General features: G+C 65.0%; 110 protein-coding genes, 1 tRNA gene and 1 pseudogene (2 of these 112 running past the window's edge). 53 read left to right on the top strand and 59 right to left on the bottom strand.

All coding sequences use genetic code 11. From position 1 onward, the window contains the following. Together sucC and ACFULT_RS06955 are read right to left on the bottom strand one after the other, a co-directional pair. A protein-coding gene (gene sucC, locus ACFULT_RS06960) for an ADP-forming succinate--CoA ligase subunit beta (RefSeq protein WP_019664467.1) crosses the window boundary here: on the bottom strand, positions 1-1059 show its 5' portion. It extends 105 nt beyond the left edge of the window; only the first 1059 of its 1164 coding nucleotides appear in the window; its start codon is at positions 1057-1059; its stop codon lies off the left edge, out of view. Positions 1060-1206: 147 nt separating this feature from the next. After that, positions 1207-3015, bottom strand: coding sequence for a hypothetical protein (locus ACFULT_RS06955; RefSeq protein WP_378481003.1), 1809 nt, complete (start codon positions 3013-3015; stop codon positions 1207-1209). A gap of 265 nt (positions 3016-3280) precedes the next feature. On the opposite strand from ACFULT_RS06955, the gene ACFULT_RS06950 reads away from it, so the two are divergent. Beyond that, positions 3281-4366, top strand: coding sequence for a M23 family metallopeptidase (locus ACFULT_RS06950; RefSeq protein ID WP_378481002.1), 1086 nt, complete (start codon positions 3281-3283; stop codon positions 4364-4366). A gap of 85 nt (positions 4367-4451) precedes the next feature. On the opposite strand, the gene pcrA is transcribed toward ACFULT_RS06950, so the two are convergent. Then, on the bottom strand, positions 4452-6932 hold the full coding sequence (gene pcrA, locus ACFULT_RS06945; protein ID WP_378481001.1) for a DNA helicase PcrA: 2481 nt from the start codon (positions 6930-6932) through the stop codon (positions 4452-4454). Positions 6933-7318: 386 nt separating this feature from the next. On the opposite strand from pcrA, the gene ACFULT_RS06940 reads away from it, so the two are divergent. Beyond that, on the top strand, positions 7319-7609 hold the full coding sequence (locus tag ACFULT_RS06940) for a chorismate mutase (RefSeq protein ID WP_019664463.1): 291 nt from the start codon (positions 7319-7321) through the stop codon (positions 7607-7609). Between the two features lie 98 nt (positions 7610-7707). Here the strand turns inward: ACFULT_RS06940 and ACFULT_RS06935 are convergent, their stop codons facing one another. After that, on the bottom strand, positions 7708-9159 hold the full coding sequence (locus tag ACFULT_RS06935; protein WP_378481000.1) for an NAD-dependent succinate-semialdehyde dehydrogenase: 1452 nt from the start codon (positions 9157-9159) through the stop codon (positions 7708-7710). Positions 9160-9240: 81 nt separating this feature from the next. Here ACFULT_RS06935 and pgi point away from each other — a divergent pair, with 81 nt between their 5' ends. The 3 genes from pgi (at position 9241) to ACFULT_RS06920 (ending at position 13010) form a co-directional block, all read left to right on the top strand. After that, positions 9241-10890, top strand: coding sequence for a glucose-6-phosphate isomerase (gene pgi, locus ACFULT_RS06930; protein WP_378480999.1), 1650 nt, complete (start codon positions 9241-9243; stop codon positions 10888-10890). A gap of 117 nt (positions 10891-11007) precedes the next feature. After that, positions 11008-11790: a hypothetical protein gene (locus tag ACFULT_RS06925; RefSeq protein WP_378480998.1), complete on the top strand. Its 783-nt coding sequence runs from the start codon at positions 11008-11010 to the stop codon at positions 11788-11790. 272 nt (positions 11791-12062) lie between these two features. Continuing rightward, complete coding sequence (locus ACFULT_RS06920) at positions 12063-13010, top strand: type IV toxin-antitoxin system AbiEi family antitoxin domain-containing protein (protein ID WP_094719414.1); 948 nt, start codon at positions 12063-12065, stop codon at positions 13008-13010. Positions 13011-13013: 3 nt separating this feature from the next. Here ACFULT_RS06920 and ACFULT_RS06915 read toward each other — a convergent pair whose 3' ends face one another. Together ACFULT_RS06915 and ACFULT_RS06910 are read right to left on the bottom strand one after the other, a co-directional pair. Then, positions 13014-14639: an acyl-CoA dehydrogenase family protein gene (locus ACFULT_RS06915; protein ID WP_378480997.1), complete on the bottom strand. Its 1626-nt coding sequence runs from the start codon at positions 14637-14639 to the stop codon at positions 13014-13016. Further along, positions 14636-15331: a TetR/AcrR family transcriptional regulator gene (locus tag ACFULT_RS06910; RefSeq protein ID WP_378480996.1), complete on the bottom strand. Its 696-nt coding sequence runs from the start codon at positions 15329-15331 to the stop codon at positions 14636-14638. The genes ACFULT_RS06915 and ACFULT_RS06910 overlap by 4 nt, the downstream gene beginning before the upstream one ends. Positions 15332-15391: 60 nt before the next feature. Between ACFULT_RS06910 and ACFULT_RS06905 the strand changes: the two genes are divergently transcribed. The 3 genes from ACFULT_RS06905 (at position 15392) to ACFULT_RS06895 (ending at position 17661) form a co-directional block, all read left to right on the top strand. Next, positions 15392-16147, top strand: a complete 756-nt coding sequence (locus ACFULT_RS06905; protein WP_176459901.1) for a crotonase/enoyl-CoA hydratase family protein — start codon at positions 15392-15394, stop codon at positions 16145-16147. Then, the gene (locus ACFULT_RS06900) at positions 16144-17352 is read left to right on the top strand and encodes a hypothetical protein (protein WP_378480995.1); all 1209 of its coding nucleotides are present in this window, start codon (positions 16144-16146) and stop codon (positions 17350-17352) included. The genes ACFULT_RS06905 and ACFULT_RS06900 overlap by 4 nt, the downstream gene beginning before the upstream one ends. A gap of 63 nt (positions 17353-17415) precedes the next feature. Further along, entirely contained in the window at positions 17416-17661 is a 246-nt protein-coding gene (locus ACFULT_RS06895) for a DUF2630 family protein (RefSeq protein ID WP_037103837.1), read from the top strand. Positions 17662-17667: 6 nt separating this feature from the next. On the opposite strand, the gene ACFULT_RS06890 is transcribed toward ACFULT_RS06895, so the two are convergent. Then, positions 17668-18426, bottom strand: a complete 759-nt coding sequence (locus tag ACFULT_RS06890; RefSeq protein WP_378480994.1) for an SDR family oxidoreductase — start codon at positions 18424-18426, stop codon at positions 17668-17670. 29 nt (positions 18427-18455) lie between these two features. Here ACFULT_RS06890 and ACFULT_RS06885 point away from each other — a divergent pair, with 29 nt between their 5' ends. Beyond that, positions 18456-19892, top strand: a complete 1437-nt coding sequence (locus ACFULT_RS06885) for a dihydrolipoyl dehydrogenase family protein (RefSeq protein WP_378480993.1) — start codon at positions 18456-18458, stop codon at positions 19890-19892. A gap of 3 nt (positions 19893-19895) precedes the next feature. On the opposite strand, the gene ACFULT_RS06880 is transcribed toward ACFULT_RS06885, so the two are convergent. Continuing rightward, on the bottom strand, positions 19896-20471 hold the full coding sequence (locus ACFULT_RS06880) for a molybdenum cofactor biosysynthesis protein (RefSeq protein ID WP_094719421.1): 576 nt from the start codon (positions 20469-20471) through the stop codon (positions 19896-19898). 64 nt (positions 20472-20535) lie between these two features. Here ACFULT_RS06880 and ACFULT_RS06875 point away from each other — a divergent pair, with 64 nt between their 5' ends. Continuing rightward, positions 20536-22080 (top strand): carboxylesterase/lipase family protein, encoded by a 1545-nt coding sequence (locus tag ACFULT_RS06875; RefSeq protein ID WP_378480992.1) that lies wholly within the window; start codon positions 20536-20538, stop codon positions 22078-22080. Here ACFULT_RS06875 and ACFULT_RS06870 read toward each other — a convergent pair. Continuing rightward, positions 22073-22939, bottom strand: coding sequence for an Fpg/Nei family DNA glycosylase (locus tag ACFULT_RS06870; protein WP_378480991.1), 867 nt, complete (start codon positions 22937-22939; stop codon positions 22073-22075). The genes ACFULT_RS06875 and ACFULT_RS06870 overlap by 8 nt on opposite strands. Before the next feature lie 91 nt (positions 22940-23030). Between ACFULT_RS06870 and ACFULT_RS06865 the strand changes: the two genes are divergently transcribed. The 3 genes from ACFULT_RS06865 (at position 23031) to ACFULT_RS06855 (ending at position 24726) form a co-directional block, all read left to right on the top strand. Beyond that, a complete protein-coding gene (locus tag ACFULT_RS06865; protein WP_037103982.1) occupies positions 23031-23837 on the top strand; it encodes a thymidylate synthase in 807 nt (268 codons plus the stop codon). Continuing rightward, positions 23834-24337 (top strand): dihydrofolate reductase, encoded by a 504-nt coding sequence (locus ACFULT_RS06860; RefSeq protein ID WP_378480990.1) that lies wholly within the window; start codon positions 23834-23836, stop codon positions 24335-24337. The genes ACFULT_RS06865 and ACFULT_RS06860 overlap by 4 nt, the downstream gene beginning before the upstream one ends. 62 nt (positions 24338-24399) lie before the next feature. Then, positions 24400-24726: a cupin domain-containing protein gene (locus ACFULT_RS06855; RefSeq protein WP_037103826.1), complete on the top strand. Its 327-nt coding sequence runs from the start codon at positions 24400-24402 to the stop codon at positions 24724-24726. A gap of 21 nt (positions 24727-24747) precedes the next feature. Here the strand turns inward: ACFULT_RS06855 and ACFULT_RS06850 are convergent, their stop codons facing one another. Both ACFULT_RS06850 and ACFULT_RS06845 read right to left on the bottom strand, forming a co-directional pair. After that, positions 24748-25605 carry a universal stress protein gene (locus tag ACFULT_RS06850; RefSeq protein ID WP_094719522.1) on the bottom strand — a complete coding sequence of 286 codons (858 nt, stop codon included), beginning with the start codon at positions 25603-25605 and terminating at the stop codon, positions 24748-24750. 168 nt (positions 25606-25773) lie between these two features. Next, complete coding sequence (locus ACFULT_RS06845; RefSeq protein ID WP_378480989.1) at positions 25774-26685, bottom strand: acyl-ACP desaturase; 912 nt, start codon at positions 26683-26685, stop codon at positions 25774-25776. Positions 26686-27045: 360 nt separating this feature from the next. Here ACFULT_RS06845 and ACFULT_RS06840 point away from each other — a divergent pair, with 360 nt between their 5' ends. Both ACFULT_RS06840 and ACFULT_RS06835 read left to right on the top strand, forming a co-directional pair. Beyond that, positions 27046-28278 carry a CdaR family transcriptional regulator gene (locus tag ACFULT_RS06840; protein WP_019664443.1) on the top strand — a complete coding sequence of 411 codons (1233 nt, stop codon included), beginning with the start codon at positions 27046-27048 and terminating at the stop codon, positions 28276-28278. A gap of 280 nt (positions 28279-28558) precedes the next feature. Beyond that, a tRNA-Arg gene (locus ACFULT_RS06835) sits at positions 28559-28631 on the top strand. Between the two features lie 6 nt (positions 28632-28637). Here ACFULT_RS06835 and ACFULT_RS06830 read toward each other — a convergent pair. Beyond that, positions 28638-29243 (bottom strand): pentapeptide repeat-containing protein, encoded by a 606-nt coding sequence (locus ACFULT_RS06830; protein ID WP_378480988.1) that lies wholly within the window; start codon positions 29241-29243, stop codon positions 28638-28640. 517 nt (positions 29244-29760) lie between these two features. On the opposite strand from ACFULT_RS06830, the gene ACFULT_RS06825 reads away from it, so the two are divergent. Together ACFULT_RS06825 and ACFULT_RS06820 are read left to right on the top strand one after the other, a co-directional pair. Beyond that, positions 29761-31098: a DUF222 domain-containing protein gene (locus ACFULT_RS06825; protein WP_378480987.1), complete on the top strand. Its 1338-nt coding sequence runs from the start codon at positions 29761-29763 to the stop codon at positions 31096-31098. 252 nt (positions 31099-31350) lie between these two features. Beyond that, positions 31351-32826, top strand: a complete 1476-nt coding sequence (locus ACFULT_RS06820; protein WP_378480986.1) for a DEAD/DEAH box helicase — start codon at positions 31351-31353, stop codon at positions 32824-32826. A 92-nt stretch (positions 32827-32918) separates the two neighbouring features. On the opposite strand, the gene ACFULT_RS06815 is transcribed toward ACFULT_RS06820, so the two are convergent. After that, positions 32919-33371: a GNAT family N-acetyltransferase gene (locus ACFULT_RS06815; RefSeq protein ID WP_037103817.1), complete on the bottom strand. Its 453-nt coding sequence runs from the start codon at positions 33369-33371 to the stop codon at positions 32919-32921. 65 nt (positions 33372-33436) lie between these two features. Between ACFULT_RS06815 and ACFULT_RS06810 the strand changes: the two genes are divergently transcribed. Both ACFULT_RS06810 and ACFULT_RS06805 read left to right on the top strand, forming a co-directional pair. Beyond that, a complete protein-coding gene (locus tag ACFULT_RS06810; protein WP_378480985.1) occupies positions 33437-35434 on the top strand; it encodes a DUF2232 domain-containing protein in 1998 nt (665 codons plus the stop codon). Beyond that, a complete protein-coding gene (locus ACFULT_RS06805) occupies positions 35431-36162 on the top strand; it encodes an energy-coupling factor transporter transmembrane protein EcfT (protein ID WP_037103813.1) in 732 nt (243 codons plus the stop codon). Before ACFULT_RS06810 ends, ACFULT_RS06805 begins: the two co-directional genes overlap by 4 nt. Before the next feature lie 2 nt (positions 36163-36164). Here the strand turns inward: ACFULT_RS06805 and ACFULT_RS06800 are convergent, their stop codons facing one another. The 3 genes from ACFULT_RS06800 to ACFULT_RS06790 all read right to left on the bottom strand — a co-directional run bounded on the left by ACFULT_RS06800 (position 36165) and on the right by ACFULT_RS06790 (position 40013). Beyond that, a complete protein-coding gene (locus ACFULT_RS06800) occupies positions 36165-37814 on the bottom strand; it encodes a substrate-binding domain-containing protein (RefSeq protein WP_037103810.1) in 1650 nt (549 codons plus the stop codon). A gap of 96 nt (positions 37815-37910) precedes the next feature. Then, on the bottom strand, positions 37911-39476 hold the full coding sequence (locus tag ACFULT_RS06795; RefSeq protein ID WP_378481347.1) for a VWA domain-containing protein: 1566 nt from the start codon (positions 39474-39476) through the stop codon (positions 37911-37913). A gap of 102 nt (positions 39477-39578) precedes the next feature. Then, positions 39579-40013, bottom strand: coding sequence for an SRPBCC family protein (locus ACFULT_RS06790; RefSeq protein ID WP_037103804.1), 435 nt, complete (start codon positions 40011-40013; stop codon positions 39579-39581). Between the two features lie 253 nt (positions 40014-40266). Between ACFULT_RS06790 and ACFULT_RS06785 the strand changes: the two genes are divergently transcribed. Continuing rightward, positions 40267-41229 (top strand): hypothetical protein, encoded by a 963-nt coding sequence (locus ACFULT_RS06785; protein WP_037103801.1) that lies wholly within the window; start codon positions 40267-40269, stop codon positions 41227-41229. Positions 41230-41318: 89 nt separating this feature from the next. On the opposite strand, the gene ACFULT_RS06780 is transcribed toward ACFULT_RS06785, so the two are convergent. The 12 genes from ACFULT_RS06780 to ACFULT_RS06725 form a co-directional block, all read right to left on the bottom strand. Then, the gene (locus tag ACFULT_RS06780) at positions 41319-42989 is read right to left on the bottom strand and encodes a cation acetate symporter (protein WP_052059076.1); all 1671 of its coding nucleotides are present in this window, start codon (positions 42987-42989) and stop codon (positions 41319-41321) included. Beyond that, the gene (locus tag ACFULT_RS06775; protein ID WP_052059083.1) at positions 42986-43285 is read right to left on the bottom strand and encodes a DUF485 domain-containing protein; all 300 of its coding nucleotides are present in this window, start codon (positions 43283-43285) and stop codon (positions 42986-42988) included. The genes ACFULT_RS06780 and ACFULT_RS06775 overlap by 4 nt, the downstream gene beginning before the upstream one ends. 211 nt (positions 43286-43496) lie before the next feature. Then, entirely contained in the window at positions 43497-45233 is a 1737-nt protein-coding gene (locus ACFULT_RS06770) for a cation acetate symporter (RefSeq protein ID WP_037103795.1), read from the bottom strand. Positions 45234-45235: 2 nt separating this feature from the next. Beyond that, positions 45236-45604, bottom strand: coding sequence for a membrane protein (locus ACFULT_RS06765; protein ID WP_037103791.1), 369 nt, complete (start codon positions 45602-45604; stop codon positions 45236-45238). Continuing rightward, a complete protein-coding gene (locus ACFULT_RS06760; protein ID WP_378480984.1) occupies positions 45601-46383 on the bottom strand; it encodes a LytR/AlgR family response regulator transcription factor in 783 nt (260 codons plus the stop codon). Before ACFULT_RS06760 ends, ACFULT_RS06765 begins: the two co-directional genes overlap by 4 nt. A gap of 42 nt (positions 46384-46425) precedes the next feature. Next, positions 46426-47577 (bottom strand): sensor histidine kinase, encoded by a 1152-nt coding sequence (locus ACFULT_RS06755; protein WP_371828826.1) that lies wholly within the window; start codon positions 47575-47577, stop codon positions 46426-46428. A gap of 11 nt (positions 47578-47588) precedes the next feature. Further along, positions 47589-47963 carry an MmcQ/YjbR family DNA-binding protein gene (locus ACFULT_RS06750; RefSeq protein WP_037103782.1) on the bottom strand — a complete coding sequence of 125 codons (375 nt, stop codon included), beginning with the start codon at positions 47961-47963 and terminating at the stop codon, positions 47589-47591. A gap of 1 nt (position 47964) precedes the next feature. Beyond that, the gene (locus tag ACFULT_RS06745) at positions 47965-49146 is read right to left on the bottom strand and encodes a lipase family protein (RefSeq protein WP_094719432.1); all 1182 of its coding nucleotides are present in this window, start codon (positions 49144-49146) and stop codon (positions 47965-47967) included. Continuing rightward, a complete protein-coding gene (locus ACFULT_RS06740) occupies positions 49146-50783 on the bottom strand; it encodes a Na+/H+ antiporter (protein ID WP_378480983.1) in 1638 nt (545 codons plus the stop codon). Before ACFULT_RS06740 ends, ACFULT_RS06745 begins: the two co-directional genes overlap by 1 nt. A gap of 60 nt (positions 50784-50843) precedes the next feature. Further along, positions 50844-51035, bottom strand: coding sequence for an antitoxin (locus tag ACFULT_RS06735; RefSeq protein WP_037103968.1), 192 nt, complete (start codon positions 51033-51035; stop codon positions 50844-50846). A gap of 42 nt (positions 51036-51077) precedes the next feature. Continuing rightward, positions 51078-53468, bottom strand: a complete 2391-nt coding sequence (locus ACFULT_RS06730) for an HAD-IC family P-type ATPase (protein ID WP_176459902.1) — start codon at positions 53466-53468, stop codon at positions 51078-51080. A 19-nt stretch (positions 53469-53487) separates the two neighbouring features. Then, a complete protein-coding gene (locus tag ACFULT_RS06725) occupies positions 53488-54588 on the bottom strand; it encodes an MBL fold metallo-hydrolase (protein ID WP_378480982.1) in 1101 nt (366 codons plus the stop codon). A gap of 65 nt (positions 54589-54653) precedes the next feature. Between ACFULT_RS06725 and ACFULT_RS06720 the strand changes: the two genes are divergently transcribed. Both ACFULT_RS06720 and htpG read left to right on the top strand, forming a co-directional pair. Further along, positions 54654-55646, top strand: a complete 993-nt coding sequence (locus tag ACFULT_RS06720; RefSeq protein ID WP_378480981.1) for an iron-siderophore ABC transporter substrate-binding protein — start codon at positions 54654-54656, stop codon at positions 55644-55646. 44 nt (positions 55647-55690) lie between these two features. Further along, the gene (gene htpG, locus ACFULT_RS06715) at positions 55691-57616 is read left to right on the top strand and encodes a molecular chaperone HtpG (protein ID WP_037103767.1); all 1926 of its coding nucleotides are present in this window, start codon (positions 55691-55693) and stop codon (positions 57614-57616) included. Positions 57617-57701: 85 nt separating this feature from the next. Here htpG and ACFULT_RS06710 read toward each other — a convergent pair whose 3' ends face one another. Further along, positions 57702-58289, bottom strand: coding sequence for a TetR/AcrR family transcriptional regulator (locus ACFULT_RS06710; RefSeq protein WP_037103764.1), 588 nt, complete (start codon positions 58287-58289; stop codon positions 57702-57704). Positions 58290-58384: 95 nt separating this feature from the next. Between ACFULT_RS06710 and ACFULT_RS06705 the strand changes: the two genes are divergently transcribed. Continuing rightward, entirely contained in the window at positions 58385-59347 is a 963-nt protein-coding gene (locus ACFULT_RS06705) for a hypothetical protein (protein WP_094719438.1), read from the top strand. Positions 59348-59349: 2 nt separating this feature from the next. Then, complete coding sequence (locus ACFULT_RS06700; protein ID WP_037103758.1) at positions 59350-60150, top strand: crotonase/enoyl-CoA hydratase family protein; 801 nt, start codon at positions 59350-59352, stop codon at positions 60148-60150. 4 nt (positions 60151-60154) lie between these two features. Here the strand turns inward: ACFULT_RS06700 and ACFULT_RS06695 are convergent, their stop codons facing one another. From ACFULT_RS06695 to shbA, 4 genes are all read right to left on the bottom strand, one after another. Beyond that, the gene (locus ACFULT_RS06695; protein WP_037103755.1) at positions 60155-61804 is read right to left on the bottom strand and encodes a cytosine permease; all 1650 of its coding nucleotides are present in this window, start codon (positions 61802-61804) and stop codon (positions 60155-60157) included. A 77-nt stretch (positions 61805-61881) separates the two neighbouring features. Then, a complete protein-coding gene (locus ACFULT_RS06690) occupies positions 61882-63183 on the bottom strand; it encodes a methyltransferase family protein (RefSeq protein WP_378480980.1) in 1302 nt (433 codons plus the stop codon). Beyond that, positions 63180-64136, bottom strand: a complete 957-nt coding sequence (locus ACFULT_RS06685) for a hypothetical protein (RefSeq protein ID WP_241483566.1) — start codon at positions 64134-64136, stop codon at positions 63180-63182. The genes ACFULT_RS06690 and ACFULT_RS06685 overlap by 4 nt, the downstream gene beginning before the upstream one ends. Positions 64137-64164: 28 nt before the next feature. Then, a complete protein-coding gene (shbA, locus tag ACFULT_RS06680) occupies positions 64165-64737 on the bottom strand; it encodes an RNA polymerase sigma factor ShbA (protein WP_037103749.1) in 573 nt (190 codons plus the stop codon). A 233-nt stretch (positions 64738-64970) separates the two neighbouring features. Between shbA and ACFULT_RS06675 the strand changes: the two genes are divergently transcribed. Beyond that, entirely contained in the window at positions 64971-65918 is a 948-nt protein-coding gene (locus tag ACFULT_RS06675; RefSeq protein ID WP_037103746.1) for an alpha/beta fold hydrolase, read from the top strand. On the opposite strand, the gene ACFULT_RS06670 is transcribed toward ACFULT_RS06675, so the two are convergent. The 4 genes from ACFULT_RS06670 to ACFULT_RS06655 form a co-directional block, all read right to left on the bottom strand. Continuing rightward, the gene (locus tag ACFULT_RS06670) at positions 65901-66527 is read right to left on the bottom strand and encodes an FHA domain-containing protein (RefSeq protein WP_094719439.1); all 627 of its coding nucleotides are present in this window, start codon (positions 66525-66527) and stop codon (positions 65901-65903) included. The two genes, ACFULT_RS06675 and ACFULT_RS06670, sit on opposite strands and share 18 nt — an antisense overlap. Before the next feature lie 46 nt (positions 66528-66573). Beyond that, positions 66574-67242 (bottom strand): hypothetical protein, encoded by a 669-nt coding sequence (locus ACFULT_RS06665; RefSeq protein WP_094719440.1) that lies wholly within the window; start codon positions 67240-67242, stop codon positions 66574-66576. Positions 67243-67427: 185 nt separating this feature from the next. Then, positions 67428-68759, bottom strand: coding sequence for an ammonium transporter (locus ACFULT_RS06660; protein ID WP_094719441.1), 1332 nt, complete (start codon positions 68757-68759; stop codon positions 67428-67430). Between the two features lie 13 nt (positions 68760-68772). Then, the gene (locus tag ACFULT_RS06655; RefSeq protein WP_037103736.1) at positions 68773-69504 is read right to left on the bottom strand and encodes an enoyl-CoA hydratase; all 732 of its coding nucleotides are present in this window, start codon (positions 69502-69504) and stop codon (positions 68773-68775) included. A 17-nt stretch (positions 69505-69521) separates the two neighbouring features. Here ACFULT_RS06655 and ACFULT_RS06650 point away from each other — a divergent pair, with 17 nt between their 5' ends. The 5 genes and pseudogenes from ACFULT_RS06650 to ACFULT_RS06630 all read left to right on the top strand — a co-directional run bounded on the left by ACFULT_RS06650 (position 69522) and on the right by ACFULT_RS06630 (position 73780). Beyond that, positions 69522-70640, top strand: a complete 1119-nt coding sequence (locus ACFULT_RS06650) for an NAD(P)-binding domain-containing protein (protein WP_176459903.1) — start codon at positions 69522-69524, stop codon at positions 70638-70640. 277 nt (positions 70641-70917) lie between these two features. Continuing rightward, positions 70918-71748, top strand: a complete 831-nt coding sequence (locus ACFULT_RS06645) for a mycofactocin-coupled SDR family oxidoreductase (protein WP_378480979.1) — start codon at positions 70918-70920, stop codon at positions 71746-71748. After that, positions 71745-71858, top strand: a pseudogene (locus ACFULT_RS06640) (SDR family mycofactocin-dependent oxidoreductase); the annotation flags it as partial. The gene ACFULT_RS06645 and the pseudogene ACFULT_RS06640, both read left to right, overlap by 4 nt. A 5-nt stretch (positions 71859-71863) precedes the next feature. Then, complete coding sequence (locus tag ACFULT_RS06635; RefSeq protein WP_378480978.1) at positions 71864-72799, top strand: AAA family ATPase; 936 nt, start codon at positions 71864-71866, stop codon at positions 72797-72799. Between the two features lie 63 nt (positions 72800-72862). Beyond that, positions 72863-73780: a VWA domain-containing protein gene (locus ACFULT_RS06630; protein ID WP_378480977.1), complete on the top strand. Its 918-nt coding sequence runs from the start codon at positions 72863-72865 to the stop codon at positions 73778-73780. 28 nt (positions 73781-73808) lie between these two features. On the opposite strand, the gene ACFULT_RS06625 is transcribed toward ACFULT_RS06630, so the two are convergent. Next, a complete protein-coding gene (locus ACFULT_RS06625; RefSeq protein WP_378481346.1) occupies positions 73809-74645 on the bottom strand; it encodes a uroporphyrinogen-III synthase in 837 nt (278 codons plus the stop codon). A gap of 78 nt (positions 74646-74723) precedes the next feature. Continuing rightward, positions 74724-75572 (bottom strand): aldo/keto reductase, encoded by an 849-nt coding sequence (locus ACFULT_RS06620; protein ID WP_037103715.1) that lies wholly within the window; start codon positions 75570-75572, stop codon positions 74724-74726. Between the two features lie 159 nt (positions 75573-75731). Here ACFULT_RS06620 and ACFULT_RS06615 point away from each other — a divergent pair, with 159 nt between their 5' ends. Genes ACFULT_RS06615 through ACFULT_RS06590 form a run of 6 tightly spaced genes read left to right on the top strand, consistent with a single transcriptional unit; the run spans position 75732 to position 81834 of the window. Further along, positions 75732-77366 carry an ABC-F family ATP-binding cassette domain-containing protein gene (locus ACFULT_RS06615; RefSeq protein ID WP_378480976.1) on the top strand — a complete coding sequence of 545 codons (1635 nt, stop codon included), beginning with the start codon at positions 75732-75734 and terminating at the stop codon, positions 77364-77366. 48 nt (positions 77367-77414) lie between these two features. Continuing rightward, complete coding sequence (locus ACFULT_RS06610) at positions 77415-77687, top strand: helix-turn-helix transcriptional regulator (RefSeq protein ID WP_019664396.1); 273 nt, start codon at positions 77415-77417, stop codon at positions 77685-77687. After that, complete coding sequence (locus ACFULT_RS06605; RefSeq protein WP_037103709.1) at positions 77684-78217, top strand: hypothetical protein; 534 nt, start codon at positions 77684-77686, stop codon at positions 78215-78217. Before ACFULT_RS06610 ends, ACFULT_RS06605 begins: the two co-directional genes overlap by 4 nt. Before the next feature lie 20 nt (positions 78218-78237). After that, positions 78238-79128 carry an ABC transporter ATP-binding protein gene (locus ACFULT_RS06600; protein WP_378480975.1) on the top strand — a complete coding sequence of 297 codons (891 nt, stop codon included), beginning with the start codon at positions 78238-78240 and terminating at the stop codon, positions 79126-79128. Further along, on the top strand, positions 79125-80321 hold the full coding sequence (locus ACFULT_RS06595; RefSeq protein ID WP_094719450.1) for an ABC transporter permease: 1197 nt from the start codon (positions 79125-79127) through the stop codon (positions 80319-80321). Before ACFULT_RS06600 ends, ACFULT_RS06595 begins: the two co-directional genes overlap by 4 nt. A gap of 10 nt (positions 80322-80331) precedes the next feature. Continuing rightward, the gene (locus ACFULT_RS06590) at positions 80332-81834 is read left to right on the top strand and encodes a carboxyl transferase domain-containing protein (RefSeq protein WP_037103700.1); all 1503 of its coding nucleotides are present in this window, start codon (positions 80332-80334) and stop codon (positions 81832-81834) included. On the opposite strand, the gene ACFULT_RS06585 is transcribed toward ACFULT_RS06590, so the two are convergent. Both ACFULT_RS06585 and ACFULT_RS06580 read right to left on the bottom strand, forming a co-directional pair. Further along, the gene (locus tag ACFULT_RS06585; protein ID WP_141217136.1) at positions 81784-82173 is read right to left on the bottom strand and encodes a hypothetical protein; all 390 of its coding nucleotides are present in this window, start codon (positions 82171-82173) and stop codon (positions 81784-81786) included. The genes ACFULT_RS06590 and ACFULT_RS06585 overlap by 51 nt on opposite strands. Before the next feature lie 91 nt (positions 82174-82264). Further along, positions 82265-82795 carry a DUF559 domain-containing protein gene (locus ACFULT_RS06580; protein ID WP_342585468.1) on the bottom strand — a complete coding sequence of 177 codons (531 nt, stop codon included), beginning with the start codon at positions 82793-82795 and terminating at the stop codon, positions 82265-82267. Positions 82796-83433: 638 nt separating this feature from the next. Between ACFULT_RS06580 and ACFULT_RS06575 the strand changes: the two genes are divergently transcribed. Together ACFULT_RS06575 and ACFULT_RS06570 are read left to right on the top strand one after the other, a co-directional pair. Further along, the gene (locus ACFULT_RS06575) at positions 83434-85281 is read left to right on the top strand and encodes a propionyl-CoA synthetase (protein ID WP_378480974.1); all 1848 of its coding nucleotides are present in this window, start codon (positions 83434-83436) and stop codon (positions 85279-85281) included. A 110-nt stretch (positions 85282-85391) separates the two neighbouring features. Beyond that, positions 85392-86294, top strand: coding sequence for a DMT family transporter (locus tag ACFULT_RS06570; RefSeq protein WP_378480973.1), 903 nt, complete (start codon positions 85392-85394; stop codon positions 86292-86294). Positions 86295-86297: 3 nt separating this feature from the next. Here ACFULT_RS06570 and ACFULT_RS06565 read toward each other — a convergent pair whose 3' ends face one another. Continuing rightward, positions 86298-87629, bottom strand: a complete 1332-nt coding sequence (locus tag ACFULT_RS06565) for a deoxyribodipyrimidine photo-lyase (protein WP_037103688.1) — start codon at positions 87627-87629, stop codon at positions 86298-86300. Positions 87630-87730: 101 nt separating this feature from the next. Between ACFULT_RS06565 and ACFULT_RS06560 the strand changes: the two genes are divergently transcribed. Genes ACFULT_RS06560 through ACFULT_RS06550 form a run of 3 tightly spaced genes read left to right on the top strand, consistent with a single transcriptional unit; the run spans position 87731 to position 89958 of the window. Continuing rightward, positions 87731-87943 (top strand): hypothetical protein, encoded by a 213-nt coding sequence (locus ACFULT_RS06560; protein ID WP_037103685.1) that lies wholly within the window; start codon positions 87731-87733, stop codon positions 87941-87943. A gap of 12 nt (positions 87944-87955) precedes the next feature. After that, positions 87956-88657 carry a response regulator transcription factor gene (locus tag ACFULT_RS06555; protein ID WP_019664385.1) on the top strand — a complete coding sequence of 234 codons (702 nt, stop codon included), beginning with the start codon at positions 87956-87958 and terminating at the stop codon, positions 88655-88657. 20 nt (positions 88658-88677) lie between these two features. Further along, positions 88678-89958, top strand: a complete 1281-nt coding sequence (locus tag ACFULT_RS06550) for a sensor histidine kinase KdpD (RefSeq protein WP_037103682.1) — start codon at positions 88678-88680, stop codon at positions 89956-89958. On the opposite strand, the gene dctA is transcribed toward ACFULT_RS06550, so the two are convergent. Then, a complete protein-coding gene (gene dctA, locus ACFULT_RS06545) occupies positions 89955-91334 on the bottom strand; it encodes a C4-dicarboxylate transporter DctA (protein WP_378480972.1) in 1380 nt (459 codons plus the stop codon). The two genes, ACFULT_RS06550 and dctA, sit on opposite strands and share 4 nt — an antisense overlap. Before the next feature lie 93 nt (positions 91335-91427). On the opposite strand from dctA, the gene ACFULT_RS06540 reads away from it, so the two are divergent. Further along, positions 91428-92372, top strand: a complete 945-nt coding sequence (locus ACFULT_RS06540) for a TAXI family TRAP transporter solute-binding subunit (protein WP_378480971.1) — start codon at positions 91428-91430, stop codon at positions 92370-92372. 1 nt (position 92373) lies between these two features. Here ACFULT_RS06540 and ACFULT_RS06535 read toward each other — a convergent pair whose 3' ends face one another. The 4 genes from ACFULT_RS06535 to ACFULT_RS06520 form a co-directional block, all read right to left on the bottom strand. Further along, complete coding sequence (locus ACFULT_RS06535) at positions 92374-93762, bottom strand: ATP-binding protein (protein WP_378480970.1); 1389 nt, start codon at positions 93760-93762, stop codon at positions 92374-92376. 11 nt (positions 93763-93773) lie between these two features. Beyond that, positions 93774-94457: a response regulator transcription factor gene (locus ACFULT_RS06530; RefSeq protein WP_037103671.1), complete on the bottom strand. Its 684-nt coding sequence runs from the start codon at positions 94455-94457 to the stop codon at positions 93774-93776. 62 nt (positions 94458-94519) lie between these two features. Next, complete coding sequence (locus ACFULT_RS06525; protein WP_026347664.1) at positions 94520-94879, bottom strand: FKBP-type peptidyl-prolyl cis-trans isomerase; 360 nt, start codon at positions 94877-94879, stop codon at positions 94520-94522. Between the two features lie 24 nt (positions 94880-94903). Next, complete coding sequence (locus ACFULT_RS06520) at positions 94904-95578, bottom strand: DUF2848 domain-containing protein (protein ID WP_378480969.1); 675 nt, start codon at positions 95576-95578, stop codon at positions 94904-94906. Between the two features lie 129 nt (positions 95579-95707). On the opposite strand from ACFULT_RS06520, the gene ACFULT_RS06515 reads away from it, so the two are divergent. Continuing rightward, on the top strand, positions 95708-97042 hold the full coding sequence (locus tag ACFULT_RS06515; RefSeq protein WP_037103662.1) for an MFS transporter: 1335 nt from the start codon (positions 95708-95710) through the stop codon (positions 97040-97042). Here the strand turns inward: ACFULT_RS06515 and ACFULT_RS06510 are convergent. After that, on the bottom strand, positions 97014-97655 hold the full coding sequence (locus ACFULT_RS06510; RefSeq protein ID WP_037103658.1) for a GntR family transcriptional regulator: 642 nt from the start codon (positions 97653-97655) through the stop codon (positions 97014-97016). The genes ACFULT_RS06515 and ACFULT_RS06510 overlap by 29 nt on opposite strands. Before the next feature lie 67 nt (positions 97656-97722). Here ACFULT_RS06510 and ACFULT_RS06505 point away from each other — a divergent pair, with 67 nt between their 5' ends. After that, positions 97723-98517, top strand: coding sequence for a carbon-nitrogen hydrolase family protein (locus tag ACFULT_RS06505; RefSeq protein WP_378480968.1), 795 nt, complete (start codon positions 97723-97725; stop codon positions 98515-98517). Between the two features lie 77 nt (positions 98518-98594). Here the strand turns inward: ACFULT_RS06505 and ACFULT_RS06500 are convergent, their stop codons facing one another. The 5 genes from ACFULT_RS06500 to pdxH all read right to left on the bottom strand — a co-directional run bounded on the left by ACFULT_RS06500 (position 98595) and on the right by pdxH (position 103749). Then, positions 98595-99893, bottom strand: a complete 1299-nt coding sequence (locus tag ACFULT_RS06500; protein ID WP_378480967.1) for a citrate synthase — start codon at positions 99891-99893, stop codon at positions 98595-98597. 71 nt (positions 99894-99964) lie between these two features. Then, a complete protein-coding gene (locus tag ACFULT_RS06495) occupies positions 99965-100903 on the bottom strand; it encodes a carbohydrate kinase (protein ID WP_378480966.1) in 939 nt (312 codons plus the stop codon). After that, positions 100900-101826 carry an aldose 1-epimerase family protein gene (locus ACFULT_RS06490; protein ID WP_094719460.1) on the bottom strand — a complete coding sequence of 309 codons (927 nt, stop codon included), beginning with the start codon at positions 101824-101826 and terminating at the stop codon, positions 100900-100902. The genes ACFULT_RS06495 and ACFULT_RS06490 overlap by 4 nt, the downstream gene beginning before the upstream one ends. 19 nt (positions 101827-101845) lie before the next feature. Further along, entirely contained in the window at positions 101846-103135 is a 1290-nt protein-coding gene (locus tag ACFULT_RS06485; protein WP_094719461.1) for an MFS transporter, read from the bottom strand. After that, positions 103132-103749: a pyridoxamine 5'-phosphate oxidase gene (gene pdxH, locus ACFULT_RS06480; RefSeq protein WP_037103645.1), complete on the bottom strand. Its 618-nt coding sequence runs from the start codon at positions 103747-103749 to the stop codon at positions 103132-103134. The genes ACFULT_RS06485 and pdxH overlap by 4 nt, the downstream gene beginning before the upstream one ends. Before the next feature lie 139 nt (positions 103750-103888). On the opposite strand from pdxH, the gene ACFULT_RS06475 reads away from it, so the two are divergent. Together ACFULT_RS06475 and ACFULT_RS06470 are read left to right on the top strand one after the other, a co-directional pair. Beyond that, the gene (locus ACFULT_RS06475; RefSeq protein ID WP_378480965.1) at positions 103889-105007 is read left to right on the top strand and encodes a citrate synthase 2; all 1119 of its coding nucleotides are present in this window, start codon (positions 103889-103891) and stop codon (positions 105005-105007) included. A gap of 215 nt (positions 105008-105222) precedes the next feature. Then, complete coding sequence (locus ACFULT_RS06470) at positions 105223-106173, top strand: hypothetical protein (protein ID WP_378480964.1); 951 nt, start codon at positions 105223-105225, stop codon at positions 106171-106173. 118 nt (positions 106174-106291) lie between these two features. Here the strand turns inward: ACFULT_RS06470 and ACFULT_RS06465 are convergent, their stop codons facing one another. Continuing rightward, entirely contained in the window at positions 106292-106480 is a 189-nt protein-coding gene (locus tag ACFULT_RS06465; RefSeq protein WP_378480963.1) for a hypothetical protein, read from the bottom strand. A gap of 52 nt (positions 106481-106532) precedes the next feature. On the opposite strand from ACFULT_RS06465, the gene serC reads away from it, so the two are divergent. The 4 genes from serC to ACFULT_RS06445 all read left to right on the top strand — a co-directional run bounded on the left by serC (position 106533) and on the right by ACFULT_RS06445 (position 110128). Next, on the top strand, positions 106533-107654 hold the full coding sequence (gene serC, locus ACFULT_RS06460) for a phosphoserine transaminase (RefSeq protein ID WP_378480962.1): 1122 nt from the start codon (positions 106533-106535) through the stop codon (positions 107652-107654). A gap of 93 nt (positions 107655-107747) precedes the next feature. After that, positions 107748-108416, top strand: coding sequence for a rhomboid-like protein (locus tag ACFULT_RS06455; RefSeq protein WP_378480961.1), 669 nt, complete (start codon positions 107748-107750; stop codon positions 108414-108416). 100 nt (positions 108417-108516) lie between these two features. After that, a complete protein-coding gene (sepH, locus tag ACFULT_RS06450; RefSeq protein WP_037103634.1) occupies positions 108517-109359 on the top strand; it encodes a septation protein SepH in 843 nt (280 codons plus the stop codon). A 34-nt stretch (positions 109360-109393) separates the two neighbouring features. Then, entirely contained in the window at positions 109394-110128 is a 735-nt protein-coding gene (locus ACFULT_RS06445; RefSeq protein WP_037103627.1) for a DUF6928 family protein, read from the top strand. On the opposite strand, the gene ACFULT_RS06440 is transcribed toward ACFULT_RS06445, so the two are convergent. Further along, positions 110085-110375 (bottom strand): DUF2537 domain-containing protein, encoded by a 291-nt coding sequence (locus ACFULT_RS06440; protein ID WP_037103624.1) that lies wholly within the window; start codon positions 110373-110375, stop codon positions 110085-110087. The genes ACFULT_RS06445 and ACFULT_RS06440 overlap by 44 nt on opposite strands. Continuing rightward, positions 110372-111181 carry an RNA methyltransferase gene (locus tag ACFULT_RS06435; RefSeq protein ID WP_037103621.1) on the bottom strand — a complete coding sequence of 270 codons (810 nt, stop codon included), beginning with the start codon at positions 111179-111181 and terminating at the stop codon, positions 110372-110374. Before ACFULT_RS06435 ends, ACFULT_RS06440 begins: the two co-directional genes overlap by 4 nt. Before the next feature lie 57 nt (positions 111182-111238). Here ACFULT_RS06435 and ACFULT_RS06430 point away from each other — a divergent pair, with 57 nt between their 5' ends. Beyond that, the gene (locus ACFULT_RS06430; RefSeq protein WP_378480960.1) at positions 111239-112438 is read left to right on the top strand and encodes a GNAT family N-acetyltransferase; all 1200 of its coding nucleotides are present in this window, start codon (positions 111239-111241) and stop codon (positions 112436-112438) included. A 4-nt stretch (positions 112439-112442) separates the two neighbouring features. On the opposite strand, the gene ACFULT_RS06425 is transcribed toward ACFULT_RS06430, so the two are convergent. The 3 genes from ACFULT_RS06425 to ACFULT_RS06415 are packed head-to-tail and all read right to left on the bottom strand — an operon-like array spanning position 112443 to position 114662. Further along, a complete protein-coding gene (locus ACFULT_RS06425; RefSeq protein ID WP_037103615.1) occupies positions 112443-113084 on the bottom strand; it encodes a response regulator transcription factor in 642 nt (213 codons plus the stop codon). Continuing rightward, positions 113081-114121 carry a sensor histidine kinase gene (locus tag ACFULT_RS06420; protein WP_378480959.1) on the bottom strand — a complete coding sequence of 347 codons (1041 nt, stop codon included), beginning with the start codon at positions 114119-114121 and terminating at the stop codon, positions 113081-113083. Before ACFULT_RS06420 ends, ACFULT_RS06425 begins: the two co-directional genes overlap by 4 nt. Positions 114122-114137: 16 nt before the next feature. Further along, complete coding sequence (locus tag ACFULT_RS06415) at positions 114138-114662, bottom strand: hypothetical protein (protein WP_241483563.1); 525 nt, start codon at positions 114660-114662, stop codon at positions 114138-114140. 171 nt (positions 114663-114833) lie between these two features. Between ACFULT_RS06415 and ACFULT_RS06410 the strand changes: the two genes are divergently transcribed. Next, positions 114834-115058, top strand: a complete 225-nt coding sequence (locus tag ACFULT_RS06410; protein WP_052059073.1) for a hypothetical protein — start codon at positions 114834-114836, stop codon at positions 115056-115058. Further along, on the top strand, positions 115055-115343 hold the 5' end (the start) of the coding sequence (locus ACFULT_RS06405; protein WP_037103605.1) for an ABC transporter ATP-binding protein. 632 nt of this gene lie beyond the right edge of the window; the window shows 289 of its 921 coding nt (coding positions 1-289); the start codon lies at positions 115055-115057; its stop codon lies beyond the right edge, outside the window. The genes ACFULT_RS06410 and ACFULT_RS06405 overlap by 4 nt, the downstream gene beginning before the upstream one ends.

The following is a 115343-nucleotide window of genomic DNA, read 5'->3' as shown; positions in this document are numbered from 1 at the left end:
GACCTTGTTGCCGTCGAGACGAACCACGAGCGGCTTGTTGGCGTCGTCGCCCAGCTTCTTCAGTGCGCCGACGATGCCGTTGGCCACTGCGTCGCAGGCGGTGATTCCGCCGAAGACGTTGACGAACACGCTCTTGACCTGCTCGTCGCCGAGGATGACGTCGAGGCCTGCGGCCATGACCTCAGCCGAGGCGCCGCCACCGATGTCGAGGAAGTTGGCAGGCTTGACGCCGCCGTGTGCCTCGCCTGCGTATGCGACGACGTCGAGGGTCGACATGACGAGTCCGGCACCGTTACCGATGATGCCGACCTGTCCGTCGAGCTTGACGTAGTTGAGATCGTTCTCCTTGGCCTTGGCCTCGAGAGGATCGGCAGCGTCCTTGTCCTCGAAGTCGGCGTGGCCGGCCTGACGGAAGTCTGCGTTGGCGTCGAGCGTCACCTTGCCGTCGAGGGCGAGGATCTGGTCGTCCGGGGTGCGAACCAGCGGGTTGACCTCGACCAGGAGAGCGTCTTCCTTGATGAAGACCTCCCACAGCTTCTGGATGGTCACCGCAGCGGCGTCGAGCACCTCGGCGGGCAGCTTGCCCTTCTCGGCGATGTCACGAGCAAAAGCAAGGTCGACGCCCTTGACGGCATCGACCGGGATACGTGCGAGTGCGTCGGGGTTCTCCTCCGCCGTCACCTCGATTTCGACTCCACCTTCGACCGAACACATCGCCAGGTAGGTGCGGTTGGTGCGGTCGAGCAGGAAGGAGATGTAGTACTCCTCGGCGATGTCGGAGGCTTCTGCAACGAGAAGCTTCTTGACGACGTGGCCCTTGATGTCGAGGCCGAGAATCGACTCGGCGTTCTCGGTGGCTGCTGCAACGTCCTTGGAGTACTTGACGCCGCCGGCCTTGCCTCGGCCGCCGACCTTGACCTGCGCCTTGACCATTACTGGCTTGCCGATTTCTTCGGCAATTTCTGTTGCTCCTGCGACCGTGTCCGTGACACGACCGGCGGAGGTGGGTACGCCATGCTTGGCGAACAATTCCTTCGCCTGGTATTCGAAGAGATCCATCAGCTCACCGTCTCGTCTACGTTGACTGCCCGCTCCAGGGGTGTGAGCGGGTCCGATCACCGACTTTATCCACGTGCTCCGACGCCGTTACGCCCGGCCAGATGGTATGTGGTCTATCTCACCGAGGAGGTAGGTGTGTCCTGCGCCTCACTTACGGGCACTGCCGACCGAAAGTAGCGCTGCCACAGCAAGTATCACCACGCCGACGACCCCTACCAGCAGCCCCGCCCCGAGCGAGGCGTCGACCGATCGCCCGTTCGTCAGCGGCCAACCGAGCAGATGGACAGTTGTCGCGACCACGCAACCGAGAAGAAGTGCAGCCCCACGAGCCGGACGCGACCTGGACGCCACGACGGCCGCAACGAGAATCGTCGACGCCGACGCGGCCTGCCCCCAGGCGTCCCATCCCCACCCTTCGGCGCCCCAGGGAACACCGAGGAGCGACGGGGCGGACACATCGGTCCCGGAATACAGCGGGAGGGCGTACGAGATGGCTGTGACGACTCCACCGACGAGGGCCACGACGCCGACAGTCCTGTCCGAGCGCACGTCGGAGGTATCGACGTCGTCGCGCTCGGCGCTGCCCGCCAACAGCACGGCTCCGGCGCACACGACAGCGAGGACGGCACCGACGGCCGTGGCTGCGCCACCCACACCGAGTCCGACGCCGTCGATGTCCGAGGCGAGGACTGCTGCCTGCAGCACTCCTGCCGACGCGGAGACTGCGGCGACAGCCAGGACGCCGACGGCTGGCCTGACGACCGCCGCGAACAGCGAGAAGAACAGCGGGATGGACGCGACGACCAGGACGAACCCGGCAACGAGGGCTACCCGAGTGGCGAGCACGTCTGGCTCCGGCAGCCCGGCCGGGACATCGAGAACCGGCAGGAACGCGCCTGCGCCGACGAGAACACCCGCCAGAACACCCGTTGCCCCTGCCAGTGCATGCCAGCGCATGAAGTGCGCCGAACCGTCCAGCTCGCCCCTCGCGACGGGACCGCCTGCCGAGGCCCGATCCCGTATCGCCGACGCCGGCAGAGCCGAGAGTGCGATCACGATCAGTGCGACACCTGCAACGGAGCCGATCCAACTCCCCCCGGAGACCCCGATGTTCGGCCCGGAGCTCTCTCCCGCGATCACCCGCGCGCCGAATACTCCGCCGACGCCGAGGCCTGCGCCGAGCATGCTGCCTGCGGCAACCGTCGGCGAGATCGACGCGAGTGCCGCCGACACGACGATCACCACCGCACAAGCGAGGACGCCCGACCCGACAGCAGTCGCCCACGGAGATTCGACGACCGCGCGGATCAGCACGATCGAGTCCGTCGAGACGTAGGGAACCGCGAACAGGGCGGCGGCGGCAGAGATCGCGGCGAGCACGGCCAGTACCGAGAGCGCGCCACCGATGCGAACCGCGGACGCGCGGCCCGTGAAATCGGTTCGCGACGAGATGCCGTATCCGTCGTCGTACGACGCCCTGCCGATTGCGACGAGACCGAACACTCCCCCGACCACGGCGACAGCATGCGAAGCGAGGACGAAGTAGGCACCGAGGCTCGGCGTCAGTGCCTCCGCGGTAGTCGGCCTCAGTAGTTCCAGTCTGTTCGCATCGATCGGCGACGCCAGCAGTCCCACGTCGAGAACTGCGAGGCCGACCGAGATCGCGCCGAACCCTGCCGTGAGAGCACCCGCCAGCGCCGGCCTGGCGATGACCGTGAGGATCGCGAGTACGGCCACCACGACGACCGGGGCGACGGACAGCACTTCCGCCGTGAACACACCCGCTCCCGGCCCGTCCGAGGTCGACGAGGTTGTCTCCATCGCCATCGAGGCCAGCCCGAGGAGGGCCGCCGTCGAGACGAGTCCAGTCGCGGTCAGAGCAGCGCCGCGGGCCGACGGGCCGGACTGCGGGCGTGCGGAAATCATCTGTGGTGACGCATGCGGGGAGGTAGCCACGCCTGTCGACGCTATCGGTCGGCGGACGATGGACGGCAGAGCACGCGCCGTAGGATTTCGGCGGATGCGTTTCGGTAACGGCGCCGTGGGTATTGCACCGCTGTCCGGGATCACAGGCGATCTCGGCAAAAGCCCTGCTCGGCTTGTGAGCCATCTCACATATCCCCGCGGGAAAGCCGATTAACTTGCGCGCCCTGCAATCGTTTCGTTACCGTCTGCCGAGTCTTAAGTCACGAGCAGATCACGGAACGGAGGTCGCAGGGTCTTGTCGCAACACCGCGCGTCCTTCACCACCAGTCGGTTCGTCAAACCGGCCGCGGCTGTTGAAACCGCACCCACGGTGTACTCGACCCAGACCAGCTGGGAAGCCGACAGTTACGAATCGTCGGACATCCAGTCCGCGTCGGATCTCCAGGCCAACGGCTACGACTACTTCGCGAGCAATTACGGCTCTGCCGAGAGCTACCACGACAGCGAGCTGCACAGCACTCCCGATGTCGTGGTTCCGGCAGGGCCTTCCGTCGTTTCCGGGCCTTCCGCGGACGTCATCGCAGCGGACGAGATCGCCGTGTCTCGTCGACGCGGTGCTCACCGCATCCCGACCCCTCCCACCGCACTGAAGGGGCGTGCAGCGGTTCTCGCCGTCGCCGCCGGTGCCGTGGTTGCAGCAGGGCAGGCGGTCATCGATCACGGTCCCGCGACGCCGAGCACTTCCGAGGAAGTAGCACTCGCTGCCGGTGCAGCACCCGCAGCCCCCGGCATCGCAGCGACTGCCGTCCCGCAGGCCGCCGGTTTCGCCGCTGACACCACAACGGACGTTGCCCCCTCGTCGGCCCCGCAAATCCTCAACGTGGCCAACCCGGTGGATCTGAGCCAGTTCAACGACCTGCTCGCCAAGGGCCAGCGGTTCAGCGAAGAGCGCGCCGCACGCGAGGCTGCTGCTCGACGGCCACTGTTCGTACTCCCCGCGCTCGGGACGTACACCTCCAACTTCGGTCAGCGCTGGGGCGTTCTGCACGCAGGCGTCGACATTGCGAACGCCATCGGAACTCCGATCCTCGCGGTGGCCGACGGCAAGGTCATCGATGCAGGCCCCGCGTCCGGCTTCGGCATGTGGGTTCGCCTGCAGCACGCAGACGGCACCATCACCGTCTACGGACACATCGACAGTGCCACGGTCAGCGTCGGCCAGGAAGTCATGGCAGGCGACCAGATCGCTCGCATGGGCAACCGCGGCTTCTCCACCGGCCCTCACCTCCACTTCGAGGTTCACCTGCCCGGCGAGAACAAGATCGATCCTCTCCCCTGGCTCGCGTCCCGAGGCATCGGCCTCGGACCCGAGATGGACTGAGAACTCCAGCTCTCTCTTCCGGCCTACCGGCCCGGTGAAACGTACAGCCGCACACCGATTTCTCGGTGCGCGGCCGTTCTACTACTCAGAGCTTGGTCATCGGAACGCCGCCGATGAGCATCATCTTCACTCGCCCCGACGTACCGAAATCCACGAGAACCATGGCCGACGTGCCCGAGCCCGTGGATTCGAGAACCGTTCCGAGACCGTACTTGTCGTGATTCACCCGGTCTCCCACCGCGAGCACGAGAGTGTTGTTGCGTGCGCGTGCGGCACCGAAACTCGGCGACGACTGCTGCCCTCGTCGGTCTCCGAATCCCCCGCCGCCGCCGAAGCCACCACCACCGAAACCGCCGCCCCCGAAGCCACCCGGCCGGGCGCGGCCGCCGCCGATCGACCGTCCGCCGACGCCGGGGTCTTCCCGCTTCCAGTCGATGAGGGACTGCGGAATCTCCTGGAGGAATCGTGATTCCGGGTTGTTGATCGGCTGCCCCCAGGCGGACCGCATGATGGCGCGAGTGACGTACAGACGGTGACGCGCACGCGTGATGCCCACGTAGGCGAGGCGTCGTTCCTCGGACAACTCCGCTGGGTCGCCGAGCGCACGCATGTGCGGGAATTGGCCGTCCTCCCAGCCGGTCACGAAGACCACCGGGAATTCGAGGCCCTTGGCCGTGTGCAGCGTCATCAAGGTGACGACGCCGGTGCCGGAATCGGGAATCTGATCGGTGTCCGCGACAAGTGACACCCGCTCGAGAAACGCAGCGAGGGAGCCCGGCTCGGGAGTGCCTTCCTCGACGTCCACCTCGTCGTCGGAGTCTGCTTCGGTTTCGGCATCGGCATCGGTTTCGGCTTCGAGAGCGGCGAGGTTACGCGCCTCGGACGTGAATTCACGTGCCACGCTGACGAGCTCGTTGAGGTTGTCCAGACGGGCACCGTCCTGAGGATCACTGCTCGCTTCCAGTTCGGCGCGGTATCCCGTGCGGTCCAGAACAGCCTCGACCACGTCACCGATATCGGCGATGTCGTTGCCGTCGTCGTCGGTGGTGCCCAGCACATCCCGGAGTTCGTCCAGCAGTTCCAGGAACTGCGCGATGAGCTTCTGCGAGCGAGAGTTGAGCAACGCAACCTTGCCGTCGGCGGCGTCGTGCAGAGCTTTGGAGAAACTGATGTCCCGCTGCTCGGCGTGAACGGCCACGCAGGCCTCGGCGCGGTCGCCGATTCCCCGGCGCGGAGTGTTGAGAATGCGTCGCATGCTGACCGTGTCGTCCTCGTTGGACAGCACCCGCAGGTACGCGACCATGTCGCGGACTTCCTTGCGCTCGTAGAAGCGGACACCGCCCACCACCTTGTACGGCAGGCCGAGCCTGATGAAGATCTCCTCCAGCGCACGTGACGAGTTGTTGGTGCGGTAGAAGACCGCCACCTCGTCGTAGCGGACGTCGTGGTTGTCGACCAGACGGTCGATCTCCGACGCCACGAACGACGCCTCGTCGTGCTCGTTGTCCGCGACGTACCCGACGATGAGCTCACCCTCGCCGGAGTCCGTCCACAGCTTCTTGTCCCGCCTGCCGGTGTTGCGCGAGATGACGGAATTGGCGGCCGACAGAATGTTCTGGGTCGACCGGTAGTTCTGCTCGAGCAGGATGGTGGTGGCGTCGGGGTAGTCGCGCTCGAATTCCTCGATGTTGCGGATGGTCGCGCCGCGGAACGCGTAGATCGACTGATCCGCGTCACCGACGACGCAGAGCTCACCGGGAGCGACCGCACCCTCGAGGGCGCCGTCGGAGTCCTCCCGACCCACCAGTTCCCGTACGAGCATGTACTGCGCATGGTTCGTGTCCTGGTACTCGTCGACCAGGACGTGCCGGAACCGTCGACGGTAGTACTCCGCGACCTGAGGAAAGGCCTGCAGCAGACCGACGGTTTCACCGATGAGGTCGTCGAAGTCCATGGCGTTGGCCGCCCGGAGTCTCTGCTGATAGATGCCGTAGACCTGGGCGACGAGCTTCGGGAGCTCCACCATCTGCTTCTCCGCGTCCGCGGCTGCGTCCTCGGGCCCGATGAGCTCGTTCTTGAGATTGGAGATCGCCGTCGAGAGCAATCTCGCCGAGAACTTCTTGGTGTCGATCTGCAGATCCTTCGAGATCATCGTCAGCAGGCGACGCGAGTCGTCGGCGTCGTAGATCGAGAAGTTGGAGTTGAGGCCGGGCAGCAACGACGCCTGATTGCGCAGGATCCGCACACAGCTCGAGTGGAACGTCGAAACCCACATGCTGTTGGCGCGCGGACCCACGAGTCCCGCGACGCGCTCACGCATCTCGGCGGCGGCCTTGTTGGTGAACGTGATGGCCAGAACCTGGCCCGGCCCCACGCCGCGCTCGGCAAGCAGATACGCAATACGACGAGTGAGCACCGCCGTTTTTCCCGACCCGGCGCCTGCAACGATCAACAGCGGAGACCCCGAATGCACGACGGCCTGACGCTGCTGCGGGTTGAGACCCTCCAACAGCGTTTCGGACCTGGATTTTCCGGGGGCTGGTACCGCAGTGAGGTTCGTGTTCATCGCCTGCCCAGGTTACCGGCGGGCTCCGACAGTCCTTTACCCGAACCTGACAGGCGCCGCCAGCCCCGTTCTGCCGACCGAGAGCAATGCGGACATTCAGCCCGTCGACCGACTTTTCAGGACTGCACAGAGGTGGCACACTGGATCGGTGATCGAAATAGCCGTTCGTCGCCACCCCCTCTGTGCAGCCGATTCTTCGGCTCTCGCCGGCGGAGCCTGTCCATAGGAAGGTGCGCCCGGAAGTCCAGACACGAGGCTTCCCCGGGGCAGTCGATGTGACTCATACCACATCAGCCCGTCTCTGGAGCGGAGCGTCCACGAACCACCTGAGGACGTAACGGTGACGAGCAGGGCAACGATCCAAACTTGTGACACGAGGAGAAAAAATGGCATCCACGACCAAGATCGAGACCGAGAGCGCAGTGCCGACGTCCGAGGCTGAGATCGATTCCTTGCGTCAGGAGATCGACCGCCTCGATTCCGAAATTCTTGCGGCAATCCAGCGTCGCAGCGAAGTTTCCCAGCTGATCGGTCGTACTCGCATGGCCTCGGGCGGGCCGCGCATGGTGCACAGCCGCGAAATGAAGGTGCTGGACCGCTTCAGCAGCCTCGGCCAGGAAGGCCACACCCTCGCCATGCTGCTGCTCCGTCTCGGCCGCGGGCGTCTCGGCCGCTGACTCTTCGCGAGCTGACTTTTCGGGAGCGAATGTACCGTTCGGTCACTTGGAGTGACCGAACGGTACATTCGGTTCTGCCGGGGCTTCGGCCCGACTGCCTAGGTCAGGGCGATGTACTTGGTTTCCAGGTACTCCTCGATTCCTTCGCTTCCGCCTTCGCGCCCGAAGCCTGAATCCTTCACTCCACCGAACGGTGCGGCCGCGTCCGAGATGACTCCGCGGTTGACGCCCACCATTCCGCTGTCGATGGCGTCGGCGACCCGTAGTGCGCGGTCGAGGCCGCGGGTGTAGATGTACGACGCCAATCCGAACTCGGTGTCGTTCGCGGCGTCGATTCCTTCTTCCTCGGTGTCGAATCCGACGATCGGGGCGACCGGACCGAAGACCTCTTCCTTCAGGATCCTGGCGTTCGCCGGGACATCGGTCAGCACCGTGGCCGGGTAGAAGTAGCCGTCGCCGCCGGGTGCTTTGCCGCCGAGCGCCACCGTCGCGCCCGCGTTCACTGCATCGTCGACGAGTTCCTGCACCTTGCTCAGCTGGTCTGCGTTGATCAGTGGTCCGAGTTTCGTGTCCGGGTCGATGCCCGCACCGAGTGTCATGTCCTTCATCTTGGCGACGAACTTGGCGGTGAATTCCTCGCGCACACTGTTGGCGACATGGATCCGGTTGGCCGCAGTGCATGCCTCGCCGCCGTTGCGCATCTTCGCCAGCATCGCGCCGTCGACGGCAGCGTCGATATCGGCATCGTCGAAGACGACGAACGGTGCGTTGCCACCCAACTCCATGGATGTGCGCAGCAGACCGCCTGCAGACTGTTCGACGAGCTTTCGGCCGACTTCCGTCGACCCGGTGAAGGTCAGCTTGCGCAGTCGAGGATCCTCGAGGATGGGCGCACTGACCGCACTGGACTTCGACGAGGTGATCACCGAGAGGACACCGTCGGGCAATCCCGCCTCGGCGAAGAGTTGCGCAAGGAACAGCATCGTCAACGGCGTCTCACCCGCTGGTTTGACGATGATGGTGCACCCGGCTGCGAGCGCCGGTCCGATCTTGCGTGTACCCATGGCCAGCGGGAAGTTCCACGGCGTGATCGCCAGGACCGGCCCCACTGGCACCTTGGTGACCAGGATCCGACCGTTGCCTGCCGGCGCGGGGGTGAAGCGGCCCTCGATGCGCACTGCCTCCTCGGCGAACCAACGGAAGAACTCGGCGCCGTACTTGACCTCGGCCTTGGACTCGGCGAGCGCCTTGCCCATTTCCTTGGTCATGATCGCGGCTACGTCGTCCGCCCGTTCGGTGATCTTCTCGAACACCGAACGCAGCACTTCGCCACGCTCACGCGCGGGGGTCTTCGCCCAGGACTTCTGCGCCGACGCAGCAGCGTCGATCGCCTTCTTCGCGTCGGCCGGACTCGCGTCGGCGACCTTGGCGAAGGGCTTGCCGGTGGCGGGGTCGACGACGTCGAACGTGGCGCCGTTCTCCGCGTCGACGGCGTGGCCGCCGATCCACAGTTTCGGTGAAATGGATTCGATGAGTGCGTTGATCTCCATACCGAGAGTGTGCCCTCACCGGTGCCACGACAAACGAGGAAGGCGCGCACAGCGAGGCGCCCGGCACTATTGTTGGACGATATGAGCGTCGACATCACGGGCACGGAAGCCTGGAAGAACCTGAAGGCACACCACGACGCACTCGGAGCCACGACGCTCCGCGAGCTGTTCGCCGCTGACGACGATCGTGGACGCGCGTTCACTCTCGCCGCGGGTGATCTTCACATCGACTACAGCAAGCACATCGTCGATTCCGAGACCGTCTCGCTTCTGGTCGAGCTCGCCCGGGCCGCCGACGTGGAAGGCCGTCGCGACGCGATGTTCTCGGGCACCCACATCAACACCTCCGAGGACCGCGCGGTCCTGCACACCGCCCTTCGCCTACCCGCCGACGCGACTCTCGAGGTCGACGGCCAGAACGTCGTCGCCGATGTGCACGAAGTCCTCACTCGCATGGGTGATTTCACCGACCGCGTCCGGTCGGGTGAGTGGGTCGGCGCCACCGGCTCGAAGATCTCCACCGTCGTCAACATCGGCATCGGTGGCAGCGATCTGGGCCCCGTCATGGTGTACGACGCTCTGCGCCACTACGCCGATGCCGGCATCTCGGCGAAGTTCGTCTCCAACGTCGACCCCGCCGATCTGGTTGCCGCTCTCGATGGGCTGGATCCGGCAACGACTCTGTTCATCGTGGCGTCGAAGACGTTCTCCACTCTGGAGACGCTGACCAATGCCACCGCCGCAAGGCGCTGGCTCGTCGACGCACTGGGCGACGACGCCGTGTCCAAACACTTCGTCGCGGTCTCGACCAACGCAGAGCGAGTGTCGGAGTTCGGCATCGACACGGCCAACATGTTCGGTTTCTGGGACTGGGTCGGCGGCCGTTACTCGGTGGACTCCGCTATCGGCCTGTCGGTCATGGCTGTCATCGGCAAGGAAGCGTTCGGTGAATTCCTCGACGGCTTTCACCAGATCGACGAGCACTTCCGCACGACGCCGCTCGAGAGCAACGCGCCTGCGCTGCTCGGCCTGATCGGACTCTGGTACAGCAACTTCTTCGGCGCGGAGACCCGCGCGGTGTTGCCGTACTCCAACGACCTGTCTCGTTTCCCGGCCTACTTGCAGCAGTTGACGATGGAATCCAACGGCAAGTCCGTCAAGGCCGACGGCACCCCCGTCACCACGTCGACCGGTGAGATCTTCTGGGGTGAGCCGGGCACCAACGGACAGCACGCGTTCTACCAGCTGCTGCACCAGGGCACCCGGTTGATTCCGGCCGACTTCATCGGCTTCGCCGAGCCCACCGACGATCTCCCCACGCGCGACGGCACCGGGTCCATGCACGACCTGCTGATGAGCAACTTCTTCGCGCAGACCAAGGTGCTGGCATTCGGCAAGACCGCCGAGGAGATCGCCGCCGAAGGTACCGCCGCCGACGTCGTTCCGCACAAGGTCATGCCCGGCAACCGTCCGTCCACCTCGATCCTCGCCCCGAAGCTGACGCCGTCGGTGGTCGGCCAGCTGATCGCGTTGTACGAGCACCAGGTGTTCGTCGAGGGTGTCGTGTGGGGTGTCGACTCGTTCGATCAGTGGGGTGTCGAACTCGGCAAGACCCAGGCGCTGGAACTGACGCCTGTCCTGACCGACGCCGAAGCTCCTGCACCGCAGAGCGATTCGTCGACCGACGCACTCGTCCGCTGGTACCGCGATCAGCGGGGTCGCTCCAAGTAACACTTCCCTCGAATTCACCCACCTGTTGTGCGTTGCGAGGGTCCGATAACTCACAACAGGTGGGTGGATTTGCCGACCTGACTGAACCGAGCCTGCCTCCGTCGCGTCCAAGTAGGTATGGACTTCGAGGGCCTGCTCTTTCGCTCCGACGCTCTGGCATCGGGCGTCACCGACGGTCAACTGCGGCACGCGCGGTTGCGCGGTGAACTGATCGCGGTCCGGCCAGGCGCGTTCGTGTCGGCAGCGTTCTTCGCCACCTTGAATTCCGAGCAGCAGCATCTGCTGCTCGCGCGCGCGATTGCTCACGAAGCCCCGGTGGTGCTGAGCCACCAGTCGGCGGCAATCGCGTGGGGAATGGATGTCTGGGCGCTGCCCCTGGCGCACGCCCACTCGACGACCGGACGCACCATCACTGCACGGAAGGGCCGGCGCCGAATTGTGCACGGTTCGACGCTGTCGGAATCGGAAAGCACAGTCTTTCACGGACTTTCGCTCACTACCCCAGCCCGGACGGTGGTGGACATCGCGCGATGCACGACGTTCGAACGAGCAGTGTGCGTGGGCGACTCGGCGTTGCGTCGAGGCCTCGTCACCAGGACCGAACTGGACGAGGCTCTCTGCAGCGCACGGCACCGCACCGGTATCCAGAACGCCGTCCGGGCCGTAGCCGCGATGACCGATCGCAGCGACAGCGTCGGGGAGTCCCGCACCCGATTGATTCTCGTCGACGCCGGGTCCCCTTCTCAATCAGTCGGTGTACGACGCCGGCGGCACGTTCCTGGGCCGAACGGATTTCTTGTTCACCGGGCCGTGGGGATGCTTCGAGTTCGACGGGGCCGACAAGTACGGCGTGAACGCGGCCGACACGCGGGCAAGCGTGCTCGCCGAGAAGGACCGTGAGAACCGCATCCGCGACGCTGGATGGCCGTTCGCGCGGGCGAGCTGGCGTGATCTTGCACAACCGAACGCTCTGACCGAACGGGTCCGACGGATGCTTGCTCGTGGAGCACGAATGCCGGAACCTGAGGGGACATTTCGAGCCGAACCGCTTCCCCCGTACCGACCCTGAAATCCACCCACCTGTTGTGCGTTGAGAGGGTCCGATAACTCACAACAGGTGGGTGGATTTGCCCGGAGTGAACCGAACGGCCCTCCGGTGCGTCCAATTCAGTATGGACTTCGATCAGCAGGGGATGTTCTCGCGCACCGAGGCGCTTGCACGGGGGTACACCGATGACGATCTGCGACGCGGCCGTGCAAGCGGGGAGATCGTCACCATCCGCCGCGGTTATTTCGTGCGCGCGGACGTTTACCGACGGCTCGACGCGCATCGACGGCATGCTGTGCTCGCCGAGGCGATCTATGCGGAGTCGAGCACCGATGCGGTGTTCAGTCATGTGTCGGCGGCGGTTCTACATCGGATGGAGACGTGGGACATTCCGCTGGACAAAGTCACGTTCACCGTTGCGCGGTCGTATGCGGGCAAGAAGGGGCGCCAGCGAGTGCTGCACGGGTCACCACTTCCGGCTGCGGATCTGACCGAGAGGGAAGGGTTTCCGGTCACCGCGCCGACTCGGACGATCGTGGACCTGGCTCGGTCGCTTCCACTGCACCCGGCTGTGTGTATCGGCGACTACGCCATGCGCGCCGGGCTCACCACGCACCGGGAACTTCAGGATGCGCTCACCGACGCCCGGAACCGAACCGGCATCGCCAAGGCGCGCCAGGCCGTGCAGTCGATGTCGAGCCGCAGCCAGAGCACCGGTGAAACGCGCAGCAGGATGTTGTTGGACACGCTGCCGCTGCCACCTCCGTTGCTGGGGCAGTCTCTGTTCGACGAGGTGGGCGGGTACGTCGGACGCTCGCCGTTCCTCTACCCGGATCATGGAGTCGTCGGACGGTACGAGGGCGAAGGGGTATACGGCGCAGATCCGGTGCTGACGGACATCGATGGTCGACGCGAGCGACATCGAATGGAGCAGCTCGGGTGGACGGTGGTGCGGTGGGACTGGGAGGACCTGTCCACACCGCGAGAATTCACCGACAGGATCGCCCGAGCGTTCGTACAGGCCGCATCCAACCGAAAACCGTTGGGCCACTACAGCTCCACCTCGAAATAACCCTCAGATTCGGGCCACTATCGCCGCGGTGTCCAATCCCGTAGGCAGGGTTCCGAAAACTCCTCCCCAGTCTTCTCCCAGGCGGCTCGCGCAGAATGCGTCGGCCACCGCGGGATCACCGTGCCGCACCAGCAGCGAACCCTGGAACACCAATGCCATCAGCTCGACCACCCTGCGGGCGCGGTACTCCATGTCACCGGTGTCGGCGAGCTCCTTACCCACGCGCGCAATGGCGTCGTCCAGACGTGAATCCGCCCCTGCCGCGGACGTGACCTCGGCGAAGTACGCCTCCACCACGTCGGGTTGCTTGGCCAGTGCGCGAAGCGAATCCAGCGCGGCGACGTTGCCCGACCCTTCCCAGATCGACATCAGCGGGGATTCACGAAACAGTCTCGGCATACCGGATTCCTCGACGTACCCGTTACCGCCGAGACATTCCAACGCTTCGGCGGCGTGAGACGGCGCTCGCTTGCACACCCAGTACTTGGTGATCGCCAACGTTATTCGGCGCAGTTCGGTCTCCTGCGCATCTCCACGTGCGGACCGGTCGGTCGCTCCGGCCAGACGGATCATGGCCGCTGTGGCGGCTTCCGATTCGACGATCAAGTCCGACAATACATTCCGCATCAACGGCTGCTCGATCAACGCGGCACCGAACGCGGAACGGTGGCGAGCGTGATGCACCGCTCGAACGGTGGCATTGCGCATTCCTGCCGCGGAACCGATGACGCAGTCGAGTCGGGTCATGTTGACCATCTCGATGATCGTCTTCACGCCCCGGCCTTCGTCGCCGACGAGCCATCCTGTGGCACCGAGGTATTCGAGCTCGCCGGACGCGTTGGACTTGTTGCCCAGTTTGTCCTTGAGTCGTTGCACCTGGATGCGGTTGAGGGAGCCGTCGGGCAGCACGCGCGGCAGCAGGAAGCAGGACAGCCCGCCGGGTGCCTGCGCCAAGGTCAGGAACATGTCCGACATCGGCGCGGACGTGAACCATTTGTGTCCGACGATCGTGTACGTGCCGTCCGTGGACGGTGTCGCGGTGGTCGTGCCCGACCGAACGTCCGAGCCGCCTTGTTTCTCGGTCATCGACATCCCCGCGGTCAGACCGCGCTTCTCGGTGGGGACGCGGAGACCGAAATCGTAGTCGGTCGAGGCCAACAGCGCCTCGTACGTCTCGGCCAGATCCGGGTTGTGTCGCAATGCGGGTACGGCCGCGTAGGTCATCGAGATCGGGCACATGTGGCCGGCGTCGGCCTGGCCCCACGCGTAGAACTTGGCCGCCCGGGCGACGTGTGCACCGGGCCTGGTGTCCTGCCACGGCGTCGCGTGCAGTCCGTTCTCGATCGCGACGTTCATCAGGTCGTGCCAGTGCGGATGGAACTCGACCTCGTCGACTCGATTGCCGTACCTGTCGTGCGTGCGCAGTGCGGGCGGGTTCTCGTTCGCGAGGCGTCCCCACTCCTGGGCCTCCACGCTTCCCGCGCGAGCCCCGAGCTGCCGAACCTCGTCCTCGGACCACCCGCCCCCTTCGCGGCGGAGGCCCTCGAGCAGCGACGCGTCGTCGGACGTGTCGTACGGAAGCAGATCGGGGACCTGGTTGAAGACGGTATGGGTGGCGGGGAAGGTCATGACACTCCTAACGATCGCAGGGCGAATGCTACGAGATCCGGAATCACGTCGGCGGTGTCGGTGCGGTCCGGACTCAGCGGGCCGACGAGCACTTCCCCCACCGCTCCGACGAGGGCCGCGGCAGCGATCTCGACGTTCTGCTCGGGGATGTCCCCCGCCGCGATGCCGTCGGCCACGGCATCACCGATCGCCGCGGCGAAGCTGCGGCGGAACACCAGACGCTCGGCGTCGACGGCTGGGTCGACGGGCTCGGCCAACAGCGCGTAGGCCATGGTGCGGTTCTTCATCGCCCGCCCGGCGAAGGTCTCGACGATCGCCGTGACCCGTTCCACCACGCTGCCCGACCCCGTCCGGCCCGTTCCGCGGGCTCCACTCGCGCCTGAATTGCTCATTCCGCGGGCTCCACTCGCGCCTGAATTGCTCATTCCGCGGGCTCCACTCGCGCCGGCTGCGTCGACGACAGCCTGCACTTCTCGTCCACAGACGGTGCGGAAGATCGCGACGACGAGGTCGGACTTGCTGTCGAAGTGCGTGTAGACGCTTCCCGCCGACACTCCCGCCGCTGCGGCCACGGACGCGATGGACAGTCCTCGGTAGCCCTGTGAGGACAGCACCCCGACGGCGGCGTCGAACAGTTTCTCTCGTCCGGCGTCGATTCGTGCTTGTACGGCGGAGGTCCGTCGGTAGGGCATGCCAAGAAGTGAAGCACTGATTCATTGCTTCAGGCAAGCCCTCTCGAGTACGGTCGAGTCATGCCAGTGAGGATCGAACGCTCGGGGCCCGTCACCACCGTCGTCCTGTCGAGGCCGGAGGCGAGAAACGCCGTCGACGGTCCCACAGCGGAGCAGTTGGTCAGCGCATTCGAGGAGTTCGACGCCGACGACTCGGCCGCCGTTGCGGTGCTGTGGGGCGAAGGCGGGACGTTCTGCTCCGGTGCAGACCTCAAAGCGCTCGGCACCGAACGCTCCAATCACGCCACCGAACACGGCGACGGACCGATGGGCCCGACGCGTATGCGCCTGTCCAAGCCCGTCATCGCCGCTGTCTCCGGGTACGCGGTTGCCGGCGGTCTCGAACTAGCTCTGTGGTGCGACCTCCGAATCGTCGAAGACGACAGCACTTTCGGAGTCTTCTGCCGGAGGTGGGGTGTGCCGCTGATCGACGGCGGTACCGTGCGTCTTCCGCGGTTGATCGGGACGTCGCGCGCCATGGATCTGATCCTCACCGGTCGCGCCGTCGACGCCGAGGAAGCCCTTGCGATCGGTCTCGCCAACCGTGTCGTTCCCGTCGGTCGCGCACGCTCCGAGGCCGAAGCACTCGCAGCCGAACTGGCCTTGCTCCCGCAGACATGCATGCGGGAGGATCGGTTGTCCTTGCTCGAGCAGGACGGACTCGACGAGGAAGCGGCCATCGTGAACGAATTCCGGCACGGCGCCATCTCGATGGCTGCGGATGCACTCAGCGGTGCACAGCAGTTCGCGTCGGGTGCGGGAAGACACGGGCGTTGACTCCGGGCCGACTGTCCGTCGTCGACGAGATCTTCCTCAGAACACACAGGGGCTACGGCTTACCCATTGCACTGCAGGGTATTTGGCGTAGCGACGACGCGGTCGACCGAGCCGATTTCGCAGCAGTCCACGCCAACCTGAGTCTCGGACGACTAGGCCGACGGATAATCAGCCCGAAGGTTCCCGGCGCTCGTCGGCGCTGGGTCGACGCGGCGCAGTCTTATGCGCTGGCCGTCGAGCCCTCGCCGGTCAAGACCTCCGAGATCCTCGACTGGGCCGATCGGCAGGCCGACGTGGACCTCGATCCGGAGTTCGGACCCGGTTGGCGGATGGCGGTGGCGACCACGGACGCCGGCGGCACCGTCATGTCGCTGGCGTGTTCACACACCCTGGCCGACGCTGCCGGGCTGGTCGCAGCGGCCGGAGTGGCGTTCGAAGGCTCTGCGCCCGAGCCTCCTCCGCGCTCGACGTCGGACGTGATGGATGCGGTGTCTCTGGTGAGACGGGTGGCGCCGGCATCCGTGCGTGCCGCGGCACGATTGACGTTCGAGAAGGCGTCCCGACGCGAGCTGACCCGCTACCGTCACGCGTCGCGAGCCGTGACGACGCACGAGATCGTTTGCAGCAGCGCGACCTTCGACATCGACGCGGTCCTGACCAACTCGGAGTTCATCTCCGTCGTTACGGAGATCGCCGCCGAACTGGGTGAGCCGCAACCGATTCGCATCAACGTTCCGTTCCGGACCACCGGAGGCGGTACGAACCGCATCGGAATGGCAACACTGAACCTCGCGGTGACCGATACCGTCGACGAGATCAAGCAGGCGACCAAGAGCGCGTTCGCCCGTCCCGCCGGTGCGCCCGGTGGGTTTCCGGCCGAGGTGGTGCAACTGCTGTCCGATCGCCGCGCGGCTGCGCTGACGGCGGCGCCGGGAACCGCTCGGGTGCTGCGCTCCAACATCGGCGACATTCCGCCTGCGGTGGCGTCGATCGGCAGGCACCGGGCATCGAGCGTCGCTACGCGCGCTCTTCACCCGCGGGCCGGCCGTGCACGCACCACGACTGCACTCTCTGCCTACGTGTCCTTCCTCGACGCCCGGTCGACGCTGTCACTCGTCGGTACCGAGCCTCGATACGCGACCGTTCTCGGTGAGGTCGCCGCGCACGTGTTGGCCCGGCGAGGCCTCAGCGCCTCACCCTGGTGAACTATCGAGAATTTGGTGGTAGCAGGGGGTCGTCACGCCTCGTACAGGTCTACCGTGGTCGCTATGAGCGAGCACGACATCTACACGACGATCCAGCAGCTGGTGGCCACCGAACACAAACTTCGGTCGGACAGCCAGGCAGGCGACATCGATCCAGCGGAAGAAAAAGCCGAACTGACGAAGATCGAGCACGCACTCGACCAGTGCTGGGATCTGCTTCGGCAGCGCCGAGCGCGTCTGGACGCGGGGCTGAACCCGGACGACGCACAGGCAGGGAGCGTCGAGCAGGTGGAGCACTACCTGCAATAGAACGAATCAGACGAGCCTGTCGGTGATCTGATTCGGTAGAAAACGCAGCGCTGCATCGATACCCCGCCACTTCAGGCCGGGTAAAGCCGCGCGCCGCGGTTCCTTCTCGATTGCGCTGATCATCGCCGTCACGCCTTGGTCGAGGCTTGCCGTCAGAACGCTCTTGTCCCCAGCTTTGGCGGACATGTCCGTCGCGATGAAACCCGGCAACAGCGTCGTGACGACGATGTCGGTGCGGGAAAGTTCGGTGGCCAGGGCGTCACCGAGAGCCGCGACGCCCGCCTTGCTCGCAGAATAGACGGCCTTGGGGCCGGGAAGTCCGCGGTCGGCACTGATCGAGGACACGAGGACCAGGTGCCCGAACTTCTGCTTGCGGAAGATCTCCAGTGCCGCTTCGATCTGCGACAGTGCGCCCACGAAATTGGTTTGCGCGGTGGCGAGATTGGCGTCGGCGCGTCCGGTACCGATCTTCGCTCCCTTGCCGAGTCCCGCGTTGACGATCACCCGGTCCAGGCCGGCCAGCTCGTCGTGCAACTCGCCGAAGACACGGCCCACGGCGTCGTGGTCGGTCACGTCCAGCGCTCGGATGGCGACGGCGACGCCGGGATTGGCCACGATCAGCTCGTCGCGAAGCGCCTCCAGCCGGTCCAGGCGTCGGGCACACAGGGCCAGATCCTTACCCTGCGCGGCAAATCGCTTGGCCATCTCCTCACCGAGCCCCGAACTCGCACCGGTGATCAGAATCTTGTTCCGCATCGTCCCCATGCCCGAAGACCCTATGCCACTCTTGAAAGATGACCGTGAACACTACTGACGAATTCGACGTGATCGTCATCGGCGGGGGCCCCGTCGGCGAGAACGCCGCGAGCTACGCCATCGCAGGCAGCGACCGCACAGCGGTGATCGTCGAGCACGAACTCGTCGGCGGCGAATGTTCCTACTGGGCGTGCATGCCCAGCAAGGCGTTGCTGCGGCCCAGCGAAGTGCTCACCACAGCGCGCAACATGCCGGGGGTGAAGGAACTCGTCGGCGACCGCGGCCTCGATGTCGACGCCGTGCTGGCGCGTCGGGAATCCTTCACACATTCCCTCGACGATTCCTCGCAGGTGTCATGGGCCGAGTCCGCCGGGATCTCCGTGGTCCGCGGCCACGGCCGCATCACCGGCGACCGAACGGTCGACGTCGGCGGTCGCACCTTGACGGCCCGGCACGCCGTCGTCCTCGCGACCGGGACCACCGCGTCGGTTCCGGGCACCCCTGGCCTGCGTGACGCCCTCCCCTGGACTTCCCGCGACGCCACCAACATTCACGAGATCCCCCGCCGAGTCGCCGTCATCGGAGGCGGTGTCGTGGCGTCGGAAGCGGCGACGTGGCTGTTGTCGTTCGGCGCCGAGGTGACGATGATCGTGCGCGGCTCGGCCCTGCTGGCGAGCGCCGAACCCTTCGCGAGCGAACTCGTCGCCGACGCGCTTCGATCCCGAGGCGCGACGATACTGTTCGACGCCGACCTCACGGCCGTGTCGCGGCCGGACGCGTCGGACACGGGAATCGGCAGAATCCACGGTGGCGCAGCAGAATTGACGGTGAACGGCGAGACGATCGTCGTCGACGAAATCCTGGTCGCCGCAGGCCGCACGCCGGCGAGCGCCGACCTCGGTCTGTCGTCCATCGGGGTCGACGATCGAGGTTACGTCGAAACCGACGACCACCTCCAGGTACCCGGTGCGCCCTGGCTCTATGCGGCAGGCGACATCAACGGTCGCGCGCCGCTGACCCACATGGGCAAGTACCAAGCGCGCGTGGTCGGCGACGTCATCGCCGCCCGCGCCGACGGAAAGCCGTTGGACGGCAAGCGCTTCACCGCCTCGGCCGATCACGGACAGGTGCCGCAGGTGGTGTTCACCCCGCTGCAGGTCGCGTCCGTCGGTCTTACCGAGAAGCAAGCGCGTTCGGCGGACCTCGACGTCGAGATCCTCGGGGTCGACATCGAGGTCGCGGGATCGTCGCTTCAGCAGGACGACTACTCCGGGCACGCACAGTTGGTCGTCGACAAAGCGAAGGACATCGTGGTCGGCGCCACCTTCGTCGGCCCCGGCGTCGACGAACTGGTCCACGCCGCCACCGTCGCCGTCGTCGGCAAGGTGACGCTCGACGACCTGTGGCACGCCGTACCGTCGTACCCCACGGTCAGCGAAGTCTGGCTGCGCCTCCTCGAATCACGGCGCGGGTAGGGTTCATCGCCCGTCGCGGAGTGGCTGAGCCCGTTTGACCTGCCGCGCCGCGTCGACGGCACGCAGTTCGACGGGTGATCGGACGACGACGGTTCCCACGCGGAGAATCCCGTCGGTGAGCGGCTCGGCGCGCAGGCCCCCACGGCCGATCAGGGCCTTGCGCGCACCCTCGGCCGCCATCGTGTCCATCCACACGCAGGGATGCGCGGGCCTGCCGCCACGGAATCTCACCGGACCGTCACCGGAGTCGAGCTCGAATTCCTCTCCGCGCAACGGATCGAGTTCCAGACCGCGTACGACGATGTTTCGCCTGGCCACCGCGGTGTCGGGCATCGAGATTCCGAGTACGTCGCCGACGGCGTCCCATGCCTCGGCGGCCAGGAACGTCACCGCGGCTTCGGTGTGCGCTTTGACGCCGAAGAAGCGGTCACCGCGAATTCCTTTGTGCGCAACGATGTCCACCTGTTCGGGGAACTGCGTCGGCACCTCCTGCGCCGGTCCGTCCTTGGCGCGGCCGAAGTACGCGTGGGCGGGTGAGACGAGCAGTTGCACCACGTCGGCGTGGTACTGGAAGTTCATGGGAACGATTGTCCATCCTCCCGATCCTTACCCGCCGGTAAGATCTCCGCGTAGACTCCTGGCCATGCTCGAGAACACCAGAGTCACCACCACGGACGGCACCCTGGAGGGAAAGAAGGTAGGCGACCTCGTCACATGGCGAGGGATTCCGTACGCAGCGCCCCCGGTGGGCCCGCTACGCCTGCGCGCACCTCAGCCGGTGGAGCCGTGGACCGGAGTGCGTGACGCAACGGAGTGGGGCAACGCGTCGGTCCAGCACAAACGCGGCACCATGCTGTCGGTGAACAAGTACCAACCGTCGAGCGAGGACTGCCTCACACTCAACGTTCTCGCTCCCGGCCGCCGAAGTGCAGGGCGTCTGCCGGTCATGGTGTTCATCCACGGCGGCGCATACACACTGGGAACGTCGGCCACCCCGCTGTACGGCGGTGGATCTCTGGTGCGCCGGGCGTTGAAGGACGGGGACGGAATCGTCTACGTGTCCATCAACTACCGCCTCGGGACACTCGGCTACCTGGATTTCTCCCAGTTCTCCACGTCCACCCGACAGTTCGACTCCAATCTCGGCTTGCGAGATCAGGTTGCGGCTCTCGAATGGGTGCAGGCGAACATCGGCGAGTTCGGCGGAGATCCGGACAACGTCACCGTCTTCGGTGAATCCGCCGGAGGAAACGCGGTGACCACGCTGCTGGCGACTCCGGCGGCGAAGGGGTTGTTCAAGCAGGCCATCGCGGAAAGTTCGGCCCCCGGCCTCGTCGCCACGCAGGATCGTGCGACAGAATGGGCGCGCCAGTTCGTCGAATTCCTCGGCGACGGAGGCAACGTAGCGAGCACCCTGGACACCGCCGACGTGAAGACTCTCGGCAGCACGGGCTCGAAGCTGGCTCTGTCGGTCGTGAAGAGCACTCCCGGTCTCCATCCGTTCGGCCCGGTCGTCGACGGCGATTTTCTGCCGAAGAACCCGCTCGACGCCTGCGCCGACGGCACTGCCCATGCGGTTCCGCTGATCATCGGCACCAACGGACGTGAGGGAACATTGTTCCCCAAGGTGCTCGACGCACTCCCGACCAATCCCGCACGCATCGACACACTCTTCGCGTTGACCGACCCGGCCGCGAAAGACGTTGTTCTCGAGGCGTACCCCGGGTACCCGAACGAGGCGGCAGCGATCGACGTCGGAGGCGACTTCACGTTCTGGAAGCCGTCGATCGAGGTCGCGGAAACGCACTCGCGCAGGGCGCCGACCTACAGCTATCGATTCGATTTCGCGCCGCGGGTGATGAAGTGGCTGGGACTCGACGCCACACACGGATTCGAGCTGTTCGCAGTGTTCGGAATCAACGAGACGTCGTTCGGCAAGTTGATGACCGTTCCCGGTGGACGCCGCGCCTTCCACGAGGTCACCGAACACGTCCAGTCGCACTGGTTGGAGTTCGCGCGCACCGGCTCCCCGCTGCCCAGTTGGCCCAAGTACGACGAGAATGCGCGCGAGACACTCATTTTCGACACCCGGACCAGAGTCCAGCGGGACCCTCGCAGCGATCGCCGACGAGCCTGGGAAGGCTACCGCGGTTACGCGAGCCAGAAGACCGAAGCGTCCGCTACTTGAGCAGGCGGGACATCCGGCGGTCCGCCAGGACCTTGCCGGACGTCTGGCACGTCGCGCAGTACTGAAACGAGCGTTCGGCGTAGGAGACTTCGCGGACGGTATCCCCACAGACCGGGCACGGCAGACCTGCTCGGGCATGCACTCGCATTCCCGATCTCTTCTCGCCCTTCAACCGGGCCGCGTCCTGACCGGTCGACCTGTCGACGGCGTCCAGCAGCACCTCGCGCATCGCGGCGTACAGCACTCCGACCGACTCGGGATCGAGCTTGCTCGACGATGCGAACGGTGAAAGCTTGGCCACGTGGAGGATCTCGTCGGAGTAGGCGTTGCCGATGCCGGCCAACATCGACTGGTCGACGAGTACCGTCTTCAGCCGAGCCGTCGTTCCCTTCAGGATGTCGGCGAATTCCGTTTCCGTGACGGCCAAGGCGTCGGGACCGAGGCGAGCAATGCCCGGCACCTCCTGCGGATCACGCACCACCCAGACTGCCAACCGTTTCTTCGTGCCTGCTTCGGTGAGGTCGATGGCGGGTGTCAGCCCCTCCGGCGTGAAGAAGTGGACACGGAGCGCCAGCGGACCCTTCCCTGGTTTCGGCGGAGCCGCCGACGGGTTGTCCGTCCACCGAAGCCATCCGCCCCGGGACAGATGCGTGATCAGCCAGAGATCCCCTGCCTGTACAGCCAGGTGCTTGCCGAACCGCGCCGCGTCGGTCACGTCTCGTCCCTGCAATTCCGTGATCGGCGGATCGAACGTCTTGAGCACGCTCAGTGCGGCGATGTCGACACGACCGATCACGGCGCCGACGGCGTGCTCACGGAGAAAACCCGCGAGAGCTTCGACTTCGGGCAACTCCGGCATGGGGCAATTATGCGCTCGGCGTCGACACTCTCGCACTATCGACACAATGCTGGGCGGGTGCTCGGCGTGGTCCGACGGAACGGCGCGCATAATGTTCCACATGGTTTCCACCCCGTACGAGGATCTGCTGCGGCACGTACTCGCGACCGGCACCGCCAAGTCCGACCGCACCGGGACGGGCACGACCAGTATCTTCGGCCACCAGATGCGGTTCGACCTCGCCGAGGGATTTCCGCTGATCACCACCAAACGGGTGCACCTGAAGTCGATCGTCTACGAGTTGCTGTGGTTCCTTCGCGGTGATTCCAACGTGTCGTGGCTGCAGGAGCACGGCGTCACAATCTGGGACGAATGGGCGGCGCCCGACGGTGAACTCGGTCCTGTCTACGGGGTCCAGTGGAGGTCGTGGCCGACACCGTCGGGCGAGCACATCGACCAGATCTCGGCTGCTCTGGACCTTCTGCGCTCGGATCCCGATTCGCGACGCAACATCGTCTCGTCGTGGAACGTCGGCGAGATTCCGCAGATGGCGCTGCCGCCATGCCATGCCTTCTTCCAGTTCTACGTCGCCGACGGCAAACTGTCCTGCCAGCTCTATCAGCGCAGCGCCGATCTGTTCCTCGGAGTTCCGTTCAACATCGCCAGCTACGCACTGCTGACGCACATGGTCGCCGCGCAGGTTGGTCTCGAAGTCGGCGATTTCGTGTGGACAGGCGGCGACTGCCACATCTACGACAACCACCGTGAGCAAGTTGCGGAGCAGCTGAGCCGCGAACCTTTCCCCTACCCGAAACTGAATCTTGCGCAGCGGGATTCGATCTTCGACTACCAATTCGAGGACATCGAGGTCGTCGGGTACCAGCACCACCCGTCCATCAAGGCGCCGGTCGCTGTATGAGCCCGACGACGGTCGGCGCCATCTGGGCGCAGGCCCACGACGGAGTCATCGGCGACGGCACGACCATCCCGTGGCACATCCCCGAGGACATGGCTCACTTCCGCGAGATCACCCGCGGCCATCCCGTCGTCATGGGTCGTAGGACCTGGGATTCGCTACCGGAACGATTTCGGCCACTCCCCGGTCGGCGCAACATCGTCGTCACCCGGGACCGCACCTGGCGTGCCGACGGAGCGGACGCTGCACACAGTGTCGAAGACGCGCTCGCTCTCGTCGACGGTGAGGTCTGGATCATCGGCGGCGGCGAAATCTACCGCGCTGCACTACCGTTCACGACACGGCTCGAAGTCACCGAGATCGATCTCGCGGTCGAGGGTGAAACCCGTGCACCGCGCATTCCCGACGGCTGGGCGACGAAGCTCGGCGAGTGGCGCGTCAGCGAGAAGAACGGCCACCGCTTCCGCTGGAACCAGTACGGCAAGGCTTACCGAACTACCTGATTCACAGTGGATTTCGCACCGATGCCCCTCACTGCGGCTGCGGTTGGGCCATACTGGGGCGCATGGACAAGAAGTCACTCACCGCCCTTGCCCGCCAGCAATTGAAGCTCGCCGTGGGCACGTCGAGTGGCCGCAGTTCGCAGACCGTCTACGGCGGGCACCAGCGTCACCTGCGCCAGACGGTGGTCGCGTTGGCCGCCGGGAACAAGCTCGCCGAGCACGACCTGTCCGGCGAGTCCACCGTCCTCGTCATCAGCGGTCAACTCAACTTGGTGAGCGGCGAGAAATCCTGGAAGGGCTCCGCGGGCGACCTCTTGGTGATACCGGACGCCCGCCACAGCGTCGAGGCCATCGAGGACGTCGCGTTCCTGCTGACGGTCGCCGTCTAGTTCGGCGGCCGATGCTCGTCGTCAGTAATCGCCTCGGGCGACGAGTACCGGGCAGTCCGCGGTGTGGATGAGGGCGTAACTGGTCGAGCCCAGCAACATTCCACGGAAACCACCGCGTCCGCGACTCCCGACGACGATCAACGACGCTTGCTCGGACAGCTGCGCGAGCACCCGCACCGGCCGATCCTGGGCGACGACCCGCCTCACCTCTACATCCGGGTACTTCTCCTGCCACCCGGCGAGACTCTCGGCGAGCAGCGCTTCCTCCGACGACGCGATGTCGTCCCACTGCCGCGGCACGGCCGACATCGGCGCAAGGGCAACGTCGGCCCATACATGGACGGCAACCAGGACCGCGCCGCGGTGCGACGCCTCGTCGAAGGCGGCCGCCACAGCGGCTTGGCCGACAGCCGACCCGTCGACTCCGACGACGACAGGTCCGAGTGTGGGCGGACGTCCGTCGATCCTGCGACCGCGAACTACGACGACCGGCGAGGACGCGTGGGCAGTGAGAGCCACAGCGGCCGATCCGAGCAGACCCGATTCCGACTCACCCAGCCCGCTCGCGCCCAGGGCGACGAGGGCGCAGTTCTCGGACTCCGACAGCAGGACGTCGACGACCGTTCCGTCACGTGCCTCGGTCACGATGGACAAGGCGGAGCCGTCGACGCTTTCACGCGCAAGGGTTTCCGCCGCGACGAGCCGCGAGCCGAACACGGCTCGAATGTCGTTGCCCTCGGGCAGATAGGAAGGAACGTCGATGGCGGCGACGATCCGCAGGGTGAAATCCCGGCTCGCCGCCGTCTGTGCGGCCCACACGACTGCCAGATCCGACGCCTCCGACCCGTCTATTCCGACGACGATGGTGCTGCTGCTCACGTGGCTGCCTCCGCTCGCTGTGCCGCCACACACCCTAGCCGACACCGCGCGTACACGCGGGCTCTCGAACGGCAAGTGCCCTCTCTCCGATTCGCCGAGAGGAAACATCGACGAACCGGAGAGAGGGCGCCTTCCCACAGACCCCCCGGGGGTCTCGGTGCGAGCGTTCTAGGACGCGCGCAGTCTTGCTGCGTCCCGCGCACGAGCGCGAATCCGCAGTTGCTCGAAGGTGGTCGCTTGGACCTCTATGTCGTCGAGGAAGTCGGACAGGATCCGGAAATTGCGGTCCGAAGGGTCCACGACCGACCGATCGAAGATGCGCCACATCCGCACAGCAGGAAGAAGTACGTCGTCGAGATGCTGGCGAAGATCGTAGATTCCGTCGCGGGCGAGCAGCATCGCGCTGCGCTCGAACCCGACGAGCCCACTCCCGGGTAGCTGAAAATTCATCAGTACTTCGGTGATTGCCTTCAACGTCTCCGCCGGCGCGAACCTCAAGGCCCCCTCGACGACGTCGGAGAAGAATGCCACGTGCCGCGCCTGATCGGAGACGATGCGTTCCAGCAAGTGCTCCGCCACCGGGTCCGCGCACTCCACTGCCGTGTTGCGGTGGCTCACCATCGTCGCCATGACATCGATCGTTGAGTGGACGATCGAGCGGAGGAAATTATCGCCTTCCATCGACGATTCGATCCCGATGGTCGTGCACTGCACCCGCGCTCGGTCCAACGCGACGGAGTCGACACTCCTGGTGTCGACGAGGTACCGCTGAATCGCATCCGCATGTCCACGCTTCTCATCGGACCAGACCGCGCTCCACTCGGCCCACGCAGGTGAACTCGTGGAGAGTTCTCTTGCCGGGTCGGCGAGCGCAGTGTTGTTGTGCGTCAGCAGCGTGGTGATGAGCGCGGCCTTGGCCGTCTCGGTCAGCGACGAGCGGCGCTGCCCCCAATACAGTTCCGGCCGAACGTATGCGCTCGGGTCCCACCTCTGCGCGGTACGTAGATGACGCTCGAGTCTCTGCTCGATCACTGGCTCGAGATCTCGAAGCAAGGTCGCTCGACCTGGTACTCCGTTCACTGTCCCCACCCCCTCGTGATCGGATCCGATTGTCTGTGCCGACCACAGGCTCCGTTCGGCACACGACGACGCTAAGCCCACGATCAGCACTGTGCGTAGGTTCCTCGGATTGTTTAGGCAATGTCGCAACCCGAATCCGAGACAGGTTGAGAGCCTTCACAAATTTCTCCGCCGAAAGACTGGATAACGCGTTGATAACATCCTATGATCAAGTTTGTTAGACGCCTGAAAACAAACTTCGGGTTCAGAATCACCGGGGTTTCGGTCAAGTTTCCAACCATATTTGCGTGGATGCGCAACAATACGCATCAGTAACTTTTTTTCGGACAGAGCTGAAGTTCCTACACGAAAGGCTGATCTGTGACCGCTCACAACACGACAAGCCTCGGAATCATGGTTGCCGGCCAGCCGGCGTCGGCACCGCTCCGCGACTTCCGCGCTGTCGCGCGATTGCTGGTCGGCCACTTCGCGGCCAACACACCCTGCGGATCGTTGCCCGGCGAACAGCTGCACGGGGACGTCACCGAATTCACTGTCAAATGCATCAGCATCGCTGTTCAGATGCTCGACGAACGACGTCCGCCGAACGAGAGCGACCTGGCAGAACTCCGCGCCAAGGCCAGCCAGTGGGCACGCGAGGGAGTACCGCTCGAATCGGTACTGACCGTGTACCACGAAGGAATCCAGATCGGCTGGAATCTGGTGTCCAAGCGTGCAGGCGAAGGCGACACGAGCGATCTGATCGAAGCGGCACGGATGTTCGTCCTGCTGTCGGAGAAGGTCTCGATCGCCGCGTCGAAGAGCTACGTCGAAGAACTGCAGTCCGTCGCCAGCGAACACCACACTGCCGCGCACACCCTGGTCTCGTCGCTCCTCAGCGGACACAACGCAGTATCGATCGCTCGTCAGTCCGGCATCGAACTCGCGGACAGCTATCTCGTCCTCGCCCTGTCCGTGCCGCCTCATCCGGACGAGAACGATCCAGCGATACAACGCACCGTCGCCGCACGCCGCAAGCTCCGGCGGGTACAGGCTGAACTGGCCACCGTCTGCGGCCGCAGCCCTCTCTCGATGTTGAGCACCGAGGGCGGGACCGTCCTCATTCCAGGCGTACAGGACGAGGAATGGGTGGAAGCACTCGTACACCGCCTCAGCACGGCTGCCGAGGTGCAGCTCACCGTCACCGCCGAACAAGCCGCTACCGCGGACATCCCGACGGCCGCGGACCAAGTCCACGAACTCCTTGCACTCGCACACCAACTCCACCGCCCGGCGGGTCTGTACCGGATGGACGATCTGGTTCTCGAGTACCAGCTGACGCGCCCAGGTCCGGGACGACGCCACCTCCGGCAGATCCTCGAACCGCTCGACGCATCACCGGAACTGTTGGAGACCCTCGAGATCCACATCTCGCACGACCTCAATCGTCAGCGGTCCGCGCGGCAACTCCACTTGCACACCAACACCGTCGACTACCGCCTGAAGAGGATCGCGCAGCTCACCGGGTTCGACCCGACCAGGCCGTCGGGCATCCGTCACCTGCAGGCCGCGCTCGTCGCCCGCAGGCTGGAAGCAGCACAGGGCGCTGCATAAAGCTCCGTCGGCTCCGCTTCCGCTTCCAGGACGTGCCTGCCGGGAATCATTTTCCACCGGCATGAGTTGAACCGATCGACAGTGTTCGATCCATGCCCCGGGTACCAACACATTGCCGCTTCGAGCGGCCTCTTGCCGAGAGGCGCACTGGCGGACACTGTCAGCGGAGCCGCCCACATTCGTGTGGGCGGCTTCTCGCGTGTACCACCCCTCGATCTGGCGTAGCGGGCACGAATTCACCTCCCCCAAGGGAGCCGGTACACTCGCACGTGCACAACTCGCCTTCGTAGCTCAGGGGATAGAGCAACCCTCTCCTAAAGGGTAGGTCGCAGGTTCGAATCCTGCCGAGGGCACTTCGGTCACTTCGCGTTCCAGTGCCGTGGGCGGCCGATCCCGGCCGGTAGGCGTGTTCGTTCGTCACCCTGCGCGGAGTTCACCTGCGACTGGGTCAGAAACAGAGCACCCGAGAAATCTGCTCCCTCGACCCGTGCGTCACGCAGGTCTGCTCCGAGCAGGTCGACGCCCGTGAGATCGCAGCGTCGAAGGTCCGCCGCGATGAGGCACGCGCCACGAAGATCGGCTCCGCACAGGGACAGTCCTCGCACGTCGGCTTCCGCTAGGTCCGCGCCCGGTCTCAGCCGTGCATCCTGGTGATCCCCTTCGGCGAAGTAGCGAGACCGAATTTCCTCGCTAAAATCCATCAGAAGCACCCTCACGGTGGAATGAAGGCTCTCGACATCGGCGGCGAGCACCTCCTCTGGACCTGATGCCGTCAGCGCGGTGATCATGTTAGTGAGGCTGCGTGCCTTGTCCACATGATTCGAGTCGTACGTGCGCTCCCCCACTTCGGCCAAGTACCAGAGTATTTCGTGCAGTAGCTTGACGGTCGTGAACGCCGCGAACATCGACTGACGCGTGTCCGGTCGATCACACCAGCCGACACCGCCGAAAAGACGTTGCGACACAGCCTGCCCTGCGCCGAAGCAGTCGAATACCGTGCACCCACGAAAACCGCGGCTGCGAAGACTGTCGTGAACAGTGCAGGAGTGATCCGACCCGAGGTGTCGGCACGGTGCACCGACTGCCTTGTCCTCGGCGAAATCCGCCGATCGAGAGAATCCTAAAGCTGTGCAGCACAGGGCAAAACAGTTGCTGCAGTCTGCCCGCAGTTCAGCGCGGGCGCCGATGGCGGACGTGAAGGGAAGAGGTGTCGACGACATGGTGAAAGAACTCCGATGAATGGTGTTTCGGTACGGGACGGGAGCTGGGAACCCTCGATCGGGTTCCTCCCGTGGCGCACGGAATCACCACCGCGCGTGGGCGGCGTACACAGCCGTGGTGAGAGGCCTGGTTCACAGAGAATATGTGTCGATGCGCGAACGATACCAAGCCGTTCGCCGCTGAGGGAAGCACGTGGTTGCGGCGTGGGCCCGTGACGGTTAAAGTAGAACATACGTTCGAATGCATTCCTTGGGGGGACTCGTGAACGCTTCAGAAGTACTCAATTTCGTGGCCCGTCTGCGCACCGGCGAGTTCGACGACGACGCAGCAGCCGGAATCGACCTCATCTCCGCGCTGGAGGACTTGAAGAATGCCGGCTCCGCGCACCAAGCCACCGTCACGGATGCCGTGGCGAACAGCATTGCCGCAGAACGTAAGGCGAAGGGTCGACCGAAGGCAGAGTGGCGCAAGGGAGTCGCGTCGCAGATCGGCCTCGCCCGTCGTGAATCACCGAACAGGGGAGGCCGGCTGTTGGGCCTCGCCCGGGCTCTCGTCCACGAAATGCCCCATACCCACGCACGCCTGCGTTCCGGTGAGCTGAACGAGTGGCGAGCAACTCTGATCGCCAGAGAAACTGCATGCTTGACCGCAGAGGACAGGCGGTCGATCGACGAGCAACTGTGCTCCGACTCGGCAACCTTGAAGAACCTGGGAGACAACGCGATCGAGCGTCGAGCCCGGGCACTTGCAGCTGAACTGGACCCCGCCTCCGTGGCGAGGAGGAAAGCAAGGGCGTTCGAACAACGCCGCGCGAGCACTCGGCCGCATCCCGACTTCATGTGCGAGTTCAAGGTGATGACATCGATGGACAGAGGTGTCTCGATGTGGGCAACTCTACGGAGAGACGCCGACTCCTTGGTCGGCGTGGGGGACGAACGTCGCACCCGGGATCAGATCATGGCCGACCTCGCGTTCGAACGCATCACCGGTACGGCGCGCGCAGCCTCGGGGGCTGCGGTGTCGGTCAATCTCGTCATCTCCGACGAGACGCTGTTCGGACACGACTCGAAGCCGGCTCATCTGAGCGGCTACGGCGAGATCCCCGCGTCGATCGCACGCAAGCTCGTCGCCGACGCCGCCGCATCACCCGTGCGCACCGAGCTGCGCAAGCTGTACGCGGAACCACTCTCCGGCGCTCTGACCGCGATGGAATCCAAGGCGCGGAGCTTTCCCACAGCGTTGGCCACGCTGATCGACGTGCGCGACCGAACGTGCCGCACACCGTGGTGCGACGCCCCGATACGTCACCGCGACCACATTCGTTCGCATGCACACGGCGGTGCAACCAGTGCGCACAACGGAGCGGGATTGTGCGCCGCGTGCAACTACGCCAAAGAAGCCGACGGGTGGACGTCCACACCGAAGCGAGCGGAGCCGCGGGCGATCCATGTCTACGACTTCGAGACTCCAACCGGGCACAGGTACAGCTCTCTGGCGCCCCCGATGCCGGTCGCCCGACGGTATTGCTCGTTCGTCGAACACGAGTTCGCCGAGGAATACGCGGCAAAACTGCTGGCGACGATCCACAGAGCTGCCTGATACGTCACTCCGGGAAGGCGATGGAGGGTTCAGCGGTTACACTGGGCAACGGTGTGTGTAGCTGCACGCCAGACGTCGTGGAATGCTTCAACTTCCGCCCGGCTTCGGCCGTGTTGTCCATGTGCACCCTGCACAGGCTTTTCTTACGGCGATCGAAATTGCCCACCGGCAGTCTCGCCAACCTTGCACTCACAGGTCACAGCAGTGAACCTTGCGGTGCAGCACCATGCCCGAAAGGCGCAACCCATCACTATGACTACCTTTGCTTCACTCGGCGTGCCGAATGCACTCGCCGAGGCACTTGCAGCACAAGGCAAGACCGAGCCCTTCCCCATCCAGGCCGACACTCTTCCCGACACACTCGCCGGACGCGACGTGCTCGGACGTGGAAAGACCGGAAGTGGCAAGACCCTCGCGTTCTCCATTCCCATGGTCGCTCGCCTCGCCGGCCAGCTCGCGGGAAACCGCAAGCCCGGTCGTCCGCGCGGACTGATCCTGGCCCCCACTCGTGAACTCGCGACCCAGATCGCCGTCGCCATCGAGCCGCTGGCGGCTGCCTACAAGCTGAAGGTCACCACGATCTTCGGCGGTGTGTCCCAGGGCCGCCAGGTATCCGCCTTGAACGCCGGAGTCGACATCGTCGTCGCCTGCCCGGGACGCCTCGAAGACCTGATGAAGCAGCGCCACGTCAGCCTCGACGGCGTGCAGATCACCGTCCTCGACGAGGCCGACCACATGGCCGATCTCGGCTTTCTTCCCGTCGTGACCCGGATCCTCGCTGCCACACCGCAGAAGGGACAGCGGTTGCTGTTCTCCGCGACGCTGGACAACGGAGTCGACAAGCTCGTCAAGCGATTCCTCACCGACCAGGTCACACACTCCGTCGACGAAGCAACGTCGCACGTCGAAGCCATGACCCACAGCGTGTTCGAGGTCGACGGCGTCGAGGCGAAGAAGAAGCTCGTGCAGCAGTTGGCGTCGGGCACCGGCCGCCGGATCCTGTTCATGCGCACCAAGCACCAGGCACGCAAGCTTGCCAAGCAGCTCACCGAGGCAGGTATCCCGTCGGTGGACCTCCACGGAAACCTGTCTCAGGCTGCCCGTGACCGTAACCTGCTCGCGTTCTCGTCGGGCACCGCTCGAGTTCTCGTCGCTACCGACGTCGCGGCTCGCGGAGTGCACGTCGACGACGTTCAGCTCGTCGTGCACGTCGACCCGCCTGCCGAGCACAAGGCCTACCTGCACCGCTCGGGCCGTACCGCCCGTGCCGGAAGCGCAGGCGACGTCGTCACCGTCGTCCTTCCCGAGCAGCGCAAGGACACTGCCGTGCTGCTTCGCAAGGCCGCGATCACGGTGACTCCCGTACGCGTCACGGCAGATTCACCGCAGGTTGCCGAACTCGTCGGTGAGCAGGCTCGCTACGTCGAGCCTGCACCGAAGGCAGCCCCGCAGCCGCAGCGTCAGGGAACCCCTCGGCCACGCAACGGCGCACCCCGCGGCGGCAGTGCTCGCGGTGGCAGTGCTCGCGGTGGCAGTGCTCGTGGCGCCGGTCAAGGCGACCGCACGCAGTCCGGGCAGCAAACCCGTTCAGGTCAGGCGCGTTCCGGACAGGGACAGCCGAGCCAGGGACGGTCCAGCCAGGGACAACCGGATCAGCGGCAGCACGCTGCAGGCGGTGGCCGTCGTCGCAGGCCCGCAGGCCCGGCCACGAGCCAACGAACCAGGTAGTCGGACTCAGGCCGACCCGATGACATGAACAAGAGCACCCGACCTTCTCGGGTGCTCTTGTTGTGTATCGGGTGTTCTCGATCAGGCCTGGGCTACAGCGTGCGTTCGAAACAGATGGATGTCGGCGAGTCGATATAGGGCCCGAATCCGTCGATGCGGGAGTACCCCTCGCGCTCGTAGAAGCGAACGGCATCGGGTTGTCCGGATCCGGTCTCCAGTTTCAGGACACGGATCCCCATGTTTCGGGCACTGGTTTCCAACTGTCGCAGAATCGCCACCGATGCGCCGCGTCCGCGTTCGGGTGGGATGACGTACATCCGTTTGATTTCCGCTTCACCCTCGTCGAGCAGCCGCAGGGCTCCGCATCCGATTCCGACGCGGGTGTCGTCGCGTGCGACTACGAACACCGCGATGTCTTCGGAGGTCGGAGCGACGCCGGGTTCGTGACTGCTGTTGCCGTACCGCGCGTCCAGTTCGGCGCGTTGTGCTGCGCGCAATTGCGCGCCGACGGGGGTTTCCCAGTCCTCTTCGTCGACTGTGATCACGGTGATGTGCCTCTTTCGTTCGCCGAGCGTGAAACGCCCATCTCGGTTGCTGGCACACTGGACAAGTGACAGTCAGCCCCGCCGAGCCTCGCACGTCCGGGGCGCTCTCGCCTACCGAGTTGGCCACGGCAGCGGTGATGAGCAGTTTTGCGGTCGCCCTGTCGGTCGTCGCGATTCTGGTTCCCATGGCCACAGCTCTTCAGATCGTCGCGGCCGTGCCGATGGCTGTCGTGGTGCAGCGTCACCGCACCCGGGCACTCGTGGCAGCCGCGGTTGCGGGGGTGCTCGTGGCGTTCGTCGCAGCCGGCACCACCACCGCGTTCACCGTCGCCATGTCCGCAATTCTGGGTGGCCTCGTCGGCCGGGCCAAACGAAAGAAGCAGGGACTGCTGTCCGTTCTGGCCACGTCGATGGTGGTGGGTCCGGCAATCGGGGCGATCATGGTCGGCCTGCTACTGATTCTGTCGCCACTACGAGAGCTGTTTCTGCGGACCATCGAGAACACCGTGGAAGGCCTGGCCCGCTTGATGTCTCGGGCCGACTTCCTCGTCACGCCCGCGAATGTTCTGCGGGACAGCGTCGGCACCATCCTCGATTACTGGTGGTGGTGGATTCTCGGCACGACCACACTGTCGATCGTCTTCGGCGCCCTGTTCGCCTGGCTGATCCTGGGTGCCGTTCTGGATCGCCTCGCCACCATCCCGGTGATCGATCGACTGCCCGTTGCGACGGAGGGTGCCGTCGGGCCTCTCCCAGTGCAACTGCGCAGCGTCGGATTCCGTTATCCGGACAGCACATTCGCAGCACTGGGCAACATCGACCTGCGGATCGAGTTCGGCGAGTTCGTTGCCGTCGTCGGACACAACGGGTCGGGCAAATCGACGCTCGCGCGCATCCTTGCGGGCCGCGAGCCGACGTCGGGGACCGTGGAACGCCCGGGCACAGCCGGACTCGGACTGACCGGAGGAACAGCCATAGTGCTGCAACGACCGGAAAGCCAGGTGCTGGGCAGCCGCGTCGCGGACGACGTCGTGTGGGGACTCCCGCCCGGCTACGACATCGACGTCGAATCCGTACTGTCCGAAGTCGGGCTGGCAGGTCTGGGCGAGCGGGACACGTCGTCGTTGTCCGGCGGCCAGCTGCAACGACTTGCCGTGGCGTCGGCCCTGGCTCGGCGTCCCGCCCTTCTCATCGCCGACGAGGCCACCGCGATGATCGACGCGGAGGGCCGCGAAAGTCTGGTGGCATTGCTTGCGGCACTCCCGAGGCGGCACCGGATGTCCGTCGTGCTCGTCACACATCAGGAATTGGAGACGGTGGCTGCCGATCGCGTCGTACATTTGCACGGCGGGTTCCAGGTTGCACACACGCCCGATTGGATGCGCGGGCAATTCGCCTACTCCGCGGACGCTTTCCGCACCGGTGCGACCCTCATGACGTTGACCGGTGTCGCCCACACTTACAACCGCCGGACGCCGTGGTCTCAGGACGCATTGAACGGAATCGACCTGTCCATCGCCAAGGGCGACGGCATCCTCGTCCTCGGCGGCAACGGATCCGGCAAGTCGACGCTGGCCTGGATCCTCGCCGGGTTGACGTCACCCTCGGCAGGCACCGCGCAGTTGGAGGGCCGCGATATCGCCGGCGACGTCGGTGCCGTCGGTCTCGCCTTCCAGCATTCTCGTCTGCAACTGCAGCGACGGACGGTCGCCGAGGACATCGAGTCCGCAGGAGGCCCGGAGGTGGGATCGGCCAAGGTGTCGGTGGCCATGGACGCCGTCGGGCTGGATCGCGCACTCGCGAGCCGCGAGATCGACTCGCTCAGCGGCGGGCAGATGCGTCGCGTCGTGATAGCGGGACTGATCGTGAACAGACCTCGAATTCTCGTGCTCGACGAGCCACTCGCCGGCTTGGATCCGCCCGGCCGAACGGAGATCATCGACGTGCTCGGGTCACTGCGACGACAAGGGATTGCCATCGTGGTGATCTCGCACGACGTCGACGGTATGGACCGAATCTGCGACCGGACGGTCGTACTCGACGCAGGCAGGGTCGCGTCATGACCACAGTCGTGCTTCGTCAGGTGCCCGGTTCCTCGCCCATCCATCGACTCTGGGCGGGCACGAAACTGATCGCGGTGCTGCTGATCAGCATCACGATCGTCGTCGCACCGTCCTGGGCGTCCATCGGACTCGTCGTCGGAGTGCTGGTCGTCGCGGGGGTCATCGGCCGAGTTCCGCCGACCGCCGTGCCGCGGCCTCCGTGGTGGATCTGGGCGCTGTTCCTCGTCGGCGCACTCATCAACCTTCCACTCGGTCTGGATGCGGTGCTGTTGTTCCTCCGTTCGACCGTCTTCGCATTCGTCCTGCTGGGGGCCTCGATGATGATCGGGTGGACGACGTCGATGAGCGACATCGCACCCGCAGTCGCCATACTCGTCTCGCCGCTGAAGAAGCTGAAATTGCCGGTCGACGAATGGGCTGCGACCCTGGCGCTGTGCCTGCGGTCGCTACCCCTGCTCATCGACGAGATGCGCACGATGATCGCTGCCCGCAAGCTCCGGCCGAAATCGGTGCTGAACAGCGCGTCGGACAACTCGATCGTCGACCTGATCACCGCGACGATGTCGATCGCCATCCGTCGGGCGACGGAAATGGGCGAGGCCATCACCGCTCGCGGCGGCACCGGTCAGATCACCGCACATCCGAGTCGACCCGGCCTGTCCGACGCCCTCGCCCTCGCCGTCGTCGCACTGTGCTGCACAGCCGGGATCGTGCTGACGTTCGTCTAGGACTACTCGCCGCCGATGCGCTGGGTCCGGCTGTTCAGCGCCTGCACGAACACGTCCGGGATGTCACGCGGATCCTCGGCGACGTAGCTGGTACCACCCGTCGCGGCGGCAATTCTTTGCAGCGCAACAGGATCGGCGTCGGTGGTGATGCCGACCGTGACGATGACGACGGGACGAACCGGATCCTGCTCGCGCTGCAGAGTCTCGATCAGCTGATCCAGACTCGGACTGCCCTCGTCCTCGTTCGTACCGTCCGTCAGCAGGATGACACTGTTGACGAAATTCGGGTCGTACCCTTCCTTGACCCGGCGGAACGCAGCGAGAGTGGTGTCGTACAGACCGGTTCCACCACCGACCAGGGTCGGTAAGCCGCGGATCGCGGACAGAATCGCCTCGCGTTGCGGCAGTCCGTTGAACATCGTGTCCACAGCACCCAGTGGAACCAACTCGCGATAGTCCTGCTGGCCACCACCGAGTCCGATGGAGAAGGCCCACAGTCCCATCTCGGTCTGGTCGCTGAACAGAGCATTGGCACCGAGGCTTGCGTCCACGGTCAGCGCAATACGCGTCGAGTCGCCCGACCGCGCAGCCATGGAACCGGAGACGTCCTCGACCACGAGTGTGCGGAGCGGAAGCGCCAACACCGACCAGTCACGCAACGTCGATTCGATTGCCAGCGGGTTCTTCAACTCCAGCGACGCCACCGAACCGACCCCGCTGCCGTCGGCCAGTGGCACACCGCTGGCCTGCCTGAACCCGGCCGCCGTCAGGACTTCGGTGGCCGAGGCGGTCGACAACGCCGACGCCAATGCGGTGCCCGCATCCTTGACGCGGTCGTAGTCCGGACCGGCCGCGGCCGTCACCGCGAGCGGATAGTTCAAGAAATAGCTACCCGTCGGCGGGACGGATGCTTCGAGCGGGGCGTCGGGATGCGCGGTGTTGTACGTGACCACGCTCTGCTCGGTTGCAACGGATGTTCCACCGTCGGCAGCAACCTGCTCGACGAGGTCCATCGTCCCGTGCGGAAGGTTCGCGATGCGGCCGTAGTCCTGAGCTTTGGGGACCAGTGCGGCGGAGACGGCCTTGGCGTCGGAGATCGCCACCTCGGATTCCGCCAGAGCTCCGAGTATCGAGGCGAGCGATGCGCTGCTGTCCAGTGGATCACCGATTCGCTGGCCCGGATTCTGCAGCACCTCCAGCCAGGTGTTCACCGGAACCGACTCACCCGGACGGGTGACGACGACGGGCATGGTGTTGACCACCGAAGACTTCGCCACCTCGGGAAGCGCCCCGGTCGACCGGAGAGTCTTCAGCAGCCACAGAGTCGAATCGGGGATCCACAGGTCCGGGCGGTTCTCGTTGTTGCCGGCGAGTTCGGTGGCCGTGTCCGTCGGCGCCTCGGCCCTGATGTCGAAATCGGTGCACCCTCGGTCCACGGGTTCCACCGTGGACAACACGTCCGTGACGACCGGGGCGACGGTGGGATCGACTGCAACGGACACCTGCTCGACGGTGTCGCATTCGGCCCCGCCTGCGCGAACAGCCTGCACTCCGAAATAACCCCCGACGACGACCACTACCGCCGTGACGACGATCGCGCCCCACACGTACAGCGGATTGCTGCGCGTTCCCGTTCCGTGACGCCCCGACATCCCCGTGTTCCCCCAAACAGTCAGCTTCCGTTGCACGCTGCATCATGCACGGCAAAGCGCGCCGAGCAAACGGCAAACCCAAAAATAGCGGGAAAATCAGCGTCCTGCGCGGCTCTTGAGAGCATTCACAAAAACGTTGGGGATTTCCGCCGGATTTCTGGCCAGAAAGCTGGTTCCGCCGGTCGCCGCGGAGATCTGCTGAAGGACCCCGGCGTCGGCGTCGTCGGTGATACCGATCGTGACGATGACGACAGGCTTGCTCGGATCCTGCTCGGCGCGCAACGTCGACAGGAGTTCGTCGAGCGAGATGCTGCCCGGGTCCTCGTTGGAACCGTCGGTGAGAATGATGACGCTGTTGATGTAGTCGGGGTCGTACCCCTCTTTGACCTGGCGGAACGCCGCGAGCGCTGTGTCGTACAGGCCTGTTCCGCCGCCTACGAGACCCGGGAGCGTTCGCGTCGCCTGCAGCAGCAGGTCACGCTGCGACGTGCCGTTCACGTCCTCGTCCAGACGCCGAATCGGTACCAACTCGCGGTAGTCCTGGTCTCCCCCACCGAGCCCGACCGAGAACGCCCACAGCCCCAGCGCGGCATTGTTCGGGAACAGCGCATTGCCGGTATCACTGGCCTGCACAGTCAGTCCGATACGTGTGTCCGCGCCCGCGCTGTACCCCATCGACCCCGATACGTCCTCCATCACGAGGGTGCGCGACGGCAGGGCCAGAACCTGGTAGCGACGCAGAGTCTCCTCGGCGGTCTGCTGATCGGCGATGGTCAACGCCTCGATGTCCCCGACACCCCGGCCGTCGCTGAGCGGAGTGCCGTCGGGTGCGCGGAATCCGACGTCGGACAGCGCTTGCAACCCGGTCTCCGACGCCAGGGCCTCCGCGACGGCCAGTCCTGCAGCCTTCGCACCCTCGACGCGGTCGTCGGCCTGTTCGGTCACGGCCAGAGGAAAGTTCAAGAAGAAACTACCTGTGGGAGGCGTCGTCAGCCCGAGCTCGGCACCGGTGGACTGTTGGAAATCGAGGTACGACTGCTCCGACACCACCGACACTCCACCGTCGTCGACCATCTCCTGCAAGCGCACGGCCGGGTCGGCTTCACCACGTGTAGCGGCCTGCGCCTGTGCGATCGGCACGAGAGCGGCCGACACCGAATCCACGGCGTCCGCGTCGGACCCTGCCTCCGAGAGCGCCCCGAGAATGGCGGCGTCGGAAATTGTGTTGGTCAACGGATTTCCGATGCGCAAGCTCTTCAGCTGCAGAGCCGTCAGCCAGGAATCGAAGAACGGAACCTCGTCCTTACGTGCGGCGATCACCGCCGGGGAACTCGCCACCGACTGGCTCGCCACGTCCACCAGCGAACCAGTCGCACGCACGGCCTTTCCCACCCACAGTGCCGAATCCGGGATCCACAGCGACGGGGCGTCGGAACCCATCGACACCGCAGCCGACGCCGTTCCGGAATCGGTCGCAGTGACCTCGACCGTCGCGCACCCGAGGTCCTCGGCCGAGGTGTCGTCGACGACCTGCTGAATCACACCGGCAATAGCCGGATCGGCGGCCAAGGAGTACGTGGCCGGATCCTCGCAGTCGGAACCGAAGGCCTTCTGCGCGGCGAACACGCCACCTCCGACGACGAGTAGGAGAACGACGGCGATGATCCCGTACTTCACCGCCGGAACGGCGCTCGCACCCGACGCGGGGGCACTGTGTCTACCAGGGGCACTGTGTCTGCCGGGCATGGAAAGGCCTCTCCGTTGTCAGGCGTACAGCGATTCGAAAGTCTTCATCGAATTCTCGATGTCGCCTTTCAGCGCCCGAGCGACGCCGGAGCCGATCGGACCGAACAGCGGAGCACCCCCGAGCTCGACGTCCAGCGTCAGGTCGGAGCCGCCGCTCTTGCCCTCCGCGACCGACAGCACCAGCCCGATCTTCACTCCGCCCTTGCCGCTGCCCTTCAGCTTCAGCTTCTTCGGCGGGTCGTAGCTCTCGATGGTCCACCGGACGCGGTTACGCATGCCTTTCACCGACGCGACGGACTCCAACGTAGTACCCACCGACAGCTGTTCCGGCAGGTCACAGCGCCAACCTTCGTGGATGGACAACCACTTGTCGTAGTCGGACAGATCGGATGCATGAGTCCACGCGGTCTCGGGGTCGAGCGGGACGTTGACGGTTACCTTCAGCTTGGCCACGGAAGGGATCGTAACCAAACGCGTCAACCCCGATGTGTGAGGCAGACCTCACCGGGGCCCGCGGAGTTGTGATAGCTACCAGTTCCTCCCCCGCACACGCCGCAGTCCCCCGCACAGGCTGCACCCTGTGCGAGGGACTGGAAGGTGTGCGGGAGCAGAACGAAATCGCGCATCGTACAACACAATCGAGTTATCCCCAGGATCGTTCATCCACAGCTATCGCGAACGCGCCCGATCGACCACGATCGTCGCCATGCGATTCGACGAGGACCCGTTGCTGATGCGTAGCCAGCTCGTGCGCACCGGAACGTCGGACAGCGAGATACGGACCGCGACCAGGAACGGGACTATGAAGCGAATCCGACGCGGCGCATTCGCCGAGTCGTCGGCGCTCCAGGCTCTGGGGCCAGAGGATCGCCACGTTCTCCGGACGCGGGCGCACGCGAACGCCGCCGGTGGCCGACTCGTCGTGAGTCACCAGTCCGCTGCCCTGGTCCACGGGATCGCACTGTGGGCCCCGGATCTGCAGCGTGTTCATTTCACCGTCGGTCGGAGCGGTGGTGGCCGTAAGACCGGTGGGCGGCACGTTCATCCCGCACCTCTCGTCGACGACGACATCGTGAACATCCGGGGGTTGTCCGTGACGTCACCGAGCCGGACGGTCGCCGATCTGTGCCGCGCGCTCCCCTTCGAAGCAGCGGTGTGCGCTACGGACAGTGCATTGGCGAAGAAGCTCGTCTCGATCGAATCCGTCACCGAGGCCTTGAACCGACGCGGGCGAAGAAACATCGCAAAGGCACTTCGCGCGCTGCACTTCAGCTCCGAGCACAGCGAGAGTGTGGGCGAATCACGGTGTCGCGTGCAGTTGCACCATGCGGGTTTCGACCACCCCGAATTGCAGGTCGATCTATACACGAAGGGCGGTGCGTTCCTCGCTCGCGTCGATTTCCTGTTGGCGCAGTACGGAGTGATCATCGAATTCGACGGAATGGTCAAGTATTCGAAGTATCTGAAACCTGGGCAGACACCGGCTGCTGCTGTGGTCGCCGAGAAGAAGCGCGAGGACGCGCTGCGAGCGCACGGTTGGATCGTTCTCCGGTTGACGTGGTCGGACCTCGAGAACCCCGACAGGCTGGTGTCCAAGCTGCGAGCGTCGATCGAGCTCGCAGCCGCACTCCCCACCCCACGCACCGTGGTCCGGCCGTCGGCAAGGTGACCCCCTTCCCGCACACACTGCAGTCCCCCGCACAGGCTGCAACCTGTGCGAGGGACTGGAAGGTGTGCGAGAAGACAGCGATGGAACCCTCAGTGGGCGGTGGCCTTCTCCGCACCGATGCCGGTGAGTGAGCGAACCTCCATCTCGGCTTGCTTGGCACGGCTCTCACTGTCCTTCGACAGCAGCGTTCCGACGATGCCGAGCACGAATGCGAGTGGGATGGAGACGATTCCGGGGTTGGACAACGGGAACCAGGCGAAGTCCGAGCCGGGGATCATCGCGGTCTTCGATCCGGACACGGCCGGGGAGAAGACGATGAGCACGAGCGTCGAGATCAGGCCGCCGTACATGCTGCACAGTGCGCCGGTGGTGTTGAAGCGACGCCAGAACAGCGAGTACACGATGGTCGGCAGGTTCGCCGCGGCAGCGACCGCGAAGGCGAGTGCGACGAGGAACGCGATGTTCTGACCGTTCGCCAGGATGCCGAGGCCGATGGCCAGTGCACCGATCACGACGGCGGTGATGCGCGAGACCTTGACCTGCTTCTTCTCGTCGACATCGCCCTTCTTGATGACGCTGGCATAGATGTCGTGAGCGAACGACGCCGACGCGGTGATGGTCAGGCCGGCGACCACGGCGAGGATCGTCGCGAAGGCGACCGCCGAGATGACACCGAGCAGAATGACGCCGCCGAGCTCGAAGGCCAACAGCGGTGCCGCGGAGTTCTGTCCGCCTGCCGACGCCAGGATGCGGTCCGGTCCGACAATTGCTGCGGCACCGTAGCCGAGTACCAGGGTGAAGAGGTAGAAAGCACCGATGAGTGCGATGGCCCAGACGACGCTGCGACGGGCTTCCTTGGCGGTAGGGACCGTGTAGAAGCGCATGAGAACGTGTGGGAGACCGGCAGTTCCGAGCACGAGTGCGATGCCGAGCGACAGGAAGTTCAGCTTGGACATGTTGCTGCCGCCGTACTGCGCACCCGGCTCGAGTACCTCACGGGCCGCGACGGTCGGATCGGCCGAACCGGCGATGGTTTCCTGGGCGCTGCCGAGCAGCTCGGAGATGTTGAAACCGAACTTCGCGAGGACGAGCACTGTCATGAACAGCGCACCGGCGATCAGCAGAACTGCCTTGATGATCTGGACCCAGGTGGTGCCCTTCATGCCACCGACGAGGACGTACACGATCATCAACACACCGACGACGGCGATGACGATGGACTGCCCGGTGCGGTCGGAGATGTCGAGCAGGAGTGCGACGAGTCCGCCTGCGCCCGCCATCTGCGCGAGGAGGTAGAACAGCGACACCGTCAGTGTCGACAGCGCGGCCGCGGTGCGCACCGGACGTTGCTTGAGACGGAAGCTCAGCACGTCGGCCATCGTGAATTTGCCTGTGTTGCGGAGCAACTCGGCCACCAGCAGCAGCGCGACGAGCCAGGCGACGAGGAAGCCGATGGAGTAGAGGAAGCCGTCGTACCCGTAGACGGCGATGGCGCCCGCGATGCCGAGGAAGCTTGCCGCGGAGAGGTAGTCGCCTGCGATGGCGACGCCGTTCTGTGGTCCGGAGAATCCGCCACCGGCGGTGAAGAACTCGGAGGCGGTCGCGTTCTTCTTCGAGGCGCGGATGACAACGAACATCGTGACGGCGACGAACGCGCCGAAGATCGCGATGTTGACGAGTGGTTCTCCGACGGTGGTGTCTGCGGCTTGCGCCAGGAAGTGAGTGCCTGCGGAAGGAATCGGAATCTGGCTCGAGGTCATCGCTTGGCCTCCTGGGACGCGATCATGTCGTTGCGCAGTGCCTCGGCGCGCGGGTCGAGTTCACGGTTCGCGAAGCGAACGTAGATGCCCGTGATCGCGAAGGTGGTGACGAACTGCCCCAGTCCGAGGAGCAGGCCGACGTTGACGTTGCCCCAGACAGGGGTGGACATGAAGTCCTGCGCGTAGTTGCTCAGCAGCACGTAGACGATGTACCAGATCAGGAAGAACGCGGTCATCGGGAACACGAAGCTGCGTAGGCGTCGTCGCAGTTCCTGGAATTCAGGGCTTGCCTGCATGTCGATGAACGCCTGCTCGTCCGGTGGTGGAGATGTGTCCGGTGTTGTCACGAAAGTTGCTCCCTCGTCGTGGCGTCACGGGGTGTGACGGAAGATCTGGACTGAGAGTAGTGAGATGGGGATCACAAAAGAACGTGGTGGCGTCGGTCACACGTTCAGCTGCGTAGGTCTGCGCCGAACGGTTGTCTCGCCGCGACAAACGGGCGTCGTGTCAGAGCTCGCCCTCACGGTCTTTGCCGACTCCCAGGCGTTCGGGAGCGTGCAACCGGGTGAAAATGCCTCCGATGTCGACGGGAATCGTCCGTGATGTGGCCTTGCTGACCAGGTACATCGAACCGAAGGCGAGCGGCACGCTGACCGCGGCGGGGTACCCGAGGATCGTCGCCGCCCATCCCCCGACCCATGCCTCCGGTATTCCGAACACCGACAGCGACGCCGCCACGAGCGAGACGGTTCCGCCGCCGATCAGCCCGGCTGCTGCACCGGCCGCGGTCAGTCCGCGCCACCAGATGCCCAGCACGAGGAGGGGGCACAGCGTCGACGCGGCAACCGCGAACACCAGCCCCACCGTGCGGGACAGATCGAGCGACGCGAGCCCGAGGGACATCGCCAACGGCGCGGCTCCCGCGAGCACCGCTGCGATGCGGAAGTCTCGGACGCGGCCGCGCAGGACATCGGTGCTGAGCACACCGGCGATGCTCACCAACAGACCCGACGACGTCGACAGGAACGCGGCGATGGCCCCGGCGGCGACGAGAGCGGCCAGGAGTTGGCCTCCCACACCGGACAGCACCGACCCGGGCAACAGCAGCACCGCCGCGTCGGAGTTCCCGGTGATCAACAACTGCGGAACGTACAGACGCGCGAAGACTCCCAGCAGAGTCGGGAAGAGATAGAACAAGCCGAGCAGACCGAGGACCGTCAGCGACGTCACCCGCGCCGCACGACCGTCGGGGTTGGTGTAGAACCGCACGAGCACGTGGGGCAAACCGAGGGTGCCGAGGAATGTCGCCAGAATGAGCGAATACACCTGGTACAGCGGATGCATGCCGCCGAGACCACCCCCGGGCATCGCCCACTGAAGGTCCGTCGTCGGTGCGCCCGCCACGACGGGAACGGCCGAACCCGCGTCGAGCACCAGGGACGTTCCCTCGGACAACTCGTGCGTGCCTGCACCCAGCACCACTGCGCCGTCGACGCTGTCGCCGTCGAGAGTGCCGCTGATGAGCGCGCCGATCGGTGAATCCACCTGAACGAGAACGTCGGTGTTGATCTCGACCGTCGTCGCCCGATCCACCGTCGGTGGCGCAGGGCTGCCGACCGCGCGATCGTCGGAGAAGAAGTGCACGGACAGCACGAGGGCGGGGACGGCGACGGCCGTCAGCTTCAACCAGTACTGGAAGGCCTGCACGAACGTGATGGAGCGCATTCCTCCACCGACGACGTTGGCGATGACGATGAACCCGACGACCGCCGCGCCCACCCACCCCGGAACTCCCAGCAGGATGTTGAGCGTGAGCCCGGCACCCTGGAACTGCGGGACGAGGTACAGGGCGCAGATGACCACGACGACGAACATCGCGAGTGTGCGCAATCGCTGCGAACCAAGCCGGAACTCGGCGAAATCCGGAACGGTGTACGCCCCGCTGCGTCGAAGCGGCGCCGCGACGAACAGCAGCAGACCGAGATACCCGGCGGTGAAACCGATCGGATACCACAGGGCGTCGGCACCGTACTTCGCGATGAGGCCGGCGACCCCGAGAAACGATGCAGCCGAAAGGTATTCACCGGAAATAGCGGCCGCGTTCCACTTCGGCCCCACAGTGCGTGACGCGACCAGGAAGTCCGACGTCGTACGGGCCAGGCGCACGCCGTACACACCGATGGCGACGGTCGCGAACGCGGCGATCAGCAACGCTCCCACCGTCAACCACGGCACACCCGTCACGATCAATCGTCCACCAGGTCGAGAAACTGCTGCTCGATGCGCTCGGAGCGACGGACGTAGATCCAGCCGACACCCAGCAGCAATGGGTACACCGCAACCCCGAGCACGACCCACGGCAACCGAACTCCGAACACCACGGCGTCGGAGAACGCGGGAACGAGCAGGCCCAGCAACGGAATCGAGAACAGTACGGCGAGCGTCACCACGGCGAGCCTGATCGACAACAGCAGTTGGGCTCGAACGAGGCCACGCACCATGGCGTCGCCGACCTCGGTGTGTTCCTGCACTTCCACCCGTGTTCTGACAATCCGGGCGCCGCGCCTGCGAGCGAGCACCACCCGTTCACGCGGCGTCCGAGCTGGCTCGGTCATCGATTCGACCAGGATTGCAGCGGCCCGCGGACGAGGCGATCCTTCAGTGCCCGGGTGTGGCGCCTGCTCACCGGGAGTTCGACGGCAGCGAGGTCGCCGTGGCGACGAAGGCACACCACGAGCCCCGATCCGACGCTCTTGATGCCCGTCACCAACGACAGGGACACCAGGTAAGACCGGTGCACCCGAAGGAAACCGACTTCGGCCCAACGACTTTCGAGGGTGGAGATGGGAATGCGCACGAGGTGAGAACCCGTGGTGGTGTGCAGCCGGGCGTAGTCGCCGTCCGCCTCCACCCATCCCACGCTCGCACGCTGCACGAGGGTCGTCGTCCCGCCGAGTTCGACCGGGATGATCTCGTCGCCCGCGCTCTGTTCCTGCGTCTCCGGGCGTCGGCCGGCGGCGGTGATCCGACGCAGGGATTCCGCAAGACGATCCTCGCGCAACGGTTTGAGCAGGTAGTCGACAGCACCCAGGTCGAAGGCCGCCAGCGCTCGGTCGTCGTGGGCCGTGACGAACACGACCGCCGGTGGATGCACGAAATTCGAGAGGATTCCGGCCAATTCCAACCCGTCGAGCCCCGGCATGTTGATGTCGAGGAACACCGCGTCGATCGCCGGGTAGGAGGCGTCGACCGGGTGCTGCAGACGGCGTAACGCCGTGGTGGCGTCCGACGCCACGAAGACCTCGGCCACCGATTCCTGCCTGTCCAGCAGAAACGCCAACTCGTCGAGCGCCGGCTTCTCGTCGTCGACTGCAAGCACAACAAGACCGGTCATCACCGCATCATCCCAGACATCCAACGCTGCCGAGCACGACGGTCATGCCCGAATCCCCGCTTTGAACTTGGGAACCCGCATGCTGACCTTCGTTCCGGCACCCACGCCCGTGTCCACGACGAGACCGTAGTCGTTCCCGAATGCCGCGCGCAGTCGATCGTCCACATTCGACAGACCCACGTGCGCGGCCTCGTCGGAATCAAGCGTTCCCGAGCGCAGCAGCTCCGGATCCATCCCGACGCCGTCGTCCTCGACACTGATGAGGCAGTCGGTTCCCTCGTCGGCGGCGACGATGGTGATGGTGCCGCCGCCTGCACGACCGGCGATCCCGTGCCGCACCGCGTTCTCGACCAGGGGTTGGAGCGCGAGGAACGGTAACGCGACGTTCAGCACCTCGGGCGCGACCTGCAACGTGACCTGCAGAGTGTCGCCGAAGCGCGCCCGCTCGAGCGTCAGGTACCGATCGATGTTGCGTAGCTCGTCGGACAGGACGGTGAACTCACCGGAGTTACGGAAGGAGTAGCGGGTGAAATCCGCGAACTCCAGCACCAGCTCTCGTGCCCTGTCGGGATCGGTACGGACGAACGACGCAACCGTACCGAGCGCGTTGTAGATGAAGTGGGGGCTGATCTGGGCTCGCAGTGCTCGGACTTCCGCACGGTCGAGGCGGGCGCGCGAGGCGTCGAGCTCGGCCAACTCGATCTGTCCGCAGGCGTACCGGGCAACCTCGCCGACGGCCCCGAGCATGCCTGGCCCCGGCGTCGACGTCGTCACGACGCCCAGAACTCCCACGACTCCGACGTCCTCGACGAGCAACGGCTGGACCACCACGGTGCGCCACGTCGCACCGGCAGGCGCGGTGATCAGAATGCGGCGCTGCCCGCTGACTGCCCGCGCGGCCGCCTCACGGAACTGCCCGACCACCTCCTCGTGGGGGCCGTTCCACGCCAGCAGGTGCGCGTCGGCATCGGCGACGCCCAGCGCGTCACCACCGGTGAGCGCGCGAAGATGAGGCGCGGCCTCGGCCGCGGACTCGGTGTCCAGGCCCCGTCGGAGCGGGCGAGCCGCCAGCGACGCAGTGTGCAGTGTCGCGTGGACCGCGCGTTCCTCGGGCGTCGTCAGATCCCGGCGTCCCCGCAGACTGATCACAGCGACGGCGACGATCGCGCAGGCCACGATGACCGCGAACCACATCAGAGCAGAGGTCATTCGGGTTGGCGCTCGGCATCGAGTTGGGTCAGCAGCGTCTTGGGCGCCACCGTCCGGTACGCATCCTCCACGATGTCGGCGATGTCCTCCCAGTCCTGCGGCACGTCGAGGTAGACGCCGATCCACCCTCGCCCGCCGAAGTACGGGGGTACGTAGAAGCGGGTGCTGTCCTTCGCGACCCACGCTTGCTGTGCCCCGGCCGGGGCAGCGGCGACGAAACCGACGCGGTCGTCGTGATGATGGTCGGAAAACATCGCGAACTGTGGAGACTTGCGGACGAACCAGGACGGTTCGCCGTGGCTGGTGCGCTCGGTGGCCTCGGGAAGCGCCAGGCACAGCGCCCGCACCATCGTCAGTGGGTTCGGGTCCATGTCATCCTCCTGCGCAGGTGTCGGGCGGTGGTACGCCGGCGAATCTGTCGGTCAACCACGCCACCCCGTCGGCGACGGCCGCCTGGTCCGAATGCCCCTGGCCGGGCTCTTCCCGGATGGACACGACGTCTCCCATCGAGCATGCCCGCGCTACGGCGTCGCGTGTCCATTTCGGGTCGATCAATTGATCCTGCTGCCCGACGACGGCCAGCAACGGCACATCCGTCCGTGTGCGCGGCAGTGCGACGGACGTCAACCACTCCACCATCTTCAGACGTGACGCCTCGGTATCCGGCGTCGCGTCCGACGGCGTCAGACGCCCAGCGGCTTCCGCCTTCTGCACGCCCAGGAGGTCCGTGCACGCGGTCAGCGCGCGCCTGTCGGCCTCGAGCGCGCCCCGGACGAACTCGGTTCCGGTCACCTCCGGATCCCGGTACTGCAGGCCATCGACCAGAAACGGTGTCAGCAGAATCTGCGGAAGGGTGTTCACATGCCCCGCGTCGAACATGGGCGCGAGATCGAGGACGGGCGACAGCGCGGCACTGCCGACGAGCTCCAACCCGTCCGCGTAATCCGCATGCTCTGCTGCCGCCCACACTGCCTGTCCACCTTGCGAGTTACCGATCGCCCCCCACCGATCACCGGTGCCGGGTACGACGTTCGCGGCCGCTCGGACTGCGTCGATGACGTTGTACGCCGCGGCATTCGGGTCGAGATAGGGATGAACGCCGGGTGTGCCGATGCCCTCGTAGTCCGTGACCGCGACGACCATGCCTCGTTCGAGGAACGGAGCGACGGTCCCGATGGTGCCCAACAGGTTCGGGTACAGCGACGGGGCGCACTCGTCGGTGACTCCGGTCGTGCCGTGACCCACGGACACGATGGGCCAACCGCCCTCCGGCGGCGCCCCTTTCGGGGTGAAGATCACCCCGGACACTTCCGTCCGCGACGAGCCGTCACCCGATGTGGACGCGTACACCACACGGGTGGCGGACGCACCGAGGAACCGCACTGCGAGGTCGAGATGACCCATGTCCGTCTGCGAGACGATCGCGCCACGTTCGTCGCCGACGGGTGCGGGTGCAGCGGGGGGCACAGGCGAATCGAGCGCAGGCTGCGCCTCGGGCCCGCCGCACCCGGCGAGAAGAGTCAGGGCCAGGACGCCGACCAGCCACCGCCGCACTATCGGTTTCTCCGTTCCAGTCGTGCTTCGGCCGCAGCTTCCTCCACGTCGAGGCCGTCGAGAACGGTCCGCAGGACCTCGTCGTCCAGTTCGCCCTCGTCACGAGCATGCACCAGTGCTGTGCGCTGTGCGACGAGGACGTTGCGGCGCAACGTGTCGAACAGTGCGCTCGCTGCGGCGATCCGCTCTTCGTGGTCTTCGGTCTCGTCGGCGTCGAGTCGCGCGCGGACCGATCGTCGAACCCGTTCCAGGACGTGCTCGACGGATTCTCGGCTGGCCCCCGCGATCCCGTTCACCGCGGCCTCGGAAAGATACTGCTCGGCAGCGGACCTCGAGATGGACCGTGCGAGAGCCGCCTGTTCGTCGGTTCGTCGTTGCTCGTCGGCGTCGGCGACATCGAGTCTCCGGATGAGCATCGGCAGCGTCAGCCCCTGGATCACCAACGTCCCGACCGCAACGACGAATGCGACGGCTTGAATGACGGCGCGGCCCGGGAACGGATCGCCCGCCACGGTGGCGAGCGGCACACCCGACGCCGCGGCCAGCGTCACCACGCCTCGCATTCCCGCCCAGGACAGGACGAGATTCTGTCGCCACGTCAGGCCGAGTGCGTCGGACGTCTCCGACGCCTTCCTGCGCAGAAGTTTGCGCACCACGGAACGTCTGGAGGTGTTGACGAAGATCCAGGCAGGCCGGACGACGATGACGACCAGCAGAACGAGCAGGGCATAGGCGAAGATGTGGTGCACCGGCAGTCCGTCACGCTGCACTTCCTGGATGACAGATTTCAGCTGCAATCCCATGTAGGCGAACACGAATGCCTCGAGCAGCAGGTCCATCAACGGCCAGACCTGGCGTTCCTGAATTCGCGTTGGGACCGCGACGTCCGCGGTGACCCTGCCGAGTACGAATCCCGCGGTCACGACGGCCAGCACTCCCGACGCGTGGATCTCCTCGGCAGCCAGGTATGCGGTGAACGGAAGCACAAGTCCCAGAACGGTTTCCAACGAGGAATCGCGAATGCGCGAACGAACGAAACGGACGATGCGGGCGAGCACGTAGCCGACGATCACTCCGCCCGCGATCTCGTACGCGAAGAACAGGACGGGCGAGTCGATCTCGATCTTCTTGCCCGTCACCGACGCGACGGCGAGGGTGAACAGAGTCAGGGCGGCCGCGTCGTTGACAAGGCTTTCCCCGGTCAGGATCGCCATCATGCGGGAGGGCAGACCGAGTTTGCGGCCGACAGCGATCGCGGCTACGGCGTCGGGAGGCGCCACCACAGCGCCCAGGACCAGTGCGGCGCCGAGAGTGAGTTCCGGTACCAGCCAGTTGGCGAAATATCCCACGGCCACCGCGGTCACGATGACCATGACGATGCCGAGCCGGAGAATGTGGCCCAAGTTCTTGCGGAAGCTGACGAACGAGAAGTCGAGCGCAGCCGAATACAACAGTGGAGGCAATACCACGCCGAGGATCAGCTCGGGTGACAGAGTCAGCTGAGGGACTCCTGGAACGAACGACGCCACCGACCCGACCGCGACGAGCACCAGCGGCACCTGAAGGTCGAAGCGTTTGGCGAAACCCGCCACCGCGACGGCCGCGATCACGACGAGAAGAAGTACTGGTCCGTCCACAGCTAGATCATGCCGTCAGCTGCGCTGCCTCGCGCAGCCGACTCGCACACGATCATTCGTTCACGGCTTGTCCGGGATGGCCTTCTTCGCCGCTTCCTGCACCTTGTCGACCTTGTCGGCGTACTTGCCACCGGTCTTGTCGTCGATGAAATCGCCCGCCTTGTCGACGACGTCCTCGATCTTGTCGGAGTTCTCGGCGGCGAGCTCTTTGCCCTTGTCGACGAAGCCCTTGAGGTTGTCTGCGAAACCCATGACCACTCCCATTCGCGTGTGTTTGTGCTGGCGGGATGAAGCTTACTTCGCGGAACGGTGTCGTTGCAGGGCCGCGCTGACGCGCCAGGACACCTCGACGAGCACGATTCCGATGGCGCCGATCACGAACGCCGAGGTCGTCAGCGCGATGTTCGACGGATCGAGCTTGAAGAACGTGCGGCAGAACGGGATGGTGAACAGCGCCAGGTAGCCCAACACCGAACCGGCGAGCAGCACGATCTTCCACCAGACGTACGGCCGAGCGACGACGGCGAGCACCCACACGGCGATCATGATCAGCGTGATCAATGCCGTCGTACTCGCCTGGGTCACCTGCTCCTCGGTCGCCTGCGGGCCCTGGTAGGCAAGTAGATACGACACGAACGTCGCGACGCCGACGATCAGGCCCGACGGCACCGCCAGGCGCATCACGCGCGGGACGAACCCGGACCGCGCGCGCTCGTTGTTGGGGGCGAGCGACAGGATGAATGCGGGGATGCCGATCGTGAACCACGCGGCGATGGTGACGTGACGCGGCAGGAACGGATACGGAATCGGCTCGAAGTGGAAGATCTGTGACAGCACCCCGGACAGCCCGATGAGGAACGCCAACAGAACCGAGTACACGGTCTTGGTGAGAAACAGGTTCGAGACGCGTTCGATGTTTCCGATGACGCGTCGGCCTTCACCCACGACGTACGGCAACGTCGCGAACTTGTTGTCCAAGAGCACGATCTGCGCGACGGCGCGCGTCGCGGCACTGCCCGAGCCCATGGCGACACCGATGTCGGCGTCCTTGAGTGCGAGCACGTCGTTGACGCCGTCCCCGGTCATCGCCACGGTGTGGCCGCGGGACTGCAGTGCACCGACCATCTGACGCTTCTGATCGGGGCGCACCCGTCCGAACGTGGTGGAATTCTCGACGGTGTCGGCGAGGTCCTCGGTGCGCTCGGGCAGATTGCGTGCGTCGATGGGGCTGCCGGCGAGGCCGAGGGATCCTGCGACGGCCCCCACCGACACTGCGTTGTCCCCGGAGATGACCTTCACGGCAACGGATTGGCTCGCGAAGTACTCGAGGGTCTCGCGGGCGTCGGACCGCACCTTCTGTTCCAGGATCACCAGCGCCCGCGGGGTGACCACACCGGGGGCCGCGTCGTCGTCGACCGGGAGGTCACTGCTGGCGAGCAGCAGAACACGCAGTCCCGACGAGCCGACTTCCTCTGCCTGGCGGGCGATGTCGCTGTTCGGGTCCAGCAAAACGTCGGGCGCTCCGAGAAGCCAGTTGCCGTCGTCCCCGTAGGACAGTCCACTCCACTTCTTCGCCGACGAGAACGGCGCGACCGCGGTCTCGGTCCACCCCGGATCATCCGGGAACGCTTCGGCGATCGCGAGAACACTTGCGTTCGGTCGAGGATCGTCGTGTGCGAGCGCGGCCAGGACCCGAGGCAGCGCGGCGGTATCGCCTTCTTCCACCACACGAAGCTCCGCGAGGCGCATACCGTTCTCGGTCAACGTGCCCGTCTTGTCCGCACACACCACGTCGACGCGAGCGAGCCCCTCGATTGCGGGAAGTTCCTGGACGAGACACTTCCGTTGCCCGAGCCGAACGACACCGACGGCGAACGCGATCGACGTCATCAGCACCAAACCCTCGGGCACCATCGGAACGAGGGCCGCGACCATACCGTTGAGCGCAGGACCCAGCGACTGCCCCGACGAGAACAGCTGGTTGTAGATGATGAGCGCACCGGCCGGAATCATCAGGTAGGTGATGAACTTCAGGATCTTGTCGATGCCGCTCCGCAGCTCGGAGTGCACCAGGGTGAACTTGCTCGCTTCCTCGGCCAGCTTGGCGGCGTACGCATCACGGCCGACCTTCGTTGCGCGGTAGGCACCACTACCGGCTACGACGAAACTACCGGACAGGATCGGCGCCTCGATCTCCTTGTGCACCGCGTCCGCTTCACCGGTGAGCAGCGACTCGTCGACCTCCAGCGACGACGCTTCGACCACACTGCCGTCGACGACGATCTGATCGCCCGGGCCCAACTCGATGACGTCACCGAGCACCACCTCGTCCGGGGCAACCTCACGCGCGACACCGTCCCGTCGAACAACCGGTTTGCTCTGGCCGACGATCGCGAGCTCGTCGAGCGTCCTCTTGGCCCGGATCTCCTGAATGATGCCGATACCACTGTTGGCGACGATCAGAAGTCCGAACATGCCGTCGACGATCGATCCCGTCGACAGCACGATGATCAGCAGAACACCCAGAATCGCATTGATCCGCGTGAAGACATTGCCGCGGACGATGTCCTTGACCGAACGACTCGCACGCGCCGGAACGTCGTTGGATTTCCCGTCCGCTCTGAGTTGCGCTACTTCCGCTTCGGTGAGCCCGCGTTCCCACTGCGCGTCCGTCTCGATCGACATGGACACAGACTAGTTGGGGTCAACCGAGCCTCGCCCACCACCGATCGTCCTGTGACCCCCTCGATGCATCGATCCTCTGGCCCGGCATCGGGACGACGGTGGGGACACCGACGCTGTCGGCTGCGGCCTTCAGCCGAACGATGGGTTCCGACCACGGATGGAACGCCAGATTGAACGTCGCCCAATGCACCGGAACAAGCACATCTCCGCCCAGGTCTCCGTGTGCCCGCACGGCTTCTTCCGGGTTCATGTGGATGTCCGCCCAGCGTGGGTCGTAGGCACCGACAGGCAGCAACGTCAGGTCGAACGGGCCGTACTTGGCGCCGATCTCCGCGAACTTGACCGTGTAACCGGTGTCGCCGCCGAAGAACACTCGATGCTTCGGGCCCGCGAACGCCCAGGACGCCCACTGCGTCAGATCGCGCTTGAGTCCTCGGCCCGAGAAATGCCTGGCTTCGGTGCAGGTGATCGTGATGCCGGCGACCTCGGTCTGGTCGTCCCAGTCCAATTCGACGATCCGGTCCTCCGGGATGCGCCAGTGGCGAAGGTGTGCTCCGATGCCCAGCGGAACGACGAACGGCGCCGTCTGCAGGCTAGCGAGACGCACGATGGTCGCCTTGTCGAGGTGGTCGTAGTGGTCGTGGGAGATGACGATCGCATCGACGGCGGGCAGCGCGTCGAGGGCAACCGGCGTCGGATGCAGCCGCGACGGCCCGACGGTGCGAGATGGCGACACTCGGTTGCTCCACACCGGGTCGGCGAGGATGCGCTTGCCGTCCAGTTCGACCAGCACGGACGAGTGTCCGTACCAGGTGACGGCGATCTCGCCGGCGTCGACGGGAGCGACCTGGGGCGCGAGGGGAATCGGTTGCTGCGGCTTCCCCTGCGCGCGGCGCCTGAGGAAGGACACCAGAATCGACTCGTCGCCACCGCCGGAGAAGCTGGAGCTGGGTTCGGTGTTGTGGAATCGGCGGTCGCGGTAGCGAGCCGATCCTGCCGCATAGGGCGCGATCTTGCCTGTCGTCGCACCGATCTGGGCCGGGAGTCCCCACGCTGCTCGGGCCACCCACGCTGCACCTGCGATGCCGAGGGCGATCGGCACGATCCGCTGTTTCGTCACCCCCGCGAGGATAGGTGAGCCGAACCCGGCGAACAGGACACGCAGTCATTGGCTAGCCTCACCTCATGCCTTTCGGACGCACACTGGCCATGACGCTGGTCACCGCCACCGCAGCCCTGACTCTCGTCGCATGCTCCTCGGCCGACGATGGCGAACCGGCCCTGGAAACGGCGTCGAACAGCGCTTTTCCGGTCTCGGTTGCCGGCGCCCTGGGCACCGCCGACGTGCCGGACAAGCCCGAACGCGTCGTTGCCTTGACGTGGACCGACGCGGACATCGTGTTCTCCCTTGGCGTAACGCCGATTTCCGTGGCGAAGGCTCAAACGGACTCCGGCTATCAACCGTGGTTCGAGAACGCAGTGCCGCAGACCCCTCCCGTGTGGGAAGCGAGCGGAGCCACGATCCCCATCGAGGAGATCGCCGCGCTGCAACCCGATCTGATCGTCGCCACCAAGTCCTTCACCCTGGCGCGCGCGTACGACCAGCTGACGGAGATCGCGCCGGTCGTCCATTTCGCCGACACCCCGTCGTCGGAAACGTGGCAGAGCGCGACCGCGACGGTGGCGTCGGCGCTGGGGGTTCCCGAGAAGGGCGAGCAGGTGATCGCCGACACCGAGGCCCGCATCGCCGACGCGGCCGCGCAATTCCCCGAGCTGGACGGAAAGACCTTCACGTTCTTCGTCGGGCCGAGCGACGGCGCGGTCTACATCGTCAACTCGTCGGACGACGCGGGCGCCAGCTTGCTGGGACAGCTCGGCATGGCCCCGACGGAGTTCGCCACCGCCCAACCCGTCAGCACCATCCCGGGCCGTGCGCAGATCAGCTACGACTACCTGTCGGAGACGGACGCGGACGTCATCATCGCGACCGGTCTGCCAGGTTCGGTCGACGAACTCGCCGCCCAGCCCGCCGTTCAGTCCCTGTCCGCCGTTCGACGGGGTGCGTTCGTGCCTCTCTCGCCCACGCAGGCACAATCGATCGCGTTCCCGTCGCCGCTCAGTCTGGATTGGGCGTTGAAAGAAATAGTCCCGCAACTCGGCGATGCGGCTCGTAAGTAGAATGCTCGCGACGGTTTTGCTCTAGAAGGAGATCGCACACACTCATGACCACCGAACAGCGGGAATTTCAGGCCGAGACGCGCCAGCTCTTGGACCTGATGGTTCACTCCATCTACTCCAACAAGGACAGCTTCCTCAGGGAGCTGATCTCCAACGCATCCGACGCCCTCGACAAGCTGCGGCTCGAGTCCTACCGCAACAAGGACCTCGACGTCGACACCTCCGATCTCCACATCGAGTTGGACATCGACAAAGAGGCCCGGACGCTCACGATCCGTGACAACGGCATCGGCATGACGCGTGACGAGGTCATCGACCTCATCGGCACGCTCGCCAAGTCCGGCACCGCCGAGGTACGCAAGAAGCTCAAGGAAGCCAAGGACGCCGCGGCGTCGGAGGAGTTGATCGGCCAGTTCGGCATCGGCTTCTACTCGACGTTCATGGTCGCGGAGAAGGTCACGCTGCTGACCCGCAAGGCCGGCGAAACCAGCGCCACCCGCTGGGAGTCGACCGGCGAGGGCACCTACGAGATCTCCGACGTCGACGGCGCACCGCAGGGCAGCTCGATCACGCTGCACCTCAAGCCGACCGACGAAGAGGATCACCTCTACGACTACGCGTCGGAATCGAAGATCAAACAGCTCGTCAAGAAGTACTCGGACTTCATCGCGTGGCCGATCCGCATCGACGTCGAGAAGACGGTCAAGGCAACCGAAGAGGGCGCCGAGGACACCGTCGAAATCGAGACGCAGACGATCAACTCCCAGAAGGCTCTGTGGACTCGCCCGAAGGACGAAGTGTCCGACGAGGAATACAAGGAGTTCTACAAGCACGTCTCGCACGCCTGGGACGAGCCGCTCGAGGTCATCCCGTTCAAGGCCGAGGGCACGTTCGAATACCAAGCGCTGCTGTTCATTCCGTCGCAGGCACCGTTCGATCTGTTCATGCGCGAGGGCAAGTCGGGCGTGCACCTGTACGTCAAGCGCGTGTTCATCATGGACGACTCGGAGGAGCTGCTGCCGGAGTACCTGCGCTTCGTCAAGGGTGTAGTCGACGCACAGGACCTCTCACTCAACGTCTCTCGTGAAATCTTGCAGCAGGACCGCCAGATCCGCGCGATCCGTCGTCGCCTGACGCGCAAGGTCCTCTCCACCGTCAAGGAGATGCAGAGCGAGAACGCCGAGAAGTACCAGACGTTCTGGTCGCAGTTCGGTCGCGCGCTCAAGGAAGGCCTCATCTCCGACGCCGACAACCGCGAGACGCTGCTGTCGGTGTCGTCGTTCGCGTCCACCAACTCCGAGGAGGGTCTGACCACCCTCGCCGAGTACGTCGACCGGATGAAGGGCGGACAGGAGCAGATCTACTACATGACGGGCGAATCCCGTCAGCAGATCGAGAGCTCGCCGCACATGGAGGCGTTCAAGGCTCGCGGCATCGAGGTGCTGCTGCTGACCGACTCCGTCGACGAGGTGTGGGTCGGCAACGTCCCCGAGTTCGACGGCAAGTCCTTCCAGTCCATCTCCAAGGGCGAGGTCGATCTCGACACGGAGGAGGAGAAGAAGGACGCCGAGGCCAAGCGCGAGGAGCAGGACAAGGAATTCGAGGAGCTGCTGAAGTGGCTCACCGAGACCTTGTCCGAGGACGTCAAGGAGGTTCGCCTCTCGACCCGCCTGACCACCTCCCCCGCATGCGTCGTCGGTGACGAATTCAGCTTCTCGCCACAGCTCGAGAAGATGTACAAGGCGTCGGGACAGTTCGTTCCGACCTCCAAGCGCATCCTCGAACTCAACCCGACGCACGATTTGGTGACGGGGCTCAAGAAGGCACGCGAGGAGCGCAGCGATGACGCGTCCCTCGCCGAGACCGCCGAATTGCTCTACGCGACGGCACTTCTCGCCGAAGGCACCGAGTTGAAGGATCCGGCGAAGTTCTCTCGTCTGCTGGCGGATCGGTTGACCAGAACCGTCTAGGCGGCTCCGCCGCACGTGAGCGGAAATGTAGGCCCTGGGTCAGGAGCGGAGCCTGCGGAGCGACCAGGGAACGCTACATTTCCGCTCACAAGGAAAGCTGATCCAGGGCGTTCAGATACCCTTCCGGATCGAAGTCGGGTACCAAAGCCGACTGCAGGATGAACCCCTGACACAGGCCGACCACCAACGGAGCCATCGACTGCGCCCGCGCATCGGCATCGGAGCCGCTTGCTCCGTTGCGTCTGAACCAGACTCGTAGGTAGCCCTCGTACAGGGCCCGCAGTTCCGTGACAACCGACTCCACCGACGTGGACTCGTCGGCCTCACCGGCGGCCGCAGCCCAAATCTGCACCAGAATGCTCGGATTGCCCACGTCCTTCGTCATGCCGGCCAGGAACAGGCGGATCACCGCCGCGGGCGGAGGCAGTGGATCCTGCTTCTCCAGTCCGTCGAGGTCCTCGGCTCGGCTCTTCAGCACGTCGCGAGTGACGTGCAGGATCAGATCCTGCTTGTTCTTGAAATAGCTGTAGATCGCGCCGGCGGACATTCCGGATTCGGTGATGATGTCAGCCATCGACGTTCCCTCGAAGCCCGATCGAGCAAAGCACGCCATAGCCGCGCCGATGATCCGGCGTTTCTGTTCCTCGCGATGACTCTCGCTCACTTTGGGCACTACGCCATATTAAAAACGAACACTCGTTCTTGACAAGCTCGTGACTGCCACCCAAGATAAAGAACGATTATTCGTTTTCGAAGAGGAGACCACGCATGAAGATCACCGCCTGGCCGCGAGCCGTCGTCGTCGCACTCGGTGCGGCGGCGGCACTCACGGTCGTCGTTCTGGCATTTCTGTGGCCGTCCGTCACCTCGACGGTGCAGGGAATTCCCATTGCGGTTGTCGGAGACAACCCGGCCGTCACCGACCAGCTCGCCGGCCAATTCGAGGTATCGACCGCCGCTACCCGTGAAGCCGCCATCAGGGCGATCGAAACACGCGAGGTCTACGGCGCCGTCGTCATCGGCCAACAGCCAGAAGTGTTGACCGCATCGGCGAACGGCACGGCTGTCAGTCAGATGTTCGGTCAGATCGCCGCACAGATGAACACCACCGCCGTCGACGTCGTACCCTTCTCGAGCTCCGACGCTCGAGGGGCCGGCCTGTCCGGGATGTCCTTCCCGCTCGTCATCGGCGGAATCATCGGCGGGGTGATCATCTCGATGCTGGTTCGAGGCACCTCACGTCGACTTCTGTCCACTGTGGTCTACGGCGTGGCGGCCGGCATCGTCGTCGTCGCCGTCACGCAGGGCTGGTTCGGGATCCTGCAGGGCGCGATCGTCGTGAACGTCGCGGCAGTGACCGCGGCAATTCTGGCGATCACCGCGCTCATCGTCGGCTTGACATCGATCGTCGGCCCAGCCGGAATCGGGATCGCGGCAGTGCTGATGATGTTCATCGGCAACCCGATCTCCGGAGCGGCAGCCCCCTCGCAATTCCTACCCGGGGCGTGGGGGACCATCGGACAGTTCTTCCCACCGGGAGCCGGATCGACCCTGCTTCGCACCCTGTCGTACTTCCCCGACGCGTCGACCGCCCAGCCATGGCTGGTACTGATCGCGTGGATCGTCGCGGGACTCGCGTTCACTGCGGTCGGGCACCGAAAGATCAAGACCGCGGGCGCAAGCACGGTGCGCGCCTCGTCGGAGACGGAACCGGAGCGTGTTGCACTGTAGGTATGACCGAACCACTCTTGATCGAGCGCCGGGGCGACGTCGTCGTCTGGACGCTGAACAACCCCGAGTCCCGCAATCCGATCTCCGAGATCGAGACCGTGGCGGCGATCGAGGACGCCGTCTCCGAGGCGAATCGCGACCCGAGCGTTCGGGTCGCGATTCTCACCGGCGCAGGTTCCGCGTTCTCCTCCGGCGGCAACGTCAAGCACATGCGAGACAAGCAAGGAATGTTCGGCGGCAGCCCGGCCGAGCTGAGACAAGGCTACCGACACGGCATCCAGCGCATCCCGAAAGCGTTGTATCACTGCGAGATCCCGACGATCGCCGCAGTCAACGGCGCTGCGATCGGCGCTGGGTGTGATCTGGCGCTGATGTGCGATCTCCGCGTTGCCTCCACGACGGCGAAGTTCGCCGAAAGCTTCGTCAAGGTGGGCATCATCCCCGGCGACGGCGGAGCCTGGCTTCTTCCGCGCGCCATCGGTATGGCGCGTGCCAGCGAGATGGCGTTCACCGGCGAGGCGATCGACGCTGCCACCGCTCTCGAATGGGGTTTGGTGTCGCAGGTCGTCGAGCCTGGTGACCTACTCGACGCCGCCCACACGCTGGCAGAGCGCGTCGCCGCCAATCCCCCTCAGGTACTGCGCATGACCAAGAAGTTACTGCGCGAAGGTCAGCACCAGAGCCTGGAGTCCCTACTGGAGCTGTCCGCCGCGTATCAGGCCATCGCCCACACGACTGCCGACCACGAGGAGGCAGTCGACGCAATGCTCAGTCGACGTGACCCGAAATTCTCGGGCCACTGAGCGCTCACTTCTGTTCCGGCAGAATGTGTTCGCCCGTTTTGTCGGTGCTGAGCGACAGCGAACTGATGTAGAGAATCTCGCCCTCCGGTCCGACCTTGTTGGAGCGGATCATGTCCGGCCGCTCGAACTCCATGCCGGACACATGACACAGCAGGGTCTCGTCCGACGGATTCCCGTGCTCGTCGAACATCGGCAGGTCGATACCGTCGTCGACGCGCCGCAGGTAGTATTTGCCCTTGGTTGCGACCGCGATGATCGGCGGTAGAACAATCGCGAGGACCAGCGCGACCATCGGCGAATACGGCTTGATCGCGTCACCGAAGACACCGAAGAACACGAGGATGGACAATCCTGCCGCAACGAGCATGGATACGAATCCGACCGGGTTGAAGTTGTACAGCATGCCGCGGCGGAACTCCGGCACCTTGGGCGAGAGCTTCAGGATGTACTTGTTGAACACGATGTCCGAGGCGACGACCGCGATCCACGCGATACCGCAATTGGCGTAGAAGCCCAGGATGTCGTTGAGGAAGCTGAACATGTTGGCTTCCATGAGAATCAGCGCGATCGCAAGGTTGAACAGCACGAACACCATTCGGCCCGGGTACGTCTTGGTGATGCGCGTGTAGGAGTTGGTCCACGCAAGCGATCCTGAGTACGCATTGGTGACGTTGATCTTGATCTGGCTGATGACCACGAGGATGACTGCAAGGGTCATGGCGAGCCATCCGGGCATGAAGTTCTCGTAGATCTCCAGGAACTGATGCACCGGTTCGTTGGCGATCGATGCGCCGTCGGCGACGTTCGCGATGAGGTAGACGGCGAGGAACAGTCCGACGACCTGTTTGAGAGCGCCGAAGATGACCCAACCCGGCCCGGCGAGAAGCACTGCAGTCCACCAGCGGCGAGAATTCTCGGGCGTCTTGGGCGGCATGAAACGCAGGTAGTCGATCTGCTCGGCGATCTGCGCGATGAGAGACAAGCACACTCCTGCCGCGAGCATGACCGAACCGAAGTTGACGCCCTTGCCGTCCGCGCCGTCCTGGCCACCGAACGCGAAGAACTCACCGACGGAATCAGGGTGGCTGACGACGAGGTAGACGAACGGCAACACCATCAGGACAAGCCAGAGCGGCGTCGTCCAGACCTGAAGTTTTGCAAGCGCTTTCATGCCGTAGATGACCAGCGGAATCACCATCAATGTCGACACGGCGTATCCGATGGGCAGCGGGATGCTCAGGCCGAGCTCGAGGCCCTGCGCCATGATGGAACCCTCGAGCGCGAAGAAGATGAAGGTGAACGTCGCGAAGATGACGTTGGTGACGACGGACCCGTAGTACCCGAAGCCACTTCCGCGCGTGATCAAATCGAGGTCGATGTTGTATCGCGCTGCATAGTAGGCGAGCGGCAGACCCGTCAGGAAGATGACGACGGCGAACACCAGGATTCCCCACAGCGCGTTTCCGGTTCCGTAGGAGATTCCGATGTTCGCGCCGATCGCGAAGTCGGCGAGGTACGCGATGCCGCCCAGTGCGGACGTGGCGACGACACCGGTCCCCCACTTGCGGTAGCTACGCGGCGCAAAGCGCAGCGTGTAGTCCTCCAGCGTTTCCTTCAGTGCCGAATCTGTCGGCGCAGGCTGCACAGCGGTCATGCAAGGAAGGTAGAAGCGCTACGTGTCGCCCACGTCACGCGAAGTACAGATGCTGTTACGTAGAGCCGCAAACCTGACTAATCGGGCACCTTGACGGTGCGCGGGGCTCCCCCGGCAGCGTCGACGAGCATCTGCAGGAACCACCCGAGGATCGGCGCGCGCAGAATCCAGCCCAGCACTGCCCATCCCAACGAGACGTGTTCGAGCGCTGCCGCGATCGCTCTGGTCCCGGTCAGCGTCTCCGCTCCCTCGTAGCGCACGCGTGTCAGGGTCTCCGAATGATCCTCGGCGGCCGCGATCCGAAGCGCCACCGGACGTCGACGAGCGAACCACGGTCCGACGGTGGAGCACGGGTCGCACGTCACCGACGCGAAGAGCGTCGCCGACGAAATGCGGGTGGGTGTCCACCGGGGCATCCAGTCCCTCGTGCATCGTCGATACTCGGCCCAGTCCGACCCGAACCTCGACACGAGGTCCTCCTTCTCGTGCCACGCGGCGAGGCCGGCACCGAACGCGCCCGCAAGCACAGCCGCCGCAGCGAGAAACGGCTCACGAAAGAGACCCGCGAGGATCAGCAGAAGCACAACGGCCGACGCCTGCATCGGATTCGCAACGTAGGCGTAGGGCCCAGTCGTGACCATTCGAACCGGCGGGTCCCACGGGAACGGCGTGCCGCCGCCGATCACCGCGAAATCGGCGACCGCGCGCAGGGCGATCACGACGACGACGAGGGCAAGTTGAAGCAGCAGGGAATCGACCAGACCACCACTGTCCGCTGCAACCCGGTTCCCGATGGTCGACCATCCGGACTCGGACCATCCGACGCTTCGGGAGAGTTCGAAAGACACTGTCGGAAGGCCGAACACGAGAACAGTCCCGAACAGCACGACCTGCATGCCCGCGCGCGTCCTGAGCGCCCGCTCGTTCGTCGTCAGCATTCCGAGCAGCAGTCCGGGAAGGAGCGCGATCACCACCGCGAGGACTTCACCCCACCACCATGCCTGTTCGAGCATCACCAGCGGGCGCAGACTCCCCATGGCCAGTACGTCCGCGACGATCAGGACGCCGACGGTTACCGCCGCATTCACCCACCGCGCCAGGAGGATCGGTAACGCACCCCACAAAGCGGACCACCCGAGCACGACGTCGACGGGAACCGACGACCACATGGTGCCCGTGGTCCCGAAGCTCCACCACCCGATCTGCACAGCAACCGCGTTCACGAGAAGCAGCGCCATGAAGTTCCAGAGCATCGCGAGAAACGCGGCGCCGCGAACCCGTGCGGACGAGGCCACCCAGAACGCACCGACCAGCAGCACCGGCAGCAGTACTGCGCAGGAACGCAGCGCAGCCACTGACAGACCGGTGTCGATGTTCACTGGTTCAGGCTGTCCAGCAGCCACCCCGCGGCGCGTTCGGTGACGTACTCCTCGATGGGACCGAAGTACCACGCGGGCGCCAGCTCACGCGTGTAGGAAAGCTCCAGATCCACCGCAGTGTGCGTCGAATCCACTGCGCTCCAGGTAATGTCGGCGACATTCCACGTCAGCCACGACGAGATGGGCGTGGTGTCACCGACGACCGCGAGGCGCGCGGAATCGTATGTGCGCGACACGACCTCGAAGGTGAGCTCGGTCGTGTGCTCGCCCCAGTGGTGCTCGGACACCAGCAATGGCCGGTGGTGCGCTCCGGTGAACGTGACGGTTCGACGAGCACCCACCTCGAGCGATCCACCACTGTCCGCGAGCGGCTCCGGAAAACCCCACGACAGAACTCCCGGGAGGGGTGTCCCACCGAAGTCCAGTGGTCGCTCCCACGCTGCGACGACGTCGGGCACGTCTGCGTTCAGGATTCGAGATGCGGACACCGTGGTCGCACCGTCGAACGTCGTCGCGGGCACGATACCCTCCGACGCTGCGACGGCGACGAGGACGAGCGCGGGGACGGCAACCGCGTGCACCTTGCCCTCTCCCGGCCCGGACTTGGCGATCTTCTCGACGACGATGGCGACGAGTCCGCCGATCAGGTAGAAGATCGGGGCCGCGAAGATGACGCAGATGAAGCCCTCACCCAGCAGCATCATCGACATCAGAAGCAGGACGGTGATGACCTTCATCGTGATGCCGACGGCGCTTCGACTCGGAGCGGACAACACCACGATGACCGCTACCACCGCAGGAATGCCGACGTAGAACGCCGCAGTCTGAGCAGCGCCTGTCTCGGTCAGCGCATGCCGCAGAAAGACCGCGACAGCGAAGGCGACGACACTGCCTGCCACCACGTATTGCGCCGGTGTCGGTCGACGTTTCCGTACTTCGTCCCCCTGTGTCATGCCCAGTAGGCAACCATACGGAAGACCGTCACGCACTGAGCAGTACGAAGTTCGCCATTTCAGCTCGAAGTTGATTCATGGCCCGGTGCTGGGCAACGCGTACCGCACCGGCGCTCATACCGAGCGCTCGACCGGTTTGTGGAGCGGTCATGCCCCACACCACCCGCATCAGAATGATCTTGCGGTGACGGGGAGGCAGCGTTGCCATCAATGCCATTGCTTCGCTGCGGAATTCGCCTTCGATCGCATGCTCTTCCGGCGTGTCGTCGGTGGACGGCTCGTCGAGCACCGAGTCCAGCGAATACGACCGTCGCAGAGTGGCTTTGCGGCCGGCGTCGGCAAGTTTGTGCGCAGCGATGCCGTAGACGAAGGCCATGAACGGCTTGCCCATGTCGCGGTACTTGGGAATTGCCGTCACCAATGCCAGACACACATCTTGCACCACGTCGTCCGCCGCCACATCCAGATTCCCCAAACGTGTTGCACAGTAACGAGCAAGCCTGGGCCTGACCAGCGCAATGACATCCTCGAGGGCTCGTCGATCGCCGCCGACCGCCAGCGGAACCCGCGATTCGAGCATGTCCACGATGTCGTTCGTCATCGTCGAAGTCCTCCCTGACTCACCGAAGCGCCTTGTGTGTAGTTCGATCCTGCGGCGGATGCGGCTTGGTCGATACCCACCCCAGGGTGAGGAGAGCCCATCCCTGAGGGTCAGCTGCTCACCTCTCCGGGTTGCTGTGTTTCCGCGTGGAGAAACGCACGATGAACAAGGAAGTAACAGCACGTCACGCGTCGGCGAATAGCCCTACACAGCGGCCGGAAACGGAGACCAACATGAGCGAACGAACGTACGGACGAAGCACCGTCGTGACGGACGACGGCACTGCGCTCTCGGTGTACGAGACCGGCCGCCGCGATGCACCGCTCACCGTGGTGTTCGTTCACGGCCACTGTCTCGCGAAAGAATCGTGGTTCGACGTCCGCGACCAGCTGCGGAAGACCTGGGCCGACGAAGTGCGGATGGTGTTCTACGACCACCGTGGGCATGGCTCGTCGGCGGCTGCCGATGCGTCGACGTACACGATCGAACAACTCGGACGCGACCTCGGCGCCGTGATTCGGGCGATGGTGCCCACCGGCCGATACGTCGTGATCGGCCATTCGATGGGCGGAATGACAGCGATGTCCTACGCCCGCCAGCACCTCGCCGAGCTGGGCAGTCGCCTCGTCGGCGTCGGTTTGATCGCCTCCGCCGCGAACGGCATCGCCGAGGAGGGCCTCGGTGCCTGTCTCGCCCACCCCGTCGTGTCGATGTTCCGCACCGCTGTCCGACGCGCACCGAGCGCCATGGCCGCGTCGAAGCGCCTGAGCAGGGGAATCTGCGCGCCCATCGTGCGGGCAGCAGGCTGCGGATCGCGACGGGTCAGCCCGCGGGTGGTCGCCTTGGCGTCGGCGATGTTGAACGAAACGTCGGTGGTGACCATGGCGGGATTCCTCGGATCGCTGCACGAATTCGACGAATCGGAGAACCTGCCGGCTCTCGCCGTGGTCCCGACGCTGGTCCTGTGCGGGTCCGACGACCTGATGACGCCGATACGCCATTCTCGCGTCATCGCCGACTTCCTGCCCGCGGCGCGGATGGTGACCGTGGAGAAGGCCGGTCACATGGTCATCCTGGAACGTGCCGGTGAGGTCGCCGACGCCGTGGCCACGCTCGTCGCGCAAGCGGACCCGGCCTCGCGTCGCGATGGGGCTAGGCGCGTCCTAGAGGTCGCGTTGTGAGATGACCCCGCTGTGCATGGCGCGTTCGGCCAGCCGGACGCGCTTCTGATTCTGGGGTAAGTCCTCCACGCCGAACTTGGCGAACAGCACCCTCAGATGCGTCTTGACGGCGTCGACGCTCAGGAATATCTCCGACGCGATCTCCTGGTTCGACGACGGGTTCGCGAAGGTCGCGTTGTGCTTGTACGGCCTGCACAGTGCGACGAGGACAGCCCGTTGCGTCTCGGTGAGTGACCGAGTACTGGGCATGTCGGATGCGATGCGCGTGGCCTCGTCGCCGACGCCGGAGAAGTCGTGGAAGGTCAGCAGCGACGTGCCGATGCGGATGGTGTCGCCGTGTCGGAGCCGCCGCCGCCCTGCCAACCGGTCTCCGCCGACGAAGGTGCCGTTGCGCGAAAGCCCGTCGTCGACGATGGTCCAGTGGCCGCCCATCCACTCGACCGTCGCATGCAGGCGAGAGACCTCGTGGTCGTCGGGGAAGGACACGTCCGCCTGTACGGACCGTCCGAGCGTCAGCCTGCCGAGTTCCGGCGTCAGCGCGACGTCCCGACGTGTTCCGTCGTCGGCGTCGTATCGAAGGCGTGCACCGTCCTGCTCCCCAGGATTCACCGCTACATCCTGCTCCGGCCCGGTGGGCCGGAGCAAGACGCAGGAGTTACTTCTTGACGGGCGGTGCGTTCAGCAGCGTGATGAACGGTCCCGCGTTGCTGGCGAGTGCGGACAGACCGCCGATGGCCGTTCCGGCGAGCGATGCCGTGGAGCCGAGCAGCAGTGCTCCGCCGATGCACCCCGCAAGCGGTCCTGCGCCGAAGAGCAGAGCTGCGGGTGCCGAGACGACGCCGACGGCGACTGCGCCGAGCAGGCAGCCACCGACGAGTCCCGTTGCTGCACCGAGGAATCCACCGACGGACGCCGACAGGCTCAGGTTGTCCTTGACTCCTGCGACTGCAGCGGGCAGGTCGACCTGCTGCAGGCCCGGAATCTGCGTCGACACCGGCGTCGCGGCCGCGGGCGACGCGTCGGCGGTGAGCACGGCGTGGTTGCCGTCGATCTCCGCGGCAACGGGGTGCGCGAGTCCCTCGAACGCGATGGACAGCGGCACCGAATCGACGAGGGCTCCGCCTGCGTCGCGGACGACCAGGTGATTGTTCTCGTTGCTCAGGGTGCCTGCGGAGGTGTCGACCAGCACCTGATCCCCCTGTGCGGTGACGTTCCACCCCACGGGCGCGGGAGCGGGCGCCGGGTCCGCGTAGGACGTCCCCATTGCGGTCGTCATTGCGGCGATGACCAATGCCGACGTTGCTGCGAATCTACCGATCTTCATGTTCCCCGTCTTCCGATGTCTGCTCCACACACCCCTTCTGGGTGCGGCGCAAAGCTACGGCGCGGAGCGAGTCCGCATACTGGACGGCAGAGAGACGGAGCGCATCCATAGCGTTAACAGTAGATCAGCTCTACCTTAAAGGGACAGAACGGATTTCGTAGATTCAAGGGCCGGTAATCGCCATCCTATTTCTTGCCGAACAAGCCCGGCCCATTGGACCCACCGTGACCGACGGCGAAGTCGTACGCCGACTCCGCGTGCTCGTGTTCGTCCAACCCGTCGGCTTCGTGTTGGGCATCGGCACGCACACCCATGACGGCTTTGATTCCGAGTGCAATCAGGGCGGTCACGACGCCGGTGTAGGCCATCACCGCGACCACCGCAACGAACTGAACCCACAGCTGATGCAGTCCGCCGCCGTAGAACAGGCCGTCGACGCCTGCCGGCATGTCTGCGCTCGCCAGCAATCCGATCATCAGAGTGCCGACGATTCCGCCGACGAGGTGCACACCGACGACATCGAGCGAATCGTCGTAGCCGAAGCGGTACTTCAGGCCGATTGCCAGCGCACACAATGCTCCCGCTGCGATACCGATGCCCGCGGCACCGATCGGCGTCACCGCCGTACAGGACGGCGTGATCGCCACGAGTCCCGCGACGACTCCTGAGGCAGCACCGAAGGAGGTGGCCTTGCCGTCGCGGATCTTCTCGACGACGAGCCACGCCGCCATGGACATCGCGCCCGCCCCGAGCGTGTTGACCAACGCGACGGCAGCGACACCGTCCGCTGCCAGCGCCGAGCCTGCGTTGAAGCCGAACCACCCGAACCACAGCAACCCCGCACCGAGCATGACGGCGGGAAGATTGTGCGGCCGCATCGCTTCTCGCGGCCATCCCCGACGGTTGCCGACGACGAGTGCGAGAACCAGACCCGCCATACCCGCGTTGATCTCGACGGCGGTCCCTCCCGCGAAGTCGACCGCTCCCAGGGCGTTCGAAATCCACCCGCCGGTCTCGGCGACCAGTCCGTCGAGAGAGAACACCCAGTGCGCCACCGGGAAGTACACGAGCGTCGCCCACAGTCCTGCGAACAGAACCCATGGCACGAACCGCATCCTGTCCGCGACGGCGCCGGAGATGAGCGCGACCGTGACCATCGCGAACCCCGCCTGGAACGCCGCGAACACCAAGCCAGGGACGGTCCCGACGAGCGGAATCGACACGGCATCACCGGAATACGTTCCGCCCAGCAGATCACCGAGCCCGACGAACTGCAGCGGATTGCCGATCCAGCCGCCCAGCACACCGTCACCGAACACCATTCCGAACCCGAACAGCAACCACAGCACCCACACGACGGCGATGGCCGACAGGCTCATCATCATCATGTTCAGCACACTCTTGGCGCGCACCATGCCGCCGTAGAAGAACGCGAGCCCCGGCGTCATCAACAGAACCATCGCGGTGCAAACGAGCAGCCAGGCAGTGTCACCCGTGTCGGGTGCGCCGAGTGTCACCGGCCCTGGCACCTCAACGGCCCTGGAATTTCGGCTTGCGCTTCTCGGTGCGCGCGCGCCGCGCTTCCTTCATGTCCTCGCTCGTCCACGCAGCACCGAACGCGTCCCACTGTTCCCGCGTCGGCTCGTCGTGCGTGCCGTCGTCGTTGAAGACGAGCTTGAGGTGCTTCAATGCCAGCGGCGCGAGTTCGGTGATCGCCGACGCCCACTCCATCGCCACCGCGAGGTCGCCGCGCTTGTTCGCGAGACCGCTGGTGTAGGCGCGGTCGGCGTCGAGCCGCTCGCCGCCCATCAGGATCGTTCGGGCGACGCTGCCGCCGGCGAGCGACGCAAGCCGCTTGATCGTCCAGTTGTTGACGGCAATGCCGAGCCGCGTCGACGGGATCTCGAAGAACGCACCGTCGGCCACGACTCGCAGATCACTCGCGATCGCGAGCTGCGTTCCCGCACCGACGGCCGGTCCGTTGATCGCTGCGATGACGGGGACGGGTGCGCCGTCGACCGCTCTGAGCAGGGATTCGAGAGCCTCCGGAAACGCCTTCGCGAAATCGTCGCCGTCCAGGTCCGCACCCGCACAGAAGCTGGTGCCCTGGCCGGTGATGACGATGACGCGGGCATCGTCGGCGACGGCCTTCTCGATCCCCTCACGTAGTGCCACGCACAGCTGGGTGTTCAGAGCGTTGCGACGCTCGGGGCGTTGGAGCTCGAGGGTGACGACATCTCCGTCACGAGTCTGTCCGATCATGAGATCAGACGTTACTCATGGGTAGATGTGAGCGCCGACTGCGGGCTGATCTACTGGTGAACGTGATCGAAACAGATGTGGCCGTCATCGGAGCCGGCCAAGCGGGCCTGTCCGCCGGCTATCACCTCCGCCGAGCCGGCATGGCGGCCGGCGAAGGATTCGTCATGCTCGACAGATCTCCCGCCGCCGGGGGCGCATGGCAGTACCGGTGGCCGTCGCTGACCCTCAGCACCGTCAACCGAGTTCACGACCTGCCAGGCATGGAGTTCGCCGAGGTACTGACCGACGAAAACCCGGACGGAGTGATCGCCGCCGAAGCCGTTCCGCGCTACTACGAGGTCTACGAAGAGAAGTTCGACCTGCAGGTTCGACGACCGGTCACCGTCACCGTGGTCTGCGACCGCGACCCTCGTTTCCGAGTCGAGTCGGAGGACATCGTGCTCTCGGCTCGCGGGCTGATCAACGCAACCGGAACCTGGGAGAAACCCTTCGTCCCCCGCTACCCCGGCGCCGAGACGTTCACCGGACGCCAACTCCACACCAAGGACTACCGCACGGCCGACGAGTTCGCCGGCAAGCACGTCGTTGTCGTCGGCGGCGGCATCTCCGCCGTCCAACTGCTCGACGAGATCTCCCTCGTCACCTCCACGACCTGGGTGACCCGGCGCGAACCCGAGTTCCGCGACAGCGACTTCGGACCCGACGCAGGACGCGCTGCCGTCGCGATGGTGGAAGACCGCGTCCGCGCCGGGCTGCCACCGGGATCCGTCGTCTCCGTCACCGGTCTCCTGCTGACCGACAGACTGAAGGCAGCACGCGACCGCGGCGCCCTCCACCGGCTACCGATGTTCAGCGCCATCGAACCCGCCGGAGTGCGCTGGGCCGACGGCTCCTTCGTCGACGCCGACGTCATCCTCTGGGCCACCGGCTTCCGCAGCGCACTCGACCATCTGGCACCCCTGCGACTCCGCGGCCACGGCGGCGGCATCGTCATGGACGGACGCCTCGCCACCCGCGTCGCAGCCAACCACCGCGTCCACCTCCTCGGCTACGGTCCCTCCGCCAGCACCATCGGCGCCAACCGCGCCGGCCGAGCCGCAGTGACCGAACTCCTCGACACCCTCAGCAGCGGATAGGTCGCCGAGTTCGCACTTGTGCTGGTGATTCTGCCGATTCGATCTGCACAAGTGCGAATTCGAGGTCGGTAGTGATGTTCCGGATCCGGTTGTTACACGAAACCGCCGGTTACACGTAGAAAATTCAAGCAAATCGCCCACTTCTGCACTGAGTGTCGGATAGGTTTCTTTGCATGCCCTCCATCTTGGGCGTCCTGCCGCGGAACGTACCGCCTCGGTGCGTGAACGTTCAGCGCTCGCACAGGTTTTCACCTCACACGAACAAGGAAGTTCGCACATGGGAAAGCTCGACGGGAAAGTTGCATTCATCACCGGGGCCGCACGCGGCCAGGGCAGAAGCCACGCGCTGAGACTGGCCCAGGAAGGTGCCGACATCATCGCGATCGACATCTGCGAGCAGGTCGGCTCCGTCGGGTATCCGCTCGCCACCGAGGAGGACCTCGCCGAGACGGTCCGCCAGGTCGAAGCCTTGGATCGACGGATCGTCGCCACCAAAGCCGATGTCCGTGACACTGCGCAGGTCACGAAGGCCGTCGACGACGGCGTGGCCGAACTCGGCCGTCTCGACATCGTTCTCGCAAATGCAGGCATCGCCACGTTCGCACCGCTCGAAGACCTGACGGACGACGTCTGGGACGAGATGATCGCGATCAATCTCACCGGCGTGTTCAAGACCGTCCGTGCCGCCGTGCCGCACCTCAAGGCGGGCGGAAACGGAGGCGCGATCGTGCTGACCAGTTCCACTGCCGGAATCAAGGGCCTGGCCAACCTCGCGCACTACGTCGCCGCCAAACATGGAGTGGTAGGCCTGGTCAAGACCTTCGCAAACGAACTGGCACCGTTCGACATTCGCGTGAACTCGGTGCATCCCACCTCGGTGAACACCGACATGATCCACAACTCCGAAACGTACAACCTGTTCATGCCGGACACTCCGAACCCCACCAAAGAAGATGCGGGCGCCGCGTTCAAAACGCTCAACGCACTCCCGATCGAGTGGGTCGAACCCGTCGACATCTCCAATGCCATCGCCTTCCTGGTGTCCGACGACGCTCGCTACATCACCGGCGTCCAGTTGCCCGTCGACGCCGGGTCGGTGATCAAATGACCGGAACACTCGAAGGCAAGGTCGCTTTCATCACCGGAGCTGCACGAAACCAAGGCCGCAGCCACGCACTCCGGCTCGCCGAGGAAGGCGCAGACATCATCGCCGTCGACAACAAATGACGCTTCTGACGTCGATCATCGATGTGCGCCGCCGGATCGCGGCGCACATCGTCGGGCGGGACCGTGAACTCGACCTGCTGCTGGCTGCCGTGGCCGCCGGACGGGACCTGCTGATCGAGGGCCCGCCCGGCACCAGCAAATCCACACTGCTCGGTGCCATCACGGCGGACTGGGGCATCCCGCTGCTGTTCGTCGAGGGCAACGCAGACCTGACGCCGGCTCGAATCGTCGGGCATCACAATCCTTCTCGGGTTCTCCGGGAGGACTACAGTGAGGACAACTTCATACCGGGACCACTGGTGGAGGCCATGCGCACCGGCGGTTTCCTGTACGTCGAGGAGTTCAATCGCGCCCCCGAGGACACGCTCAACACTCTGCTGACGGCCATGGCCGAACGCAGAATCACCATCCCCCGCGTCGGAACCGTGTCCGCACTGCCGTCGTTCCGAGTGGTGGCGTCGATGAACCCGTACGACAACGTCGGCACCACTCGACTCTCCACCAGCGTGCACGACCGGTTGTGCCGCTTGGCCATCGGATACCAGGACGCCGAGGCCGAGCGCGGAATCGTAGCCCTGAGAACCGAATCGGACTCGCTGAGACTGATCGCAGACGCCGTCGCCATCACCCGGGCGACTCGTGAACACGAGGACATCACCCAGGGCAGCAGCGTTCGAGGAGCGATCGATCTGACGCTCGTGGCCTGGCAACTGGCGTCGTTGCGCGAGGTGACGGTCCCCGACGTCACCGACATCGAACCTCCGCGCGACCTACCCGACAACTACCGACAAGTGATGCTCGACGCCGTCTACGTCGCCCTGTCCGGACGTATCCATGTCGACGACACCGCCGACGCCACGCCGGAAACGATCCTGCACCGCATATGGGAAGACCATTTCCTGCTCCGGCCTGCCGCCGCCGCTCCGGGTTGAAGAGCAGTACCGGCTGATTCGCCCGTCCGTCGACCGAGCTCGAAGACCTCGGCGCTGAAGCCGTTGCGCCGCAAACCCAAACAGCTCACCGAATCACCGTCGTTGTTCCGCCCGGGCGCCGGTGGAGCCGTTCTCGTCGCCGACGGCCGCGGTCGCCCCGGACACGCTGCCGGTGAGAACAATCCGTCGGCTCCGGGCTTCACCGACGAGTCCGCCGAGATCGTCACGTTGCGCGAAGCAAGCGAGGAATCGACCGTCGACGCGGCGACACGGGCCAGAGCCCGAAAGATCGCAGCGCGCTTGGCGGTTCGACGTCCGCGACGCGACGTCCGCGCCCGACGCGGAATCGGCGAACTGACGTCGCTACGCTACCGCGACGGCTCCGACGAACTCGACATGGACCGAACGATCGACGTGCTCGCAGCCAACCCGTATCCCGAGGACGACGACATCGTCGTCCGCGAGCGGCTGCACACCAAGAGGTCGATCGTTCTCGTCGTCGACATCTCGGGATCGATGAAGGGGGAACGGGTACGTACCGCGGCGGCGACGGTGGGTGCAGTGGCAGGTGAGCTGAACGCGGACGATCTGGCTGTCGTCGCCTTCTGGTCCGACGCCGCCGTGCTCACCCGGTTCGGCGACCCGACGACCCCGCTCGGGATTCTCGACACCGTGCTGAGCATCCCGGCCCGTGGACTGACGAACGTGCAGTTCGCGCTGGACACCGCGGCGACACTGCTGCGTGAAGTGTCCGCGCCCGACAAGCGAGTGTTGTTGCTGTCCGACTGCGTCCACAACGCCGGACCGGATCCGCGATACGTAGCCGCGACGATCCCCCGGCTCGATGTTCTGCTGGACACATCCGGCGAGAACGACGTCGAACTCGGCCGCGATCTCGCTCGTCTCGGCCACGGCCGCGTCCGAACGGTCAGCACCTACCGGCACGTGGCCCCGGCTCTGACCTCACTCTTCGACACGTGAGTGAAAATGTGGCCCAGGGCCTACAGTCTCACTCACAGTTGAGGACGTCGACCACGTACTTGGCCAGCGAACCCAACCTCGCCCGTTCCGGCATACGCGTCGGAACGTCCAGAGCATCCAGCGGCGCCGACGTGACCGGGCCGACGCAGATCGCAGCGACAGGACCACGCAGGGCAGCGAGAAAATCGTCGAGCAGTCCGTTGTCCTTGGCCGTCGACAGAAGCGAGGCGACCGCGGGAGCGCTGGTGAACGTGACTGCGTCGACCTCGTGGTTCAGGACCTTGGCGAGCAGGTCGATCAGCGGCTGTTGATCGAGCGGGCGAATCCAGCGGTACACAGGGATGGCGCGCACGTCGGCACCGAGCCGCTCGAGGGCGTCGCTCAGATGAATCGTCGGCTCCCATTCGGTGATGGTGCCGTGAAGCTGCACTGCGACATCCACGCCCGCGATCCCCTCGGACTCGAGGTGATCGGCTACTTCCTGCGACGCCTCGGTGGTCGGGGACCAGACTTCGCGGAGTCCGGCGCCGCGAATCGCGCCGCGCGCCTTGGGGCCTCGTGCAATGATGCGGGAATTCCCGAGGGCGTTCAGCAGCGCGTCACGAGAATCCCACGTCTCCGCGGCGTCGAGCCAGCCGCGGAAACCGATACCGGTGCTGATGACGACCAGCTCCGGCGGGTTCGCGATGATGCCTTCGGTCTTCTCGCGCAGATCGGAATCGTCGACGAGGGGAAGTACGTGAATCGCGGGAACGTGCACGGTCCGGGCGCCCCGGCGCTCGAGAAGAGTCGCGAACTCGTCGGCCCGACGCTCGGCCGTCAGCGCGATCGTTTTCCCCGTCAGCGGTGCCATGCCGCTCAGCATAAGCGCCGAGAGCCGGCCCACCTACACACGCGAGGACGCAGACCCTGGGGTCTGCGTCCGCGCGTGTGTGAAAGGGAATCAGGACGAGAACTTGTCCGGATCCGGGCCGGTGCGGCCGTCAGCAGAGTCGAGAGCGTTGATCTGCTGGATCTCGTCGTTCGACAGCTCGAAGCCGAACACGTCGAAGTTGCTCGCAATGCGCTCGGGGGTGACCGACTTGGGGATCACGACGTTGCCGAGCTGGATGTGCCAGCGCAGAATGACCTGCGCCGGGGTGACGCTGTGAGCATCGGCGATCGGCTTCAAAGCCGGCTCTTCGAGAACCGTGCCGGAGCCGAGCGGGCTCCAGGCCTCGGTCGCGATGCCGTGCTTGGTGTGGAAAGCCCGCAGTTCCTCCTGGATGAGGCGCGGGTGAAGTTCGATCTGGTTGATCGACGGAGTCTCGCCCACGGCGTCGGCCAGCTTCTCCAGCGTCGGGATCGTGAAGTTCGAGACGCCGATGGACCCGACACGTCCGTCGGCCTTCAGCTTCTGGAACGCCTTGAACGTGTCGATGTACTTGTCGCGGTCCAGCTGCTGCCAGTGAATGAGGTACAGGTCAAGGTACTCGAGGCCCAGGCGCCCCATGCTGGCGTCGAACGCCTTCAGCGTGGAGTCGTAACCCTGGTCGTCGTTCCACAGCTTGGTGGTGACGAACAGCTCGTCGCGGGCGATGCCGGATTCCGCGATCGCCTTACCGGTACCGGTCTCGTTCTCGTAGACCTTGGCGGTGTCGATGCTGCGGTAACCGACCTTCAGAGCCTCGGCTACCGCGTCGTGCGCGCCGTCGTCCGGAACCTGCCACACGCCGAAGCCGAGCTGCGGAATCGCATGTCCGTCGTTCAGCGTGATCGTCGGGACAGTGCTTGTCTGCGGTGAAAACGTCATACAAGTGCCAACTCACGGCTGGCTTCATGTGTTCCCGGGCAGGAGTGGAGCCTGCGGAATGACCGGATTGTTGCAGGAGTGGAGCCTGCGGAATGACCCGGTTGTTGCAGGAGTGGAGTCTGCGGAATGACCCGGTTGTGCAGGGGGAATACTGATCGGGTGACTGCCACGCTCCGTATCGACGACCTCACTGCTTTCCACGGTGACCGCACGCTGTTCTCCGGCCTCGATCTCACCGTGACCGAAGGCGATGTCATCGGTCTCGTCGGAGCCAATGGTGCAGGTAAATCGACGTTGCTCACGCTTCTGGCCGGTGTCGGAACCGCCGATTCCGAGGGGGACATCTACACGAGCCCGCCCGACGCCACCGTCGGATATCTTGCGCAGGAACCCGAACGTATCGCCGGCGAAACCATCGTGGAGTTCGTCGGCCGACGGACCGGAGTCACCGCCGCCGAGCAGACGATGAACGATGCAGCCGAAGCACTCGGTAACGACGACGGTGAGGATCGTTACACCCCCGCGTTGGAGCGATGGCTTGCTCTCGGCGGCGCGGACCTGGCCGAGCGGACCGCGAAGGTGCTCGCCGACCTGGGACTCGACGTCGACGGAAGCGCGCTCATGACGTCGTTGTCCGGTGGCCAGGCTGCCCGGGCAGGGCTCGCCGCCATTCTTCTGGCCCGGTACGACATTCTTCTGCTCGACGAGCCGACCAACGATCTCGACCTGGCCGGCCTGGAGCAGTTGGAACGGTTCGTGGTCGAAACGCGGGCGGCGATCGTCGTCGTCAGTCACGACCGTGAGTTCCTGGCCAGGACCGTCACCGGCATCGTCGAGTTGGATCGCGCCCAACACCGCATCGACGTGTACGACGGGGGTTACGAGTCCTACCTCGCCGAGCGAGAGATTGCCCGGCAGCACGCGCGAGAGAAGTACGACGAGTTCGCGGACACCAAGGCCTCACTCGAATCTCGTGCGCAGATGCAGCGCAACTGGATGGAATCCGGCGTCCGCAACGCACGCCGCAAAGCAACCGACAACGACAAGATCAGCCGCAAGACTCGGGCGGAGTCCACCGAGAAGCAGGCCGCAAAAGCTCGTCAGACGCAGCGGCGCATCGAACGGCTCGAGGTGGTCGAAGAGCCCCGTAAGGAGTGGGAGCTGCGCATGGAGATCGCGGCCGCACCCCGCAGCGGCACCGTTGTGTCGGTACTGAGCGGTGCTGTCGTCCGTCGCGAGGGCTTTACCTTCGGACCGGTCACGACACAGATCGAATTCGGTGACAGAGTCTTGATCACGGGCGAGAACGGTTCGGGCAAAACCACATTGCTGTCCGTCCTCCTCGGAAACCTGGTTCCTGACGACGGGACGGCGTCCCTGGGTTCCGGCGTCGCGATCGGCGAGATCGATCAAGCTCGCGGGCTGTTCACCGGGACCGCGACCGTATCGGACTCGTTGAGCGCAGCGGTCCCCGACTGGTCCGACGCCGACGTACGGACGCTACTGGCGAAATTCGGCCTACGCGGCGACGATCCCCTCCGGCCTGCAGGCTCCCTGTCTCCCGGTGAACGCACACGCGCTGCCTTGGCCCTGCTGCAGGCGCGCGGCGTCAACCTGCTGGTGCTCGACGAGCCGACGAACCACTTGGACCTCCCGGCCATCGAGCAGTTGGAACGGGCGATGGAGAACTTCGAGGGCACGCTCCTGCTGGTCACCCACGACCGCCGCATGCTGGGCACCGTTCGCGCGACCCGTCGGTGGACCATGAAGTCGGGGCAACTCACCGAGGCTTGACGTTATCCGCAGTTGACAGATCGTTGGGTTTATACAACACTTTGTTCCATGAGCCCCGTAAAGCGTGGGAACACGCTCCCGATCTTCAACCGGGTGGGTGTTCTGCGGGCCGAACGAAAGATGAGCCGCGCGCAACTCGCCGAACTCATCGAAGTCAACCCGCAGACAGTGGGCGCCCTCGAGCGGGGCGACCACTATCCGAGCCTCGACCTGGCACTGCGCATCTGCGAAGTCTTCGACCTCCCCGTCGAAGCAGTGTTCTCACGCAAGGAACTCGGTCCACTCTCCGCCGAACTGTTTCGAAGGGAGAACGACAAGTGACCACCCCCGACTCGAACATTCTGACGCGCTACCAGGACTACCGCACACGCAGGTTTCTCGAGAACGACGCGAAGACTCGACACATGCTGCCGACATGGCGAACGCAGAAGCGCCGTCGAATCCTCGCGGCTGCAGTGATGTCCACCCTCGTCGTGCTTCTCACCATCGCTGTCGCATCGCTGTTCTGGAAGTGGGCACCCATTTTGTGGGTCGCCGGCACCGTCGCCTTCCTGGTGCTGTGGACGATGCTGCAGACAGCCTCCGGTCGCCACAGCGATGCACCCGTGGGCGCCCTCGACGAATGGGAAGTACAGCAGCGCAACGAAGCTCGGTCGATCGGCTTGACCGTCACCCAGGGCCTCGTCATGGTCTCGGTGTTCACGCTGATCATCCTCGCGACCGGATACGAGAACGAGCGGCTCGCGTACGCAGGCGCGTTGTGGACACTCGTCAGCCTCATGGCCGGAATTTGTTCCCCAGCAATGATTCTCGCCTGGATCACTCCCGACCCCGACCCGGAAGACTTCTGAACAACGACCGAAAGGGCACCATGAGCACCCTCACGATCGACAACATCTCCAAGAGATACGGCGACAAGATCGCCCTCGACTCCCTGAAGTTCGACGTACACCCCGGTGAGCTCTTCGGCTTCGTCGGCAGCAACGGTGCAGGCAAGACCACCACCATGCGCATCACCCTCGGCGTGCTGTCCGCCGACTCCGGGCAGGTCCTGCTCGGCGGCAAACCCGTCGACCTCGATGTCCGCCGCACCATCGGCTACATGCCGGAGGAACGCGGCCTCTATCCCAAGATGAAGGTCGGCCCGCAGCTCGCGTATCTTGCCGAGCTGCACGGACTTTCACCGTCGGACGCCAAGTCGGCCGTAGGCACGTGGACCGAACGACTCGGTATCTCGGAACGACTCGACGACACCGTCGACGCCCTGAGCCTGGGCAACCAGCAGCGCGTCCAACTCGCCGCGGCACTCGTCCACGACCCCGCCGTTCTCGTTCTCGACGAACCGTTCTCCGGTCTCGACCCGGTTGCCGTCGACGTCATGAGCGACGTGCTCCGCGAGAAAGCGTCGTCCGGCGTCCCGGTGATCTTCTCCAGCCACCAGTTGGATCTCGTGCAACGACTGTGCGACCGAGTAGGCATCATCGCCGCCGGATCCATGAAAGCCGTCGGCACCGTCGACGAACTCCGCGGATCAGGCGATGCGCAACTCGAAGTACACGCACCGAACGCCCAGCCCGGCTGGGCCGACGGCATCGCAGGCGCCCGGGCCGTCAGCCACAGCGCCGGCCGGACGATCCTCTCCATCGCACCGGGAACCGACGATCAGGCCATCCTTCGTGCCGCCCTCGCCACCGGACCTGTACACGAATTCTCCTTCCACAAACCGTCGTTGAGCGACCTGTTCCGAGAGGCAGTGGCATGAGCACCCAAGTATCTTCGAGCCGGGCAATCGGCCTGATCGCCAAGCGCGAGTTCACCGTTCAGGTGATGAAGAAGAGCTTCGTCATCTCCAACGTCATCATTCTCGCCGTCATCGTCGGCGGCATCATCGCGTACTCCATCTTCGCCGGCGGAGACGACGAAGACCGCGACATCGTCGGCATCGTCGGTGACCAACAGATCGCGGCCGTCATCACCGCCACCGGAGACGCCGTCGGCAGCCCCGTCGACATCCGCGAGATCGCCGACGCCGACACAGCGAGATCCGACGTCGAATCCGGCGACGTCGCCGTAGCTCTCGTACCGGCAGGAGCCGGGGCCTACACCGCGATCACCGATTCCGAGCTCACCGGAGCACTGCGAGCCGTCGTCGAAGGCAGTGTCCAGTCGCAGGCCACCGACGCCGCGCTGGCGCAGCAAGGCGTCGACCAGGGCGCGGTTGCAGCCGCCGTCGCGAACGCAACGGTCACCGTCGACGCCATCGACCCTCCGGATCCCGAAGCAGGACAACGAGTTGCACTGTCTCTCGCCGCGGTGTTCATCCTGTACGCCCAGATCATCGGATTCGGAATGTACGTCGCCATGGGCGTCGTCGAGGAGAAGTCGTCGCGTGTCGTCGAACTGCTGCTCTCCACCGTCAGGCCGCTTCAGTTGCTGTGGGGCAAGATCCTCGGCATCGGAGCAGTCGGCATCCTGCAGCTCGCTCTCTACGGCGCTGCAGGTGTCGGCGCCGGACTTGCAACGGGCACACTCACCATCACCGGTACCGCGATCAGCGTCTTCGCCGGCACCCTCGGCTGGTTCGTGCTCGGCTTCGCCTTCTTCGCAGTCCTGTACGCAGCCGGTGGATCGATGGTCTCCAGGCAAGAGGACGTCAATTCGACGACGATGCCGCTCCTGTTGCTGATCATGGCAATGTTCTTCGCGGCGTTCTACTCGGTCGGCGACCCGGAGAGCACACTCAGCAACGTTCTCAGCTGGATTCCGCCGTTCTCCGCCGTCATGATGCCGCTGCGCATCGCCGCAGGCGTCGCGCCGGTCTACCAGATCATCGGAACCGCCCTCATCATGGCGGCCACCACCGCAGCACTCGCCGTCGTCGCTGCCAAGATCTACCAGCGCTCCATCCTGCGCATCGGCAAGACCGTCACGTGGAAGGAAGCATTCGCCCGTTAGGATCCCGCTCATGACAACACGGACGTCCGCCGCCGAGATACTCGATGCAGTTCTCGACGGCGGATCGTTCGTGTCGTGGGATCGGGAACCGATCGACGTCTCCCCCGGCCCGAAGTATGCCGCCGACTTGGCGAAAGCCCGAGACAAGAGCGGCGTCGACGAGTCCGTTCTCACCGGACAGGGGCTGGTCGACGGTAGGCCGGTGGCCATCATTGCGTGCGAGTTCGCTTTCCTGGCCGGGTCGATCGGAGTGGCGGCAGCCGAACGAATCGCCACCGCCATCGAGCGTGCCACCGCGGAGAAGCTCCCGCTGATCGCGTCTCCCACGTCCGGGGGAACTCGCATGCAGGAAGGCACTCTTGCGTTCGTACAGATGGTGAAGATCGCGGGCGCGGTGACCCTGCACAAACAAGCCGGCCTGCCGTACTTGGTGTACCTCCGCAATCCCACGACCGGCGGCGTCTTCGCATCCTGGGGATCGCTCGCCCACGTCACGTTCGCCGAACCCGGTGCACTCATCGGATTCCTCGGCCCTCGCGTCTATCAAGCCCTGTACGACAAGCCTTTTCCCGAGGGCGTACAGACCGCCGAGAACCTGTACCACCACGGCGTCATCGACGGTGTGGTTCCCGTGGACAGCCTCCGCCACCTCATGGTCCGCGCACTCCGCGTCGTCAGCCACGATGGCGAGACAGCCCACCACCTCGACCCGGCTCCCGCCGTCGGCGACATCCCTGATCGTTCCGCGTGGCATTCCGTGGAATCCTCCCGGCGCCCCGATCGTCCGGGCGTGCGGGAACTCCTCGAACACGCTGCCAGCGAACAGGTTCCGCTCAGCGGTACCGGCCAAGGCGAGTCGGACACGACGATCCTGTTGTCCCTGTGCAAATTTCGTGGAATTTCCTGCGTGGTCTTCGGCAACGACCGAAGCAGCCACAGCATCACCGCGACGATGGGGCCAGGCGCGCTGCGTCAGGCTCGGCGCGGAATGAAACTGGCCGAGGAACTCCGCATTCCCCTGGTCCTCGTCATCGACACGTTCGGCGCAGCACTGTCCAAGGAAGCGGAAGAAGGCGGTATCGCACCCGAAATCGCGCGTTGCATCAGCGATCTCGTCACCGTCGATACCCCGACGGTGTCGGTCCTCCTCGGCCAAGGAACTGGCGGCGGCGCACTCGCACTCCTGCCCGCCGACCGCACTCTGTGCGCACAGAACGCCTGGCTCGCGCCGCTTCCCCCGGAAGGCGCAAGCGCCATCGTTCACCGCGACACAGCACACGCGTCGGACATGGCCGAGGCGCAAGGCATTCGGTCCGTGGACCTGCTCCGCGACGGCATCGTCGACGCCATCGTGCCCGAACACCCCGATGCGGCAGAGGAACCCGTCGAATTCTCGACCCGAGTGGCCGGAGCCATTGCACGAGAACTACGCGACATCAGCTCCGACGACGACCGTGTGTCCTCACGCCTCGCCCGGTACCGACGCCTGGGCCTCGGGAATCACGGCCAGTAGGTCACCGGCCCGCACATCCGACGGAAGCTCCACCTTGGCGTCGCCCATCGCGAAGAACTGCCGACCCACCACCGAATGGCGGTTCGCGATATCGGCGACCTCCACGCACCCGAGCACGGCATCGACACGCACGATGCCGGCGATCACCGACCTCACCCGCGTCACCACTACACAACCCAACCGCGTCGGCGTGCCCTCGCAATCAGCGAAATCATCGACGAACACACCGTCGACCATCAACCGCCCATCACGAAAACCCGTGCCCGACGGCCACAACCCCGAATCGAATCGTGGTCGGCCTGCATTACGAAGAGACGGCAGCATCTCGAAAAGAGTCACATCTGCGAGTCTCCATCCGCCCCCGCCGCGTCGCCAGGATCTTGACGGAATTCCTACGCGCGGCCCCGAAACTTCGATGTTGCCTTTGCACTCAGGAGCGTGGCAACGCTCGTGACGTGGAGTCGATCGACCTGCGCCGCTTGCGTACCACGCTGATTATCTCGTCGACGACCCGGTCGAGGTCTGCCCGCACGGTCGCGGCCGAGTACCTCAGTACCAGCCACCCCTCCAGAACCAGAGCATTCTGGCGACGGCGATCGTTGCTGAACTCGGCCGGCCCGATATGGAACTCACGCCCGTCGATCTCGACGATAACGCGCGCACGAAAGTCGACGAGGTCACCGTAGAACGGTCCGACTCTCGCATTGATCTCCATACGGAAGTTTCGCGCAGTCAGTGCGCGCGCCACCATCCGTTCCGGTTCGGAACGAGTGCCGGGGCAACACCGACGCAACTGCTCTCGCAACGCAGTCATGCCGCGCATGCCGCTCGAAGCTTCACAGACCTCGGCGACCCTTCGCCACGGCAGGTGAACGTCGAGAGTCGCGTCCACGAACGCCTCGAGCTCGGCCTTCTGCAGAGTCGCAGCCATGTCGACGAATGCCTGCTCGATCGTTACCATGCGCAGTCCTCGGTACGTCACGGTCGCGGGGAGCTGCCGTCGATGGAGGCGAACCCACTCTGGGCACCGCGCTTGTCCCGCCGGTCCCACAGTGGCATCGACAATTTTCGGTTCCCGGTCGGTCAACCCCCACAGCCATGCAGCACTCGAATGCGAGACAACCGCACTCGGCTTCCAGAGAGTTACCGCCCTGCAGAGCTCGAAGTAATCCGGCGGTGACGTCGCGTACACCCGTGGCAATAGCCGCTGCAACTCTCCCGACTTCGTCCGGTATGTTATCGCCCCACGACTGATCCCCGAAGCCATGAGCTCCGCCGCTGTATGTACCCCCATGCGGTACACCGTTCCCGATCCAGCACCCCGCCGGTAGTGCTGGTGCCTCGAACTGTGGATAACTTTCGTTATCCACAGCCCTCAGTTGACGATGGGGTAAAGCCTCCTCGACAATCCCGCGGAATCCCGCCGAAACCACCCAGCAGTACGCAACCAGGTCAGCCGCCCACCGACTGACTTCAGTGCACAGTTTCCGCGACTTTTCACGGAATCCCGCCGAAACAGCCCAAGACTGTGCAGTCAGATCAGTAGCAATCCCCACGAACGCAACTCCTCTGCAACCGGGACCACACTAGGCTCGGGCCATGAGCGGCGAGTATCGAGATGCATTCGACAGGGCCAGGTCCGATCGTGAGGGTTTCTGGCTGGAAGCAGCCGAGGGGATCGATTGGGTCAGTGCTCCGACGACGGCGTTCGATGGCCGCTGGTTCCCGGACGGCGTGCTCAACACGTGTGTCAATGCGCTCGACCGGCATGTGGATGCGGGCGACGGGGACCGTACGGCGCTGATCTACGACTCGGCGATGACCGGTACGCAGCGCCGGTACACCTATGCCCAGCTGCTGAACGAGGTGGCGCAGTTCGCGGGAGTGCTCGTACGCAACGGTGTGGGGAAGGGTGACCGCGTCATTCTGTATCTGCCCATGATTCCCGAGGCAGCCGTGGCGATGCTGGCGTGTGCGCGGATCGGTGCGGTGCATTCGGTGGTGTTCGGCGGATTCGCGGCGAAGGAGCTCGCGGCGCGGATCGACGACGCCGAACCGGTGCTGGTGGTGACGGCGAGTGGCGGTTTCGAGCCGGGACGGGTCGTGGAGTACCTCCCGATCGTCGAGAAGGCGTTGGCCCTGTCCTCGTCGCCGACGGTGATCGTCAAGAGCCGCGACGGGATTCCGAGCGATCACGGATGGTTGGACTGGGATGCCGAGATGACCGAAGCGTCGCCGGCACAACCAGTTCCGGTGAAGGCTACGGATCCGCTCTACATCCTCTACACATCAGGAACCACCGGAAAACCCAAAGGCGTCGTACGCGACAACGGTGGCCATGCCGTCGCACTGAGATGGTCGATGCACAACATCTACGATGTCGGCCCGGGTCAGGTCATGTGGACGGCGTCCGACGTCGGCTGGGTGGTCGGGCATTCCTACATCGTCTACGGCCCACTGCTGGCAGGTGCGACAACGGTTCTCTACGAAGGCAAACCCGTCGGCACTCCCGACGCCGGGGCCTTCTGGCGGGTCATCGAAAGTCACGGTGTGCGAGCGTTGTTCACCGCCCCGACGGCGTTGCGTGCCATCCGCAAGGTGGATCCGCACGCCGAGGAACTGGAGAAGTACGACGTCAGCAGCCTGGAGACACTGTTCGTCGCAGGCGAGCGGCTGGATCCCGACACCTACGAGTGGATCAGCCGAACCCTGGACCGACCCGTCGTCGACCACTGGTGGCAGACGGAGACCGGCTGGGCGATCGCCGCGAATCTCCGCGGGCTCGAGCCACTTCCGATCAAGTCCGGTTCACCGACCGTCGCGGTTCCGGGTTTCGAGGTGACGATCGTGGACGCCGCAGGCACCGAGGTCGACGCCGGTACCGAGGGCAATATCGTCGTCAAGCTCCCGCTGCCTCCCGGCACCCTGGTGGGATTGTGGAACGACGAGAACCGCTTCCAGCGTTCGTACCTCGACACGTTCCCGGGCTACTACCTGACCGGCGATTCCGGGTACATCGACGCCGACGGGTACGTGTACGTCCTCGGTCGCAGTGACGACGTCATCAACGTCGCAGGTCATCGACTGTCGACGGGATCGATGGAGGCTGTCGTCGCGAGCCACCCCGCGGTGGCCGAATGCGCGGTGATCGGAATTCACGACGACCTCAAAGGGCAGCGGCCCAGTGGGTACGTGGTGCTCAAGGCGGGCGAAACCATCGAGGAGGACCGATTGCGCACGGAACTGGTCGCGATGGTGCGTGACCAGATCGGCGCACTCGCGACGTTCCGGGACGTGACGATCGTCGGTGCGCTTCCGAAGACCAGGTCCGGGAAGATTCTGCGCAAGACCATGCGGCAGATCGTCGCAGGTGAGGAGTACGGGGTTCCGTCGACCATCGAGGATCCAGCCGTTCTGGATGCGCTGGAAAAGCTACTCCGTCGGTGAGTGGGAATGTAGGCCCTGGCCTACATTTCCACTCACATAGGGCAGGAAAACGAGCAAGGTTGTCCGAAACCCGCGCGCCGGGGGCAGTCCGCTCGTCGTAATCTCATGCCATGACCGATGTCGCGGTGACGAAGAAGACGGACTGGCTTGCGCTCGGAGCGGTGACGGTCACCGTTGTGTCCTGGGCGTCGGCGTTCGTCGCGATTCGAGGAGTCGGAACGTCCTTCGGGGCGGGTTCCTTGGCGTTCGGCCGGCTTCTCATCGGCACGGCCGCACTCGGCGTGATCCTTCTCGCGAAACGGACGTGGGTCAGACCTACCCGAACTCAGTGGATTCAGATCATCTGCGTCGGTGTGTTCTGGTTCGCGATCTACAACGTCGCCCTCAACGCGGCCGAACAGCGCGTCGACGCAGGTACCACGTCGATGATCATTCAGATCGGCCCGATTCTCGTGGCTCTGTTCGCCGGACTCCTCCTCGGCGAGGGGTTTCCGCGGTGGCTCGTGATCGGCGCGGCCATCGCGTTCTCCGGCGCCGTGCTCGTGGGTGTCGTCACCGCCGTGACCACCACCGACACCGTCAGAACCGACGCGGATGCCCTCGGCATCGCCCTGTGCCTCGTCTCCGCCGTGACGTACGCCGTCGGTGTTCTGTGCCAGAAACCGGTGCTGCGCAGCGTGCCCGGCCTTCAGGTCACGTGGATGGCCTGCGCGATCGGCGCTGTGTGCACCCTCCCGTTCACCCCGGCTCTGCTCGACGACCTCGCCGACGCATCCGTGCAGGCAACAGGCGGCCTCGTCTACCTCGGCCTCGTACCGACGGCACTCGCGTTCTCCACCTGGGCCTACGCGCTGACCCGCATGAATGCAGGCAGGCTCGGCATCACCACGTACGCCGTCCCGCCCATCACCATCGCGCTGAGTTGGGCCCTGCTGAACGAAGTGCCACACATCCTTGCAGTGCTGGGCGGCGTCGTCTGTCTCGTCGGCGTCGGGCTCTCTCGCCGACGGTGAGCGTCACAGTGCCTTGAACCGGGCAATCGCGACCTCTCGCTCGTGCTTGTGGTCGACGATGGCGTCGGGGTAATCCTTGGGGCGTCCGAACTTCAACGTGTGCACGGCTTTCCCTTCTTCCCCGCGCAGTTCGGGAACCCAGCGGCGTACGTAATCGCCGGTGGGGTCGAACTTCTCGCCCTGGGTGATCGGGTTGAACACGCGGAAGTACGGGGACGCATCGGTTCCCGTGCCTGCCGTCCACTGCCATCCGTGTTGATTGCTGGCCAGATCGCCGTCGACCAATCGGTCCAAGAAGTATCGCGCTCCCCACCACCACGGCAGATGCAAATCCTTGACGAGGAACGACGCCACGATCATGCGTACCCGGTTGTGCATCCAGTTCTCGGTATTCAGCTGTCGCATACCGGCGTCGACGATGGGGAAGCCGGTCTTGCCGTCCTTCCACGCGTCGAACAACTCGTGTGCATGTTTGCTGGTGTCCAGCTCGATCTTGTCGAACTTCTTGTCGTAGTTCTCCCGAGCACTGTCCGGGCGCTGAAACAGTATGTCCGCGTAGAAGTCTCGCCACGCGATCTGGCGTCGGTAGGACGCGGACCCCTCGCTGCGCAGTTTCCCGAGGTCCGCCAGCATCGTCCGCGGGTGGATGGTGCCGTACTTCAGATGCACCGACATCCGAGACGTCGAGTCCAGGTCCGGCCGGTTGCGCTCGTCGTCGTAGTCCGAGACACGCTCCAGAAACTCGGCCCAGGCGCCCGACGCAGCCTTCTCCCCCGCAGGCGCGTCGGACGCATCCTTTTCGGTGGGAATCTTCACGCGTCGGGGAAGCCCCTTCACATCCGACGGATCGAGCCACGACACGGTCTTCTCCGACGTGTCCGCCGGGCCCCGCCATCCGTGTTCCATCCATTGACGGAAGTACGGCGTGAACACCCGGTAGGGCTCGCCGTCGTTCTTCGTGACCCGGCCGGGGGCGATGGCGTAGGGCGACCCCGTCGACACCAACGACACGTGTTCACCGACGCGCTCGTCTCTGGACCGCCCGTACGGACCGTAATCTGCGCTGATGTGGACTTCGTCGGCGTCGACGGCCTTCGCGACCTTGGGCACCACGGTTTCCGGATCACCCTTCACGACCAGCAGCCGGCCGTCCAACTGCTCGTCGAGCGCTTCCAGCGAACGAAAGAGAAAGTCCCGACGCGGCCCGCCCGACGCCTTCAGCAGCACGTCGTCGAGGACGAACAATCCAAGCACAGGCCCGTCGGAATCGGCCGCAGCCGTCAGCGTCGGAAGATCGCCGGTTCGCAGGTCGCGTCGAAACCACACCACAGTCATGCGTGTATTCATACCCGCGGGACTGCTCGACAATCCAATTCTCACAGTTCTCCCACATTTGCCTCATCGAGTCCCCAAAGTAGCCTTCTACCTTGGGAAACATGAGAAACACAGCAACCCCAGTTTTTCCGGGAGCGGCGTCGCTGATCGACACGACGTGCACGTTCGACGCCTACTACGCCAAGCTCTACGCCAATGCACCCGAACTGGCGTGGACGCTCGACGCCGACCGCGAACGCCGCAGTGCGCTCGAGGAGTTCTTCGCCAAATCGCCCGAGGAGCGCAAGATGACCGTCCAGAGCTGGGCGGCATAGCACGATAGAGCTGTGCCAGAATCAGCCACCGTACTCGTAGTCGACGACGACGCGGACGTGCTCGCCTCGCTTCAACGCGGACTCCGCCTGTCCGGATTCACCGTCATCACCGCGGTCGACGGCGCCGAAGCGCTCACCGCGGTCTCCCAGCGATCACCCGACGTGGTGGTCCTGGACATCAACATGCCGGTCCTCGACGGTGCCAGCGTCGTCAAAGCCCTCCGCGCGATGGGGAACGACGTGCCCATCTGTGTGTTGAGCGCTCGGAGCTCGGTCGACGATCGCATCTCCGGCCTGGAATCCGGCGCCGACGACTACCTGACCAAACCTTTCGTCCTGGCCGAGCTGGTCGCTCGGATCCGCGCGATGCTCCGCAGGCGCGCGACGGCACCTGCCCCACCCGAATCCAGCTCCGCCATCACCGTCGGCGGCCTGAGCGTCGACATCCCCGGCCATCGCGCCCACGTCGGGATGCGAGAACTGGATCTGACCAAACGGGAATTCGAACTGCTCGCAGTCCTCGCCAGGAACGCAGGCGTCGTCCTGACGCGTGAGCGGCTGCTCGAGCTGGTGTGGGGGTACGACTTCGTGGCCGACACCAACGTCGTCGACGTGTTCGTCGGATATCTCCGCCGCAAGATCGAGGTCGACGGTCAATCCCGCGTCCTGCACACCGTGCGCGGTGTCGGCTTCGTGCTGCGGCCGAGCTCGTGAGATTCTCTCTTCGCGCCCGAGTGGCCGTCGCGACCGCGCTCGGTGCGACGATCGTCGTCGCGACGCTCGCGACCGTCGCCTCCGTGGTCATCTCGAGAAACAACGTGAGCAACCTCGACGACCGGTTGACGACGGCGTCTCAGGTCCTGATTCCGAGTGCGTCGAGCCTCGAATTGTTTCTCGATCAGCTCGGCAGCTCAGGAGCGTTCGCGGTGACGATCCGAACCGGTGACACCGTCATCGCGTCGACTCCCACGCAACTGCCCCGATTGGACGAGGGCTCGGAGACCGTCGACGTGGGAGGTGACCGCTTCCGCGTCTACACCTCCGAGGCGGTGTCGGCGACCAACATCATCATCTCCATCGGTGTGCCCGCTGCCGAGGCACAGGAGATCACCGACGATCAACAGCGGTGGGTCATCTTCGGCGGATTGGCCGCTATCGCCGCGTCGACGGGTCTCGGCTGGATCTTCGGCGGCCGCGCGGTGAAACCGCTCGTGACACTGACTCGGCAGGTCAGTGCGCAGCCCCCGAGGTCGCCGGACACCTCGACCGGGGTGAAGGAGTCCGACGAGTTGGCCGTGGCCATCGCAGGCATGCTGGAACGACTCGGCGACGCGCAAGCACGCACCACCGAAGCCCTCGGCACCGCTCGGGATTTCGCGGCGGTGTCCGCGCACGAGCTTCGGACGCCGTTGACGGCGATGCGGACCGACATCGAAGTGCTGCGCACCCTCGACCTCGAACCGCCGCAACGACTCGAGATCCTCGAGGACCTGCAGCGGACGCAGGGCCGTGTCGAAGCAACTCTGACGGCTCTCGAGAAGCTCGCGTCGGGTGAGCTGTCCAGTGACAAGGATCGCGTCCCGGTCGACATCGTCGAGATCTGCGACGTGGCGGCTCAGGACGCGATGCGGCAGAACCCGGGTCTGACGGTCCGCATCGACTCGGCCCCATCGCTCGTCGTCGACGCTCTGCCCGCCGGACTCCGCCTCGCACTGGACAACGCGATCATCAACGCCGTTCGCCACGGGTCGGCCACCGACGTCGCGATCACGGTGACCGAGACCGACTCCACGGTGCAGATCGTCCTCGACGACAACGGATCCGGAATCCCGCCCGCCGAGCGGGATTCCGTCTTCGAGCGCTTCTACCGTGGGGCGTCGGCGACGAAGGGTGGATCCGGCCTCGGCCTCGCCCTGGTGGCGCAGCAGGCCGAACTGCACGGTGGCCGAGCTCGTTTCACCGACAGTCCGCTCGGTGGGGCCAGACTGGTACTGGACCTCGCACGCGGACACTAGCGTCCTGCTGCACCCGAGGACGCCAGTTCCTTGTCGGCCGGCTCGTCGGGATCCAACGGGTCGTCGACGTCGACGGTCTTCGGGTTGTCCAGCACGTAGGCGAGGCGTTCCCGATCGAGCTCGCCGGTCCACCTCGCGATGACGAGCGTTCCGAGTCCGTTGCCGGACAGGTTGGTCAGCGCACGGCCCTCGGACATGAAGCGGTCGATTCCGACGATCAACGCGATACCCGCAACCGGGATCACCGAGTCGAATGCCGTCAAGGACGCAGCGAGGGTGACCAGGCCCGCGCCCGACACGCCTGCAGCGCCGTTCGACGAGATCAGCATGAACACGAGCAGACCGATCTGAGTCCAGATGGGGACGTCGATACCGAAAGCCTGCGCGATGAAGATCGCGCCCATGGACATGTAGATGGCGGTGCCGTCGAGGTTGAACGAGTAGCCGGTGGGAATCGTCATGCCCACCACGTGCTTCGGTGTGCCTGCCGCTTCCATCTTCGCCATCATGCGCGGGAGAACCGTCTCCGACGACGACGTGCCGAGGACGATCAGCAGTTCGTCCTTGATGTACCGCAGGTACTTGAAGATGCTGAACCCGGCGAGCCTGCAGATGGGGCCGAGGACGAACAGCAGGAACAGAATGCACGTGAGCCAGAACGAACCCATGAACGTTGCGAGAGAACCGAGGATCGCGCTCCCGTGCTCACCGATCGTGAATGCGATTCCGCCCATCGCACCCAGCGGCGCAACCCACATCACGAGCTTGATGACGCCGAACATGATCTTGGCGAACGTGTCCAGTGCACTGACGACCGGCGCTGCCCGCGTGCCGAGCATCGTCACCGCAACGGCCACGAGGATCGCCAGCAGCAGCACCTGCAGCAACATTCCGTCGACGAAGGCACTCGCGAACGAGTCGGGTACCAGATTCAGGATGAACCCGGTCAGTCCCGTTCCGCTCGCTTCACCGGCCGACTCGATGGTGCCCGCGGCGGCCGACGAGTCGAAGGAGGCGACGTCGTAGTTCAATCCACGCCCCGGCCCGAGGACGTTGACGACGACGAGGCCGATCGCCAGCGCGAACACGGTGGTGACGTTGAAGTACATGACGGTCTTGAAGGCGAGACCACCCGCTTTGGCCAGGTTGCCCATGCCCGCGATCCCGACGACGATCGTCGCGAAGATCGTCGGCGCGATGACCACCTTGACGAGTTTGATGAACAGATCGGCCATCCACTTCATCTCCGACGCCACGCCGGGAGCGGTGAGGCCGATGATGATTCCGACGCTAATTCCGACGAGAACCCAGAAGTACAGCTGGTGGTAGAAACGCTTGCGCTTGACGGTGTCACCCGTCTCGGTGGTGGAAGCCATGCCGCCAATGTTCCGCAGTGGCGCCCGTCACACCAAGAAAGTTGCGTAGATTTGAGGTCGATCTGACATTCACATTTCGGACATAGGAGACGAGTGAGCGGAGGGATCGATCGACGGACCCTGCTCGCCGGGGTGTCGGCCGTGAGTCTCGCAGCCCTGCTGCCTGCGTGTTCCAGTCGGCCGGTTCCCTCCGTCGACAGCATGTTGTTGGCCACCGGACCGGCGGGGGCGACCTACCGCGAGACGGGGACCGCGCTGGCCGAGCGCTGGAACGACGCCCTCGCACGCGACGTCGTCGACATCGTCGAAACCGACGCGGCCGTCGACAACGCGGCACTGCTCACGGACGGGTCCGTCGACCTGGGTTTCGTGAACGCCGACGTGGCGAAGCCGTACGCCTCGGACTTCTCCGCACTGTTCCGGGTGTTCGACTCGGTGCTGCACCTCGCGGTCATGGCCGACGGTCCGGTACGAACACTGCAGGATCTTCCGGGCATGCGGGTCGCGATCGGCCTTCCCGGATCGGGAACGCGCTTCACCGCGCTTCGACTCCTCGACTCGGCCGGGCTGGCCGTCACCCCACTGTCCTACGGCCAGGACGACGCGGCCCGAGCACTGCTCTCCGGCGAACTGGATGCAGTCTTCTCGTTGACCGCGATGCCGACACCTGCGCTCGACTCGTTGGTGAAAAACGCGTCGGCGTCCGGTCGCGCGGTCGAGTTTCTCGATCTCGCAGTCGAGACCGAAGCCGTACGATCTGCGTTCCCCGGTGAGTACGTCGGCGTCGTGATCTCACGGACGGTGTATCCGGACATCGCGTCGAGCCGAACCCTCGCCGTTCCCACGTTCGTGCTGGTGCGCAACGAGTTTCCACGCGACTTGGCCCGTTTCCTGACCGCGAGCACGTTCGAGAACGTCCGGGCGCTGTCCGTGAACCGCCCGGAAGCAGATCAGATCAACCCCCGAACCGGAGCCGCCACCACACCGATACCACTGCATCCCGGTGCAGCGGACTGGTTTCGCGAACACAAGCCGTGAGTCACTCCGTCACACAAGCCAATCGAAGGCGTGCGACTGTGCCCCCGCCCGGCACCCCTCGCAGCTCGAACGTTCCTCCCACATCGGCTACCACATCACCCACGATGGCCAGACCCAATCCAGTCCCGGCCACGTTCTGATGCCGTGGCGCGCGCCAGAATCTGCCCGTCGCCGCAGTCAGCTCCGACTCCGACAAGCCGCGACCGTCGTCCACCACCTCGAACACCGCCCAACGCCCGTCGCATTCGGTGCGCATCCGCACCGTCACCGTCGTCCCGCCGGACAGCCGAGCAGCGTTGGACACCAGTTCGTCGAGCACCGCGACGAGGCCGCCGGAGGGTTGCCGGACGGTGCGACCTTCCCGACCCGGATCGTCGATCACCAACCGAACCCCGGCGCTCTCCGCGCATGCCTGCCACTGCGGCCGCGCCGCCTCGAACACGTCGACGACCGAACACAGGTCACCGCCGAGTTCACCGCTTTCCCGCTCCGCGGAGACGGCGCCGAGCATTGCCTCGAACGTCGCACCCAGTTCCACCGTCTCCGCGACGGCATCCTCGTGGGCCTCGCGGGCGTCGCCATCACGCAGCCATGGCCGTAGATTCTCGACCGCCAGACGCAAGCTGGCCAACGGATTTCGGAGCTGGTGGGCTGCGTCGGTGACGAAGGCGCGCTGACGCTCCATCGACCGCTCGACGGTGTCGGCCATCGTGTTGAACGACTCCGACAGTTCGCGCAGTTCCTGCGGGCCCCGATCGACGTCCGCACGAGTCGCGAAATCGCCCGCGCCGATACCCGCAGTGCTGCGCTCCAGATCGCGGACGGGCCGAAGGATCCAGGACGTCAGCGGCCACAACCCGACGAGCAACCCAGCCACGGCGACCACCAACACTCCGATACCGACGGCCCACTGAGACAGACTCCCGGCGCGCAACTTGTCCGTCGGAGCCTCGATGACGACGACGGCGGTCACCTGGGAGTCCCGGCCGACCGGTTCGACCACCCTCAACGGTGCGGCGGTCCACGGATAGACAGTCGGCGCCTCGGAGACTCGGCCGCCCGCGAACGCACGCCTGACGGCGCTTGCGAATTCCTCGTCATCGGGAAGCGGAACGCCGGGGTCGTGCACGGTCGCCCCGTCGAGCGCGAGCACCCACACAGCCGAGTCGTACAACGCCGAGTACGACGCCAATTCCTCTCCCAGCCCGGTCGATTCCCCGGATTCGATCGCCGCGTCCACCTCGGAGGCGAATCGCACTGCGTCGCCGGTCCTGTCGACGAACACGCGCTGAGTCGCGCGCTCGGACACCAGAATCGCGTACGGAATACCGACGCCGAGAACGAGAAGCGCAATCACCGGGACCATGCTGAGAACGATCCGTCTGCGCACGACCGTCCCCGTCAGCTTTCGGTTGCTGATTCGAGCCGGTATCCGACGCCTCGGACCGTCGTGATCGACGCTGCGGCACCGAGTTTCATGCGGAGCGACGCCATGTGAGTGTCGAGGGTTCTGGTGTTTCCCTCGCGCGCGGACTGCCACACGTGATCCAGGATGCGGTCGCGCTCGACAACGACGTCCACGTTGAGTGCGAGAAGCACGAGCACGTCGAACTCCTTGCGGGTCAACGGAAGCACCGAGCCTGCCAGCAGTACCTCGTGGCGGTCGCGATCGATGCACAGCTGACCGTGCCCGATACGACCTTGCGATTCCAGAGGTACGGACGACATCCTGAGTCTGCGCATCACGGCGTCGATACGCGCCATGAGCTCAGCGATCCCGAAGGGCTTGACCAGATAGTCGTCCGCCCCGGCGCGGAGACCACGTACGCGGTCGCTTGTGGCCCCACGCGCGGTGACGGCGATGACACCGGTGGACGGGTGATCGCGCAGCGCTCGGATCACGTCGACTCCGTCTCCGTCGTCGAGACCGAGATCGACGAGTGCGATGACGAAGTCCTGCCTGGCAATCGCTCGACGGGCTGCGGCGACCGCTGCGACCCGCTCGACGTCGTAGCCCTCGGCATGCAAGGACCGACGCAGAGCACGGGCCACGCGATCGTCGTTTTCGACGACCAATGCCCACATGTCCGAAAAGTCTACTTTGCGAGACTTCGAACTGTGGGCACTTGGTGGACGACCGGTCTACGTCAGTTGACGCCGAGCAGGTCGATCACGAACACGAGAGTCTTTCCGGACAGACGGTGACCGTGTCCGGCCGGTCCGTAGGCAAGCTCGGGCGGAATGGTGAGCTGACGGCGTCCGCCCACCTTCATCCCGGGGATGCCGTCCTGCCAGCCCTGAATCAGGTTCTGGAGCGGGAACTTGATGGACTCTCCGCGGTTCCACGAGGAGTCGAACTCCTCGCCCGAGTCGAACTCGACGCCGACGTAATGAACCTCGACGGTATCGCCGGGTGAGGCTTCGTCACCGTCACCCTCGACCAAGTCCACCAGCACTAGATCGATGGGTGGAGGGCCTGCCTGGAACTCGATAATTGGCTTCGTCACGCACTCCACCCTACGTCGCGCTGGTCAGCCGATCGGGTCAGCCATGCGAATAACGTCGTATTCGCAGGTCAGCACGTTGCCGGTGGCGGCGTCGGACATTTCGACCTTCCACGCGTCGGCGAACTGGTCGACGCCGGGATGCATCGAGATCGTGCCCGAGATCAGGATCGTGCCACGCTTGAACAGACCGCGCTCACGGAGCACGTCGAGCCAGTACTTGGGCGCGAGAAGATCCGCGAGCGATCCGGTCTGGATCGGGGTCTCCCCGACCCACCCCTTCAACGTGATGTCGTCGATCCGGTCGGCGACGTCGGACAGACGCCACGCACCGGAACCGAGCACGTCGGGTGACGCGTTCTTGCTCCACGCGACGCTGTGGACCTCGAGGTCGCGGTCGGTGTGATCACACGCGACGGTCAGCAGCACGTCGTCGTCGGTGTCGCCGAGAATCACCAGCGCCCACTCGGCTTCCCCGGAGGTGCGCCCGTGCTGCACATGCACGGCATTCGTCTGCTGAGCGAGGTACGGCGAGATGGGGTACATCGCGGGCGTGACGGTCGGTGCCGGAACACCGAGTTCGGCCAACTCGGCGATGTGATGAGCAACTTCTTCTTGGTTGCGTCCCGCGTAGCCGGCGTTGAGCAGATTCAGCGGTTCGACGGTCTCGGTGGTTCCGTCCGGAAGCGTGAACGTCAGCATCGTGAATGCCTCTCTCGTTAATTGATTGTTTCGAATACGCCGAAAAGCTTGCGCATACGTCTTGTATACAGCAAGTATGGAATCAGTACAACGGATACAGTGATCCAAGGCACAGACGAAGGAGTTGCCATGACTGCGCAGACAGTCGAAAAGAAAGGCCTGGTCAAGGCGTTTGCGGCCAGCCTGACGGGCACCGCATTGGAGTGGTACGACTTTGCCGTCTACTCCGCGGCGGCCGCCCTGATCTTCCCGATCGTCTTCTTTCCCGACAGCGATCCACTGACCGGCACCCTGCTGGCCTTCTCGACGTACGCGGTCGGATACGTGGCACGCCCCGTCGGCGGATTCGTCTTCGGACGCCTCGGCGACGTCATCGGCCGCAAGCAGCTGCTGGTCATCACACTGCTGCTGATCGGCGTCACCACATTCCTCATCGGATTGATCCCGGGTTACGACACCATCGGAATCGTCGCCCCGATCCTCCTGGTCACGATGCGCTTCGCCCAGGGCGTGGCCGTCGGCGGCGAATGGGGCGGCGCGGTACTCCTGTCGAGCGAGTACGGCAATCCCCGTCAGCGCGGCTTCTGGTCGTCGGCCGCACAGATCGGCCCCCCAGCCGGAAACCTCCTCGCCAACGGCGCTCTCGCCGCACTCACCCTCGCCCTGACCGAGGAGCAGTTCGAATCATGGGGCTGGCGCGTCGCGTTCCTGCTCTCCGCGGTACTCGTCGGCTTCGGGCTGTGGATTCGCCTCAAGCTCGAGGACACTCCGGTGTTCAAGGCACTCCAGGAAAGCGGTGACCGCTCCGAAGCGCCGATCAGCGAAGTCTTCAAGTTCCAACGTCGCCCCTTGATCGCCGCGATCCTGTCCCGCATCGCTCCCGACGTCATCTACGCACTGTTCACCGTCTTCTCCATCACCTACGGCACACAGAAGCTCGGATTCGAACGCAGCGAAGTTCTGATCGCCATCCTCATCGGTTCCGCGTTCCAGCTCGGCCTGATCCCGCTCGCGGGCGCCCTGTCCGACCGCGTCAACCGCCGCCTGGTGTACGGCATCGCCGCCGTCGGCGGAGTTGCCTGGAGCGCCGTGTTCTTCCTGATCATCGGCGGAAGCTCGCTGCCGCTGCTGATCCTCGGCGTCGTCGTCGGGCTGGCGTTCCACTCGTTCATGTACGGACCGCAGGCAGCGTTCGTCACCGAACAGTTCACCGTCCGCCTACGATCGACCGGCAGTTCGCTCGCCTACACCCTCGCAGGAGTCGTCGGCGGCGCCATGGCACCGCTGATCTTCGTCTTCCTGCTCGACAAGACAGACACCTGGACGCTGATCGTCGCCTACGTCGCCGTGGTCGGCGCTCTGACCGTCCTCGGACTCGCACTCGGTCGCAACCCCGACCGTGCCGAAGAGGAAGAGTACGAGGTCATTCGCGCGACTACGCCCTCAACAGGATCTGCAGTGTGACTTCCAGATGATCGTCGATCGCCCGATGCACGAGGTCCTCGTCGCCGCTCTCGAGAGCGGCGACGATGGTCTCGTGCTCGGTGCACACGTTCCGCTGACGATCGGACGCCGCGAACAACGCGGTCAGTCCGACGCGCAGCTGACGGGCCCGCAGGCCTGCATACGTCCGCGACAGCAACTCGCTGCCGGCGGAATCGATCAGAATTTGATGGAACCTGCCGTCCAGGTCGATGAATTCCTTTGCGGCATCATCGGTTCGAACCTCGGCGAGCACCTCCTGAGCACCGAGAGCGTCGCGCATCAGGGCCACCGGCGGGGTGCCGGTTCCGACGGCGACCGAGCCGGCGTGACGCTCGAGCACACCTCGCAACTCCATCAACTCACCGATCTGGCGGCCGGACATCGCGGGCACGTGAGCGCCGCGCTTGGGTACCATCTCGACAAGACCCTCCGCCTGCAACATCAACAGGGCTTCACGAACCGGCGTGCGAGACACTCCGATTCGAGTCGCCAGGTCCTGCTCGTTCAGAAATGTTCCGGTGGCCGCAGGTGACGTGAGCACTTGGTCACGAACGAACGAGTACGCCTTGTCCCTACCCGACACCGATTGCATACGATATGTATACCTCTCGACGCTCTACGAAACCATGCACAGCGTCCACAAAACAGGAGATCAGCAGATGAGCACCAGCCTCCGAATCAGCCTTGCCCAGGTCACCAGTGGAACTGAACCATCGGACAATCTGCGGATCATCGACACGCACGCACGCGCAGCCAAGGAAGCCGGATCCTCCGTCGTCGTCTTCCCGGAAGCGATGATGCGGTGCTTCGGCGGACCGATTCGCGGCGTCGCAGAACCCCTCGACGGCCCGTGGGCCGACGGCGTCCGTGCAATCGCGTCCAGCGTCGGCATCACGATCGTCGCGGGAATGTTCACTCCCGCCGACAATGATCGTGTCGCCAACACTCTTCTCGTGACCGGCGACGGCGTCGACGCCGGTTACGACAAGATCCACCTGTTCGATGCGTTCGGCTTCGCCGAATCCGATACGGTCGCACCAGGTTCCGAACCACTTGTCCTCGACATCGACGGTGTGCGCGTCGGCTTCGCGACGTGCTACGACATCCGCTTCCCCGCGTTGTTCCAAAAGCTCGGCGACCTCGGCGCCGAAGTCGTCGTCGTCGCTGCATCCTGGGGATCGGGACCGGGCAAGGCCGAGCAGTGGACGCTGCTCGCCCGAGCACGCGCACTCGACTCCACCGCATTCATCGCCGCCTGCGACCAAGCACAACCCGAGCAGTCGAAGGGAACCGCACCGCTCGGTGTCGGCCACTCCATCGTCAGCTCCCCCACCGGCGAAGTTCTGGGTCAGCTCGACACGACCCCCGGCATGCTGACCGTGGACATCGACACCGCATCGGTCGACTCGGTGCGCAAGAACCTACCGGTCCTGAAGAACCGCCGACAGTTCTGAACCGACTGTAGCCACCCGAAAAAACGAAAGCCGCCTGGACCCGTAGCGGGTGCAGGCGGCTTCTCGTTCGACGACGACTAGCGCGAGGACACGTCCTTGTAGTCGCGCTCGGTGTAACCGGTGTAGATCTGACGCGGCCGACCGATCTTCGTGGTCGAATCCTCGTGCATCTCACGCCAGTGCGCGATCCAGCCCGGGAGACGACCCATGGCGAACAGCACCGTGAACATGTGCGGCGGGAAGCCCATCGCGCGGTAGATCAGCCCGGTGTAGAAGTCCACGTTCGGGTACAACTTGCGCTCGACGAAGTAGTCGTCGGTGAGCGCCGTCTCCTCGAGCTTGAGCGCGATGTCGAGGAGCTCGTCACCGTTGCCCAGCTTGCCGAGGATGTTGTGCGCGGTCTCCTTGACCAGCGTGGCGCGCGGATCGAAGTTCTTGTAGACGCGGTGCCCGAAGCCCATGAGCTTCACGCCGTCTTCCTTGTTCTTCACCCGACGCAGGAAGTCGGTGGCGTCGCCGCCCTCCGCCTTGATCTTGTCCAGCATCTCGAGGACGGCCTGGTTGGCGCCGCCATGCAGCGGTCCCCACAGAGCATTGATGCCACCCGAGATGGACGTGAAGAGGTTCGCGTCCGAGGATCCGACCAGACGAACCGTCGACGTCGAACAGTTCTGCTCGTGGTCCGCGTGCAGGATCAGGAGCATGTCCAGAGCCTTCACGATCTCCGGGTCCACCTCGTAGGGCTCCGCCGGGAATCCGAACGTCATGGTCAGGAAGTTCTCGACCAGGCTCTTCGAGTTGTCCGGGTACAGGAACGGCTGACCGACGGACTTCTTGTACGCATAAGCCGCGATGGTCGGCAGCTTCGCGAGCAAGCGGATGGTCGAGAGCTCGACCTGCTCGGGGTTGTTCGGATCCAACGAATCCTGGTAGTACGCGGACAACGCGTTGACCGCACTGGACAGAACCGGCATCGGGTGAGCGTTGCGCGGGAAACCGTCGAAGAATCGCTTGAGGTCCTCGTGCAGCAGTGTGTGCCTGCGGATCTTGTCGGTGAACTTCTCGAGCTGGTCCTCAGTGGGGAGCTCACCGTAGATCAGCAGGTAACTGACCTCGATGAAGCTCGACTTGCCGGCCAGCTGTTCGATCGGGTAGCCGCGGTAGCGCAGGATCCCTGCGGCACCGTCGATGTAGGTGATCGCAGACTTCGTCGACGCGGTGTTGACGAATCCGCCGTCGAGCGTCGTGTAGCCGGTCTCGGCCAGCAACTTACCCAGCTCGATGCCGTCATTGCCTTCGGTTGCCTTGGCAATGGACATGCTGTGTTCGCCACCGGGGTAAACGAGGGTGGCTTTTGCGTCATTCTCAGCGGGCACGAATGGTCCCTCTCGAACTCATGTAACGGATACGTACTTAAATCGGACACTTACTGCAGTCGATAGAGAAACTAGTCTCTCGGCGGCTCGGACGCCCACGGAGGGTCGGCACCCGGACGAGAAACCGTGATGGCAGCAGCTCGTGCGGCGAACCTCAGTGCTGCTTCCCAGTCTCCCGCGCCCATGTCTTTCAGGTCACGCGTTGTGATAATGGTCTCGTTTGTCAAAAAAGCGAGTAAAGCTCCGTGCACGGTGTCACCTGCACCGATGGTATCGACCACATCGACGGGCACCCCCGGAACCGAGAATTCGCCCGACGCGGTGAACACCGAGATACCGTCGCCTCCCCGCGTCATGACGACCGCCGCGACGCCCGCCGCGAGCCAGTCGTCGACCGTCGTTCCCTCCGGGCCGAGCCCCAACCAATACGAGTCGTCCTCGCTGACCTTCAAGATGTCCACCGACGGCAACCACGACTTGAATCGGGTGCGAAAACCATCGGCTGTGATGTCTCCACTGGTGCCGTCGATGGCAGCCGGACGGATGTTGGGGTCCAGCATCGTCAGCTTCCCCGCCGCGTGCGCACGGTGCAGCAGAGCCGCGTACATCGACGCGCCGGGCTCGTACAGAAGCGACAGCGTGCCGAAGGACAGCGTCGTGATCTCGTCCGGCAACTCACCCGGATCACCGACGAGACGATCGGCCGTACCGTCCGCGTAGAACGAGTACTGAGCGCTACCGTCGTCGGCGAGGGTGGTCATCGCCAACGTGGTCGGCTCGGCGCCACGCTGCACCCACGTGGTGTCGACGCCTGCATCGTGCAGACTGCCGAGGATCTGCTCCCCGAACGCGTCCGTGGACACCCTCGACAGGAACGACACGTTCGTGCCCAGACGACCGAGCGACACCGCGACGTTGAACGGGCCACCCCCGAGCTTCGGCGAGAGCAACGGACCTTCGTGCACCGGAACCAGATCGACGAGGGACTCGCCGCACACCAGAATCGTCATCGCGTCAGAAACTCCATTCCCCAAGAGCCGGTCCAGGTTTCTCCCGGCGTCAGCACGATCACGTCGACGCCGGAATTGAACGCGTCGGGCGGGCAGGTCATCGGTTCCACGGCCACCGCACGACCACGATCCGGATACGCCTGATCATGCGCCGGATCGGCCGTGAACACCTGCACCCAATCGAACTCCCGGTCCGTCCACAGACCGGTGCCGCTGCCGTCCGGCCCTCGGAGAACGTGCCAGGCCCTACCGTCGGCGTCGGGCACTTCGGCGCTGAACGGGGTGTCGAGCCAGACGTCCTTCATGAGCCTCGGCGCCGAGAAATCGAACTCCGACCCCGCGGTCGGCACCGACGGACCGTTGGGCAGGTTGCGTACGGGGTCGAGCTGCAGGCGGGTCCCGGCGGAGAACTCCAACGTGCAGTCGTCGAGCGGAACGTCGCCGACGCGCACGAACGTGTGGAAACCCATGCCGTAAGGAGCGTCGGACTCACCGGTGTTGGTCGCCGACGCGGTCACGGTGAGCCCGCTGTCCGACAGTTCGTGCACGACCGACACCTCCACGCTGTACGGCCACCCCGGGTGCTGCCCGACGTCCACCGACTGCTCGACCCGTGACTCCGTTCTGTCCACGAGCGTCCAGTCGACCCTGCGCACGAAACCGTGGCTTGCATTGTTTCGAGACGGTTCGGTGATCTCCAACTGGTGTTCCGTACCGCCGAAGGTGAATGCACCGTCGGCGACGCGGTTGGGCCACGGAGCGAGCACCAGGCCCGCCGACAGCGGCGGTTTCGTCCCAGCTTCCCACGTCTCGGTCAACGGCGATCCGTCGAACTCGAGCAGCCTCAGACCGGCACCTGCCGCGGCGATCTCCGCCCGGTACTTCCCGCTCGAGATCGAATATGCGTCAGCCATGGCTGCCATTGTCCACTACCTGGCAGGCTTATTCGGTCATTCCGCGGGCTACACTCCCGACCCGGTACCGAATGAATGCCGGAAGAGCCAGCGCGGCAAGCGATACACCGATCACGACGAGCACTCCGCCGCCCGCCGCCGCGGCCGCGGTACCCACCGACGCCGCCGCAGCACCGTGCAGGACATCACCGATCCTGGGGCCGCCGGCGACCACGACGATGAACACTCCCTGCAGCCGACCTCGCATTTCGTCCGTCGCGACGGTCTGCAACATCGTCGATCGGAATGCGGCCGAAATCATGTCGGCCCCGCCGCCCAGAGCGAGGAACGCAAGCGCGAACCACAACGCCACCGTCGTCGCACCGTCGGACGCGAGACCGACCGCGACACCGAAACCGATCATCGCCGCACCCCACACCGTGATCGCGACGATCACAGCCATGCCTTGCCGTTTCACACGCGGGAGCCACCCGGAGAACACGCCTCCCACCACCGCACCCGCTGACATCGCCGCGAACAGCATGCCGAGAACCGGCCCGCCCGACGCCGGATCACCGAAGCTTTCGTGCGCGATCTGAGGAAACAGTGCCCGCGGCATACCGAACACCATCGCGATGATGTCGACCACGAACGACGCGAGCAGCACCTTCTGCGTCGCCAGATAGGCGAAACCGTCGAACACCGAACGCAACCCGGCACGCTGCCCAGCCGTGGAAGGAGGGATCGCGGGGAGCTTGATCACCGCCCACAGCGTCGCGAACAGGAACACCGTGTCGATCAGATACAGCGTCTCCAAGCCGATGTAGTAGATCAGGATTCCGGCGCTCAACGGTCCAGCGATGGCGCCGAAGTTCATCACCGTCATATTCAGCGAGTTCGCGGCCGGAAGTTGACCGGGAGGAAGGATGCGCGGCAGCAACGCACTGCGCGTCGGCTGATTGACGGCGAAGAATGCCTGCTGAACGGCCAACAGAACCAGAACGACCCATACGTTGTTCAGATTCAGGAACGCCTGCAGCCAGAACAGCGCAGACGTACCGATCAGACCGAACGTGGTGCACATCAACAACGTCCGACGATCCATCACGTCCGCGAGCGCACCGCCCCACAGCCCGAACACGATCAGCGGAACCAACGCGAACACGCCCGTCAACCCCACGTACGCCGAGCTGAGCGTGATCTGGAATACCTGTTGCGGCACAGCGACGATCGACAACTGCGCACCGATGACGGTGATGATGTTGGCGAGCCACAAGCGTCGATAGGCAGGGGTCTTCAGCGGAGTGGTGTCGGCCAGGACACCGCGAAGAGCATTCACGGCTGCAGGCGCTCCACCAGCCGAGTCGACGTCGTCAACCGAATTCTGTTGTGCAACCGGTTGGTTCGGCCTTGCCAGAATTCCACGGTCTCCGGACTCAGCCGAAACCCACCCCAACCGGGCGGAACCGGCACGTCCACACCGTCGAACCTGCGAGCGACCTCTGCCAGAGCCGCTTCGAGCGCCTCACGGGAATCGATCGGCCGCGACTGCTGCGACGCCCACGCCCCGAGCTGCGACCCGCGAGGCCGCGACGCGAAGTACGCCGCAGTGTCCTCCGCAGACACTTTCCGGACGGCCCCTCGGAAGGTGAGCTGCCGCTCGATACCGATCCACGGGAACGTCACCGAGGCGTACGGGTTGTGAGCGAGTTGGGTGGCCTTGTCGGATCCGTAGTTGGTGTAGAACACCACGCCGTCGGCGTCCAGACCCTTGCACAACACCGTCCTGGTCGACGGCCGACCGTCGGTGTCGACGGTCGCGAGAACCATCGCGTTGGGCTCGGCGACCTTCGCCTCGACAGCGTCGGCGAGCCACTGCTGCGCCACCGGTAGCCAGCCGCCGAGCAGCCGCTCCGCATCCACGTCGGCGTCCTGCTTGTAGTCGACCCGCATATCGGCCAGAGGTGAAGTGTCGCGCGGTTGCCTGTCTCGGTGCACGAACCGCCACGTTACTCCCGAGTACGAGGCGCTACAGTTCTGACCAGGCAAGCTCGAACGCGAGTCGCGAGGCTACAAGGAGAGTCCTACGGTCATGGCTGTACAACAGGTTCCCGAAGATTTCGTCAGTGGTCTCGAAGGCGTCGTCGCGTTCACCACCGACATCGCCGAGCCCGACAAGGACGGCGGCGCACTGCGCTACCGCGGCGTCGACATCGAAGACCTCGTCGCCAAACACGTCACCTTCGGCAACGTCTGGGCACTGCTCGTCGACGGCCGCTTCGGACCAGGACTCCCACCGGCCGAGCCGTTCCCGCTTCCCATCCACACCGGCGACGTCCGCGTCGACGTCCAAGCCGGCTTGGCCATGCTCGCCCCCATCTGGGGCTACCAACCCCTGCTCGACATCGACGGCGCCACCGCCCGCGACCAACTCGCCCGCGCCTCGGTCATGGCACTGTCCTACGTCGCACAATCTGCACGCGGCATCTACCAGCCAGCGGTGCCGCAGAAGAAGATCGACCAGTGCGAAACCGTCACCGCACGCTTCATGACCCGCTGGAAAGGCGACCCCGACCCCGCGCACACCGAAGCCATCGACGCCTACTGGGTCTCCGCCGCCGAACACGGCCTCAACGCCTCCACCTTCACCGCCCGCGTCATCGCCTCCACCGGCGCCGACGTCGCCGCCGCACTCTCCGGAGCCATCGGTGCCATGTCCGGCCCACTGCACGGCGGCGCACCCGCCCGCGTCCTCCCGATGATCGAGGAAGTCGAGAAGAACGACGACGCCCGCGCCCTCGTCAAAGGCATCCTCGACCGCAAGGAAAAGCTCATGGGCTTCGGACACCGCGTCTACCGCGCCGAAGACCCCCGCGCCCGCGTCCTGCGCGCAACCGCCAAGCGACTGAACGCCCCGCGCTACGAAGTCGCAGCCGCATTGGAACAAGCAGCCCTGGCCGAACTCCGCGAACGCCGCCCCGACCGTCCCATCGAAACCAACGTCGAATTCTGGGCCGCGGTCATCCTCGACTTCGCCGAAGTACCCGCGCAGATGATGCCCGCCATGTTCACCTGCGGCCGCACCGCCGGATGGTGCGCCCACATCCTCGAACAGAAACGCCTCGGCAAACTCGTCCGCCCCGCCGCCATCTACACCGGCCCCGCACCACGCACACCCGAATCCGTCGACGGCTGGGGACAGATCGTCTGACATCGGCGCAGCGTCGGTCGCTCACTCGATCGCTCGACGCGCGGGTTTCAGTGGGAGCGCGTGCTGCAACAGGCGCAGTCACTGCAACCCGCGCAGGCGCGCCCAGGTGACCGAACGGCACATTCGCTCACACCGGGTTATACACGAAATTCGGTTATCCACAGGTTCGTCATCCACATCTAGCGCTGACTACTTTCGCAGGTCAGCATGGTCGCATGGACAACCGACGCGACCCGTTGCTGCTGCGAAGCGCTCTCATCCGAACCGGCTCCACGGACAACGACATCCGGTCCGCGAAGTCCGCCGGGACCATCACGTCACTCAGACGAGGAGCCTTCGCACCGACGGCTGCACTCGTCACGATGCGTCCCGAGGAGCAGCATGTGTTGGCTGTCCGCGCGCACTTGTCCGCCGCCAGAAGCGAGCTGGTCGTGAGCCATCAATCGGCAGCGGCGGTTCACGGTTTTGCGATGTGGGCGCCGGACCTGACCAAGGTTCACGTCACCACCAACCGGACATCGGGCGGACGCAAAACCAGCAAAAGTCATGTCCACGCCGCTCCCCTCACCGAAGACGATGTGACGGTGGTCGACGGCATCCCGGTCACGTCCGCGGACCGCACCGTCGCGGATCTGCTGCGCACCTTGCCCTTCGAAGCAGGAGTGTGCGTCGGGGATGCGGCACTGCACAGTGGTTCGGTCACCGTCACCGGCATCGCTGCTGCCCTCGCCAGGTCTGCCGGCCGGGGCGTCGTCAGCGCACGGCGGACGCTCGCTGCGTGTGATGCGCGAAGTGAAAGCGTCGGTGAATCGAGGACCCGTGTTCTGCTCCGCGCGTCGAACATCGAACTTCCGGACCTGCAGGTGAAGCTGTACAGCGAAACCGGAAAGTTCCTGGGTCGGGTCGACTTCCTCTTCCTCATCGGCGTCATCCTCGAATTCGACGGCGATGTCAAGTACTCGAAGTACCTCAGGCCAGGTCAGACGCCGGCGGAGGCGGTCATCGAGGAGAAACGGCGCGAAGACGAACTTCGATCGTTCGGCTGGGTGTTCGTGCGATGCACATGGGCCGAACTCGCTCATCCCGAACAATTCTTGGCGAAGCTGCGACGCGCATTCGAGACGGCGGCCGGCCTACCCGCACCCCGCACAATTACCTACCCCTGAACGCGCACCTTCCAGCGCCTGCGCGTACTGCAGCACACGCGCCCACTGCAACCCGCGCAGCCGGACTCCAACAGACCGAACGGCACATTCGGTCTCCACCGGACCGTGAACGCGCACCTTACAGCGCCTGCGCGTACTGCAGCACACGCGCCCACTGCAACCCGCGCAGCCGGACCCCACCGGACCGAACGGCACATTCGGTCTCCACCGGACCGTGAACGCGCAGGTTCCAGCCCCATGCGCAGGTTGCAACCCTCGCGTCCAGGACAACGTGCGCGTGGAGACCGGCGACCTGCGAGCGACCCACTTGGACTAGCCTGTATGTGCCTGTTCCCTCGATGCTTAGGATGCGCTGCTCAATGGCCGAATTGCCGATCATTCCCGCTGATCTTCTGCCCGCCGACGGACGTTTCGGCTGCGGACCGTCCAAGGTTCGCCCCGAGCAGCTGCAGTCTCTGGTGGATGTCGGTGCGTCCGTGTTCGGTACGAGCCACCGCCAGAAGCCGGTCAAGGACGTCGTCGCACGCGTACGCAGTGGCCTGAAGCACCTCTTCGACCTCCCCGAGGGGTACGAGGTGGTGCTCGGTAACGGTGGAACCACCGCATTCTGGGACGCCGCGGCCTTCGGCCTGATCCGCGAGAAGTCGCTGCACCTGACCAACGGTGAGTTCAGCTCCAAGTTCGCCTCGGTCGCGAAGAACAACCCGTTCATCGGTGACCCGATCGTCGTGAAGGCAGAGCCCGGCAGTGCTCCGGAACCGACGTCGGATCCGTCCGTCGACCTGATCGGGTGGGCGCACAACGAGACGTCGACGGGTGTGGCCATTCCGGTCAGCCGCCCGGCCGGTTCCGAGAACGCGCTCATCGCCATCGACGCGACGAGTGGCGCAGGCGGGCTCCCCGTGAACGTCGCGGACTCCGACGTCTACTATTTCGCGCCGCAGAAGAACTTCGCCGCCGACGGTGGCCTGTGGGTCGGCCTGTTCAGCCCCGCAGCGCTCGAGCGCGTCAACGAGATCCAGGCGTCGGGCCGCTGGGTTCCGGACTTCCTGTCGCTGCCGATCGCGATCGACAACAGCAGCAAGGACCAGACCTACAACACCCCGGCGGTCGCCACGCTCCTGCTGTTCGCCAACCAGATCGAATGGTTGAACGACAAGGGTGGCCTCGACTGGGCGACCAAGCGCACTGCGGATTCGAGCTCGCGTCTCTACGACTGGGCCGAGAAGAGCGAGTTCGCCACTCCATTCGTGGCGGATCCCGCGCACCGCAGCCAGGTCGTCGGCACCATCGACTTCGACGAGAAGGTCGACGCCGCCCAGGTCGCGAAGGTTCTGCGCGCGAACGGTGTCGTGGACACCGAGCCGTACCGCAAGCTCGGACGCAACCAGCTGCGCGTCGGCATGTTCCCGGCAATCGAGCCGGACGACGTCACCGCACTGACGAAGAGCATCGACTGGGTCGTGTCCGCCCTCAGCTGACCTGCACCGGGTCGGCAGCAAGCTCACAGCTCGGGCGCTCCCTTCGAGAGTTAAACTAGTTGGCATCTGCAACTATCTCGAAGGGGGCGCCTTGTGCGTTGGCCGGCGATCCTTCTGCGACTGAAAGTCACGATCACCTACTCGGTCCTGGCCGCGACTGCCGCGATACTCGTCGGGCACCTCGGCCCGCACGCACAATGGCATGTTCTTCTTCGCGCCAGCACCAACCTGCACAATCTCGGCGACGGTCACGTCGGCACGCTCGTCGCGAGCGCATTCCTGACCGACGGTGAACCGAACTGGGTGTGGCTCGGTGCCGTCGCGTTTCTCTTCGCGGTCGCCGAGTGGATCTCGGGGTCCACGCGATTCCTGCTGGCCTTCGCCGCCGGTCACATCGGTGCGACGGTACTCGTCGCAGCCGGCCTCTTCGTCGGAATCCACGCCGACTGGCTGGAGGATTCACTCGCAGTAGCCGTCGACGTCGGCGTCAGCTATGCGGCGGCGGCCGTTGCGGGATCACTGATCGGCTACCTTCGCGGGCCGTGGCGGGCGCTCTGGGCGGGCGGCTGGCTGGCTCTCGTCGGAGCCTCCGCGATCGCCGATCCGTCGTTCACCGCATTCGGCCACGCAACGGCTCTCTGCATCGGATTGGCGTTGGGCGCGTACTTCCTGCACCACGACGCAAATACACTCCGCGACAAGCGCATTGACGTCGATGCGACGGAATCCGTGCACCCGACTAGCGCAATGACTAGTCTTTGACAAGAACGCGACGGGTGCGTGTCGCAGACGCACTCGACGTCACGAGTGGATTACTGTCGACGAGGACGATATCGCGAGTCGGCGCGATGAGGAGGTCAAGGTGCGGGATCTACGCGTGGTCGGTCTCGAACCCGATGGGCAGTACGTGATCTGCGCAGATCCCAAAACCGGCGACAAATTCCGGCTTCCGGCCGACGACAAACTCCGCGCGGCCTCTCGCGGCGACATCGCTCGACTAGGACAGATTGAGATCGAAATGGACAGTTTGCTACGCCCCAAGGAGATCCAGGCCCGAATTCGAGCGGGTGCCACCGTCGAACAGGTGGCGAGCGACTCCGGAATGGCACTGAGCCGTGTCGAGGTCTTCGCCCATCCCGTTCTGCTCGAACGCTCGCAGGCCGCGACGATGGCGCAATCCGGTCACCCCCTTCGTCACGACGGACCCGCGGTGCAGACCCTCGCGGAGGTCGTCGCACTGGCGTTCCGTGCACGCGGACACCACCTCGACGAGGCCACGTGGGACGCTTGGCGCGACGAGGACAACAAGTGGGTCGCGCAGCTGAAATGGCAGGCAGGCCGAACCACCAACAAAGCTCACTGGCAGTTCCTGCCCGACGGCCACGGCGGCACCATCACCGCCCTGGACGACGCGGCGGCCGAGCTGGTCGATCCGGACTTCGGCCGTCAGCTCCGCGGTCTCGCGCCGGTCCGCGCCCTCGAGGTCGCCCCGCAGGAAGAGTCGCAGCAGACGTTCGACGAGTACTACGGCACCACCGCGGACAGTGAACTGGACGACGCTGCCGACGACGAACCGGCCGACGTCGTTGTGAGCGAGCCCAAACATGATGCACTTCCGGCACCGAAAAAGGACAAGAGGGGTAAACCGGCGATGCCGTCGTGGGAAGATGTTTTGCTGGGTGTCCGCAGCAGCGGGCACAGCTGACATGAACCGCTGACAGTCGAGAAGGGTGCCGGGAGTGGGGGTCAAAGTATCGACCATCTGGTACACCGACGCACCTGACCCGGCGTCCTTGTTACGCGAGACGACGGCGTCCGATCATGCTGCCGCCGCGGCTCTCGTCGGTCGATTGATCCCGGACCTCACGGCGCTGTCGACGACGCAGAGCCCTCTACCTCGGTCCGCCGGAGTCGGACCCGACTCGATCTTCGTCGGCTGTTACCCGGGCACCACCGTCGTGTGTTCGACGAACCTGTCGATCGCCAAGCCGTCGCTCATCCCGGAGTCCTGGGTACGTCCTCTCGCCTCGGAGCGCACGTATTTCGTTGCGACCGACCCGGAGAATGCGTGGGGAGCGTTCGCCTACTGGGAACACGGAACCCTTCGCCGCTCGTTCAGCGCGACGCCGATCTACATCTACGAGGACCTCGGCCTGCCGCTCGTGTGGGAGCGACCGTTCTGGGCAGGCGAACGCCCGTTGATCTATCCACCCGGGGTGTTGCCGGACCCACAATCGCTTCCGTTCCATCCGCAGGAATTCGCGGAAGCAGCCAACGCGGAATGGCTCGGCTTCCGCTACACGGGAGCGCCGCGCGGCGACGAGTTCGATCCGACGCCCATTCCCGCGTCCGGTTTTGCGCTCTACACACCCGGCGAAGAACCGGCCGCCGAGGCTCCCGCACCGGTGTCCGCACCGACCGACCGCAAGTTCATGCGTTGGCTGCGACGGAAATCCCCAGAGCCACAAAGCTGAGCACTCCGCCGACGCAGACGCCGTACACCGGCCAACGCCAGACCCGCGTCGACCGCCACCGCAGTACGGTCGGAGCCGCACCGCCGACGACTATCAGGTTGATTCCGATCGCGAGAAACACGTTGATGTGGGCGAGTTCCTGTCCGAACGCCGTCAGGGCAGCGCCGACGAGCACGGCCACGAACACTGCCACCGGGATGCCGGTGAACAACACGTCACGGTCGCGTGCAATGCCCCTGTCGGTCACGACGACTGCAGCCGAACACGTTCGTAGAACGCCATCGCGGCGGCCGTGGCGACATTGAGCGAATCGGTGCCGGGCGCCATCGGGATCCGCGCCCTGACGTCGGTGGCGCGCATCGCGTGCTCGGTCAGTCCTGGTCCTTCGGCGCCCAGCAGCAGAGCCACCTTCTCCCCGGTCATCGCCTCCGCCAGTGGAATCGCCGACGGATTGGGCGTCAGTGAAATCGTCTGAAACCCTCGGTCCTTCAGCATCTTCAGACCCCGGGGCCACTCCGGAACACGGGCGAACGGCACCCGAAGAACGTGCCCCATCGACACTCGCACCGCGCGACGGTAGAGCGGGTCCGCACACGCGGCACCGAACAACACGGCGTCGGCACCGAGGCCGGCGGCGTTGCGAAACATCGACCCGAGGTTCTCGTGATCGTTGACGCCCTCCAACACGACGACGGTTCTGGCGCCGTCGAGTACGTCCGCGAGCTCCAGATCCGGCGGGCGGTGCGCGGCGGCGAGAACGCCACGGTTCAGGTGGAAACCGACGGCCTCGGCCATCACTTCCGCCGTCGCCCGATAGAAGGGCACGTCGACGCCGTCGAGTCGGTCGCCCAGCTCTTTCAGGCGGCGGTCGACACCGAGAAGGCTGATGGGAGCGAACCTCGAGGTGAGCAGACGCTCGGCCACGAGCACACCTTCCGCGATCACCAGGCCTTTACCCTCGGGCAGATCGGGTCGACGGTCGGACGAGTTGAGATCGCGAAAGTCGTCGAGCCGCGGGTCCGCCGAGTTTTCGATGTCGATTACGTGTACCACGTGTCCATCTTCCCACCCGCATGAAAAGCGCCCCCGTCTATGCCAAGCTGAGGAGCGATGACTACCGACGACACGATCACGATCCGTACCGCCACCGACGACGACTGGGATGCCGTGGCGCTGCTCGACGCGCACGCGTTCGGCGAGCACCAGAATTCCGAGGACCTGGCGGAAACACAGATACTGACCAGCTCAGAACACGTCGTGATGGCGTGGGACGGGGATGCGCCCGTCGGCGTCGCGATGCACTTTCCGATGTCGGTGACGGTCCCCGGCGGCACGCAGGTGGACGCGTCGGGTGTGTCGTGGGTGTCGGTCGCGCCGACGCACCGTAGGCGCGGAATCCTGCGGCGCATGTTCACCCGGCAACACGAGAAGCTAGAGAAGGCGGGTGCGCCGCTGTCGCTTCTCACCGCGAGCGAAGCCACCATCTACGGCCGGTTCGGCTACGGACCTGCCACCGAAGAACATTCGGTGGTACTCGATCGCCGGTTCGCGCAGTTCCACAAGGACGTCCCTCCCGTCACCGGGGTTCGCCTCATCGAATCGGCCGAGGCGGCGAGCCTCCTCCCGGACATCTACCACCGGTGGCAGCGCAGGACGGCCGGAGCACAGCCCAAGCCGCCCATTCGCTGGGAGCGCTTCTTCGCGGACCGCGAGAACCGTAGGCACGGACTCACCGAATTGTTCTTCATCGCGCACGCCGACGGTTACGTCGCCTACCGGCGCAGCCCGACCGAGTCCAAGATCGTCGTCCAGGAATTCATCGCCGTCACCGATCAGGCGTACGCGGAGCTGTGGCAGGTACTCGCCGGGGTCGACCTCGTCGACACCATCGAAGTCAACCAGGCTCCCGACGAAGCGTTACCGTTCCTGCTCACCAGCAATCGGCTACCGAAGGTCACCGCCCACCACGACGCATTGTGGTGCCGGGTCATGGACGTCAAGGCTGCGTTGGAGGCCCGCACCTACGGAGTCGACGCTCAGTTCGTCCTCGACATCGAAGATCCGTTCCTGAACGCAGGCGGCACCTTCGACGTGACCATCTCCGAAGGACGTGCGTCGGTGACGCGTACCGAAGCAGCACCGGACGCGACGATGAAGCTCGACGTCCTCTCGGCGATGTATTTCGGCACCCACAGCGCCACCAGGTTCGCGGCGGCATCGCGGTTGTGGGCACGTGACCCGGAAGCGCTGCACACCGTGGACCTGGCCTTCTCCACCGACCGCGCCTCGGTCATGGGCTGGGCCTTCTAGGAATCTACGGCCGGCCGACCACACCGTTGGTGAAGGCGTAGTGCACAGCCTGCGCCCGGTCCCGCAGTCCGGCCTTGGCGAACAGGTTGTTGATGTGAGTCTTGACGGTCGCTTCGCTGACGAACAACGCCGAAGCGATCTCGCGGTTGGTGAGCCCTTCCGCGATGTGACGGAGCACCTCGGTTTCGCGTGGGGTCAGCTCCACTGGAGGGGTGGTCGGCGCCGCAGGTCGGGCGACGGCCAGCAGGCGCGCCTGCACCGCACGGTCGAGTACCGACTGACCTGCCACCGCCGCGCGGAGCGCCGCAGCGATTTCGTGTCGTCCGGCATCCTTGGTCAGATATCCGACGGCCCCTGCGCCGAGCGCGCCGAGGATGGAGTCGTCGTCCGCAAAGGTCGTCAGCACCACGACGGGCAGGTCCGGGTGTCGTCGATGCAGCTGCGTGGTCGCCTCCACCCCACCGATCCCCGGCATGCGAAGGTCCATCAGGACGACGTCGGGATCGACGCGGTCCACCTCCGCGATCGCCCCCTCGCCGTCGGACGCTGTCGCGACGACGGAAATGTCCTCGACGAGATCGAGCATCGTCGCCAGGGCTTCTCGCACCGACGTCTGGTCGTCGGCGATCACCACGCGCACGCTCATGCGTCGAGTGTGACGTGTACGCGCCACCCCTGATCGGTCGGCCCTGCCGTCGCCGTGCCACCGACGAGGGCGGCTCGTTCACGCATCCCGACCAGACCCATCCCGCTGCCGACGACTGCGCTCGGCAACTCGGACGCCTGATTGTCGACGGTCAGTTCGATGCTCTTCGGGTGGAAGGTCAATGCGACGTCGACGGGTGCGTGAGGTGCGTGCCGATGCGCGTTGGTCATCGCCTCTTGAACGGAACGAATCAGGAACTGCGAGCCCTCGACCGACGGTTCTCGCGGTGATCCGTGCACCTCGAACCTCGCCTGATCGCCGACGAGATCACGCAGCGTCGGCACCAGCGGGAGGGCGTCGTCGCGCAGTGCCTGTACCGCGCGACGTGCCTCCACGAGGCCTTCTCGCGACAACGACTGCGCCCGTCTGATCGATTCGCGGGCGGACTCGATCCGATTGCCGTCGAGCAACGCGTCGGCGACCTCGAGCTGCATGGTCACCCCGGACAACGAATGCGCGAGAACATCGTGGATGTCGCGAGCGATCCGGGCCCGTTCGGCGAGCGCTTGTTCACGAACCTGTGCCTCCAGTGCCGCCACCCGGTTACGTCGCGAATAACCGAGAAGCGCCGGCATGCCGACGACCAATCCGGCAATGGGCGGCCAGGTGTCGATGCCGCAGGCGTCGGCGACCGCGAGCGACACCGCACACGCGACGCTCACCGATGCCGCGAGCGGCAACGACACCGACGGACGGAAGCGGTACCCGATACTGCCCGCGACGAAGAACGGGAACACCGAGGCGATGGAATCGGTCGCGAACGGAAGCAGGGCCGCGGAGGCGACGATTCCGACACCGATCAAGCCATTGCCCACCCGTGCCGGCACCCATTTCTCCGGCGCCGTCCGCACCGACATGACGACGCTGTTGACGACGAGCAGGCACAGCACGAGAAGGCCCTCACCCTCCACCCCGAGTGGGCGGAGGGTGAGGAACGAGGCGACGACGATCACCGCCGCGAAGTACGGGGTCAACACCGATTCAGTCTGTCACTCACGCCGCGCGGGCGGCTCCGTGCCGCCACACCGCGTGGTCACCGGTCTTGCGTGCCTGCCATGCAATGGTGTGCCCGGTACGCGTGGCGCGGTAGAGAACCACCAGGCCCTCGGCGAGGAAGCCGACGCCCAGCGACAGCATCAGCGCGTGTCCTGCGACGGTTGCTGCCGACGCGTCGATGGAGGCTTCGATCGGTGACGCGACCAGACGTACGGCAACCGACGCGATCAGCAGGGCCACCGACGCGACCGTGTAGCGCATGAAGGCGAAGCCGTCGCGGGGTTCTATCTTGATGGTGAACCCGCGAAGCACTCCCAGAGCCGCGGCGACGGCGGCGCCGAACGCCACGAAGGCAACGGCCATCGGGGTGATGCCGACGGACCCGATACTCGCGACGCCGATGACCGCAATGATGCCGGGGAGCACCAATGTCCGGCGGGCTTCGATCATCTGACCCGTCATGCGGCGGAACAGTAGGTAGAGAACCAGAGCTGCGATGAGGACGATCCAGGTGATGTTCATGTCCACAACGCTAGGAACGATCGAGTGCATTCGTATCGACCCACGGGTGGAGATCAGGTGGAGCTCGTCTCCGCCCCCTGACATTTGTCATGGCTCGGCCGTGACATCGTCACGCCAGCCGATGACGCACAGCACTACTGGTCGCGGCCCGATCGGGCGAGAGTTATTCTCATGAAACAACCAGACGAAGGAAACCTCTTCACCGACCTGATGGAGTTCGGCCCCGCGCCGACGATGGCGCGCGAAGTCGTCGTCATCGTCATCTCCCTTGCCCTCCTGGCCGCTGTCATCGCCCTCGTGGGAACCAGCACGCTCGTGTGGATAGTCGCCGTGGTCGCGGTCGTGTTCCTCGCGGCACGCTTCGCGTTCGGTCTTCGTGAGTGGGGCAAGCGATGAGCATCATCGAAGTCGACGGCATGACCCGTCGGTACGGCACCGGCAAGACTTCCTTCGAGGCGGTCAGCGACCTGAACCTCTCGGTGCGGGAGGGCGAACTGTTCGGACTCCTCGGCACCAACGGCGCCGGTAAGACGTCCACTCTCGAAGTGATCCAGGGACTTTCGCGCCCCAGTGAAGGGACCGTGTCCATCATGGACATGGATCCGGTCCGAGACCGCCGCGACGTGCGCCCGAATCTGGGGATCATGCTCCAGAAGGGTGGGCTTCCGTCCGACCTGACCG

The organism is Rhodococcus sp. NPDC057297 (assembly GCF_042667435.1).
Lineage (GTDB): Bacteria > Actinomycetota > Actinomycetes > Mycobacteriales > Mycobacteriaceae > Rhodococcoides.
This window is presented reverse-complemented; position numbering and strand designations above follow the sequence as displayed.

Excerpts from the sequence above, each read along its gene's own strand:
- ACFULT_RS06490 (WP_094719460.1), bottom strand. The coding sequence starts at position 101,826 with ATGGCAGCCATGGCTGACGCATATTCGATCTCGAGCGGGAAGTACCGG.
- ACFULT_RS06415 (WP_241483563.1), bottom strand. The coding sequence starts at position 114,662 with ATGAACATCACCTGGATCGTCCTCATCGCAGCTCTGGTTCTCTACCTA.
- ACFULT_RS06940 (WP_019664463.1), top strand. The coding sequence starts at position 7,319 with ATGGCATCCACGACCAAGATCGAGACCGAGAGCGCAGTGCCGACGTCC.
- ACFULT_RS06785 (WP_037103801.1), top strand. The coding sequence starts at position 40,267 with ATGCGATTCGACGAGGACCCGTTGCTGATGCGTAGCCAGCTCGTGCGC.
- ACFULT_RS06635 (WP_378480978.1), top strand. The coding sequence starts at position 71,864 with ATGACGCTTCTGACGTCGATCATCGATGTGCGCCGCCGGATCGCGGCG.
- ACFULT_RS06650 (WP_176459903.1), top strand. The coding sequence starts at position 69,522 with ATGGGTAGATGTGAGCGCCGACTGCGGGCTGATCTACTGGTGAACGTG.
- ACFULT_RS06695 (WP_037103755.1), bottom strand. The coding sequence starts at position 61,804 with ATGACCGCTGTGCAGCCTGCGCCGACAGATTCGGCACTGAAGGAAACG.
- ACFULT_RS06665 (WP_094719440.1), bottom strand. The coding sequence starts at position 67,242 with ATGAAGATCGGTAGATTCGCAGCAACGTCGGCATTGGTCATCGCCGCA.
- ACFULT_RS06505 (WP_378480968.1), top strand. The coding sequence starts at position 97,723 with ATGAGCACCAGCCTCCGAATCAGCCTTGCCCAGGTCACCAGTGGAACT.
- ACFULT_RS06905 (WP_176459901.1), top strand. The coding sequence starts at position 15,392 with ATGCCAGTGAGGATCGAACGCTCGGGGCCCGTCACCACCGTCGTCCTG.
- ACFULT_RS06510 (WP_037103658.1), bottom strand. The coding sequence starts at position 97,655 with ATGCAATCGGTGTCGGGTAGGGACAAGGCGTACTCGTTCGTTCGTGAC.
- ACFULT_RS06750 (WP_037103782.1), bottom strand. The coding sequence starts at position 47,963 with ATGGACCCGAACCCACTGACGATGGTGCGGGCGCTGTGCCTGGCGCTT.
- ACFULT_RS06860 (WP_378480990.1), top strand. The coding sequence starts at position 23,834 with ATGAGCCCGACGACGGTCGGCGCCATCTGGGCGCAGGCCCACGACGGA.
- ACFULT_RS06675 (WP_037103746.1), top strand. The coding sequence starts at position 64,971 with ATGAGCGAACGAACGTACGGACGAAGCACCGTCGTGACGGACGACGGC.
- ACFULT_RS06520 (WP_378480969.1), bottom strand. The coding sequence starts at position 95,578 with ATGCTGACGTTCACGCTTCCGGACGGAACCACCGAGACCGTCGAACCG.
- ACFULT_RS06910 (WP_378480996.1), bottom strand. The coding sequence starts at position 15,331 with ATGCCCTACCGACGGACCTCCGCCGTACAAGCACGAATCGACGCCGGA.
- ACFULT_RS06410 (WP_052059073.1), top strand. The coding sequence starts at position 114,834 with ATGAAACAACCAGACGAAGGAAACCTCTTCACCGACCTGATGGAGTTC.
- ACFULT_RS06780 (WP_052059076.1), bottom strand. The coding sequence starts at position 42,989 with ATGACCTCGAGCCAGATTCCGATTCCTTCCGCAGGCACTCACTTCCTG.
- ACFULT_RS06775 (WP_052059083.1), bottom strand. The coding sequence starts at position 43,285 with ATGCAGGCAAGCCCTGAATTCCAGGAACTGCGACGACGCCTACGCAGC.
- ACFULT_RS06580 (WP_342585468.1), bottom strand. The coding sequence starts at position 82,795 with ATGGTAACGATCGAGCAGGCATTCGTCGACATGGCTGCGACTCTGCAG.
- ACFULT_RS06935 (WP_378481000.1), bottom strand. The coding sequence starts at position 9,159 with ATGGAGATCAACGCACTCATCGAATCCATTTCACCGAAACTGTGGATC.
- ACFULT_RS06685 (WP_241483566.1), bottom strand. The coding sequence starts at position 64,136 with ATGACACAGGGGGACGAAGTACGGAAACGTCGACCGACACCGGCGCAA.
- ACFULT_RS06760 (WP_378480984.1), bottom strand. The coding sequence starts at position 46,383 with ATGACCGGTCTTGTTGTGCTTGCAGTCGACGACGAGAAGCCGGCGCTC.
- ACFULT_RS06655 (WP_037103736.1), bottom strand. The coding sequence starts at position 69,504 with ATGATCGGACAGACTCGTGACGGAGATGTCGTCACCCTCGAGCTCCAA.
- ACFULT_RS06735 (WP_037103968.1), bottom strand. The coding sequence starts at position 51,035 with ATGGGTTTCGCAGACAACCTCAAGGGCTTCGTCGACAAGGGCAAAGAG.
- ACFULT_RS06470 (WP_378480964.1), top strand. The coding sequence starts at position 105,223 with ATGGACAACCGACGCGACCCGTTGCTGCTGCGAAGCGCTCTCATCCGA.
- ACFULT_RS06590 (WP_037103700.1), top strand. The coding sequence starts at position 80,332 with ATGACAACACGGACGTCCGCCGCCGAGATACTCGATGCAGTTCTCGAC.
- ACFULT_RS06430 (WP_378480960.1), top strand. The coding sequence starts at position 111,239 with ATGACTACCGACGACACGATCACGATCCGTACCGCCACCGACGACGAC.
- ACFULT_RS06765 (WP_037103791.1), bottom strand. The coding sequence starts at position 45,604 with ATGACCGAGCCAGCTCGGACGCCGCGTGAACGGGTGGTGCTCGCTCGC.
- ACFULT_RS06800 (WP_037103810.1), bottom strand. The coding sequence starts at position 37,814 with ATGTCGGGGCGTCACGGAACGGGAACGCGCAGCAATCCGCTGTACGTG.
- ACFULT_RS06705 (WP_094719438.1), top strand. The coding sequence starts at position 58,385 with ATGAAGATCACCGCCTGGCCGCGAGCCGTCGTCGTCGCACTCGGTGCG.
- ACFULT_RS06920 (WP_094719414.1), top strand. The coding sequence starts at position 12,063 with ATGGACTTCGATCAGCAGGGGATGTTCTCGCGCACCGAGGCGCTTGCA.
- ACFULT_RS06885 (WP_378480993.1), top strand. The coding sequence starts at position 18,456 with ATGACCGTGAACACTACTGACGAATTCGACGTGATCGTCATCGGCGGG.
- ACFULT_RS06925 (WP_378480998.1), top strand. The coding sequence starts at position 11,008 with ATGGACTTCGAGGGCCTGCTCTTTCGCTCCGACGCTCTGGCATCGGGC.
- ACFULT_RS06880 (WP_094719421.1), bottom strand. The coding sequence starts at position 20,471 with ATGAACTTCCAGTACCACGCCGACGTGGTGCAACTGCTCGTCTCACCC.
- ACFULT_RS06475 (WP_378480965.1), top strand. The coding sequence starts at position 103,889 with ATGGCTGTACAACAGGTTCCCGAAGATTTCGTCAGTGGTCTCGAAGGC.
- ACFULT_RS06425 (WP_037103615.1), bottom strand. The coding sequence starts at position 113,084 with ATGAGCGTGCGCGTGGTGATCGCCGACGACCAGACGTCGGTGCGAGAA.
- ACFULT_RS06820 (WP_378480986.1), top strand. The coding sequence starts at position 31,351 with ATGACTACCTTTGCTTCACTCGGCGTGCCGAATGCACTCGCCGAGGCA.
- ACFULT_RS06565 (WP_037103688.1), bottom strand. The coding sequence starts at position 87,629 with ATGACTGTGGTGTGGTTTCGACGCGACCTGCGAACCGGCGATCTTCCG.
- ACFULT_RS06890 (WP_378480994.1), bottom strand. The coding sequence starts at position 18,426 with ATGGGGACGATGCGGAACAAGATTCTGATCACCGGTGCGAGTTCGGGG.
- ACFULT_RS06645 (WP_378480979.1), top strand. The coding sequence starts at position 70,918 with ATGGGAAAGCTCGACGGGAAAGTTGCATTCATCACCGGGGCCGCACGC.
- ACFULT_RS06915 (WP_378480997.1), bottom strand. The coding sequence starts at position 14,639 with ATGACCTTCCCCGCCACCCATACCGTCTTCAACCAGGTCCCCGATCTG.
- ACFULT_RS06560 (WP_037103685.1), top strand. The coding sequence starts at position 87,731 with ATGAGAAACACAGCAACCCCAGTTTTTCCGGGAGCGGCGTCGCTGATC.
- ACFULT_RS06855 (WP_037103826.1), top strand. The coding sequence starts at position 24,400 with ATGGACAAGAAGTCACTCACCGCCCTTGCCCGCCAGCAATTGAAGCTC.
- ACFULT_RS06875 (WP_378480992.1), top strand. The coding sequence starts at position 20,536 with ATGCTCGAGAACACCAGAGTCACCACCACGGACGGCACCCTGGAGGGA.
- ACFULT_RS06700 (WP_037103758.1), top strand. The coding sequence starts at position 59,350 with ATGACCGAACCACTCTTGATCGAGCGCCGGGGCGACGTCGTCGTCTGG.
- ACFULT_RS06895 (WP_037103837.1), top strand. The coding sequence starts at position 17,416 with ATGAGCGAGCACGACATCTACACGACGATCCAGCAGCTGGTGGCCACC.
- ACFULT_RS06600 (WP_378480975.1), top strand. The coding sequence starts at position 78,238 with ATGAGCACCCTCACGATCGACAACATCTCCAAGAGATACGGCGACAAG.
- dctA (WP_378480972.1), bottom strand. The coding sequence starts at position 91,334 with ATGGCTTCCACCACCGAGACGGGTGACACCGTCAAGCGCAAGCGTTTC.
- ACFULT_RS06805 (WP_037103813.1), top strand. The coding sequence starts at position 35,431 with ATGACCACAGTCGTGCTTCGTCAGGTGCCCGGTTCCTCGCCCATCCAT.
- ACFULT_RS06870 (WP_378480991.1), bottom strand. The coding sequence starts at position 22,939 with ATGCCGGAGTTGCCCGAAGTCGAAGCTCTCGCGGGTTTTCTCCGTGAG.
- ACFULT_RS06720 (WP_378480981.1), top strand. The coding sequence starts at position 54,654 with ATGCCTTTCGGACGCACACTGGCCATGACGCTGGTCACCGCCACCGCA.
- pcrA (WP_378481001.1), bottom strand. The coding sequence starts at position 6,932 with ATGAACACGAACCTCACTGCGGTACCAGCCCCCGGAAAATCCAGGTCC.
- ACFULT_RS06755 (WP_371828826.1), bottom strand. The coding sequence starts at position 47,577 with ATGTGGTTCGCGGTCATCGTGGCCTGCGCGATCGTCGCCGTCGCTGTG.
- shbA (WP_037103749.1), bottom strand. The coding sequence starts at position 64,737 with ATGACGAACGACATCGTGGACATGCTCGAATCGCGGGTTCCGCTGGCG.
- ACFULT_RS06495 (WP_378480966.1), bottom strand. The coding sequence starts at position 100,903 with ATGACGATTCTGGTGTGCGGCGAGTCCCTCGTCGATCTGGTTCCGGTG.
- ACFULT_RS06730 (WP_176459902.1), bottom strand. The coding sequence starts at position 53,468 with ATGTCGATCGAGACGGACGCGCAGTGGGAACGCGGGCTCACCGAAGCG.
- pgi (WP_378480999.1), top strand. The coding sequence starts at position 9,241 with ATGAGCGTCGACATCACGGGCACGGAAGCCTGGAAGAACCTGAAGGCA.
- serC (WP_378480962.1), top strand. The coding sequence starts at position 106,533 with ATGGCCGAATTGCCGATCATTCCCGCTGATCTTCTGCCCGCCGACGGA.
- ACFULT_RS06530 (WP_037103671.1), bottom strand. The coding sequence starts at position 94,457 with ATGTGGGCATTGGTCGTCGAAAACGACGATCGCGTGGCCCGTGCTCTG.
- ACFULT_RS06595 (WP_094719450.1), top strand. The coding sequence starts at position 79,125 with ATGAGCACCCAAGTATCTTCGAGCCGGGCAATCGGCCTGATCGCCAAG.
- ACFULT_RS06865 (WP_037103982.1), top strand. The coding sequence starts at position 23,031 with ATGTTCCACATGGTTTCCACCCCGTACGAGGATCTGCTGCGGCACGTA.
- ACFULT_RS06625 (WP_378481346.1), bottom strand. The coding sequence starts at position 74,645 with ATGCTGAGCGGCATGGCACCGCTGACGGGGAAAACGATCGCGCTGACG.
- ACFULT_RS06515 (WP_037103662.1), top strand. The coding sequence starts at position 95,708 with ATGACTGCGCAGACAGTCGAAAAGAAAGGCCTGGTCAAGGCGTTTGCG.
- ACFULT_RS06575 (WP_378480974.1), top strand. The coding sequence starts at position 83,434 with ATGAGCGGCGAGTATCGAGATGCATTCGACAGGGCCAGGTCCGATCGT.
- pdxH (WP_037103645.1), bottom strand. The coding sequence starts at position 103,749 with ATGCGGGTCGACTACAAGCAGGACGCCGACGTGGATGCGGAGCGGCTG.
- htpG (WP_037103767.1), top strand. The coding sequence starts at position 55,691 with ATGACCACCGAACAGCGGGAATTTCAGGCCGAGACGCGCCAGCTCTTG.
- ACFULT_RS06610 (WP_019664396.1), top strand. The coding sequence starts at position 77,415 with ATGAGCCCCGTAAAGCGTGGGAACACGCTCCCGATCTTCAACCGGGTG.
- ACFULT_RS06570 (WP_378480973.1), top strand. The coding sequence starts at position 85,392 with ATGACCGATGTCGCGGTGACGAAGAAGACGGACTGGCTTGCGCTCGGA.
- ACFULT_RS06620 (WP_037103715.1), bottom strand. The coding sequence starts at position 75,572 with ATGACGTTTTCACCGCAGACAAGCACTGTCCCGACGATCACGCTGAAC.